101 protein-coding genes, 6 tRNA genes and 3 pseudogenes (2 of these 110 cut by a window edge) are annotated in these 114,259 nt (G+C 54.8%); 53 read left to right on the top strand and 57 right to left on the bottom strand.

All coding sequences use genetic code 11. The annotated features are described in order from the left end of the window. From alaS to mgtE, 9 genes are all read left to right on the top strand, one after another. On the top strand, positions 1–44 hold the final stretch of the coding sequence (gene alaS, locus AB3G35_RS20610; protein WP_016782138.1) for an alanine--tRNA ligase. 2,575 nt of this gene lie to the left of the window's left edge; the window shows 44 of its 2,619 coding nt (coding positions 2,576–2,619); its start codon lies beyond the left edge, outside the window; its stop codon occupies positions 42–44. Positions 45–127: 83 nt separating this feature from the next. Then, positions 128–1,363: an aspartate kinase gene (locus AB3G35_RS20605; RefSeq protein WP_016782139.1), complete on the top strand. Its 1,236-nt coding sequence runs from the start codon at positions 128–130 to the stop codon at positions 1,361–1,363. 176 nt (positions 1,364–1,539) lie between these two features. Further along, a complete protein-coding gene (gene csrA / locus AB3G35_RS20600) occupies positions 1,540–1,728 on the top strand; it encodes a carbon storage regulator CsrA (protein WP_016782140.1) in 189 nt (62 codons plus the stop codon). A gap of 61 nt (positions 1,729–1,789) precedes the next feature. Then, positions 1,790–1,880: transfer RNA gene (locus AB3G35_RS20595), tRNA-Ser, on the top strand. A gap of 106 nt (positions 1,881–1,986) precedes the next feature. Continuing rightward, positions 1,987–2,063: transfer RNA gene (locus tag AB3G35_RS20590), tRNA-Arg, on the top strand. Between the two features lie 70 nt (positions 2,064–2,133). Then, positions 2,134–2,210: transfer RNA gene (locus AB3G35_RS20585), tRNA-Arg, on the top strand. A 70-nt stretch (positions 2,211–2,280) separates the two neighbouring features. Beyond that, positions 2,281–2,357 (top strand) — tRNA-Arg (locus AB3G35_RS20580). 70 nt (positions 2,358–2,427) lie between these two features. Further along, positions 2,428–2,504, top strand: a tRNA-Arg gene (locus AB3G35_RS20575). Between the two features lie 526 nt (positions 2,505–3,030). After that, a complete protein-coding gene (mgtE, locus tag AB3G35_RS20570; protein WP_016782141.1) occupies positions 3,031–4,473 on the top strand; it encodes a magnesium transporter in 1,443 nt (480 codons plus the stop codon). Positions 4,474–4,548: 75 nt separating this feature from the next. Here mgtE and AB3G35_RS20565 read toward each other — a convergent pair whose 3' ends face one another. From AB3G35_RS20565 to AB3G35_RS20555, 3 genes are all read right to left on the bottom strand, one after another. Then, on the bottom strand, positions 4,549–4,875 hold the full coding sequence (locus AB3G35_RS20565) for an Arc family DNA-binding protein (RefSeq protein ID WP_016782142.1): 327 nt from the start codon (positions 4,873–4,875) through the stop codon (positions 4,549–4,551). 274 nt (positions 4,876–5,149) lie between these two features. After that, complete coding sequence (locus AB3G35_RS20560; protein ID WP_016782143.1) at positions 5,150–5,326, bottom strand: PA3371 family protein; 177 nt, start codon at positions 5,324–5,326, stop codon at positions 5,150–5,152. Between the two features lie 28 nt (positions 5,327–5,354). Then, on the bottom strand, positions 5,355–5,585 hold the full coding sequence (locus tag AB3G35_RS20555) for a hypothetical protein (protein WP_169909241.1): 231 nt from the start codon (positions 5,583–5,585) through the stop codon (positions 5,355–5,357). A 549-nt stretch (positions 5,586–6,134) separates the two neighbouring features. Here AB3G35_RS20555 and AB3G35_RS20550 point away from each other — a divergent pair. Further along, a tRNA-Arg gene (locus AB3G35_RS20550) sits at positions 6,135–6,206 on the top strand. Positions 6,207–6,557: 351 nt separating this feature from the next. Here AB3G35_RS20550 and AB3G35_RS20545 read toward each other — a convergent pair. Further along, a complete protein-coding gene (locus tag AB3G35_RS20545; RefSeq protein ID WP_369782034.1) occupies positions 6,558–7,055 on the bottom strand; it encodes a helix-turn-helix domain-containing protein in 498 nt (165 codons plus the stop codon). 186 nt (positions 7,056–7,241) lie between these two features. Here AB3G35_RS20545 and AB3G35_RS20540 point away from each other — a divergent pair, with 186 nt between their 5' ends. From AB3G35_RS20540 to AB3G35_RS20530, 3 genes are all read left to right on the top strand, one after another. After that, positions 7,242–7,637 carry a hypothetical protein gene (locus tag AB3G35_RS20540; protein ID WP_369782033.1) on the top strand — a complete coding sequence of 132 codons (396 nt, stop codon included), beginning with the start codon at positions 7,242–7,244 and terminating at the stop codon, positions 7,635–7,637. Positions 7,638–7,846: 209 nt separating this feature from the next. Beyond that, positions 7,847–8,137, top strand: a complete 291-nt coding sequence (locus AB3G35_RS20535; protein WP_369782032.1) for a hypothetical protein — start codon at positions 7,847–7,849, stop codon at positions 8,135–8,137. Positions 8,138–8,227: 90 nt separating this feature from the next. Beyond that, positions 8,228–8,611 carry a hypothetical protein gene (locus AB3G35_RS20530; protein WP_369782761.1) on the top strand — a complete coding sequence of 128 codons (384 nt, stop codon included), beginning with the start codon at positions 8,228–8,230 and terminating at the stop codon, positions 8,609–8,611. Between the two features lie 74 nt (positions 8,612–8,685). On the opposite strand, the gene AB3G35_RS20525 is transcribed toward AB3G35_RS20530, so the two are convergent. Both AB3G35_RS20525 and AB3G35_RS20520 read right to left on the bottom strand, forming a co-directional pair. After that, on the bottom strand, positions 8,686–9,717 hold the full coding sequence (locus AB3G35_RS20525) for an AAA family ATPase (protein ID WP_369782030.1): 1,032 nt from the start codon (positions 9,715–9,717) through the stop codon (positions 8,686–8,688). Then, on the bottom strand, positions 9,702–11,267 hold the full coding sequence (locus AB3G35_RS20520) for an ATP-dependent endonuclease (RefSeq protein ID WP_369782029.1): 1,566 nt from the start codon (positions 11,265–11,267) through the stop codon (positions 9,702–9,704). The genes AB3G35_RS20525 and AB3G35_RS20520 overlap by 16 nt, the downstream gene beginning before the upstream one ends. A 447-nt stretch (positions 11,268–11,714) precedes the next feature. Here AB3G35_RS20520 and AB3G35_RS20515 point away from each other — a divergent pair, with 447 nt between their 5' ends. Both AB3G35_RS20515 and AB3G35_RS20510 read left to right on the top strand, forming a co-directional pair. Continuing rightward, the gene (locus AB3G35_RS20515) at positions 11,715–13,910 is read left to right on the top strand and encodes a hypothetical protein (protein WP_369782028.1); all 2,196 of its coding nucleotides are present in this window, start codon (positions 11,715–11,717) and stop codon (positions 13,908–13,910) included. A 139-nt stretch (positions 13,911–14,049) separates the two neighbouring features. Beyond that, positions 14,050–14,268 carry a hypothetical protein gene (locus AB3G35_RS20510; RefSeq protein WP_369782026.1) on the top strand — a complete coding sequence of 73 codons (219 nt, stop codon included), beginning with the start codon at positions 14,050–14,052 and terminating at the stop codon, positions 14,266–14,268. A gap of 36 nt (positions 14,269–14,304) precedes the next feature. Here the strand turns inward: AB3G35_RS20510 and AB3G35_RS20505 are convergent, their stop codons facing one another. After that, positions 14,305–14,856, bottom strand: a complete 552-nt coding sequence (locus tag AB3G35_RS20505) for a restriction endonuclease (RefSeq protein ID WP_369782025.1) — start codon at positions 14,854–14,856, stop codon at positions 14,305–14,307. Between the two features lie 77 nt (positions 14,857–14,933). After that, positions 14,934–15,442: pseudogene (locus AB3G35_RS20500) on the bottom strand (hypothetical protein). A gap of 193 nt (positions 15,443–15,635) precedes the next feature. Between AB3G35_RS20500 and AB3G35_RS20495 the strand changes: the two are divergent. Continuing rightward, positions 15,636–19,430 (top strand): hypothetical protein, encoded by a 3,795-nt coding sequence (locus AB3G35_RS20495; RefSeq protein WP_369782024.1) that lies wholly within the window; start codon positions 15,636–15,638, stop codon positions 19,428–19,430. Between the two features lie 150 nt (positions 19,431–19,580). Here AB3G35_RS20495 and AB3G35_RS20490 read toward each other — a convergent pair whose 3' ends face one another. Next, on the bottom strand, positions 19,581–19,910 hold the full coding sequence (locus AB3G35_RS20490) for a hypothetical protein (protein ID WP_369782023.1): 330 nt from the start codon (positions 19,908–19,910) through the stop codon (positions 19,581–19,583). Between the two features lie 73 nt (positions 19,911–19,983). On the opposite strand from AB3G35_RS20490, the gene AB3G35_RS20485 reads away from it, so the two are divergent. The 3 genes from AB3G35_RS20485 to AB3G35_RS20475 all read left to right on the top strand — a co-directional run bounded on the left by AB3G35_RS20485 (position 19,984) and on the right by AB3G35_RS20475 (position 23,101). Then, positions 19,984–21,114, top strand: a complete 1,131-nt coding sequence (locus AB3G35_RS20485) for a hypothetical protein (RefSeq protein ID WP_369782022.1) — start codon at positions 19,984–19,986, stop codon at positions 21,112–21,114. 95 nt (positions 21,115–21,209) lie between these two features. After that, a complete protein-coding gene (locus AB3G35_RS20480) occupies positions 21,210–22,202 on the top strand; it encodes a hypothetical protein (protein ID WP_369782020.1) in 993 nt (330 codons plus the stop codon). 113 nt (positions 22,203–22,315) lie between these two features. After that, positions 22,316–23,101 carry a DUF5677 domain-containing protein gene (locus AB3G35_RS20475; RefSeq protein ID WP_369782019.1) on the top strand — a complete coding sequence of 262 codons (786 nt, stop codon included), beginning with the start codon at positions 22,316–22,318 and terminating at the stop codon, positions 23,099–23,101. A gap of 186 nt (positions 23,102–23,287) precedes the next feature. Here the strand turns inward: AB3G35_RS20475 and AB3G35_RS20470 are convergent, their stop codons facing one another. After that, the gene (locus AB3G35_RS20470; RefSeq protein ID WP_369782018.1) at positions 23,288–24,325 is read right to left on the bottom strand and encodes a hypothetical protein; all 1,038 of its coding nucleotides are present in this window, start codon (positions 24,323–24,325) and stop codon (positions 23,288–23,290) included. Positions 24,326–25,208: 883 nt separating this feature from the next. Here AB3G35_RS20470 and AB3G35_RS20465 point away from each other — a divergent pair. Beyond that, a complete protein-coding gene (locus AB3G35_RS20465; protein ID WP_369782016.1) occupies positions 25,209–25,958 on the top strand; it encodes a hypothetical protein in 750 nt (249 codons plus the stop codon). A gap of 24 nt (positions 25,959–25,982) precedes the next feature. Here AB3G35_RS20465 and AB3G35_RS20460 read toward each other — a convergent pair whose 3' ends face one another. The 5 genes from AB3G35_RS20460 to AB3G35_RS20440 all read right to left on the bottom strand — a co-directional run bounded on the left by AB3G35_RS20460 (position 25,983) and on the right by AB3G35_RS20440 (position 29,208). Then, positions 25,983–26,786 carry a DUF5677 domain-containing protein gene (locus AB3G35_RS20460; protein WP_369782015.1) on the bottom strand — a complete coding sequence of 268 codons (804 nt, stop codon included), beginning with the start codon at positions 26,784–26,786 and terminating at the stop codon, positions 25,983–25,985. Positions 26,787–27,197: 411 nt separating this feature from the next. Next, positions 27,198–27,791 carry a hypothetical protein gene (locus AB3G35_RS20455; RefSeq protein ID WP_369782014.1) on the bottom strand — a complete coding sequence of 198 codons (594 nt, stop codon included), beginning with the start codon at positions 27,789–27,791 and terminating at the stop codon, positions 27,198–27,200. A 293-nt stretch (positions 27,792–28,084) separates the two neighbouring features. Further along, positions 28,085–28,480: a hypothetical protein gene (locus AB3G35_RS20450; protein WP_369782013.1), complete on the bottom strand. Its 396-nt coding sequence runs from the start codon at positions 28,478–28,480 to the stop codon at positions 28,085–28,087. Between the two features lie 83 nt (positions 28,481–28,563). After that, positions 28,564–28,698: a hypothetical protein gene (locus tag AB3G35_RS20445; protein ID WP_369782012.1), complete on the bottom strand. Its 135-nt coding sequence runs from the start codon at positions 28,696–28,698 to the stop codon at positions 28,564–28,566. Positions 28,699–28,935: 237 nt separating this feature from the next. After that, positions 28,936–29,208 carry a hypothetical protein gene (locus AB3G35_RS20440; RefSeq protein WP_369782011.1) on the bottom strand — a complete coding sequence of 91 codons (273 nt, stop codon included), beginning with the start codon at positions 29,206–29,208 and terminating at the stop codon, positions 28,936–28,938. A 296-nt stretch (positions 29,209–29,504) separates the two neighbouring features. Here AB3G35_RS20440 and AB3G35_RS20435 point away from each other — a divergent pair, with 296 nt between their 5' ends. The 3 genes and pseudogenes from AB3G35_RS20435 to AB3G35_RS20425 all read left to right on the top strand — a co-directional run bounded on the left by AB3G35_RS20435 (position 29,505) and on the right by AB3G35_RS20425 (position 34,806). Continuing rightward, the gene (locus tag AB3G35_RS20435) at positions 29,505–29,876 is read left to right on the top strand and encodes a hypothetical protein (RefSeq protein WP_369782010.1); all 372 of its coding nucleotides are present in this window, start codon (positions 29,505–29,507) and stop codon (positions 29,874–29,876) included. A gap of 3,614 nt (positions 29,877–33,490) precedes the next feature. Then, a pseudogene (locus AB3G35_RS20430) lies at positions 33,491–34,078 on the top strand (AAA family ATPase); the annotation flags it as partial. Further along, entirely contained in the window at positions 34,075–34,806 is a 732-nt protein-coding gene (locus AB3G35_RS20425) for an HNH endonuclease (protein ID WP_122702852.1), read from the top strand. The pseudogene AB3G35_RS20430 and the gene AB3G35_RS20425, both read left to right, overlap by 4 nt. A gap of 111 nt (positions 34,807–34,917) precedes the next feature. Here AB3G35_RS20425 and AB3G35_RS20420 read toward each other — a convergent pair whose 3' ends face one another. The 4 genes from AB3G35_RS20420 to AB3G35_RS20405 all read right to left on the bottom strand — a co-directional run bounded on the left by AB3G35_RS20420 (position 34,918) and on the right by AB3G35_RS20405 (position 37,915). Next, a complete protein-coding gene (locus AB3G35_RS20420; protein WP_122702853.1) occupies positions 34,918–35,109 on the bottom strand; it encodes a hypothetical protein in 192 nt (63 codons plus the stop codon). Between the two features lie 225 nt (positions 35,110–35,334). Beyond that, positions 35,335–35,937 carry a hypothetical protein gene (locus AB3G35_RS20415; RefSeq protein ID WP_369782009.1) on the bottom strand — a complete coding sequence of 201 codons (603 nt, stop codon included), beginning with the start codon at positions 35,935–35,937 and terminating at the stop codon, positions 35,335–35,337. Between the two features lie 583 nt (positions 35,938–36,520). Continuing rightward, positions 36,521–37,159, bottom strand: a complete 639-nt coding sequence (locus AB3G35_RS20410) for a hypothetical protein (protein WP_369782008.1) — start codon at positions 37,157–37,159, stop codon at positions 36,521–36,523. 78 nt (positions 37,160–37,237) lie between these two features. Continuing rightward, positions 37,238–37,915, bottom strand: a complete 678-nt coding sequence (locus tag AB3G35_RS20405) for a hypothetical protein (protein ID WP_369782006.1) — start codon at positions 37,913–37,915, stop codon at positions 37,238–37,240. A gap of 905 nt (positions 37,916–38,820) precedes the next feature. Here AB3G35_RS20405 and AB3G35_RS20400 point away from each other — a divergent pair. From AB3G35_RS20400 to AB3G35_RS20390, 3 genes are read left to right on the top strand one after another with little or no spacing between them, the layout of a single operon-like run. After that, on the top strand, positions 38,821–40,161 hold the full coding sequence (locus AB3G35_RS20400) for a tyrosine-type recombinase/integrase (protein ID WP_369782005.1): 1,341 nt from the start codon (positions 38,821–38,823) through the stop codon (positions 40,159–40,161). Next, a complete protein-coding gene (locus tag AB3G35_RS20395) occupies positions 40,158–43,418 on the top strand; it encodes a hypothetical protein (protein ID WP_369782003.1) in 3,261 nt (1,086 codons plus the stop codon). The genes AB3G35_RS20400 and AB3G35_RS20395 overlap by 4 nt, the downstream gene beginning before the upstream one ends. 5 nt (positions 43,419–43,423) lie before the next feature. Next, a complete protein-coding gene (locus AB3G35_RS20390) occupies positions 43,424–44,071 on the top strand; it encodes a hypothetical protein (RefSeq protein ID WP_369782002.1) in 648 nt (215 codons plus the stop codon). Positions 44,072–44,203: 132 nt separating this feature from the next. On the opposite strand, the pseudogene AB3G35_RS20385 reads toward AB3G35_RS20390, so the two are convergent. From AB3G35_RS20385 to AB3G35_RS20350, 8 genes and pseudogenes are all read right to left on the bottom strand, one after another. Next, positions 44,204–44,996, bottom strand: a pseudogene (locus AB3G35_RS20385) (IS5/IS1182 family transposase). 253 nt (positions 44,997–45,249) lie between these two features. Then, positions 45,250–46,437 carry a fumarylacetoacetate hydrolase family protein gene (locus tag AB3G35_RS20380; protein WP_196884083.1) on the bottom strand — a complete coding sequence of 396 codons (1,188 nt, stop codon included), beginning with the start codon at positions 46,435–46,437 and terminating at the stop codon, positions 45,250–45,252. 133 nt (positions 46,438–46,570) lie between these two features. Then, the gene (locus AB3G35_RS20375; protein WP_134049805.1) at positions 46,571–48,355 is read right to left on the bottom strand and encodes an IlvD/Edd family dehydratase; all 1,785 of its coding nucleotides are present in this window, start codon (positions 48,353–48,355) and stop codon (positions 46,571–46,573) included. 16 nt (positions 48,356–48,371) lie between these two features. Then, positions 48,372–49,256: an NAD(P)-dependent oxidoreductase gene (locus tag AB3G35_RS20370; RefSeq protein ID WP_369782001.1), complete on the bottom strand. Its 885-nt coding sequence runs from the start codon at positions 49,254–49,256 to the stop codon at positions 48,372–48,374. After that, complete coding sequence (locus AB3G35_RS20365) at positions 49,253–50,620, bottom strand: MFS transporter (RefSeq protein ID WP_016782148.1); 1,368 nt, start codon at positions 50,618–50,620, stop codon at positions 49,253–49,255. Before AB3G35_RS20365 ends, AB3G35_RS20370 begins: the two co-directional genes overlap by 4 nt. A gap of 171 nt (positions 50,621–50,791) precedes the next feature. Next, positions 50,792–51,766, bottom strand: coding sequence for a D-erythronate dehydrogenase (gene denD, locus AB3G35_RS20360; protein ID WP_016782149.1), 975 nt, complete (start codon positions 51,764–51,766; stop codon positions 50,792–50,794). A gap of 37 nt (positions 51,767–51,803) precedes the next feature. After that, a complete protein-coding gene (locus AB3G35_RS20355; RefSeq protein WP_106117319.1) occupies positions 51,804–52,652 on the bottom strand; it encodes an ureidoglycolate lyase in 849 nt (282 codons plus the stop codon). A gap of 141 nt (positions 52,653–52,793) precedes the next feature. Then, a complete protein-coding gene (locus AB3G35_RS20350) occupies positions 52,794–53,534 on the bottom strand; it encodes an SDR family oxidoreductase (protein WP_086798367.1) in 741 nt (246 codons plus the stop codon). A 107-nt stretch (positions 53,535–53,641) separates the two neighbouring features. Between AB3G35_RS20350 and AB3G35_RS20345 the strand changes: the two genes are divergently transcribed. The 3 genes from AB3G35_RS20345 (at position 53,642) to AB3G35_RS20335 (ending at position 57,289) form a co-directional block, all read left to right on the top strand. Next, positions 53,642–54,598 carry a LysR family transcriptional regulator gene (locus AB3G35_RS20345; RefSeq protein ID WP_016782152.1) on the top strand — a complete coding sequence of 319 codons (957 nt, stop codon included), beginning with the start codon at positions 53,642–53,644 and terminating at the stop codon, positions 54,596–54,598. Between the two features lie 116 nt (positions 54,599–54,714). Then, on the top strand, positions 54,715–55,983 hold the full coding sequence (locus AB3G35_RS20340; RefSeq protein WP_095040012.1) for an MFS transporter: 1,269 nt from the start codon (positions 54,715–54,717) through the stop codon (positions 55,981–55,983). An 847-nt stretch (positions 55,984–56,830) separates the two neighbouring features. Further along, positions 56,831–57,289: a transposase gene (locus tag AB3G35_RS20335; RefSeq protein ID WP_106117317.1), complete on the top strand. Its 459-nt coding sequence runs from the start codon at positions 56,831–56,833 to the stop codon at positions 57,287–57,289. Positions 57,290–57,401: 112 nt separating this feature from the next. Here AB3G35_RS20335 and AB3G35_RS20330 read toward each other — a convergent pair whose 3' ends face one another. The 9 genes from AB3G35_RS20330 to AB3G35_RS20290 form a co-directional block, all read right to left on the bottom strand. Then, positions 57,402–57,653 (bottom strand): hypothetical protein, encoded by a 252-nt coding sequence (locus AB3G35_RS20330; RefSeq protein ID WP_095040010.1) that lies wholly within the window; start codon positions 57,651–57,653, stop codon positions 57,402–57,404. 82 nt (positions 57,654–57,735) lie between these two features. Beyond that, positions 57,736–59,046, bottom strand: a complete 1,311-nt coding sequence (locus tag AB3G35_RS20325; RefSeq protein WP_369782000.1) for an MFS transporter — start codon at positions 59,044–59,046, stop codon at positions 57,736–57,738. Positions 59,047–59,082: 36 nt separating this feature from the next. After that, on the bottom strand, positions 59,083–60,309 hold the full coding sequence (gene fucP / locus AB3G35_RS20320) for an L-fucose:H+ symporter permease (RefSeq protein ID WP_159259232.1): 1,227 nt from the start codon (positions 60,307–60,309) through the stop codon (positions 59,083–59,085). A gap of 142 nt (positions 60,310–60,451) precedes the next feature. Beyond that, positions 60,452–60,787 (bottom strand): L-rhamnose mutarotase, encoded by a 336-nt coding sequence (locus AB3G35_RS20315; RefSeq protein ID WP_086798359.1) that lies wholly within the window; start codon positions 60,785–60,787, stop codon positions 60,452–60,454. Then, positions 60,784–61,560 (bottom strand): SDR family oxidoreductase, encoded by a 777-nt coding sequence (locus tag AB3G35_RS20310; RefSeq protein WP_016782159.1) that lies wholly within the window; start codon positions 61,558–61,560, stop codon positions 60,784–60,786. The genes AB3G35_RS20315 and AB3G35_RS20310 overlap by 4 nt, the downstream gene beginning before the upstream one ends. Beyond that, positions 61,557–62,402, bottom strand: a complete 846-nt coding sequence (locus tag AB3G35_RS20305) for an amidohydrolase family protein (RefSeq protein ID WP_324708630.1) — start codon at positions 62,400–62,402, stop codon at positions 61,557–61,559. The genes AB3G35_RS20310 and AB3G35_RS20305 overlap by 4 nt, the downstream gene beginning before the upstream one ends. 5 nt (positions 62,403–62,407) lie before the next feature. Continuing rightward, positions 62,408–63,685: an L-fuconate dehydratase gene (locus tag AB3G35_RS20300; RefSeq protein WP_369781999.1), complete on the bottom strand. Its 1,278-nt coding sequence runs from the start codon at positions 63,683–63,685 to the stop codon at positions 62,408–62,410. Between the two features lie 14 nt (positions 63,686–63,699). Then, entirely contained in the window at positions 63,700–64,548 is an 849-nt protein-coding gene (locus tag AB3G35_RS20295; protein ID WP_369781998.1) for a fumarylacetoacetate hydrolase family protein, read from the bottom strand. Positions 64,549–64,684: 136 nt separating this feature from the next. Next, the gene (locus tag AB3G35_RS20290) at positions 64,685–65,425 is read right to left on the bottom strand and encodes an SDR family oxidoreductase (protein ID WP_134049819.1); all 741 of its coding nucleotides are present in this window, start codon (positions 65,423–65,425) and stop codon (positions 64,685–64,687) included. Positions 65,426–65,640: 215 nt separating this feature from the next. On the opposite strand from AB3G35_RS20290, the gene AB3G35_RS20285 reads away from it, so the two are divergent. Further along, complete coding sequence (locus tag AB3G35_RS20285) at positions 65,641–66,402, top strand: FadR/GntR family transcriptional regulator (protein WP_029611564.1); 762 nt, start codon at positions 65,641–65,643, stop codon at positions 66,400–66,402. A 114-nt stretch (positions 66,403–66,516) separates the two neighbouring features. Beyond that, positions 66,517–67,728 carry an EAL domain-containing protein gene (locus tag AB3G35_RS20280; RefSeq protein WP_086798347.1) on the top strand — a complete coding sequence of 404 codons (1,212 nt, stop codon included), beginning with the start codon at positions 66,517–66,519 and terminating at the stop codon, positions 67,726–67,728. Between the two features lie 8 nt (positions 67,729–67,736). On the opposite strand, the gene AB3G35_RS20275 is transcribed toward AB3G35_RS20280, so the two are convergent. After that, positions 67,737–69,035, bottom strand: coding sequence for a histidine-type phosphatase (locus AB3G35_RS20275; protein ID WP_169846467.1), 1,299 nt, complete (start codon positions 69,033–69,035; stop codon positions 67,737–67,739). A gap of 448 nt (positions 69,036–69,483) precedes the next feature. On the opposite strand from AB3G35_RS20275, the gene AB3G35_RS20270 reads away from it, so the two are divergent. Then, positions 69,484–70,725, top strand: coding sequence for a glutamine synthetase family protein (locus AB3G35_RS20270; RefSeq protein ID WP_369782760.1), 1,242 nt, complete (start codon positions 69,484–69,486; stop codon positions 70,723–70,725). A gap of 65 nt (positions 70,726–70,790) precedes the next feature. After that, positions 70,791–72,116 carry an MFS transporter gene (locus AB3G35_RS20265; RefSeq protein WP_095040003.1) on the top strand — a complete coding sequence of 442 codons (1,326 nt, stop codon included), beginning with the start codon at positions 70,791–70,793 and terminating at the stop codon, positions 72,114–72,116. Positions 72,117–72,216: 100 nt separating this feature from the next. On the opposite strand, the gene AB3G35_RS20260 is transcribed toward AB3G35_RS20265, so the two are convergent. From AB3G35_RS20260 to flgA, 4 genes are all read right to left on the bottom strand, one after another. Next, positions 72,217–72,957, bottom strand: a complete 741-nt coding sequence (locus AB3G35_RS20260; RefSeq protein ID WP_088377909.1) for a flagellar brake protein — start codon at positions 72,955–72,957, stop codon at positions 72,217–72,219. A gap of 96 nt (positions 72,958–73,053) precedes the next feature. After that, entirely contained in the window at positions 73,054–73,521 is a 468-nt protein-coding gene (locus tag AB3G35_RS20255) for a flagella synthesis protein FlgN (RefSeq protein WP_016782170.1), read from the bottom strand. A gap of 49 nt (positions 73,522–73,570) precedes the next feature. Then, positions 73,571–73,894 (bottom strand): flagellar biosynthesis anti-sigma factor FlgM, encoded by a 324-nt coding sequence (flgM, locus tag AB3G35_RS20250; RefSeq protein ID WP_016782171.1) that lies wholly within the window; start codon positions 73,892–73,894, stop codon positions 73,571–73,573. 151 nt (positions 73,895–74,045) lie between these two features. After that, entirely contained in the window at positions 74,046–74,801 is a 756-nt protein-coding gene (gene flgA / locus AB3G35_RS20245; RefSeq protein WP_016782172.1) for a flagellar basal body P-ring formation chaperone FlgA, read from the bottom strand. Between the two features lie 76 nt (positions 74,802–74,877). Between flgA and AB3G35_RS20240 the strand changes: the two genes are divergently transcribed. From AB3G35_RS20240 to flgE, 6 genes are all read left to right on the top strand, one after another. Next, a complete protein-coding gene (locus AB3G35_RS20240; protein ID WP_016782173.1) occupies positions 74,878–75,810 on the top strand; it encodes a chemotaxis protein CheV in 933 nt (310 codons plus the stop codon). 44 nt (positions 75,811–75,854) lie between these two features. Next, positions 75,855–76,682: a protein-glutamate O-methyltransferase CheR gene (cheR, locus tag AB3G35_RS20235; protein ID WP_029611565.1), complete on the top strand. Its 828-nt coding sequence runs from the start codon at positions 75,855–75,857 to the stop codon at positions 76,680–76,682. A gap of 304 nt (positions 76,683–76,986) precedes the next feature. After that, on the top strand, positions 76,987–77,394 hold the full coding sequence (gene flgB, locus AB3G35_RS20230; RefSeq protein WP_016782175.1) for a flagellar basal body rod protein FlgB: 408 nt from the start codon (positions 76,987–76,989) through the stop codon (positions 77,392–77,394). 3 nt (positions 77,395–77,397) lie between these two features. After that, complete coding sequence (gene flgC / locus AB3G35_RS20225) at positions 77,398–77,841, top strand: flagellar basal body rod protein FlgC (protein WP_016782176.1); 444 nt, start codon at positions 77,398–77,400, stop codon at positions 77,839–77,841. Positions 77,842–77,856: 15 nt separating this feature from the next. Further along, entirely contained in the window at positions 77,857–78,582 is a 726-nt protein-coding gene (gene flgD / locus AB3G35_RS20220) for a flagellar hook assembly protein FlgD (protein WP_016782177.1), read from the top strand. 20 nt (positions 78,583–78,602) lie between these two features. Beyond that, positions 78,603–79,922: a flagellar hook protein FlgE gene (flgE, locus tag AB3G35_RS20215; protein ID WP_088377908.1), complete on the top strand. Its 1,320-nt coding sequence runs from the start codon at positions 78,603–78,605 to the stop codon at positions 79,920–79,922. Positions 79,923–80,078: 156 nt separating this feature from the next. On the opposite strand, the gene codA is transcribed toward flgE, so the two are convergent. The 4 genes from codA to AB3G35_RS20195 form a co-directional block, all read right to left on the bottom strand. Next, positions 80,079–81,314, bottom strand: coding sequence for a cytosine deaminase (gene codA, locus AB3G35_RS20210; RefSeq protein ID WP_369781996.1), 1,236 nt, complete (start codon positions 81,312–81,314; stop codon positions 80,079–80,081). Then, entirely contained in the window at positions 81,311–82,534 is a 1,224-nt protein-coding gene (locus AB3G35_RS20205) for a PucR family transcriptional regulator (protein WP_369781994.1), read from the bottom strand. The genes codA and AB3G35_RS20205 overlap by 4 nt, the downstream gene beginning before the upstream one ends. After that, positions 82,531–83,796 carry a cytosine permease gene (gene codB, locus AB3G35_RS20200; protein ID WP_369781992.1) on the bottom strand — a complete coding sequence of 422 codons (1,266 nt, stop codon included), beginning with the start codon at positions 83,794–83,796 and terminating at the stop codon, positions 82,531–82,533. Before codB ends, AB3G35_RS20205 begins: the two co-directional genes overlap by 4 nt. Positions 83,797–84,150: 354 nt before the next feature. Then, positions 84,151–85,380 (bottom strand): hypothetical protein, encoded by a 1,230-nt coding sequence (locus tag AB3G35_RS20195; protein WP_369781991.1) that lies wholly within the window; start codon positions 85,378–85,380, stop codon positions 84,151–84,153. 477 nt (positions 85,381–85,857) lie between these two features. On the opposite strand from AB3G35_RS20195, the gene AB3G35_RS20190 reads away from it, so the two are divergent. Then, a complete protein-coding gene (locus AB3G35_RS20190; RefSeq protein WP_095019242.1) occupies positions 85,858–87,387 on the top strand; it encodes a hypothetical protein in 1,530 nt (509 codons plus the stop codon). Between the two features lie 167 nt (positions 87,388–87,554). Here AB3G35_RS20190 and AB3G35_RS20185 read toward each other — a convergent pair whose 3' ends face one another. Genes AB3G35_RS20185 through AB3G35_RS20170 form a run of 4 tightly spaced genes read right to left on the bottom strand, consistent with a single transcriptional unit; the run spans position 87,555 to position 91,030 of the window. Then, positions 87,555–88,766, bottom strand: a complete 1,212-nt coding sequence (locus AB3G35_RS20185) for an MFS transporter (RefSeq protein ID WP_369781990.1) — start codon at positions 88,764–88,766, stop codon at positions 87,555–87,557. A 21-nt stretch (positions 88,767–88,787) separates the two neighbouring features. Beyond that, entirely contained in the window at positions 88,788–89,582 is a 795-nt protein-coding gene (locus AB3G35_RS20180) for a hypothetical protein (protein ID WP_106117305.1), read from the bottom strand. Between the two features lie 3 nt (positions 89,583–89,585). Further along, positions 89,586–90,305, bottom strand: a complete 720-nt coding sequence (locus AB3G35_RS20175; RefSeq protein ID WP_106117304.1) for a bifunctional 2-polyprenyl-6-hydroxyphenol methylase/3-demethylubiquinol 3-O-methyltransferase UbiG — start codon at positions 90,303–90,305, stop codon at positions 89,586–89,588. 20 nt (positions 90,306–90,325) lie between these two features. Continuing rightward, positions 90,326–91,030: an alpha/beta hydrolase gene (locus tag AB3G35_RS20170; RefSeq protein WP_340078837.1), complete on the bottom strand. Its 705-nt coding sequence runs from the start codon at positions 91,028–91,030 to the stop codon at positions 90,326–90,328. A gap of 262 nt (positions 91,031–91,292) precedes the next feature. Between AB3G35_RS20170 and AB3G35_RS20165 the strand changes: the two genes are divergently transcribed. After that, positions 91,293–92,015, top strand: coding sequence for a polyphenol oxidase family protein (locus AB3G35_RS20165; protein ID WP_106117302.1), 723 nt, complete (start codon positions 91,293–91,295; stop codon positions 92,013–92,015). A 72-nt stretch (positions 92,016–92,087) separates the two neighbouring features. Here the strand turns inward: AB3G35_RS20165 and AB3G35_RS20160 are convergent, their stop codons facing one another. From AB3G35_RS20160 to bglX, 3 genes are all read right to left on the bottom strand, one after another. After that, a complete protein-coding gene (locus AB3G35_RS20160) occupies positions 92,088–92,792 on the bottom strand; it encodes a LuxR C-terminal-related transcriptional regulator (protein WP_369781989.1) in 705 nt (234 codons plus the stop codon). 329 nt (positions 92,793–93,121) lie between these two features. Continuing rightward, complete coding sequence (locus tag AB3G35_RS20155; RefSeq protein ID WP_016782185.1) at positions 93,122–95,995, bottom strand: ribonucleoside-diphosphate reductase subunit alpha; 2,874 nt, start codon at positions 95,993–95,995, stop codon at positions 93,122–93,124. Between the two features lie 693 nt (positions 95,996–96,688). Next, positions 96,689–98,980: a beta-glucosidase BglX gene (gene bglX, locus AB3G35_RS20150; protein WP_134049827.1), complete on the bottom strand. Its 2,292-nt coding sequence runs from the start codon at positions 98,978–98,980 to the stop codon at positions 96,689–96,691. A 243-nt stretch (positions 98,981–99,223) separates the two neighbouring features. Here bglX and AB3G35_RS20145 point away from each other — a divergent pair, with 243 nt between their 5' ends. From AB3G35_RS20145 to AB3G35_RS20100, 10 genes are all read left to right on the top strand, one after another. Further along, complete coding sequence (locus AB3G35_RS20145; protein ID WP_029611567.1) at positions 99,224–99,832, top strand: LemA family protein; 609 nt, start codon at positions 99,224–99,226, stop codon at positions 99,830–99,832. 133 nt (positions 99,833–99,965) lie between these two features. Further along, on the top strand, positions 99,966–100,703 hold the full coding sequence (locus AB3G35_RS20140; protein WP_106116027.1) for a YgcG family protein: 738 nt from the start codon (positions 99,966–99,968) through the stop codon (positions 100,701–100,703). Positions 100,704–100,730: 27 nt separating this feature from the next. Continuing rightward, entirely contained in the window at positions 100,731–101,345 is a 615-nt protein-coding gene (locus AB3G35_RS20135) for a TPM domain-containing protein (protein ID WP_169909557.1), read from the top strand. A gap of 260 nt (positions 101,346–101,605) precedes the next feature. Continuing rightward, positions 101,606–101,827, top strand: a complete 222-nt coding sequence (locus AB3G35_RS20130) for a LuxR C-terminal-related transcriptional regulator (RefSeq protein WP_081481076.1) — start codon at positions 101,606–101,608, stop codon at positions 101,825–101,827. Positions 101,828–101,883: 56 nt separating this feature from the next. Further along, positions 101,884–102,435: a hypothetical protein gene (locus tag AB3G35_RS20125; RefSeq protein ID WP_016782190.1), complete on the top strand. Its 552-nt coding sequence runs from the start codon at positions 101,884–101,886 to the stop codon at positions 102,433–102,435. A gap of 28 nt (positions 102,436–102,463) precedes the next feature. Then, positions 102,464–103,000, top strand: a complete 537-nt coding sequence (locus AB3G35_RS20120) for a 2OG-Fe(II) oxygenase (protein ID WP_228795889.1) — start codon at positions 102,464–102,466, stop codon at positions 102,998–103,000. Positions 103,001–103,003: 3 nt separating this feature from the next. Further along, entirely contained in the window at positions 103,004–103,849 is an 846-nt protein-coding gene (locus tag AB3G35_RS20115) for a hypothetical protein (protein WP_166672948.1), read from the top strand. 295 nt (positions 103,850–104,144) lie between these two features. Then, positions 104,145–105,362, top strand: a complete 1,218-nt coding sequence (locus tag AB3G35_RS20110; protein WP_088377899.1) for an SAM-dependent methyltransferase — start codon at positions 104,145–104,147, stop codon at positions 105,360–105,362. 116 nt (positions 105,363–105,478) lie between these two features. Beyond that, positions 105,479–106,060 (top strand): DJ-1/PfpI family protein, encoded by a 582-nt coding sequence (locus tag AB3G35_RS20105; RefSeq protein ID WP_106116030.1) that lies wholly within the window; start codon positions 105,479–105,481, stop codon positions 106,058–106,060. 15 nt (positions 106,061–106,075) lie between these two features. Further along, a complete protein-coding gene (locus AB3G35_RS20100; protein ID WP_095039994.1) occupies positions 106,076–106,381 on the top strand; it encodes a ribbon-helix-helix domain-containing protein in 306 nt (101 codons plus the stop codon). A 158-nt stretch (positions 106,382–106,539) separates the two neighbouring features. Here the strand turns inward: AB3G35_RS20100 and AB3G35_RS20095 are convergent, their stop codons facing one another. The 3 genes from AB3G35_RS20095 to AB3G35_RS20085 all read right to left on the bottom strand — a co-directional run bounded on the left by AB3G35_RS20095 (position 106,540) and on the right by AB3G35_RS20085 (position 110,684). After that, complete coding sequence (locus tag AB3G35_RS20095) at positions 106,540–109,086, bottom strand: TonB-dependent receptor (RefSeq protein ID WP_169909572.1); 2,547 nt, start codon at positions 109,084–109,086, stop codon at positions 106,540–106,542. 120 nt (positions 109,087–109,206) lie between these two features. Continuing rightward, a complete protein-coding gene (locus AB3G35_RS20090) occupies positions 109,207–110,148 on the bottom strand; it encodes a FecR domain-containing protein (protein WP_315245834.1) in 942 nt (313 codons plus the stop codon). Continuing rightward, positions 110,145–110,684: an RNA polymerase sigma factor gene (locus AB3G35_RS20085; RefSeq protein WP_088377897.1), complete on the bottom strand. Its 540-nt coding sequence runs from the start codon at positions 110,682–110,684 to the stop codon at positions 110,145–110,147. Before AB3G35_RS20085 ends, AB3G35_RS20090 begins: the two co-directional genes overlap by 4 nt. A 172-nt stretch (positions 110,685–110,856) precedes the next feature. On the opposite strand from AB3G35_RS20085, the gene AB3G35_RS20080 reads away from it, so the two are divergent. Next, a complete protein-coding gene (locus AB3G35_RS20080; RefSeq protein WP_029611568.1) occupies positions 110,857–111,189 on the top strand; it encodes a YegP family protein in 333 nt (110 codons plus the stop codon). Positions 111,190–111,368: 179 nt separating this feature from the next. On the opposite strand, the gene AB3G35_RS20075 is transcribed toward AB3G35_RS20080, so the two are convergent. Beyond that, on the bottom strand, positions 111,369–112,394 hold the full coding sequence (locus AB3G35_RS20075) for a DUF4917 family protein (protein ID WP_315245830.1): 1,026 nt from the start codon (positions 112,392–112,394) through the stop codon (positions 111,369–111,371). Between the two features lie 137 nt (positions 112,395–112,531). On the opposite strand from AB3G35_RS20075, the gene yiaY reads away from it, so the two are divergent. After that, positions 112,532–113,680, top strand: a complete 1,149-nt coding sequence (gene yiaY / locus AB3G35_RS20070; protein ID WP_016782199.1) for an L-threonine dehydrogenase — start codon at positions 112,532–112,534, stop codon at positions 113,678–113,680. Positions 113,681–113,857: 177 nt separating this feature from the next. On the opposite strand, the gene AB3G35_RS20065 is transcribed toward yiaY, so the two are convergent. Continuing rightward, a protein-coding gene (locus AB3G35_RS20065; protein WP_016782200.1) for a fumarate hydratase crosses the window boundary here: on the bottom strand, positions 113,858–114,259 show its end. It continues 1,122 nt past the right edge of the window; the window shows 402 of its 1,524 coding nt (coding positions 1,123–1,524); its start codon lies beyond the right edge, outside the window; it ends in the stop codon at positions 113,858–113,860.

The following is a 114,259-nucleotide window of genomic DNA, read 5'->3' as shown; positions in this document are numbered from 1 at the left end:
CCGCGCTGGCCCTGACCGTGCCATTTGTCGAGCAGGGTATCTGAGGTCCAGAACGCGCCGTTGTCTAGTAACGGCGCGTCGTTTGAATGATAAATGGGCGCCCTTTAGGGGCTGAGGCTGCTTTGAAATGGCTTTGATCGTACAGAAATTCGGAGGCACCTCGGTCGGCACTGTCGAGAGAATCGAGCAGGTCGCCGATAAAGTTAAGAAGTTCCGCGAAGCCGGCAATGATCTGGTGATCGTGCTTTCGGCAATGAGCGGTGAAACCAATCGCCTCATCGACCTGGCCAAGCAGATCAGCGATCAGCCGTTGCCGCGTGAGCTGGATATGATTGTATCCACGGGTGAGCAGGTGACCATTGGTCTGCTGTCCATGGCGCTGAACAAGCGCGGCGTGCCAGCGGTGTCCTACACCGGTAGCCAGGTGCGCATCCTTACGGACAGTTCGCACACCAAAGCCCGCATCCTGAAAATTGACGACCAGAAGATTCGCGCAGACCTGCAGGCCGGGCGTGTGGTTGTGGTTGCAGGTTTCCAGGGTGTTGACGAGCTCGGCAATATCACCACGCTGGGCCGTGGTGGCTCCGACACTACAGGTGTAGCGCTGGCAGCGGCCCTCAAGGCCGATGAATGCCAGATCTATACCGATGTCGATGGCGTTTACACCACCGATCCGCGGGTAGTGGCCAAGGCCCAGCGCCTGGAAAAGATCACCTTCGAAGAAATGCTGGAAATGGCCAGCCTGGGCTCCAAGGTGTTGCAGATCCGCGCAGTCGAGTTCGCCGGCAAGTACAACGTTCCGCTGCGCGTTTTGCACAGCTTCAAGGAGGGTCCAGGTACCCTCATTACTATTGATGAAGAGGAATCCATGGAACAGCCGATCATTTCTGGTATCGCGTTCAATCGCGACGAAGCCAAGCTGACCATCCGTGGCGTGCCGGATACCCCGGGCGTGGCGTTCAAGATTCTGGGCCCGATCAGCGCGGCCAACATCGAAGTCGACATGATCGTGCAGAACGTTGCGCACGATAACACCACCGATTTCACCTTTACCGTGCATCGCAATGACTACAACGCGGCGCAAAGCGTGCTGGAAAACACTGCTCGCGAGATCGGTGCTCGCGAAGTGGTGGGTGACACCAACATTGCCAAGGTCTCGATTGTCGGTGTGGGCATGCGCTCCCACGCAGGCGTTGCCAGCCGCATGTTTGAATCCCTGGCCAAAGAGAACATCAACATCCTGATGATCTCCACCTCCGAAATCAAAGTGTCGGTGGTGATTGAAGAGAAGTACCTGGAGCTGGCCGTGCGTTCCCTGCACACGGCTTTTGATCTGGATGCCCCTGACCGCCAGGGCGAGTAAAACGTTGTACCAGGGGCGCGGTTGATCCGCGCCCTTTGTTTTTTGGCTTGTGTGGGCGTACGTCGTCATGCGGGTCAATACTAAGGAGCGGCGGGCTATAGCTGTTTAGCTAGTAGTCCGAAGCCCTTTTTTTTTGCAGACTGTTGTCCCTGAAATGAAAGCGTGAGGAGAAACGTATGCTGATTCTGACTCGCCGTTGTGCGGAAAGCCTGATCATAGGCGATGGCGAAATTACCGTGACCGTTCTCGGTGTCAAAGGCAACCAGGTGCGCATTGGTGTGAATGCTCCCAAGGAAGTGGCTGTGCACCGTGAAGAGATCTACCTGCGGATCAAGAATGAAAAGGGCGAAGAACCAAGTCTCTAATTTTATTTAAGTTTTTAGTTGCATGCGGGGAAAAGGCTGGTTATTATACGCCCCGTGTTGCGGAGAGGTGGCCGAGTGGCCGAAGGCGCTCCCCTGCTAAGGGAGTACATCTCAAAAGGGTGTCGGGGGTTCGAATCCCCCCTTCTCCGCCATTATTCATGTAGCACGTTGGGTTTGGCAGGTTTCGATAAGTTGTTGAAATTATTGAAAAAAATATTGCCAGAGAGATTCAACGGTCTATAATGCGCCGCTTCAAATGCACTCGTAGCTCAGCTGGATAGAGTACTCGGCTACGAACCGAGCGGTCACAGGTTCGAATCCTGTCGAGTGCACCATTTAAGAGTCAATTGCTTCGGCGATTAACTTGGCTTCAACCAGGGTGGTCTGGTCTATCAAGCACAACTTGCACTCGTAGCTCAGCTGGATAGAGTACTCGGCTACGAACCGAGCGGTCACAGGTTCGAATCCTGTCGAGTGCACCATTTAAGAGTCAATTGCTGCGGCGATTAACTTGGCTTCAACCAGGGTGGTCTGGTCTATCAAACACAACTTGCACTCGTAGCTCAGCTGGATAGAGTACTCGGCTACGAACCGAGCGGTCACAGGTTCGAATCCTGTCGAGTGCACCATTTAAGAGTCAATTGCTTCGGCGATTAACTTGGCTTCAACCAGGGTGGTCTGGTCTATCAAACACAACTTGCACTCGTAGCTCAGCTGGATAGAGTACTCGGCTACGAACCGAGCGGTCACAGGTTCGAATCCTGTCGAGTGCACCAAACACCAAAAAGCCCGCACCTTGTGCGGGCTTTTTGCTGTCTACGATTTAGCTATTGCTGTCATCCTGGCGACTTGTCTTCTGTTTATTCTGGTTCTTGTAGCAGTTGACGAGCAGCGCGAGGCTACGTCCGGCTGCGCAGCAGTCGTAGACCATGCGACCCGCCATTCAGATGCACCGTGATTCAAGGGTTTGCGACGATTACATCGTCGCACGCAGCCTCGCGCAGCTCGGCAGCTGCTACAAGGTTGAGTTTCATCTTTGAGTTGTGTCCTGCGATCCTCATCCTGCGTCGCACAAGCAGTGCGCAGGCACCGTATGACGGTGCTTCGCAAGCTTTTGTTATTGCCAAGATTTTTGCGTCATTAATTTTCAAGCCGTGTATGATTGCGCCCGTCAGCCCCGCCGGGGCTTGTGGAATACCTCCATGGACTTACCCAGTAGTAACTCAGCATCCCGCTTTACCAATCATGAATTGACTGATTGATCCTTCCGGCGTGCCCTGCTGCTGGGAGTGGAGTTCGCCTATGACCGAAGTTGAAGTAAAGAAAACACAAGAAAGCCTGCAAAGCCGCCTTGCTCAAGTTATCGAGCTGCTTAATCGCCAGCGTGTGGTCGAAGACCTGACACATCGTCAGGAAGGCCATCACCACGACCGGGTCGAGAATCTGGTCCACCGGCAGAACCTTGTTGAACTCCAGCGCAAGCTGGAAGACCTGCACTCCGCAGACGTTGCCTATATCCTCGAAGCATTGCCGCTGGACGACCGCCTGACGGTCTGGCAGCTGGTCAAGGCTGATCGCGATGGCGACATCCTGCTTGAAGTATCCGATTCGGTACGTGAAACCCTGATCGCCGACATGGACGATCACGAGCTCCTGGCTGCCGCCAAGGAGATGGACGCCGACGAACTTGCTGACCTGGCCCCCGAGCTGCCGCGAGACGTCGTCCATGAGCTGATGGAGACCCTGGATGGCCAGCAGCGTGAGCGCGTCCGCTCCGCACTGTCCTACAACGAGGATCAAGTCGGCGCCCTGATGGACTTCGAGATGGTGACCATCCGTGAGGACGTCAGCCTCGAAGTCGTACTGCGTTACCTGCGCCGTCTCAAGGAGCTGCCGGGGCATACTGACAAACTGTTTGTGGTCGATTACGACGGTGCGCTCAAGGGCGTGCTGCCGATCAAGCGTTTGCTGGTCAATGACCCTGAAAAACAAGTGTCGGAAGTCATGGCCAACGACCCGGTGAGTTTTCACCCGGACGAAGATGCCTACGATGCGGCCCAGGCCTTTGAGCGTTATGACTTGATTTCGGCTCCTGTAGTCGACAAGAACGGCAAGCTGATTGGCCGTTTGACCATCGATGAAATGGTCGACCTGATTCGTGAAGAGAGCGAAAACGAAGTTCTCAACATGGCGGGTCTGCGTGAAGAAGAGGACATTTTCGCCTCGGTGTGGAAATCCCTGCGTAACCGTTGGGCCTGGCTGGCAGTCAACCTGGTTACGGCATTTATTGCGTCGCGGGTGATTGGCCTGTTCGAAGGCTCGATTGAGAAGCTGGTGGCTCTGGCCGCGCTGATGCCCATCGTGGCCGGTATTGGCGGTAACTCCGGTAACCAGACCATTACCATGATCGTACGCGCGATGGCCCTGGATCAGGTCAATACCGGCAGCACTTCGCGGCTGATGCGCAAGGAGCTGGCCGTAGGCCTGATCAATGGCCTGGTGTGGGGTGGGGTGATCGGTGTTGTGGCTTATCTGCTGTACGGCAGTTGGTCGCTGGGCGTGGTGATGACTGCGGCCATGACTCTTAACCTGCTGCTGGCCGCGTTGATGGGGGTATTGATACCCATGACACTGGCCCGCCTGGGGCGTGACCCGGCCATGGGTGCAAGCGTGATGATCACCGCCATGACCGACAGTGGCGGGTTCTTTATCTTCCTGGGGCTGGCGACCATCTTCCTGCTCTGATCATGGAGTACCCGGCGCGAATAGCGCCCATAAAAAAAGCCAGCATCCGCTGGCTTTTTTTATGCCTGAATCAAATCAGGATTCTTCAGAGGCTGCTTCAGCATCGTGAGCAATCAGTGATACCAGGGCATTTTGCTGGCGGTGGGACAGCTGGCGGAAGCGTTGCAGCAGCTCACGTTCATGCAGGGAAAGCTCGGGGCTGTCCAGGCGCATGCTCAGCTCGTCACCCAGTACGCCTTCCTGGATAAGGCTTTGCTCGAGGCGAGCAATGATTTCAGAGTTCATGCTGCGATGATGGTTGCGAGCCACTTCGGCGATGCGCTCGCGCATTCCGTCTGGCAGGCGAACGACGAACTTGTCAGCCGTGCGGCTGGAGTAAATAGCCTGTTTCAATGGGCGCATTTTAGTTAACCGGTTAGTTCAGGGGAGCGGTTCTCGGGAATTGGCCGCAGGATGTGGTTAAGACCGTCCTTATAGCCAAATGTTCAACCTGAATTGCTAAGAGGCGCGCATCATGCCTCAAATCTGCCACTTCCCTGGCGTCAATTCTGTGACAAATATTGAACCGGATAAAGGCGTTATGCCAGTAGCGATTGTTAAAAATATACACTTGAATGGCTGAAGTCGCGATCCATCCATCGTATTGAAGAGGCTGAGCCCTTGTTTGTCGGCAATCTCAGCGCAATTGCGGGTCGAATTTGAACCGGCGTCCAAGTACCAGAGCGACCAGCCAGCAGCCGAAAAACACCGCAGCAGCGATCAAGGGCAGATTGCCCAACTCGTTACGGGTGAAGACATCCAGGGCAAGGCTCGACAGCGCCAGCATTAACAGAGCCAAAGCGATTTTGGACATGGTTTCCTACCCCTCTCTGAATGTGTGTTCAAAAGACCCAGCGTTCACCCGCAGGGGCCTGGTCGGCAACGGGCTGATTGGTCGCCAGGCGAGGTGTTACACGACGGGACTCTTTCATTACCGCAACCTGTGGCAGCGGCGTGTTGAAGGTAGCTGTCATTTCAACAGGCTGCCTGGCCGAAACAGGTTCGGGCTGGAAGTGAAAGACCAGCAATACGGCCAGCGCGAAGGTGTTTAACAGTATTAACGTGCTGTTCATGGCGGTCATCTCTGAGAGCATGGACGGGATACTGTTGATAGAGCAGTCTTCGTGCCAACTTTAATTAGGCCTAAAAGCCTTATAAAACAACGTGTTGAGCTGCATATTCAAGAGTGTTTGATTGCATTTTGCAATGATGGCTTTTTGATGTAGTGCAAATTGCACGACGGCGACTGGGGCCGCCGCTGTACTGCGCAATCGATCGCAGCCTCGGTGCTGCTGCTCTGTGCCTGCAGAAATCTATTACAGGCAATGTCTTACACTTAAAAAGACCACTCACGACATGACAAACAAAGGCATGCCCGTTACCATGCACGCCGTTATTTGTCTCAGTAGCTCAATTGGATAGAGCATCCCCCTCCTAAGGGGAAGGTTGCAGGTTCTTATCAGGACAAAAATCTGCTGCACATTGGAGGGAGAGCATCAACCCCTGCTGCTGGGGGAGTTCAGCCTAGTTCCGTTAGGATCTATCTGAGTTTGCTGCGCATTGGTGAGCATTGCCGCTCATCTTGTTTTTGAAGCAAATGTGAAGGAAAATTCTGCTGTCGTGTCCTCTTAGTTCAACGGATAGAACGAGCCCCTCCTAAGGGCTAGGTGCAGGTTCGATTCCTGCAGGGGACATATCCTCGCTTCAGTAGCTAGCTGTTTTTTATGGGTTTTCTCAGATGAGAGCCATCCCTCCGACCGCTTGGTCAAGCCAGCCCGTGATTTATCTGTTTGGGTCATGACATGATTCGCCGTCTAGCCAAATTGCCTAAAGCCTTCTCTTAACTCGCCTCTCGTCAAATCCCCGGTTCCTGAAAATGAGCATTTGCTCGACTCCATGGGTGCAGGTGAAATTGACCTCCTCGCGTTAGAGGTTTCCGCAAGATTCGTTGTGATGGCAAGCCAGCCATTGTTGGGCGTGTATGACTGAGCGTATGACTGGTAAAGGCTAGTTGTAGATGATCGAAATGCGACACTCCTCCACGCCTATCTATCGACCTGCTGCTCTTGGCTCAAAATCCGCTTCCAGTGACGATTGACGACGCTAGGGGAGAAACCCAATTCCTGAGCGATCTGCGCTTGTGTCATACCTTCCGCCTTGAGCTTCCTGACGGCCTCAAGGTTTTCAATTTTCTGAGGTTTTCCACGCGTACGCTGAATCAGCGCTCCATCCGCGAATTGCTCTGCTAGCAGCCCTATGCCCCCTTCAGCTTCGAATGCTCGAAGCTGCTCTAGTGCCTCTTCTATGAGGCGAGGGTAGGGCGTGCCAAGGCGTGCAGACATGCACAAAGCCATCAGTGCAAGCGGGTCAATCTCGAGCGCTTCAGCCAAACTTTCGAATTTTTCGAGCGTAATACTCGTTTGTCCGCGCTCGAGCGCGCTAATTTTCGATCTCGCGCTGGCGTCAGAAAGCTTTTCATACCGAAAGCGGCGATTCAGCCTAAGGGCCCTTAGGGCGCCGGCTAGGGCAATTTTGAGGTGCATGGATTGGCCAAAAGTCAGGATATAGCCATACCACGGGGTTTCCGATAAACATCAATATGAGGTATTATTGTATATGTCATGGCAGCTCCTCTCCCGCTTTCTGAGATCAGAGCCTCCATTTGGGGTGAATAGGTGGCGCTAGGGGTCTGACAATTTATGAAAAATACAGCGAGAGGGGAGGTGGACGTGGATAGTCCCATTCAAGACAGTCTGCTAGGCGATCCTGGCGCTAGCCTGATGGGCGCTGAGCTGGGTCTCGACGATGCTCTGAAGGCGGCTAGAAGGAACTACAAACACCTCCCCCTCTGCGCCGTCGAGGAATGGATCATCCTAGACGCCATCGTCACCGACGAAGAGCGAGCGAAAGTTACCGCCGCAGGCTGCCAACCAATCTTCATGTTTGCCCACAAAGTTGTGCACGACGAGCAGCGGCGTTTCGAACCAGGTCATTGGGTGCGCTCAAGCATGGGCACCGCTTTCAAAGAAGGCTACCTATTCGAAACACGCAACACGGTCTACGTGTTGCTCGGGCCCGGCCATCGCAAGTCATCTTCAATCGAAGCGATATTTTCCCTTTTCTGATTACCACCGGTTCTGCAGGGCAACTGACGTTCTCCAGCAGCTTGAGGCGACACATGTTTAGAACCATAGACAACGACCTGATAGGCGTCCCAGGATTGTTCGGGGAGGGCGTATCCCATTGGCGCGGAGTGTCAAGGCTGCTCCGAACGCCTTGGTATCACCTCACCCTCTGTGTCGAAAACGACGGTCGGCTCAGCGAGTGTGCTGTGATGATTGACGACACGCGTCAGCTTCAAGAAATTCTGGTGAGCCAAGGCCCCGACTTAAGTATCACCGAAGTCATGGCTGTGACGCCGTCCTGGATGAATAAGACCACAGGCTGGCAAATGGGGCGATTGACCCGGTTGAGCGTAGGTGAGGACAGAGTTGGCTCTGAGGTTTGCGTCCTAGAGGTGGGTAAGGGCGAGGTTTACCACACCTCGCACCAACCAGATTTTCAGATCGAAGCGCTGGTAAACATCAGGCCCGTCTTTCTCTCAACCATGATTCGATCAGTCTGAAATTTACCAGTAATCCCCCACGATACCAGCGCTCCTGGTGGCGTGTGCAATTCCTGATAACACCATACAGACTGTAACCGGAGCTCAATGATGCTGGACACCATAGACGTCAATTTTCACGGAAAGCGCCATACAGATTTCGATCTCCGCCGAATCATAAAAGCGCAAGAGCAAGGTTTCGACATACCGGTCACTGCGTATCTTTGCGGAGTATCCATCAGGGCGCGCGCAGGCATCGGTGTGGTGTTTGGCCACAAGCGGAAAGACCAGTACGGTCGGTTCGGAGACGGCCATTTGATCCGTACTTCTGACGTATTAAAAATTGAGCGCGAAGGCAGATTCTGGGTGATGACCACAGTTAATTCGCGCTACGTGCTGACAACGTTCCAGAAGGGCAATGGGCGAGCCTCCCTGCGTGAATATCTTCGGCTCTCAACGGGCCTGAACCATCTAACTCCGCGAGTGCTGCAGTAGCATTCGTCATCAGGGGGGAGCATTGCATTGTATACTCGGAGGGCCAAGACGTAGAAACTCGGATGTCGAGTTCCTCAAGTTTTCATGTGGGCTGCGAAGAGGTGCTCGGGCGCGAAATAAATTTTGCCGCGCGCACGAGTGCAAGCCACATAGAGCTTGTTTTTGGTTCTAGGCTTCATTTTGTACAGCTGCCCATTTTCGTACTGCTGCCATTGAGTTTTGCTCAGGATAATGCATACGTCCTCGTAGTGGTCTAGACCCTTGCATGCCCCCCAGTTATTTGAATGGCATTCGTAGCGGTGATGCGTATCGTAGAATAGTTTTACAGTGTTATTGTCGCTGCGGACAAAGTCAGCAAAAGTCTGATCATGGATCTTGATTATTCCGGTGTGGCGTTCATTAGTAGGGTATATTTCGATCTTGAGGTTTTCCCTGATGAAGTCGCAAACTGTCGTCCCGCATCTCCAGCTAGACTTAAGTGTTTCCTTGTCGACCTTGTAGCCCGCTGTCGTAAATCGATTTTCATATTTTACTATGTCTTTATGCAGGCTGCAGTTAATGTTCCCATCTCGACTGGTATCGAAGGTGTGCTGATAAAAGTCACCGACTAAAAGCATTTCTGTTTTGGCGGGGGATAGAGCCATCAAAAAATTAAAGTCATTTGCGGCAAAGTCTTGAATCTCATCGACAAAAATTTGATCATAGAACCGTTCCAAACGATTTATGACGTCGCCGTATGAATTGGTTTGATCGAGAAATTTTGCAAGCCTGTTGTAGTAAAGCCGTCCACTGGAGTGGCGGTAGTGAGACATTTTGTCTCTAGCCCGTGTTACCGATTCGGCAGGCAGCTTAAGGTATAGACCTTTGGTTCTCATTTTCTGCTGGAGCAGGGGGCGGTAACAGAAGCCATGCAGAAATGAGAAATAGGTCATAACGCTGATGTGGCTCGGCATGTACCCAAATTTTTCCATCACCTTGTTCCGGAGATGCTTGTAGTTGTTTTCGGTGTAGGTAATGAGAATGGCACGTTTGCCGGCGTTCAGCCTGTTGATAATCTCGCTAGTTTTCCCAGATCCAGCCACTGCAAAAATCACTTTCTTATCCATGATACTGCCTCCTTGATATAGTCGGGAGCAGTTAGGCTTTGATGATTGTCTTCAAGCAACACGAAGGCCGCCTCTGCTTTATTCTTCAACATGTAGTCCTGAACGCTAAGCGTCTTTCGATCCTTGCCAAAAAGTTTGTCGCAGATTTCCTTGTTGTCTAGATACAGGCCGACTTCGAAGGTATAGCGCTGGCTGTCCTTGTCAGAGAAGATTTTAGCGTTTTCGGAGGTGTGGCCTTCGTAATTTTCAACGCAATTCTGTTCATAGTTTTTGTCATTGTCCCGGATCGCTGCTACTTTTATGTTCAGAAGATTCGCTAGTTCAAGATAGCGCTTGAAGCTAGTGCCGCCAATCGAAATTATGTGAACTTGATCGCCTTGGGGAGTACACCCGCCAGAGATGCGATTGTAAAATTCTTCCATCAGAATGAACTCAGCGTCACCTTCGACCAGGATTACCTTTTTAGACAGCGCAAACTCCAGCACATTGTTATCGGGAGCTTTCATAAAGAACCCTGCGGTCTTAGGAGAGAGCTTTTTCAGTCGACCCGTATTTTGAAGAGTTCCCAGCAGAAGTGCGTTACGCAGATCGAGTCTGGAGCAAATGTGGCTGCTGTGGGTGGCGATAAAAAGCTGTGTCGATCCGGTGTGAGCGAGCTGTTCCACCAACCTTTTCATATTGGTGTGGCTGAGGTGATTCTCTGGCTCCTCAAGCAGTAGTACATCAAGGCCTCCTTGCACGTCGCGTCGACCCAAAGCGAACTCGGTTTTGATAAAGCACTGTGCGCCCTTGCCTCGATTCTCAATCGATATCCCGTCCTGAGTAATGACCAAGTCTGTTTCTAAACTCGCCCGAGTGCTACTGCGGATGCCGAACTCGTAAGGAGGAAGCTTCTTGTTGACCTCGCTTAGCTGTTTGTCCCGGAAGCCTTCCTTGCCCCTTCTGTAAAGGTTCTCGAGCCGGTGTCTCTCGGCAATTTCTGTATGAAGGCCGAAGACCGCTCGTGTGTACTCTTTGGCGGCATATTCACTATCGATCCGGGAACTGTCCAGATGAAGATGCCTGAGCGGGCGCCGGTAGCTGTTGAACGGCTCTCCAGAAAAGGTATGGAATGTGACGGAGTAGTATTCAAAAGGAAAGTTTTGAGGATCGTGCTCTAACATCTGTTTGATCGCGAGATGATAATCATCTGATACGGCAATTTTCATCCGTATGCCATCGTAATCGTCACCTATCTGGTTTTGTCGTCCATTGAAGTAAGGTTGATCACCCTCTTGCAGGAAAACGTCAACCATCACGACCGGTAAGTCTGAGAATTTTTTCTCGCTATCTAGGTAGGCTAGGACTGCTTGACGGTTAATGATCGCTTCCAGCCCAAGAGTTTCGACGCGGCTGCGGCTAGCGCTGTTCACTAGATCAATCGCGAGCAGCACGGTGCTTTTACCCGTTTCGTTATCCCCGATGAGCACATTCGTGCCAGGGTCAAAATCCATCTCGAGAGCAGGGAACTGCTTGAAGTTTTGGAGCATCAGTTTGGTGATAGCCGGCATCTCTAATCCTTAGTCTTGACTTCCATGGCCTGGACACTTTAGCGCCCAGGTCGACGCGTGCTCCTTTGATCTGCTCGAATTGGCATCGCTCGACGAGGCGGGATCTGAAGCTGATAGCCTATTGATACCTAATTTCTCGGCTGTGATCGAGTGTGGAAAAGCAAAGGACATTGAAAATTGCTAGGGCCGCTAGGGTGGCGGTGGGGGAGCCGCTGGGCGAACTGGTTGTGTGCTTCGCCTCCAGACGTCCGGCGTTTGATCAGCGCCTGGTCTGCGTCAGTAGGTAGCCGCTGCCCCTTTGCACTATTGCGATGCGGCGCTAGACGTATGTGCAAGCCTAGAGGCACCTCGACCGTCGATTGGTTTCCCTAGACAGGGTCAGCTAACCTGATCCACCGTCCTTTACCGTCTTCAGGTCATTGGCCGCTATCAACCCAAGGAAGAATCATGTCAAAGGCAAAGCTCCCCCCAGAGTCCGAAGTCGTGTCTTGGCTAAAACAGATCATCGAGAATGAGGAGTTGCTCGAGTCGATCCAAGGGCAAGAAGCGATCACATCCTTGACGGACACTGTTGTTCAGGAGCATTTCCTTCCGTCCTTTGGTATCGATTACATCTCTCGACGAGCCTCAGCTGAGGCGGCGGACTTTGTGCTGAGTCGCTTGAGTTTGCTAGAAATCATATCGATCAACACCAGCATTTCATTGACCACTGGAGAAGTGCTACGCCCGGACATTCTTTGTTTCAATCCTGAAACCAAAACGCTAGTGGTATTTGAGGTCAAGCGAGCGAGCGAAACTGAGCGCCAAACTGTAACTGAGCTAGCAGGATACGAGCAGGAGCTTCGAAACATGCTTCCCTTCCTGGGCGGTTTCGACGTGTGCTTTGTAGTCGTAGCTGCTGACTGGTCAACACTTCTTGTCCATGCCGTCGGCAGCATGAACGCCTGGTCTGGTAAACAATGCTTGGCACTCAAGCTGATCAATGATGACTCTGGATTTGGCTTAGTGGCTCATCTTCCTGAGGCCTGGCACCTCACCGGTAGTACAAATCTCCCGGTAGAGGCACTTCCTTCAATTGATCTTTATCTGGCTTACAAAGGTATCGACGATGGTATTGACCGAGGTGAGCTCGATTCCGTCAGGGCAGATGACGCGGACGTAGTATGGCCTCCAAGGGTTGTTCTTACCGCCATGGATGTGATTTCACGGGCTGGGGATAGGGCTGGATCGCATGGTTTTATGATGCTTTGGCGTGACGTGAATGGCTTTGGACGTGGTCGGTGGTGCATCACCCTTGCGGCCATTGATCCTTACACAATGCACGCTTGGTGCCGAGACAATGGTCTGCCGCAGAGAGAATCGGAAGCCGCAGCTTTTCTTCACGAGCGCAGAGGTGACCTCTTAGGGCAGACGCCCACAACTGTCTATGACATTGCTAAAGCTGCATTTCCGATACTCCAGGAACATTTTGATCCCGAGTTTGGCGGGGATTTCCATTGGCACCTGAAGATACGCCAGTATCGCCATAGAGCCGTACCAACAAGGTTTGATTTCTGGGGTAGCCTCGGCCAGCACGCCCGCGAATTCGTGTGCAATCCTGCTGTTCGGAACAATTACATGCCCTTTGTAGGATTCAACCAGTTGGATTGGACGGATCCCGCAGTTGCGATGACGCTAGTGACGAACCTGTCACAGGGAAATCCGTTTCCAAGAGGGGTAATCAAGTGCAGCGACGCGTTTTTAGTCGGACGCGTGCTTGGGGATCTCTTAGGGGCAGCCTTCAACACTGCTCCTGATAAGGAGCTAGCGGCGAAGTTTGAGCCTCTGGTGGAGTGGGCTCAGCTGGAAGCGCTACGCTTCGCGATTGAGATGAAACAAATGTATGACATCACGGAAGAAATAAGCACGTCGATGCCCATGCTTTCTAGAGATCCAGCTAAGCGCATGCAGGCGACGGTGGAGCTAGCCCAATGGGTTAGCACGGATCTCATCAGTAAGCGGCATCCGTTCCATCAAGCATGCTTTGATCTAGGTTACCGACACGCTTGGCTATTTAACCTGCTGGCTGCGCAGCACGCTGATCAGGCTGACCCGAGCGAGCATGAGGCAGCAGTATCAATCACCCGCAATATTGTCAAGGGGCTGCTTTCTCGTGCGGAGGGTAGCCAAGGGCAAATGTTCCAATCCTCCGGTTTCGTAGATTTTATGGCTTTCCTTGAACCGTATTCTGCCAACGCTCTCGATCTGAGCGATGCGCAAAAAATGAATGAGGTGATTGACGCTATCCCAACCTATGCACTGCTGGCGGGGTTCCCAAAAGCTATCGTGGATGGCGCAGATTCCATAATCCCCGTAGTCCTCCACAGGACTCGTGCGCCTTTCCCCGTCCGAGTTGATTGGGAATGGCTGAAGAGCGGCATCTTGGCATTGTTTGAAAGTGGGGATCATTGCCCTGCTATCGTTTTTAGCCAGGATGGAACGGTAGGCAGTTGCCGCTTGGTAGAGCCTTTCAGGCTCCTTGCTCCCATCAGTGATCCCAACGAGGAGGTGTATGTCCTTGATGAATCGTCCGCATTAAATATCGCGATCAAAATGACTTGGAGCGAGGTGAAGGGTTTCTACGCCAAGCGAACTCAAGGGTAAGAGGCTCTAGTGTGATTGAGATTGCTCCAAGGTATTGGCCGGATCACTGGCAGCTATCACTTTGCTAGGCAATGAGATGTGGCTTCTCCCCCTCGCAGTAGCTGCAGTGGGTTGCTGTCACGCGACGACCGGGTTGTTGATGGGTATCGATGTCTTGAGAAGAGCGGGCAGCAGCGCTCAACTGGTCGGCGCAGTGAACGTTACCGCGATCAATCTGGGAATCATGCTGGGAGCTATGGCCGGAGGCTTTTTGATCGACCACATCGATCTTAGATATATCGGCCTGCTGGGGGGAAGCTTCGTGCTGCTGGGGTGGATCGTTCGTAACCGATTACAACCGCTACCTCGCATAAGCTAAACCTCGGGGGGATGCCGAGGCTGTCCTGACCGATTTCTAGCTGAACATCTCGTTGACCTCCGTAGGAGCACGGCCCAGCGACTTCATCGTGATGTTGCCTGCGTCATTTTCACCGACGTGCCAGAGCGAAAATTTCGGAAGGTTCAGCCAGGCCGGTGGCTTCGCATCAACTGGAAAAGCCGAGCGGGTATGATAGGTTGCTGCACCGTCGATTATCGACACCAGCGCAATACCATGCACCCTTGCGTATTTTATCGCTCCGGATTGAAACCCTGTTGTGGTGAACAGCATTCCTTTATGAGCGCCCACAGATCTTACCTTGTCGTGCAATACCTGAACTAGCTCTCGCTCGACTGCGTTACGGTACTTTTTGCACTCAATCAGGACGATAAATTCGGCGCCCGCAAAGGCTTGGAATTTCGCAAGCACGTCGATCTGGTAGGTTGAGTCGTGGGCCTCGACTTTCACATCGTGCGTCACTTCCAGCGAGGTGAGTTCACAACCCTGTTTGAGGATCCAGTCTCTGATCAACCGCTCAAATTCGGTAGCTGTGATTTTGAGATTAGGGTCTGCCATCGGTGGAAACATTTGTCGTCCTTAACTGAGAGAGTGCCTGTCCAGCTTTGGGCTAGCGGCGGGTTCATGCGCCAACTGCTGTAGTGAGGTTACTGCGAGCTGAGCCAAGCTTCCATTTTTTCCAGCCTGCCCATCGCACGAAGCTTTGGCTTAGCCACCTCTAAAAGCCTGAGGAGCTTTTGTCTGTCAGCTGGGGAGGGGAACCAGTCAGCTAAGTCGACGTTACAGTGCTTGGAGTCGCTCACTGCCCATCTAACGATCATGTCCGCAGTGGCTCTGTAGTGATCGGCCATAAACAGACGTTGGCCCTCCACAGACCAGCCAAGGTCAGCTAACCGATCAGTCACGTCTGTGATGCCAAGGTCGCCAAGATAGTCGGTGGTGTCGGGATAATGAATGCCTGCCAACGACACCTTAGCCACGCTGGATTCCCGATCAAAATAGGAAAGGAAATGCCACCCACCCGCGGTGCTACCAGGATGGGGGAAATTGATGGCGGCTTTACCTGTTTGTAGTGCTGGTGCGAGACGCGTTTGAGGTCAGAATCGAACAGAGGTTGCCCTGTGCCAGTCGTGGTTTGAAGCCGTCCTTGGGGCAAAGCGGGTTGATTAGCTGTCGCCGTTGGATTCGCTCCCGTGATGAAAATATAGGGTTTGGTATGCATTACTGGATCAGAGCCTAATAAGTGTGGCATATAGCCGCTATAGAGGGCGGCGCTGGCCTAGCTGGTGCTCAATTGCTTTGCGGATGCCCAAGCTTGAAGGCATGGATGTCTAGAACTAGGATTGCCAATGTTTCAGGGACTGTTAGCCAGTATCAAATCGAAACACGCCGCTTTTTCGGTCGCGGCTAAAGAGGGGATTCGGATCTTCCGCTCGTTATGCTCTGCGCCTTCCTCATCGGGTACGTTTGAACCGCTCACACCAGTCCTGATCGACAGTGATCATTTTGACCGCTATGAGCGAGAACTGCTTGGTGCCCTCGGCAAGGATGAGGTTTTAAATATCGCACTCACCGGTGGCTATGGGGCAGGCAAGAGCAGTGTCCTCAAAACCTTCTTTGAGAGACATCCAGAGTTTCAAACGGCTTATGTTTCACTCGCTACTTTCAGCAAAGATGCCCCACCGCCTTCGACCGGTTCGGGCACTGAGCCACCTGAGACCTCAGCGAGAAACACCCAGTCGGTACAGGATACTGGCGCGGATAGTACGTCAAACGATTTGATCGCAAGGATTGAGGAAACCATAGTCCAGCAGCTCCTTTACGCGGTGCCAGCTGCACGCGTACCCAAAACCAGGCTTAAGCGAATTGTCCAGACATCGGGTCGTAGCATCGCAAGGCGTACGATTGTTTTGGGGATGATCTTCATTGCAACCATGCGGCTCTATATTCCTACGTTGAAGGAAATGCCTACGCTAGATCCGGCTTGGTTGCTGACGAGCCTCTTAACGATTCCGGGTTGGCTGGCAGTCTTGGTAGCAGGGCTAGGTGGATTTTATCTCCTCTACGCGAGCCTCAAATTTCTGTCTATGTTCAGTATCGACGGCTTGACGCTGAAGGGAGGAAAGCTCGAGGCTGTGAATCACGGATCCGTACTCCACAAGAACGTGGATGAGATTATCTACTGCTTTGAACGAAGCGATGTTCGTGTCGTGGTGATTGAGGATCTAGATCGTTTCGGAACTCAGGAAATATTTTTCCGCTTGCGTGAGATTAACTTCACCATCCGTAATTCACCCCAAATAACTCGACCTGTTCACTTCATTTACGCTATTCGTGACGAGCTGTTTACCGTCACCGACAAGACTAAATTTTTTGATCTAATTATCCCAGTTATTCCTGTGGTCAACTCGGAGAACTCAAGGGAGAAACTTAACGAGCTAATGAAGATACGGTCAGTTGATAGCAAGACTCTAGGTGCTGATCTTGACCCAGTCTTAGTGGAGACCGTTTGCTATTACATAGACGAGATGCGGCTGATCAAGAACATCGTCAATGAGTACGATATTTTTGCGAGCCTGCTTTCCCATGGTGGCCTCAATCTGGATCAGAATAAGTTGTTTGCCATAGTGGTGCTCAGGAACCTCTACCCGGAAGAATTTGCAGAGCTGGTTAAGCGGAGAGGAAAGGTGTACAGCTTGCTCACGGGGTTGTCTTCTTGGGCCAACCAACCATCGCAGGCACTCGCTGAGCTCGAACGATTAATCAAAGAAAAGTCCCAGCGTGAGGAACACGGTGCAGAGCGCATAATCGATCTTAGGTTAAGTGTCTGGTTCGAGGTGCTGAGGGCAAGTGGAATAGACGGCGCGAATTACGTTCTAGTCGACGGTAACCAGCGAGTAACCCTCAACGAATTTCTACAGGACGAAGTCTTCACTCGAGTCTGTGAGGCCGAGCAACTCAAGGGTATGCTCTTTTCACAGTGGGCGAACCATAACCCAGTTGGACATATTGTTCGTCCAGATGATGCACTTGAAAGAGCGTCCTATCGTACGCGTCTCGCGTGGATTCATCACTCCCTGGGGTCGCTAGAGGGGGCAATTGGGGCGGCAGAGAGGAAACTCACCGAGATTAAGACGATTTCCTTCCGTGAAGCTGCCCGTGGTGATTATGGAGCAATCATTGACCAGCGGCTGCCAGGAATGGAGATTGTCGTTTACCTAATGCGCGCTGGCTACCTCGACACCGATTACACAGATTATCTTGGATTTTTTTACGAAGGCTCGCTGACTCGCGCCGATCAGAATCTGATTCTCGCACTCAGGCGCCGTGCCACCCTCGACGTCGCCTCGCCAGTCCGGAATCCTGAGCGAGTGGCCAGCAAATTGGAGCATGATGCTCTCGGGGATGGCAAAGGCATTATCGCTGACCTAATTGTTCAACTCTCACTATCGGCGCCACTGACTGAGCTGTCGGACACCAGAACGCAAAAGCTGGACGTCATCCTGCAAAGCGGCCATCAGAATGCGGGCCGATTGGCTGAGGCTGTATCTATAATCCTTGCAGGGGATGCTAGGTTACCGCTCGTTCGCGCAGTGTATGCACTTGCCCCCGAGTTGTTCGCCGTGATCTTGAGCGCTGAGCGATTCAAGGAGGCTGACGCTCGACAGGCTTTGGTGTGCGGGATCATGGACGCGTTGTCTCAACAACAACTTGAGGCTATGGCTCATCGGCAGCCGTTGCTTGAAGTTATTGCCAGTCTCACATGTGTTAACCACCTGATCACAGGTATGGCCTCGAACATCGATGGCTGGGCGTGGCTTCGCCGCGAGCCTGTTCGCTTCAATAATCTCTCCGCAGAGGTCGGTGCGAATACGCTGGGGCAATTGATTGGCTGGGGCTGCTTGCAACTGAGTTTCCCGATGATGGCATTGATCCTGAAAACGTTTGCGGACGAGGGGGGAGATGTCTCTTACAAGCGTCTTCGAGAGTTAAGTCTCGCAGGACTTGATTCATTGATTGAGATTGCTCCTGAAGACTTCATCTTCGAGCTGATGAAGCAACCAGGTAAGCTTCAGGAAGACACTGAGTCCCTTAGGTACATTCTCGGCCTAGTGGAGGATGATCAAGAAGTGCAGGAGGATTTGTTCCAGCACACCGAATGTTTGATTGATGACTTGGAAGGGTTCACCGACAACATTTGGGAGAGGGCTCTTGAACTAGACCGTGTGTCCTCCGTCCCAAATGCTGCGTGGAGCTACTATCTCGGCATGATTGTAAGGCCAACAGAGACTCCATCTGAATCGATTGACAAGGAAGAACAGGATCGTATCCAAGACATTTTCACAGCATTCCTTGCTAGGAATGCCCGTGAAGCTCAGCGGCTTTGGGATGATGCGAGAGACGAGGCGGATGACCTGAAGGCCTATTTGCTGGCTTCGGAGCTTGACGATGACTCGCTGGATGAAATTTTCGGGAGTACCACTGTCGGCCCCGAGTCTCTCGCAGGGCTGAACATATCGGCTGACCGATGGGCGTTTCTGGCCCAGGCTCATTTCGTGCCCTTCGATGGTCAGGTTCTGGAGGAAATTAGCAACAATGCGCCAGCCGCAGAGGCGGCGTATCTGATCAGGTGCTGGGCTGATGCCCGTGACTATGTCGACCTGCGGAAGCTTGATCCGAAGGCTGTCGGTTTAATCAGCGCCGCGCGCAGCGTCCCTATTGGTGATATTGCCGAGATGTGGGAGGGTTTGGTTGAGCGAGAAGAGGCTAGCCTCGCGGATGTGGTCGGGAAACTTGCATTGGTGTGCGCCAGGGCTAATGCCGAGGAATTCATCATGCCCCGCAATTGCAGGAGCATCATTGCGTCGTCAGCGTGCGATGCCAGTCTTTCGCAACGTGAAAAGCAGGAGCTACTGCATCAGGCTCTCAAACTGCATGTCGATTGGGCTACGACCTCGTCGATATTGGCTTCGCTCTCCGGTGGGTACGCTGAATTGTTGGGGGATAAACGAAATGTGCGGTTGCCGAATTCGGAGCTTGATATTCGTCTTTGTGAGGCGCTCAATGATCGTGGTTTTGTAGGCAAGATCAAGCCGGAAAAAGACTATATAACGGTCTATAACAAACGAGTTGGCAGGCTCTAGGCAGGGAGTTTCAACTTGCCCAGAATTGATAGCCCATCAAGCCTTCACAGCAGGAAATAAACTCAGCTCTGTTATTGTCCAGTTAGCAGGGAGACGAGGTCATAGGATTTCGATCTCCTCTGGCCGGAGCCATCCAGCCTCAATCACTCGCTATTTCGCCGGCGCGGGCTGGTTGGTGTAAATCACAATCGCGAGACTTTCTTCCGCCCGGCTACAAGTGACGTACAGCAGACGACTACGAGCCGAGGAATCATCTTTGCCCTCGCGCTGATTTTTTACTCTGTCAGAAGCAGGCTTGACCCCCAAGAGCTTGTCGTAACTGAAAAGGAAGCCACCTGCTTCTTCGCCATTGAGGATAACCATGGCTCTGGGGAACTTTAATCCTTTCTCACCTTGATGGTTGTCAAAAGGGGATATGAGGAACTCTCGCCATGCGCTGAACTGGTAGCCATGTGGAGAAAGCGCTAGCTTAGCAATCACCTGCCATCTAGCATCGTCCTGCCGCCATATGGTTAGAGACACTCGATGCTCAGCATTCAAATGGAGCTTTGATATGCCGTTGACCGCTTTCTCCGTTTCCCGCCAGCAGGAGCTGGATGTGGATCAGTTGCTCCAGCTTTTTGCTGACCAACACCAGCGCCCGAAGCTGAAGCGCTCTGAGCCCATTCCGGAGATCTGGAAGCAGGTCATTCACGCTGATGTTGAGTGCCCCGCGTGCTTTGCGAAGGGGGCCGAGCTGGTTCGTGCCACCAGCTCCAAGGCCACTGGGGAGGCCATCAAACAAGCCTACTTCCGGTTTCCAGGTGGTCATCATGTGTTCTGCGACTTTGCCGCTCTGCCACCTGGGGAGGCTCCGGAAGGCTTGGTGCAGTTCAGCTCAACTGCTCGCGATGGTTTGTCACGTGCAGTCCGGGATCTGGTATGCAAAGGTATTCACCTAGGACTTCTTGATCAGGCAAGGATCAGGAGCATGCGTGAATGGTTCCACAACAAGAAAGTAAATGCCGTTTTTCAGGTAACTCTCGATCCCAAGGTTTTCCAGTGGGTAGTGGCGGTGCAAGCGGCTGCTTGGCCAGTGCGGTATCAGCCGCAATGGCTGACCATAAACAAGGAGCTTCTGGGAGTACCTGGCTTCCAGATGAAGACGGCGATGGAGGTGATGCTAGCTCGTCGTCATGAGTCGCTGCTGACTTACTTGAATGAGCGGGCGGTCATGCTGAGGCCGCTGGTAAGTCGGATTGAAAAACTCCTGAATGCCAACAGCTGTAAGCTCGTGTTCGATCCGACCAACCTCAAGGCGCAGTACGACGCCACCCAGGAACTCGCACGCTTTATCTCTACCCACTATGATCCTGTTCAGAGAGCACTTGGCAGAAACTACTTCGATGTCAAAGCGAGTAAGCCGCTTATGGCATTCACCGCGCTTTTGCTTTACTTGAGCAACTGGGATCTGAACAAGGCCGCCTCGCTTTTTACTCAGATCGCCAGCTACCGAGGGACTGTTGATCAAAATCTTGGCAATGTTATGGGGTTGAATCCGTTCCACGACTACGATGCTTGGGCGGCGCTGAAGGCGCTTCAGGAGATTCCAATCCAGGAGTTCGATGGCCACGATCCAGGGCGCCGTGCCAAAGAGTGGATGGATGAAGCAGCAGCTGCATTGGCGAGTGGCCAGTCCTTCTAGAATAACTATTTTGTACTTAATGTGTACTTCATGCGGGTTTGGAAGTTTAAACTGTGGAAATACTGTTGGTAGTTTTTAAGATTTTCGGGATCCTAATGTCAGGGATTCTCGGGGTTTTGAGTAGTGTCTTAAAAATCAGGGATGCCTCCGGGCAGTTTACGACAAAGGGTAAGATTTTTATCGCGGGCAGTGTGGCAGGTTTGTGTATTGCGCTGATCTCTCAGATCTTGGAAACATACGTTCAGCGTCAGGCCCAGGCTACTTCGCAGGCGGAAAGCCTAGAGTCTGCCCGAAATCTTCAGAAAATCATGGCGGACTTGAATCGGTCACTTCAACCGATTGGTAAGTTCAGTGTGTTTGTTTATAAGGCGGATGTGTCGCTGGCTGATCCGGCTTTCGACGTCTACAAAAAAAGACTCGATAAAGCAATCGCTGTTTACTTGCAAAAAGGTCTGAGGGATCGAATGAGGGAGCGAGACATGTCCGCACCATTTGGATTTGGACAGGAAGATGACTTTCGACCATCGTATATTGAGATGAAACCAAGTGGGAAGTATTATCCCTCTGCTAAAGACGGTAATGGGATAAGCGCAACGGTCTTCCCTCTATGCTACCGATTTGTCTTTTTCAAAGAGCTCGTAGACGCCTCTGAATATCACCCGCTGCACCATTTCGGTACAGGGCTTGGCGATTTGCGTGCTGATAATTTTATGCCTAAACCTTTTTCTCTTATTAAAGACTTAAAGACAGGAGCTTATTCAGTTACTGGTAACTTAGAGTTTCTAACCTGGGAGGATGTTAGCGGGAAGATAGTTTCAATCCCGGATCTCCTTGGCTCACAGCTTCTGATTTCCACATGTGGCAAGCCCATGCGCAGCTGGACTTGGCAAGGTAATAAAAAAATTTACCATACGCCTGTTGATACTAAATTTGAAATGGGCTCTTTGAGTCTTCAATTTGATAAGCGAAAGATGCACATCTCAAAGGAAGAGCTTAGGCGATTTGAAAGGAAAGACGAAGTGTACTGGGAGTATCGATTTCCAACGACTCAAGAGGGTCTGACGAAGCTGTTTTCTGGCTCTAGGTGATAGACGTCTAGTCTGCGTATTTAATCTGAGGTTTTCCAATGTCATCGGCTCGACCCCCAATATCCCAACGTGATCCTGAACAAGACTTTGCAACCATCACGGAGCTGTTCTCCATGATGATCGAAGTGCAGGAGGGGCAGGCACTGTCTGCTGATGACGCTTGGATCAATCATGCTCAGATATTGGCAGTGAAGTTGTTCAAGCAGGCGTGCTCGGTCAGAGTGGTTGTCAACACAACTCAGCTAGATTTCCAAGACGGAAAACAAATCGTCTTTGTAGATCATTGCTCCGCTACGATCCTCGCCCGCGCCTGCCTGGAAACATTCATCGTGTTTCATTGGATCTTCCAGAGCAAAGATCCCGCGCTCAGGAGGTTCAGGCATGGGGTTTGGCGGTTGGGTGGCTTGATGGATCGGCTCAAGCTGCATCCGTCAACCGAGCAAGCCAGGGCAACCCTCCAGACGACTCGCCTGCAGGCTGCTGAGCAAATCGCAGAGATCGAGGCGTCACCGTATCTTGGCGACTACAAGCCGGAGCAAGCAAAGCGGCTGCTCAAGGGGGAGTGGAGGGTAGGATGGTCATGGACGGACGAGGCGGTGAGGGCGGGCTTCAATAAGAAGTATTTCCAGAACGTCTACTCCCATTTCTGCGGGTATGCCCATAGCTCCTACATCAGTTCCATGCAGATGGGGGAAGCGCAGTCGATGGAGGATCAGCGGATGCTGGCCCTAGTAGCCTTGCAGACCTCCGTGCACGTCATGGCGAGAACGGTGGCGTTCTATGCGGAACTGTTCCCAAGAGGCCGTGCTGTCTTGGAGTCGGCGCCAGCAGAGGCTCAGAATGCGGCCTACCTCTGGGGCTTCACGAGTGAAGATATGGAGCACCTTTTTGACGAGTGATAAGGGGAGGGCATGCCGCTTCGCGGCCAGGCTGTCGTAAACGAAGCCTCCGCGTTTCGCATCGTCTCGGCGACTTTCGAGTTGTTATCCTTCACGCCTTCGCCCTTCCTGGCCGGCGCGCTCTGCTTGCTACGAAAGCCCTTTAACCAAGGGCTTGTTATAATCTGCGAAAGAATAATCAGTGCCTTAAGGCTTTGAAGTGTCGCCCTCTTGCGCTCCCCACATCAATCTGTGGGCTTGAAAGTTTGGATGGAAAAACACCTTGTAGAATATATTTCTTTTTTCTGCAGCAAATACTCCGTCGCGGATCGTATCGAATTTTGGATGTGATGCTTTTTGTTTGTCAAAATCAAAGTCCGCTAAGGTTCCGGCGATGTAGTCAGGAACTCTAACGAAGCTATCGTAAGCGAGTTCTCCTACGGCTTCGGGCTTTGTTAAAATTAATTTTCCTTTAGGATCTACGTCGCTATTTACACAAAGAGTATGGTAAAGATTCCTGACTTGCTCAAGCATGTAGTCGCCTATAAATTTATGCTTGAACGTAAGCATGCTGTCACGGTCTGACAGCCAGGCTATAATTTCAACATTGGCCCTTTGGCTTACTTCTGTAAGGAAGTAAGCAGCTAGGCTTGCGATAATCTCAATGTCTCGGAGTAAGCGTAAATTTAGTTTCGAGGACTTGACCAGGTGCTTAAGCTGCTTTAGCTCTTTGATGGTTTTTTTATATCTCTCTTCTGCATTTGGTGTTGACGTGCACCAGTATTCAAGCATGCCGATCATGGCATCAATTCGGCTTATGTGATAGAGCTTTTCATCACTGTGCATTCGGCGCTCACGGTCTAGTATCAAGGTGATATTGAAGACCGGCCCTTCTTTAAGGAATGAAATGAACGTGTCATTAACTGACCTTACTTTTTTAAGGTCTGCTGGAGCCATTATGTTTATACACTCTGACATTGTCTCAAAGGATGCTAGGTGCGGGAAGAGAGAGAATGTTACTACATCGCTATTTTTTTCGGAGTCATAGAAGGCATAGTCTGACGATAGAATCCACTTTTTAGTGTCTTCATGTTCTTTTATGAAATCGTCAAGAAGTTTTGCGCCGCTTTGCAAGAAGCTATTGTTAAAGTGGGTAATGGACTCATGAATGCCGAATCCAAGCAAGGGCTGGTCAGGATTGACTTCTTCAAGAGAGTGCGGCTTCATAAATTTTGAAAAATCCATTGCTATCCCGGTCTGGCGTAAAAATTTTGGATGGTAAATCCCAATTTATGTTGGCAAAAAAACTTTATTTTGTGATGGTACGTAAAAACTGGGTAGTCAGTCCTCGCACCCTTGCGGCTGATCACATTGGGCCACCGACCATACCATCTCCATTGGATTTTGAGATCGTCTTACTGGTTATTGTCCACCTCGTAGCCCTGTCCGTCACACCTAGCGTCTTCAAGATCATCCTATGAATAGAGGTTGAAACACTCAATTGCTGTGCAGGTCGAAGTCTCGGTGAAAACGTTGCCCAATCCGCATGCTGAAAGCTTGGAGAACCCGCTGATTTTCAACCAACGCTACACATTCGAACTTGGAGGGCAGAATGCCTTGACGTTGAATCACCTCGTCATCCTCGATTGACGTGTAGACGGTTCCAATTGGGTCACCGTCCAGCAGCCTAGGGGAGTGACAAGGTGGGCATCCCTCTCTCTGACCGGATTGCCTATCATCGATGTACTCACGGGAGTCCGCTGATTACAAGCGGGGCGCGCAGGCGCGCGGATGGAAGCTCGGAGGGCCAAGACGCGGCGGTTCAGCGGCTTGGTTCACGACAGCCGGCCCCCGCTAGGGCGCGCCCTCAGCTCCCCAAGCTATTTAAAGGCGTTTCAGCATCCGTTCTAGAGTTTGATGCTCCCACGTGCTAAGCAGGGCAATTGGGTCAGTTCCGTATCGATCTCCCGCGTCGAACGACCAGCGCCGTCCATCCGGGCTCACACACGCTTTGCAGTAGTCGAGAACATCACAGTCGTTGCAGTATCATAATGCTCAACCTGATCGCCGCTTTGGTGTCCTGGGTGTCCTGGTGTAGTCTGAACCCTCCATAGGGAGTCCCAATTTGATGATCGAACAGCTCTTCAAAGCGCTACATCACTACAACGAAGCATACCGCGAACTGATCAACGAAAAAGCGATGCGGCACACGCTTGATCACGGCGACTTCGAGGTCTTTATTCAATCTGCGCTCAAGCTTACAAAGCCTGAAGACTGGGGCTTCATTTGCTCATCGATGGACGTTATCAACGACAGCCTTTTAGGCATTGAGCATTTTTGCAAGTATGGTCTTGATGGCCCCACGAAGTATGACGACTTCGGGGAAAAATACATCCGCTTGTATGGCGTCTTGAACGCCACGTACATCCAGCAACAAGCCCTGCTCAACCTACACCGGATTGCAAACGTCATGAACCTTCGTGATATTGAGAGCAAAGTGGCAAACCTTCAGGTACGTGAAGTCAGGAATAAACTTGGCTCGCATAGTGTCGATTATGCTAATCGCGAAGCTGGAAACACTGAAAGCTTTGTTCCAGTTCGATTTACCCTTTCAGGTATGCGCTGTGATTACTACAACAATACAACGCTACAACATACCGAAGTAGATTTAAAAATAATTCTCGGTGAGCATATCGAGCTGATGAATGATATGTATGACGCCATATATCGAAAGTCAGTTAGCACAATATATAAATCCAACAAAGATAAAGTTGAAGAGCTTCTAGAGAAAATCGACGATGCCAAGGTACTACGAAATGGCGGCATCGTCATGAGGACACCGGACGGGAAAAGAATCTTTATTACAGCATTCGAGTAAGATAAATAGGAGTAAAGTTCACAGTCACTTAGACGTAATAGAGGTAAACCTATCCAGGAGAAGGGTTAGCTCTCCATCATATGATGTATCTTCTGTCGCCTCCAAGAATCCAACCATGATTGCTAGAGTAGGCTGGGTACAAAAGTTGGCTGCACTAAACACCTCATCTTTAGTGCCAGGCCCAAACCTGTAGCCACTCCACGTGTTATTTTCCTTGTCGGAAACTATATAGCGCTTAAGAGAAGATGCTGAATAGTGCATGGCATCGTCGGAAAGATGCTTGTACATTAGGTAATGGTTAGAGAGCGACGACATTTCAGCAATGTCTTTCCAGTTAAGATGGCGGCCCTTTTTCCCAGATATTCGTTCATCCATAGCGGCTTCAACGTCAGCAGTTAGGGAATAACTGCCATTTTTTAAAGCTACCGCCTGACCCCGTTTAGCTGCTAGGTTGTCGTGCTTCAGTAATGGGATGAACTTATCCGGATTATCTATCAGGGCACCGATACAAAATGAATTCTCATATAGACACCTGGCCATGATTCTTGCTTCTACTACCATGCCGCGCTCAAGATTCATGACTGCCGACTGAAAATTGCTCAGTGACCTAATGGTAGAGAACATGGTTAGCACCTTTACATCCATGGTTTTACCGTAATGCTTTTCAAATCCTGAGATGACTATCTTTTGCAGGAGCTGGTTGATATCCCTGAGCAGAGAAAACCACCCAGGATTTTCACCAGTAACATGATCAATGGTTTCTTGTATGTCGCCAGTCAGAAATCCATGGATATTAAATCCGGTATGCCCTGTCGCTGCGGTGCTCAAATCGATCTCCTTTCCTGGTGATTGCATAATCAGCTTAGGGTAGCAAAAGCTAAGGAATGCGTGGCCTGCATTCAAGCATACCAGGCAGATGCTCCATTCTTCCTGCGGATCAAGCGCAATGTCGGAACCTAGCACTCCCCCGGTTGAGCCGGGGGGGTGGGGTCGGATTAACAGTGGGGATAGGTGATGAGGATGATCGGGATTGGTTGAGTTGTTGGCACGGTAGGTGGAACGATGGCTATAGTGATATTAACGGCCAGAAGAATGGCATTAAGAAGGCCGGTGATAGAGTTGATGAATTTGGACATTTTGTTTTCTCATAGTTGTCCATTATTTAGTGTTCCTATCACAGAACTGACCATTGAATTGAGACTTTTTTGAAAATAAATCTACCATCCATCTATAATCGGCTCAGAAGAATTTTGGTACAGCTTTCGACGTTTCGAATTTGCGATACACATCCTGTGCCACAGCATAATTTATAATATGCCAACCGTGTGCAGTGGGATAAATAAAGCTTTTAATCTCAACCGGGGTAAAGGTGAAGTTTTCAGGCAGGCGTAGCTTTTTCTTTGCAGAGGAATCTGCGGAGTTACACTGCTCGCAAATTATTACCGGGGCAAATCTTGCGGCTGCAGCTCCTTGCAAGGTATACATGCCACCATAGGCGTCGCTGGCATGATCGTGATGTGTATGTAGACCAACAACCCAGCCTTCAAACCGTGAGGGGCTTTTAGGAAATCGCATAGTCCAGCGGAGCACCTGGAATTTGGTACGGTTGCAGCATGGGCACCGCCAATCCTCGGTTAATGATTTATATTTCTGCTTGCAGTGACCACAATCAAATTCTAAATACTCAATTTGTGTTGGGAGCTTTCTGTCTCGATTACGGAGAATAGTAGCTTCGCGATCTTTATTCCGTATCTTGCTACCATCGCAAGCTATGCAAAAATGATTTATTAGGAAGTCTAGATGACAACTGCAAGTAGCGTCGATAGAACTCATATCGTCTCCATTGACCACATAGCCCGATTGCTATGTGGTCAAATTGTAGATCAGCTTGGCATATCGTTCTGGGGGCCTCCATCTCGCGTCTCCACACGTTTTCCGGCGACAATACTTTCTCACCTAGCGCGGCCATGGATCATGCCGGGATTTCTCTGACAATGTCCCCCTTGATCACGTATTGGTTTTTCACGTATTCACCATCATCACCAGGGGCTTTATCTACAACGATCATGCCGTGCGTAGCGAGGATCGATAAGCCGTCTCGAAGAGAAGTCCACTGCACAGCAGCCCTATTTCTCAAGTTCTCGACATTGATGCTCGAGATCCTTGCTTGATTCGGTCGGACGATCAGTAGCACCGGCGTAGATCTTAAGCGCCGCAAGCGCCTTCTCCCCTCGGCGAGAGATCTTCGGAAGGTTCTTAACAACCTCTTTGTTTGGGATTTTGTAGTAGTAGCCGTCCTTTTCTGCCTCGAAATGTGGGCATGCAAGCGTGTACTCGGACTTGAGCTTGCCTCCACCAGGCTTGTGTCGAATCCACCCCCGCGCTTCCACGTCAACCAAGGCCTGGCGAACCATTGGCCGACTTAATCCAGTGCGCTCCATCAGCTCGCTGATAGAGGAGACGACTGTGTATGTCTTCGCCGTAGGGGTCATTGTCGCCAGCGCGAAGACGACACGAAGCATCGCCTGAGACCGACCTGCATGAGCCCCTCCTCGAAGGAGCGCAATCTCATCAGACCACCATGCCGGCACTTTCGACCAGGGCCTCATTCCTTGTCCTTCTTTTTCGCTGATTCCAGCACTGATAGAGCTTTCCAAGCTACGCCGAATGCTGCGAATGCCAGCAAGGCGATAACTCCCGAAGGCCCGCTACTTACAATCTCTTTAGCTAATTCCAACATGGTTGCTAACCCTGCTTACTCTACGTTGGCTCCTTTGTACTTCAAGGCGCAGGGTCGCTTCTAGAGAGGCCTATAGTTTCGCGCTAAAGAAAATACTCTGTATATCATGTGGTTAAAAGATTATTTGGAGCTTTTCAGGGGGCAATGAGAGGTATACGAATTACCCCTAATTTACTCCTCATTACCCCCTTGAGCGACCCGTGAATGCTAAAACTGGTATTACTATGTCACTCCAAATCACTCTCGATCATCGCGCCGTCCTTGCTCAAAAATTTTAGCAACGGCGTTGAGTTCCTCCTGCAGAGTGATCGGCGTGGACGTCTCATACAGAGCCAAAAACGCTTCCTGAGCATCCATGACTCGTTTGATTTTGCGCTGCTGTTCGGTATCGCGTCTTTTTTTCAGAAAATCAAACATCTTCAGTACCTCGTCATGTGAGAGGTAATCATAGGCCGTAGAAAATGGGCCTTTTTGGGCGGGTTTCCCAAAATAAAAGAAGATCTTGGACATCTATACATCGATGCGATGATTCGGCCATCAAGCACGCCTTGGATCTGTGACATCTCTTTCGTCGGCATAGAGTTGATCGCGAATCCATGCGATCAATGCCTCTCGTCCACCAGGGTAACCATCATGCGCCTCCCAAGATGGCATTGCGCAGCACTTGGCAAACCTCCCTTGCTGTGAGTGCAGGCATAGGCTCGTCAGGACAATCGGTTAAAATCATAAAAGAAACCAGTCGGCTTTGATCGTTTTACCAAGGGTACACCGCAGGCATGAACCAGGTACTCACAGGGGAGGAGGGGATGAAGCTATTTTTGGACTGTGAGTTCACACAGCTGAACCGAGATACGAAGCTGATTTCCCTGGCACTCGTGTCCGAAGCCGGCCATGAATACTACGTCGAACTCACAGACACCTACCTAGTCGGAGACTGCAGCGACTTCGTGATCCAGAACGTCCTGCCTCAGCTCAACCTGGCTGCGCACGGGCAAACCTTGGTCGAAGCCCAAACCTCATTGCTCGCTTTCCTGAGCCACCTAGAAGTCCCGTTAGAGATTTGCTCGGACGCTCCTGAATGGGATTGGGATTTTTTCTGCCAACTGGCTTACGTAAATCACCGTTGGCCAGCTGACATTTCAATCAGCAACCGGGTTGACGATATCTGCTCAGCCTGAAGCAGTGATATCGACAACGTGACGCTACAAAATTGGCAGCGCGCGTGCCTGGATCATGCTGCATCCCCTCCACTCCTCTTGTCTCCTCCCAACACACACATTTTTTTTTTTTTTTTTGCCTGGTCTCAAAACTCCAGCCTGGCCTCCCAGCCTGGGCTGGCCTGGCCTGGGAGGCTGGCCTGGCCTGGCCTGGCCTGGCCTGGCCTGGCCTGGCCTCCCAGCCTGGCCAAAGCAAGACTCTGCCTGGCCTCCCAACACTTTACACTCCAGTCCCAGCCTCCCAGCCTGGCCTGGCCTCCCAGCCTGGCCTGGGAGGCCAGGAGAGGCCAGGAGAGGCCAGGCAGGGAGGCTGGGAGGCTGGGAGGCTGAGGCTGAGCCAGGAGACCAGCCTGGCCTGGAGACCAGCCGAGACCATGACAGAACTACAAAAATCCCACCTGGATGTTGAAACCCAGCTAATCCCATCTCCAGAAGACAATCATTCCAGCCCAGGAGTTCAAAACACTGCAAAAAAAAAAAAAATTCCAGCCTGGCCAGGAGTCTCTTCTCAAAAAAAATAAAACTACAAAACAAACCCAGCTGGGATTGCAGTGAAACCACCGCGCCACTGCAGCCCCATCAGTGCAAAAGGTCTCAGCTCAATGGCCAGTTGAAATCCACAGCTGGGCCACCCCCAGATTCACAGAGCAAACAGCATAACTAAGCCTCAACTTCGGATACTGCACTTTTGGTGGCATTGAGCTTCTGCTGAGCCACTGATCTTCCTCAAAGTATCTGTCATGCCATCTAATTCTTACAATGCATGGCCTTTGAACAGCAGCTCTGCACACAAAAATCAGCAAGCTCAAAACATGGAAAATAAATAAATAAAATGATCTAGAGAAACAGTAATCAAGTTGAAAAAGAACTACCATCATATTCTTCAGCACTATAAATACACACAGCAAGCTGCAGCAAACATATAAAAAAAAAAAAAAAAAAAAAAAAAAAAAATAAACCCAAATATTCACACACACACATACCAGCCTGCAACCACACACCTCTCAACACAAAGACCCCAAAGGCTGGCCCACAGTATAAAACTTACAAGACATTGAATCAGGCCATGGCTGAAGACAAGGATCAAGGAAATAATAACTAAAATCCTAAAAGAAATGGAAAACAAAATGGCTACAAAAGATATTGCAAATTAAAGAGCTGGCTGCCTGGCACACACAGTAAATATCATCTCTCTGCTTCAAAACTTAACACAATAATGAAAAACTTCATGCCCAGCTGAAAAACAATTTGGTTCAAGCCTTTCCTCTGTAAACAAAAAATAATGAAGAAAAATAATAAAAAAAAATAAAAATATATATTTAAAAAAAAAAAAAAAACAAAAAGTGAGATTCACTGCAGAGCAAGAAAAAAAAAACAAACAAACAAACAAAACCCAGGAGAAACCAAAACCAAAAGCAAACACATAAGAATCATCACACACAACAAAAAAACAAGACAGATTTATTCAAAGATAAATACAATTCCACTGAAACAAATCCCATCCTGTCTCACAGTGCTCATATCTTTTCTGGCTTCTTCATCCCTCCCACTGTGTGCCAGTACCAACCCTATGTGGTGTGAAATTTTAAACTTCAACCAGTCTGGGCTCAGGCAGAAACTCCCTGCCTGTCAGCACAGTGCCCAGCTCAGGGCAGGGAGGCTGCCCATCCCTGCTTCTCTCTACCCCTCCCCAGGGTTGCCTGGAGCAGCAGATCATCCCAGTTGGAGTGGCTTGTTTAATGACTCAAGGAGAAAACAGCCAAAGAACCTGCTAAATTCCTACCCTTAACTAGACAGGCAACGGGCAAAAAAAATGACAAAGCACTAATCACAGTACCTAAGGAATGCCTGGCCCTAAAGAGCTATTGAGGCAGATGTAAACTCTAAGCAATTCATCTTCCTTACCTGGTGAGGTCAGGCCTGAATGCACCAGGGTGATCAACGTGGTTGATGGCACCTGCACGCATACCCAGCACCAATCACCCCTCCGGTTTTAATCGGCATGACATCAGCCTACATCTACGGTGCCCAATCAGCAGGATCAATGGTGTTGAGGTGCTGCCTGAGCGATAAAGCACCAGGTAGCCTTCAATAAATTCCACAGGCCTGGTTATCGCGCGCAGACCTAAGCGGATTTTGCAGGAATGTTAAATGTTTATTTTAAAGAAATCAATATTTCCACTTTTGGGTAAGTTTCATGCAGATGATAGCCTACAGCAAAAGTTTTTATTACTAACCATCACAATGATCCAAACTTTACCAATTTCAACGTTGTGTCCAAAGAACTATATTCAGCATGAGTCAGAGTTTGACGCTTTCAGCACCAGCAGGGCGTCATATTGTTTAATGGTGGCAGGGTCGCTTCAATGAGCGCGAAAGCGCACAAGGTGCGGATGCAGCCTGCAAGGCTGGTTACCGACCACTCCGGCAGGCGCGCGACTGCGCTTGTGGACGCGAGAGCAAACAGGTCAGTCGGAGCAATCGACAATCCACAACAGCAATAAACACCGTGGCGCGGTATTTCAAATGCCGCTGGCACCAGGCCAGGAGTAGCAGGCTGGTCACCACTAAATGGATACCTGCGTACACAACTTCGCCTGTAATCAACTTAAAAACAGCGGTGAAGAGTGATTTCGGCAAATTATTATGCCTGTGTGACACCAGCAACCTGGGCACTGGCCTGAACGCAGTGGGTTATTACAGGCAAAGATTAAGCAATAAACATTAATCCTGGCAAAATAACTTTACAGAAATGAGCCGGTATTGAATTACACATAACTTAAATCCCTGGCTGAATCGTCAGCCAAATTTTAAAGGACAACTTTCAGCTGTAAAGGCAATATCTATACACACTCACCATCACCAATATGGAGACATTACATCGCCTTACACCTGCTCCAATTCCACTGAACGCCGTATGAACATGGATTTAAATGGAATGAGCCAGTGAAGTAGAACTTGAATTATTTCAGGTGAATACCTGAAATGAATACCTTGAAAGAACTAAAAACTCAACAGCTAATTTGATAAAAGGCAAAGAAAAGTGCAGCGGTTGTATTATTATTGGGAATAATCATTAGGAAAAAGTAGTTTGGTCAGCTGAAAAAGTGAGTCACAAAGTATGCCTGTACAACTATACATAATGAATTTGAATACAGCAATAACGGAAATGTAAAATGTATCTGCAATTAAGGGGATTGTATTTTAACAGCTATGAAGCGGGATCTGCATCACTACATCCCTAAAAAAGCACATGCTGAATTGATAAAGTCATATTGGAAAACGTCTATGCAATCGATATTTTGAAGAATCCATTACCTTATCGAGTCAAAAAGTAAAATCGCATCACTTTGACAAACTTGATGGACTGCAAATACGACCCAGTTAGCAACAAAGCAATCACTTCGTTTGTTCCACCACCAAGACCATTCAGATGCTTAGCAGAATGGCTAAAGATCAACTTGATGAGTATTGGCACAGACATGATTGATGAGTTAATTGTGACCGATGCTTTAAATGAATCGACTCAAAATACAAACACGAATGCGTAGGAGTTTGAGGGTCTAAGCACTGGTGAGCAAAATCGCTTGCTTATGTTTGCCAAAATACTTAGTGTGATGGAGGAGCGCACGGTTTTTTTAATAGACGAGCCGGAGCTAAGTTTGCACTTGCATTGGCAAATGGAATTTCACAAAACCATACTGAAGATATTATCGAGGCTCGACAGGTTTCATGTTGTTATTGCAACTCACTCTCCTATTATGATCAGCGAAGGAGTGCGCGCAGACGGTAATCCCGATAATGTCGTTGCCGTATTGGATGCTCGGGTTGATGGTGGGGTAAAGGCAAACTCAAAAGAAAATTATAATAAAGGTGTGTCGTATGAATTCTATAGTTTTGTGAAAGTTGCAAGTCATGAGCAGTTGGTGTTGCGGCAGTTCCATACTTCACCGTATCAGACTCGGGAAGTGAGCGTGGAGATTGCTGATACCGTGCTTGATTACGCCGAAGGCGCAACTGAACGAGCCGAAGCGATAAAACTGTTGCGCAGCTTGAGCTCTGCAATGGGGTTATCCGAGCAAGCTGAAAAGCAGATCCAGGCCGCTATTAAGTTTGTACAGAAAGGTTTAACTAAATCAATCAAGGATAAGATTTCAATATGAAATCTCTTTGTGTAGACGGCGACGAAGAAAATCATCTGCAAAAGCTTATTGATCTGATAAAAAGCAAGGATATGGACGGTGGTGAGGCTTGGTCGGCTTTTTCCGCACCTGCAGCTTCAAAGACCTTTAAAAGAGGGGAGGCTGATTCTAGGACATTTGATTTTAGTCCGGTTGAGCGAGCAACATATAAAAACGTTAGGCAGCGCGTACAAAATCATCTATTCAATAAATGTGCTGGATCTTGCGCATATTGCCGTCGCCCTGTTGGGCATTATGGCTGGGCGTGGCATATAGAGCACGTTCTTCCGAAGTCAAAGCACTCGTCACTTACCTTCTCACTTGACAATCTGACTGTTGGATGCGTGCATTGTAATCAATGGAAAGGCGCTCGGATTGATAGATATCTGGTAGGCAAGATACTGCCGATAATTAATCCATCACTTCCAGGTTTTATTTACTCTGCTCATCTCACGTACGTACAGATTAGCACCGACTCACTTAGCTTTGCAAAATATTCACATTGTTCGCCTGAGGGGGCTAAGACTTACAAAGAACTTTCATTCGAGATGCTTGAAAGGTCTTACGCTATTAATGGGATGCATCCACCTTTAGCATCTTTGCATGAAAAAATTGAAAGAGCTATCGGAGTTGGACTTTCAGCGGTTGAGGGACAAGGTCTAGCAGAACTGCTATTTGAGCTAAAACAAAGTATATACAAACTCAATTAGCTGTTGGTTGGTCGCATATTGCCAGCGTTCTACAAAAGAAAGTGTGTGGCCTTCCACTATGGAACCGAGCTATGTGCTTAAAGTCTCATGGCGGAGGGGCATATTGTAAGGTTATTTCTCCACTAGATCTTTGTACATTTCTCTTGCGTTTAGGATCTGATCCCTCAGCTCTTCAGGATCAATCCTCACACCGCCACGAGGAGTTACCTGCAATGTTTTCAGGGAGTTGGCTGCTTTTATGAATGCTCGCTCTTCCGCCTGAATCCATTGAGGACGCTTGTCTTTCCAAAAGAGCCATGCCATTTCGCCTTACCTCACTTCTCGATGGATGGGAGCTAGTATCTGGTAGCTGCAGGAGATGTCCAATCTACGTGGTGACTTCGACATCCTGCAAGTGGAGCGCGCAGACCAGGAGGGTCGAAGGGCATGAGGATGGAAGCCCGCAGGGCCAAGACCTGTCGTAGACAGGGCTTGGTTCACGACAGCCGTCCCTCCTAGGGCATGCCACAACAACCGTAGCGTCGATGGCTAACGAAAGGTGCGCTGATCGAATGACCTGGGCATAACGCCCTGCGCACAAAGGTCATACGTTTTTCGCAATGCTACCTCATCGCCAGAGGACACCCTCGCATGGGCAAAGATCGTCGACAAAAAACGCTTCCGCTCGCCATTGCCGAGTTCAGACCAGACCCTCGGCTGACCTTGTGCATCCGGAACCGCAAGGCGATCAAGGAAATACTCCTCCAGGCTGTGAAGACGTTGCTGACCATCAATCAAAATCTCGCTGTTCTCCAACAATGCCCTGTCAGTGTTAGCTGACTCGCACCAGTCGTTTGTCAGGTAGCTTCCCAGGTCGGCCCCTGACCAAACAGCGGCAATGAAACGACCCTTCTGGCCTACGTTCCATTCGAGGGCACGCGCCCAGATTGGCACAGGCATGCCCATAACAAATCGCCCGGCCCATGGATGCCGCTCATGAGCGGCAGACGGATCAACCAGGTACTTCTCTAACTGGCTGACCAATACCTCAATCGGGTAATGACTGACGCTCGTGGGCAGCACTCGCTGTGGCATACGGATGCTCAAGTCGGATATTTCGTCGTCGGCATAACGTTGAAATGCAGGGCTCATAGTTTTCCTTGGTGGGGGCAGGTAGATCGAAATAGCCAGGACAATATCAGGGCAATACGCGAGAGGATCGCCACGCATCCACGGTCACAATGATCAGCAGATCTCGATCCGTGGAGATATCGATTTGCCCACTATCGACAAGCGCGTGCGCATAGCCTTCAGCATAGGCAGCAGCTTTATCGAACTCGGATGTGCTGGTAGAGGATCGAATGTTATTGATGAGTCGTACCCATGCACGGTGCTGGCGGTTGCCTTGTAGAGTGCAAGGGAACGATATGGCACCGCTGAGACGATGTACGAAGGGATCACTAGGAATGGTCAAAGCCGTTGCTCAAAGGGATACATACTTATGAAAAACGGTTGGGTCTGGAAAACCTTGAGCAGGTGCGGAAGATTTTTGCTCGTGGGGCGATCATGTAGGCCAAAGGCTTATCAATACGAGCAAGCGGAGCGCGCAGGCGTGAGGATGGAAGCCCGGCAGGGTCAGGACAACGGCGAGCATCGCCGGGCCTGATTTACGACAGCCGTCCCGACCGGGCGCGCACAAATCGGTGTTGTCCACCTCGCGGGTCAACATCAGCTTCTATGGGATAGGTTTAGAACCGGTCGCCGACTCTCGCCATGAATCTAAGTCCTCGTCAAAGAGACCCAGAGCATGTTGTATCCGCTCCGGATCCGCTTCGGGTTCCTCACCTGGTGGTGGCCCAAAAATGTTTTCAGGTGCCCAGTCATCCTTGAACAAGAACATATCAGGCGTAAATTCCACGATGCCGAGCTCATTGTTGTCCAAGATCTCACGAGCGAATTGCCTGAAGATCCTGCCCCCCTTAAGCCCAAGCCCTGCACCAGTGTCTTTGACAAACAGGACAGTCCATTCGTCGTACATTACACCAGCCGCAATCTTCTCCCAGACAAGACAGAACAGCTTGTAATTCTCTCCGACCAATTTGCTGTCATGCACAACGACAAGCGTGCCTTTGGAAGCATTCAATAGCCTGACTGGAGAGAGGATGGTCAACATGATCGATTGCTCGATCAAGTCGATCACCCTTGTATCGGTTTGCCCTTCCCAGAGCACAGCAAATTTCTGAACACTCATGTCACCAAGTGGAACGCAGTCAGCGCCGAACAATTGCTGTGTAGAAAAAATCGTATATGCGCCCTCACCATCATTGTTGTGAGGCTGCTCGTGCTCGGTATATAGCAAGCGGGAATAGATCATGGTGGGCACCGTGTGGCGAAGGAATGTGTGAGCCGTACCTGTGTCGGGTACTCAACGATAGACTGAGTACCTATCCCATTACTTCATTAGGCATCTGGACTTCTGCTCGCCGCACCGACGTAACAATCCGTCATCGAACAGCGATGGTGGCCCATAGTCGACGCTACAAAGTCCGCTACGCTCGGGTGACTCCGAGGGGGTAACGGTCTGGAGGAGGTCAACATGCAACCGGTGAGATATGCGGTCGTCGCAGTTTGATATCTCCTCAGCGCAGTCATCGAGAACCGGTATGTTGTAGCGCTCAATCCCCAGGCTATTTGACTCAAGGACTTCCTTGACTTCACGCCAAAACAAGTAATCAGAACGGCCTGAATAGGCCTCGTGCTCACACGAAAAATCCACCTCCAACCTTCGGTTGAGCTCCAATTCTTTGATCGGCTTCCATAGGGCTTCGATGGCAGAAAAAGTGGAGCCCGCCACTTCGTCACTCAAAAAGACACGAAGCACGTCTTTGTGAACGGCAACCAGCTTCACCCCGGACATTGCGCCTTGGATGTGTGCCTGTTCTAGAGTCTCGATTGCGAATCTGTCCTCTAGCGGCTGGTTGTAGAGGACGGCGAAGCGCTGTTTGCGAGCGGTTGCCATCAGATCAAGATTCGGGGTCTTCCACTGCAGGGCGCTCAACACCACGTAATGGAAAACACCTTTGAGAGCTACGGGAGCGCATTCCGGGTGGAACAGAGCTGAAAATCTCATGGTGATTTCTCTCTTGGACGGTAGTGAGAACTGAAGACCATGGGGCTGAAGTGGTCAAGGGAAAAAACGAAATTAAAAAAAGAATTTTTCTTTTGAATCAGTATCTTACGAGCATACTCTTAAATTGAAATTGACACATGGGGAGCTCGGATGCTGCTGCGCATCGAGACCCCGCCTCTTTGGGCGCTCCGCTGAAGTGTGCCGAACGACCCCTCTTTGAGTCGCTCGCCTTATGCCTTGAGTCCAAGCTGTTCGACGAGCGTAGAGTTCCTACCTGAGTAGTCGAAGAGCATCAGAAGCTACGCTCGTATACTCAAACGTGACTGTCGTAGGTTGGTTGACGATCAGTATTTCCGAGGATGGGCAGCTAGCTGTTGGAAACGGAAGGTGACCTATCCAATCGTGTACAGGTAAGCGAGATGCAGCGCCTACAGTGGAAAGGCCAATATGTGGCGCAATGCCGGGTCGTCGCCGGAAACGCGGGCTGGGTAAAGGTCGCCCGCAAGAACCAACGCAGTTCAAGGTTTCGATTCATAACTGCATTTCTTAATTACTCGAAAACTATTTTTTTAACTAAGATTAAAAAAGATATTTCTATCAATAAATGAGTTTTTGATATTAATAATATTAGGGATATTGACATGGAAAGGATGCGATTGATGTTTGGCCGTAGACCTTGGTCTGCTTGGTCTGCTTGGTCTGCTTGGTCTGCTTGGTCTGCTTGGTCTGCGTCGGATGCCAAGGTGCCGTGATCTGAGTTTTTATATATGTTATTGCAAAAAATAATTCTCAAAAATTGACATAACAAGAAGCGATGGACTGTAATTTGTTCATGTTTTTTAAGAGGAAAAGTTCTTGTGGTGCTGGTTTTTTTCGTAGTAGCTTTAGCCCATTGTGGAGGCGCTATGAAAAATTTCAAAATGGTTCCTGCAGTAGTTAAGAGTGTGAAAACTTATGTCGTCGAGTCTATTCCAGATAAATTATTAGTGTCAGGGGTGGAGCAATATTGTAGTGCTCTTATCGCTATTGGTCGGGCAAGGCTAACAGTGAATTCATATGTTGGAGCATTAGCTCGATACCTGGATTTCGTCGTGGAGTACGTAATTTGCTCTTTGCTGCTAGGTAAAGTAGCGGGCGAGATGAAGTACGAAGATATTGTGCATGTTTTCTTCGAGTCGTTGACTGTAGGGTGCAATTCAGATGATGAAGTAATCAGGATGGTGTGCGTAAGGCTCAATCGCCGCTTGGTAAAAAGACGTACTGTCAATGTGTATCGATCTGCTTTGAAGTTCGCATTTGAGGTTTCAGACAAGTTTGTAAATAGCACAATTTCGAAAATGACTCTTTTGGGGCAGGGCAGTGACAAGCCAGGAATTGGAGTTCCATACAAGTCTTACATGGAATTCAGTCGATCAAATTCCCAGCGGATATATCAGACATCATTTCTTGCTGGTTGCATATCTGGTGGAATAAAGGGTAGTTACGTAAATTTGCTACCTAAATATTATCGTGGGTCGGCGCGACATTACATCGGAGAGCTACGGCTTGATTTCCACAAGCTATTGGAGATCTTGCCCGGAATAAAAAATGTTCGAGATCGCTGTCTTTTGGCATTGCTTGCGGCAGGGGGGGAGAGAATCTCAGAAGCACTTCAGACTCTGACAATAGACATTGACCCAGATACGAATAGCGTACTGGCTATAGATCCGAGTAATAGGCCAAGCCTTTACTATGAGATGGGCTTATCGGTGTCTCAAGTATCCAGCCTGCGCTGGAAGGGAAGAAAAAATAACTCGGTTTTTCTTATGCCGCCATTCGACAAGGTTTTTTGGGACTCATATGCGGAGTTACTTGTTTCAGATAAGTACCCTGTTTTTGATGCTAATAGGCGCTGGGTAACTCATAAGTTTGTTTTTCGTGTGCTGAAAGGTAAGACGCGTGGGCAGCCATTGGCTTTGGCATCTGAGGGGGTTATTCGCAAGATGTTCAAGCGCTTACTTAAGAAGTACAACATTGTTAATGTGTCACCCCACGATATTAGGCACTGCTATGTCACCTTTCTTATCCATGAGGTGCCTGTAGGTGATAGGCGAGGATTCGGAGTTGAAGTCGCAAGCGACTTAGTATCGCATGTCAAACTCGAGAGCACTCTGGTTTATGACCATCTAGATAGAAGCACAGCCCACGCGGATATTGAGGATGGTTACAAAAAAATAGGCTATCACCCGGAGATGTTAAAGCCATGATTAATCATACTGATATGCCCGTCTGGATCGGCGGCGATGCAGATGTTGACTCTGCTATCAAAGCTAGTATTGCAGAAGCAGCGCAGTTTATACAGGGTGAATATGGGAAAGGGAAGCATTGGTCGTACGATACTATCACAGCAGGGCCGGAATCATGCCAGGTTAGCTTTATTAAATATTTCGTTTATGCACCAAGGCTTGAAGAAGCTTGTTATACATTTGATTGGGTGCTCGAGGTGTTTAAATATGTTGCGGCAGGCAGCAATCAAGAAAATTTAGACATGGATATGATCTTGGGGCCATCCAAAAAAGACTATAAGAAGTCCGTGTATACCTGGGTCAGGCGCGGACTGTGGCTGACGATTGTAATGCTTTATAAAAATGGTCTTATTTCGATTCCAGCGAATTTTAGCGCATTATCCTCCAATTCAGGAAATGGTGCTCCTGGAACTCGAACGGATTTTGCTTTTGAAACATATCCAGAGCTTATGAGATTCTTGATTTCCTCTCGATATAAGCTTGCTGCAAGTGATTTTTGGTCAGGAGTACCCAAAAAGGTTTGTGAAAGAATTGCACAGTATGGGACTCGTTTATTTTGGATGTGCGGAGTTACCAAGCCTGAGCAAATAGATATAGACGAAGTCATTGAGATTCACTTGACCTACACAATGGGAGAGCGATTGCTCACTGCCGAAATCCCCACAAGAGCTATTATGCAGTATGTATGCCACTACTACGGTGATCGCGTTCCCTTTACTCTGGATGAGTTTTTACCTCGTCTAGAGCAGGCAATACGCTTTCGACGCATTGGCTCCACCCCTTCAGAAATAAGGGAAAGAAAAATTTCAGGGTCTCAGGACTCGGTAGACTCGGTAGATGAGTTGTACAATTTCGTAAAAGTCTGGGTTAAGCGAGATTATCTCCCGAGACGCATGTCGACGGTTGATCTCTTCGCCCCATGGCGTGAACTCTTGACGGGGACTCTGGATCTTTGGTTGAAAAGCCAGATTAGATATCTTAGAGAGAAAACATATGAACGTGAAGAGGTTAGTGCCCTTGGGATAGCCCAATTTAATCTATATCTCTTTGAGTTTTTGCCTAGATGGTACTCTATCAGTGGAGTCACGTGGATATACAACTATCCATCTTGTCCGAAAGACATTTCTAACATTTTTATCTCACCGGCTGACCCGATAACCGGAGCTCCGCCATCTTTCAAAACCTTTCTTACCCAAATGTTTGATGACGATGTGGAGACTGCACCCTATGCAACGATGCTGCAGCTCAAAAATTTCTTTTCTTGGGTAGAGGCTAAGTATCAGCACGTTCATGGATATGAAGGTTTTGTAAATCCCATTCATGAAATGGATATGCCCCCATCGAACAGCAGAGGTGAGAGCAAAGCAAGACCCTTCGCAAAATGGCAGTATTCAATAGCTTTGAATTACTTGGCGACCATAATCAATGCAATCAAATTAATTAACGATTGCGTAATATCTGGCGATATTTCCATAACTAATGAACGAGATTTTACAGCCCTTGCACAAAGGTTAGGGTGGGATAACTCATTTTATTGGAGTGGGCGTCGGTTCATCATTTCGAAAATTCCAAGCGTTTTTCTAGAGCGCTGGAACATACCGCTTTCTAGTAATAATTATCTTACGCTGCTCTATCCTCACTATGCTATACATGTTTTGACTGCAGTAGACAGTGGTCTTAGACATCAGAGTGTACGCTGGCTTTGCATAGATTTTGATAAAAATGTTATTGAAGGCGCCGGGTTGGTGGCTTTCAAGTTACACGTTGCCGTAGATAAAGTCTCAAAAATCCCAGTGGAATCCTACGTTGCGCTGCAGACACTTGAAGCCTTAAGGTATCAACGGGAAATTAGATCTTTAGTCGATCTTGAAAGCTTTAAGGTAAAAGTTTTTTATCGTGGAAATGTGGATACACAGAAAGCAAAATTCAAACCTTTATTTTCAAGCAGTTTTGCCTCTGGGCTACCTAGAACAGATAATGCTTATAGTGAGATGTATGTAAAGTTTCTTGTCGATTTTAACTTCTTTCTCAATGATCATGGTCTTAATTGTAAGCTTTTTGAACTTAAGGCTAAGGGTTTTGCTTATGGTGATACCGTCAATGCGGGTAAAGAAAATCGCACAAAGGCGGGTGATCTATTTTGTCCGCTAAGCTTGGTTACCGATATGACCCCTCATCATACTCGTTCTAGTACCGTTAATAGCTGGTCAAAATATTTGTCTGCTAAAGATGTCGGCAGATTTAAGACTGCACATAAATCTGAGGCGGTCGTAAGATATTACAGAAAGCTGGATGATGAGGATAAGGCAGAAATATCACACCATCTTGAACTGGGAGTTCAGCAGATATGGGGAGGTACTTCGATAGATCCGGCACTTGAAGGGTCAACTTTTCGTAAGTCACTTGCTGCAGATGCCCGAAAAGCTGTTCACGATTTTGGATGTATTTCGATTTCTGCGGCGGGAAGCGATAAGGAACTTGATGGGGTGCAACGAATCGCGCAGGGATATCACTCAGGACTTGCGCACTATCCCACCCATATTTGCACTAGGAACGGAGATTGTACAGACGAGATGAAAGCAGCTGGGACTGAAAACAAGTGCGGCTTTTGTATTTACGCTGTCAAGGGTATCGATAATCTTGAGGCAATAGAAGTCAAAGTGATTAATTTGACAGACGAAGTTCGATCATTGCATGAATATGCCGACCGGATCCCAGAGCAAAATCAACATGAATTGATTAAGGTGGATAACCGTCTAGAGATCGTAGTTGGAGATCTCCTGGCTTGGATTTGGTGTAGAGACCATTTGGTCGCGGCTGCAGAAAAATTTAAATCTGATCCAGGCAAGTTGTACTCATATCGCCCAGAAATTCTAGAGCGGGATTTTCGCCAATTCAACGCTGATGAAGATTCAGCTTTCTATGTTTTATCTCGCCTTCATCAAGATAGTCAGTTTCCTGACTTAGTCTCGGAGGTCGCCCGAGCTAAATATAAGGCACTCAAACTTTCTTTGCTTTCAGGAAAGGTAAGCGTACTTGAAATTTTTAAGGGCACTATCTCTGATTCTCCAATTGAGCTGGTTTCAGTGATTCGATCAATGCTCAAGAAAAGTGGCATTGGGATAGAAGATTTGGCGTCAATTTGGCAGGCTCAAGACGGCCGTATCAATAAATTGATTGATGATTATGTTCCGGTTATTGCGGTGGCTAAGGAGTAGGGTTAATGCTCAGATCTAATTTCTCAACATGGCAAGAGAATTGCGTTGATGAAAAGACTAGAAAAGTTATTTCAATACTCAAAGATATGAGTGAGTTTAAAACTCCTGCGATGAAAGTCACAGATCTGGCTAAATTCATATCTGACAAAATGATCAAGGATCTAGAAGGTGCTAATTCTGATGCGTCGGATCCATGCGTGCTGGACTTTACCACCTTGTTAAGGAAGGCTGGGAAGTATCGCCCAATAATAGATTCCTATATGCTTGAAAGAGAAGGCTTTGAAAACTACGCCTTGCGAAATATTGATCCTATCATCGGGAATTTACTTGAGTCTCATAAGGTGCGGCTGAAACAGTCAAATGTATTAGTTAAACGTCTACAAGAAAAGGTGAGTCAGCTAGAGGCTGATAAAGCGGCACTGAATTCTGTCGCTAACATCATTCCTAATAGCAATAGCGGGTGGGATCAATTAAATGCAATGGGTAAGGTCGCATCTATATTTTTTGATCTGCTTCTAAGTACAGATTATTGCAAATTTGATGAGGCCACAGGCGATCTACTGGCTGTTGGAAGAGCGCGTCGGGTGCTTTTGCCGGCCTCAGATATCGCGGTGTATCTGAATTGGCGCTATCGGGCTCCATCAGAAAGCTAGTTATATAGCTATTCATTTGATGTGAGGTTGCTTTGGCGAACCCCTTCACCAGCCAGCCTGAAGGGCGCACAACGCTAGGAAAGCATGAGGGCTCACTGTGCCCATGGATCCTGGCTTTGTATGACTTGTGTTTTACAAACACCGCACCGTACATGCCAAAGAGATCACGGCACCAGAGCTTTTAACAAGCTTATCGAAACACCTTACTGTGCGGTTATCCTCTTTTAGCTACTCATACATGCGTTCGATGATATTGCCGGCTGTCAAACAACCTAGGCAAGCCCGGTTTGGGTTAGTGCTTCAGGTTTTGTAGACAGATGGCTGCCTGCATTCAGTAGCGATCCCATTATGGGCGCAACACGTCGGCTTCGTGTCCCTTGCGAGGTAGCATGCACCGGCAGCGTGTGCGAGGACGCCCGCGTAGACTCGGAAGGTGAGCCGCACCGAGTATGGGGTGGGCATAAGCAACATCGCTTGCTTGCCCAACTGAAAATAGAAAAGGCAGAGGCAATCCGCCTGCATCACATTGCATGTAAATATTGTTTGTCAAACCGACCCCGGCTCCGGGCGAGCGCAGAGTCCTACGGTGCTTTGGGCGCCTTTTTTCACGGGCGCCTGATGAGGCTCGGCTTGCACGTAGGGCCGTGGAGTCGATCAGCCAGCTATCTAGATCATTCGAGTGCTGTTCGCTTATTCGGATGTGTAGCCGGTTGAAGAATCCTCCATTGCGTCAGTCGCGGAATCGCTGACACACCTTTGAACAAGGGCCAGAACTTTTTTGCGTGTTCCTCCAAGCCGTGCCTGAGCATCATCCAATCATCAGCCCGCTGACGTTTGTAACGGCGTGCTCCAATGAAGAATCTGCAACCACGTCCCAGCCAGCACCTGGATTTAATACTGTTTTGACATCGTGACCTTTTGGCAGTGATGTGGCGATTTTACTGGAGTCGATGGTTGAAGAAATTTTGTGCGAATTCTTGTGAGATCAAGCATAGCTATGGAATGGCTTTAATGTGCAGCAACTGCGTATTGCAAATCATTGAAAAATACAGGTAATTTATTTTTTCATGGTGGGGTATGACCCGATTACAGTTCGAACCCCGCCTGGGACACCAGATACGCAAAGGCCCCGCACTGTTGATCAGGCGGGGCCTTTTTTGTGGCGTTCAATCAGCCGTTCAGGCCTGCCCCAGCAACCCGCGTACCGCCAGGTTCTTCATCAGCGCGCTGACCCCGAACGCCCATTGTGGCGCCTGGTCGCTGCCAGTCACGCGGTTGTGCAACGCCCCCAGTGTCGGCGACGAAATACTGACCACGTCATCGGCCTTGTGGGTAAAACCCTGGCCCGGCTGATCACGGTCTTCGGTGGGGGCGAACAGGGTGCCCAGGAACAGCACAAAACCGTCCGGGTACTGGTGGTTCGCATTGAGCGTCTGTGCGGCCAGGTCCGCCGGGTCGCGGCTGATCTGGTTCATCGAGCTTTTGCCGTCCAGCACATAGCCGTCGGTGCCTTCCACGCGCAGGGTCACTTCGCAGTGGCGTACGTCGTCGAGGCTGAAATGTTCGTCGAACAGGCGAATAAACGGCCCCAGTGCGCAGGACGCGTTGTTGTCCTTGGCCTTGCTCAGCAGCAGCGCGCTGCGCCCCTCGAAGTCGCGCAGGTTGACGTCGTTGCCCAGGGTGGCGCCGTGGATCCGGCCCTGGCTGTCGACGGCCAGCACCACTTCCGGCTCCGGGTTGTTCCAGCTTGAGCCGGGGTGAATGCCGATGGCGCAGCCACTGCCCACGGCGGCGAGGATGGGGGCCTTGGTAAAGATTTCCGCGTCCGGGCCGATGCCGACTTCCAGGTACTGCGACCACATATTTTGTTCGATCAGCACTTGCTTGAGGCGCATGGCTTCGGGCGAGCCGGGGCGCAGGTCACGCAGGTTGTCGCCAATCACGTCCTGTACCAGGGCGCGGATTTCCTGGGCGCGCAAGGCATCGCCGCCGGCTTTTTCCTCGATTACCCGTTCGATCATGCTGGCGGCAAAGGTCACGCCCGCCGCCTTGATCACTTGCAGGTCGGCCGGAGCGAGCAGGTAAGGTTTGGCGATGTCGCGCTGTTCGCCGCTGTTGGTGAGCAATGCGTCAATCGTGCCCAGCGAAGTGCCCCTGATTTCGCGCACGGCTTGCAACGGGTTGTCGCTATCGAGCAGCAGGCTCAGGGTGGGGAAAAGGGCGGTGCAGTCGATCACTTCGCCGTCACGAATCACCACCACAGCCGGGCCACCACGTTCGCCGGGCAGCCACACGCGGCCGACCAGGGTGGCGCGTTGCCAGTCGTCGGGCAGGGTGTTTTCTACGGTCAGATTGAGCGTTTGCATAAGCGGGATCCTTGAAAGAGCGGGCCGTGTGGGAGCGGGCTTGCTCGCGATGCTGACGCTGCGGTTTGTTTGATAAACCGAGGTGATGCCATCGCGAGCAAGCCCGCTCCCACAGGTCATGTGTGTGGAGGGTTTAGTGGGAGTGGCGGGGCGGGCCGTTTTCCGGGATCACGCGCCAGTACAGGGTGGCCGGTTCCAGGCAGCCGCCGGTGGACAGCTGGCCGACCAGTTGGCGGTACAGTTCCTGCCACGGGGTTTGTGACGGGGCCAGCGGTGGCAACGGTTCCTGGCGGCGTTCGTTGAGCACGCTTTCGTCCACCAGTAGGTTGACGCTGCGGGCGTTGAGGTCGACGCGCAGGCGATCGCCGGTACGCAGCAACGACAGGCCGCCGCCCACCGCAGATTCCGGGGACATATTGAGGATCGACGGGCTGGCCGAGGTGCCGCTCTGGCGGCCGTCGCCCATGCATGGCAGGGAGTCGATGCCGGCCTTGATCAGGGTGGAGGGCGGGGCCATGTTCACCACTTCGCCACTGCCGGGGAAGCCCACGGTGCCGCAGCCGCGAATTACCAGGATGCAGCGCTCGTCGATGTCCAGCGAGGGGTCGTTGATCCGCGCCGTGTAGTCTTCCGGCCCTTCGAACACAATGGCCCGCGCTTCAAAGCTGTTGGGTTGCAACGGGTCGCTGAGGTAGGTCTTGCGGAAGGCTTCGCCCACCACCGACATTTTCATGATCGCGCTGTCGAAGAAGTTGCCGCTGAGCACGATAAAACCGGCGCGGTGCATCAGCGGGTCTTCGTAGGAGCGGATCACGTCGCGGTCGCCGGTGACGCAGTCGGCGACCACTTCACCCATGTTGCGGCCACTGACCGTGAGGCAATCGCGGTGCAGGCGGCCCACTTTGTCCAGCTCATGCATCACCGCCGGTACGCCACCGGCGCGGTGGAAGCTTTCGCCCAGGTATTCACCGGCAGGCATGCAGTTGACCAGCAAGGGCACGTCTTCGCCCACGCGCTGCCAGTCTTCCAGTGACAGCTCGATACCGCTGTGACGGGCGATGGCAATCAGGTGGGGCGGGCAGTTGGTGGACGCGCCCAGTGCCGAGGCGACGGCGATGGCGTTTTCAAACGCCGCGTGGGTCATGATCTGCGACGGGCGCACGTCTTCGCGCACCAGATCGACGATGCGCATGCCGGTGGCATAGGCCATTTGCCCGCGTTCGCGGTACGGCGCCGGGATGCTCGCACAACCGGGCAGGGACATGCCCAGGGCCTCGGCCAGGGCGTTCATCGACAGCGCGGTGCCCATGGTGTTGCAGTGGCCCACCGATGGCGATGACGCGGTGGTGAGGGTCATGAAGCCTTCGTAATCAATCTCGCCGGCGCTGAGCAAATTGCGCGCATGCCACAGCACGGTGCCCGAGCCGATGCGCTGGCCCTTGTGCCAACCGTCGAGCATCGGCCCGCCAGACAATACAATGGCAGGCAGGTCGGTGGTGGCCGCCGCCATCAGGCAGGCCGGGGTGGTTTTGTCGCAACCGGTGGTCAGCACCACGCCGTCCAGCGGGTAGCCGTGCAGCACCTCGACCAGGCCCAGGTAGGCGAGGTTGCGGTCCAGCGCAGCGGTGGGGCGGCGCGATTGTTCGGCGATCGGGTGGACCGGGAATTCCATCGGGATGCCGCCCGCGTCACGGATGCCGTCCTTGACCCGCTTGGCCAGTTCGATGTGATGGCGGTTGCAGGGCGTCAGGTCGCTGCCGGTCTGGGCGATGCCGATAATCGGCCGCCCCGATTGCAGCTCGGCCCGGGTCAGGCCCTGGTTCATGTAGCGTTCCACGTACAGCGCGGTGAGGTCGGCGTGGCTTGGGTCGTCGAACCACAGCTGGCTGCGCAGGCGGCGTGGGGTTGAATCGGTCATGGCAGGCTCCAGCAAATTATTCGGGCAATGGGTTGTTGCGGCGCAGCTGGCGAATCAGTCCGGCGTGGTCGAGTTCGCCGTCACCGGCCTCGACCATCGCGGCAAACAGGCTGTCCACCAGGCGACCCACGGGCAGGTCGAGGCCCAGTTTTTGTGCCTGGGCGAGGGCGGTGCGGGTGTCCTTGAGTTGCCATTTGGCCGGGCCACCGGGGGTGAAGTCGTTGCTGAGCATGCGTTGGCCGTGCTGGCGCCAGATCGGTGAGTCGACAAAACCGCCCATCAGCGCCTCGTGGACTTTTGCTGGGTCGGCGCCGCCGCGCTCGGCCAGCAGCAGGCCTTCGGCGACGGTGGCGATGGTGCTGGCAACGATCAACTGGTTGACCAGCTTGGACAGTTCGCCGGTGCCCGCCGGGCCGACATGTACCGGGCGGCCCATGGCGGCCAGGACGTCGCGGCCCTGTTCGAAGGCCGCCGCTTCACCGCCCACCATGATTGCCAGGCTGGCTTCCCGCGCCCCGCGTTCGCCCCCCGACACCGGGGCATCGAGGTAACGCAGGCCGCGCTCGGCACATAACTGCGCCTGGGCGGCGGCGGTTTCCACCGGGATCGAACTCATCACGATCACCAGCGCACCGGGCGCCAGGGCCTGGGCGGCGCCGTTTTCGCCAAACAGCACCTCGTCACACGTGGGGCCGTCGCTAAGCATGCAGATCAACACCCGGGCGCCGTCTGCCGCGGCAGCTGGGGTCGACGCCACGGTCGCCCCTTGCGCCGCCAGGGCCTGCAATTTGCCCGGCGAGCGGTTCCAGGCCCGCACCGCAAAGCCCGCGTGCAGCAGGTTGCGGGCCATGGGCTGGCCCATGATCCCGGTGCCGATAAAGGCTACGGTTGGCAGGCTCATGCTTTACCTCCAGTGGCAGGGGCCAGTGCGGCGCCAATCTGCGATTCTTTATTGCGCGGCATCAGCACCATGCCCAGGCCACCCAGGCCGACCAGTGCAGCAATCACCATAAAGCCCGGGGTGTAGCTGCCGGTCACGGTGAACAGGTAGCCGGTCAGGTAAGGGCCGATAAAACCGCTGAGGTTGCCGATGGAGTTGATCAGGCCAATGCCCACGGCCGCGCCGACGCCGGTCAGCACTTGCCCGGGGACGGCCCAGAACACGTTGATCGCGCTGTACACGCCCATTGCCAGCAGAATGAAGCCGATCACGATGATCCACGGCTGGTTGAGCCACAGTGCCACGGCAATCGACACCGCCGCGAGCATGGCGGCACCACCGGCATGCCAGTGACGTTCCTGCAGGCGATCCGAACGACGGCTCCACCAGATCATCGCCACAGCGGCCACCGCGTAAGGAATGGCGGTGATCAGGCCGTTTTGCATCAGGCCGATTTCCAGGCCGAAGGTGCCGCGGAACGAGGCCAGTACCGTGGGCATAAAGAAGTTCATCGCGTTGGAGCCCGAGGTGATGCCGAAATACACCAGCGCCAGCAGCCATACCTGGCGGTTGCACAGAGCTTTTCGGATCATCTGGCCCTTGGTTGGCTGCACGCCTACCACCAGCGGTTTATTGCGCTCTTCCTGGGCCAGGGTGTTGATCAGCCAGCTACGCTGTTTGTCGGTCAGCCAGTGGGCATCGGCCGGGTGGTCGGTGAGGTAGAAGTAGCAGACCACGCCGAGGATCACCGCCGGTACGGCTTCGACGATATACATCAGGCGCCAGCCGACAAAGCCCCAGGCATCGCCCATTTCCATCAGGCCCACCGACAGCGGTGCGCCGATGATTTGTGCGATGGGTACGCCCAGGTAAAACGAGGCGATCATGCGTGCACGGTAGCGGCTCGGGAACCACAGCGACAGCAGATAGATCACCCCCGGGAAGAACCCGGCTTCGGCAATACCCAGCAGCACGCGCAGGGACACGAAATGCACCGGTGTCTGCAAAAAGCCCATGGCGCCGGCGATGATGCCCCAGGTCACCATGATCCGTGCGATCCATACACGGGCGCCGTAGCGGTGCAGCAAGATGTTGCTCGGCACTTCGAACATGAAATAGCCGAGGAAGAAAATACCCGCGCCCAGGCCATAGATGGTCTGGCTGATGCCGATATCCTCGTTCATGCGCAGAGCTGCGAAACCGACGTTGTTGCGGTCCAGAAAGGCGACTACAAACAGCAGGACCAGAAAGGGAATCATGCGCCTGGTCACACGCTTGATCGTCTGTTGTTCGATGTCCGAGACATCGGGGAGCGGAGTAGTCATGTGGCACGACCTCAGTTTTTATTGTTGTGAGTAGCGTGAACGTTGCAGCATTTTTGTGAGACAGGGCTTTTTGTGGGAGCGGGCTTGCTCGCGATGGAAGCGCTACTGGGCTTCAGTTGCACCGCGTCGCCTCGATCGCGAGCAAGCCCGCTCCCACAAGGGGGTGATGGGTTATTTGCCGGCCGTATCCTCGATATGCGCGCGCACGATGGCGTCGAAGTCCGGGTCGGCGGTAAAGCCCAATGCACGGGCGCGCGGCGCTTCTACCTTGCTCGGCCAGCTTTCGACGATGCGCTGGATAGTCGCGTCGGGTTCCCAGCGAATCAGTTTGGCCACGTCGTCACCGGCCACCCGTTGCAGCGCCGCGACCATGTCGGCCACGGTGGTGGTCACGCCCGGCAGCGGGATGATGCGTTCGCCGCCCAGGGTCTGCGGCGACAGGGTCATGCCCAGCAGCATCGACTCAACAATGCGCCGTGGCGAGGTGAGGTAAACCCGGGTGTCGGGGCGCACCGGGCACACGGCAGGCAGGCCTACCAGTGGCTCGCGGATGATCGAACTGAAGAAGGTCGAGGCCGCCTTGTTCGGCTTGCCGGGGCGCACTGCCACCGTTGGCAGGCGCAGCACGCGGCCGTCGACAAAACCTTTGCGCGCATAGTCGGCGACCAGCAACTCACCCACGGCTTTTTGCATGCCGTAGGACGATTGCGGTGTCAGCACGGTGTTGTCATCCACCACTGGCGGCAGGGCGCCGCCGAATACGGCAAAACCGCTGGCATAGACGAAGCGCGGTGCGTTGCCTTGCTTGCGCAGGGTTTCGAGCAACAGCATCAGGCCGTGCAGGTTGACCTGCATGCCCAGGTCAAAGTCGGCTTCGGCCGCCGAGCTGACCACCGCTGCCAGATGCCAGACCAGATCCACGCCATCGGTGACGCGGGCGATAACATCGGGGTCGGCCACATCACCGGTTACCAGCTCGATACGCGGGTCGCTCGGCACGTCTTCGCCGGCAAAGGCGTCGAACAGCACGATACGCTCGATGGTGCGCGGTGCCTGGCCTTCGAAGGTCAGGGTGTTCATGTCGAGCAGGCGTTGGGCCAGTTGTTTGCCGATAAAGCCGGTGCCGCCGGTGATCAGGATTCGCATGTGTAGCTCCGTTTCTTATAGTTGTTTGAGCGTGTTATCAGTCGGCCTGCACGGTGAGCTGGCGCTGTTCGCCGAGGCCGCTGATGCCCAGGTGCATGACCTGGCCAGGGCGCAGATAGATCGGTGTCGGCTTGATGCCTAGGCCCACCCCCGGCGGTGTGCCGGTGGAAATCACGTCGCCCGGTTGCAGCGACATGCAGCGGCTCAGATAGGCAATCAGGGCCGGGATCTGGAACACCATGGTGCGCGTGTTGCCGTTCTGGTAGCGCTGTCCGTCGACCTCAAGCCACAGGTCGAGCTGGTGCGGGTCGCTGATCTCATCGCGGGTCACCAGCCACGGGCCGAGGGGGCCGAAAGTGTCAAAGCCCTTGCCCTTGTCCCAGGTGCCGCCGCGTTCGATCTGCCATTCGCGCTCGGACACGTCGTTGATCACGCAGTAACCGGCCACATGCTCCAGTGCGTTGTGTTCATCGATATTGCGTCCACCTTTGCCGATGACCACGCCCAGTTCCACTTCCCAGTCGGTCTTGATCGAGTCGCGGGGGATTTCGACGTTATCGTTGGGGCCACAGATGGCGCTGGTCCATTTGCTGAACACCACCGGCTCCGACGGCACCGCCAGGCCGGACTCTGCGGCATGGTCGGCGTAGTTCAGACCGATACAGATAAACTTGCCGACCTGGCCGACACACGCGCCGATGCGCGGCGAACCGCTGACCAGCGGCAGGCTGGCGGGGTCGATCTTGCCCAGTGCGGCAAGGCTTGCGGCACTCAGTGCAGTACCGGCGACATCGGCGATATGCGCCGACAAATCGCGGATATTGCCTTGGGCGTCCAGCAGACCGGGTTTTTCCTGACCTTTATCGCCGTAGCGCAGCAGTTTCATAAAAGCTCCTTTATCGAAAAAGCAGAAATCAATGCTCTTGGGTGGGAGCGGGCTTGCTCGCGATGCAGACACTGCGGTCTGTCATGTAAACCGAGGTGATGCCATCGCGAGCAAGCCCGCTCCCACAGGGAAAATCTGGTTTCAGTTGCTCATCCCGCCATCAATCACCTGGACGGTGCCGGTGGTGTAGCTGCTGGCATCGCTGGCCAGGTACAGCGCCAGCTGTGCGATTTCTTCAGCGCTACCGATGCGGCCCATGGGCTGACGGTCAACAAAGGCCTGGTACACATCGGCTTCGCTGCGCCCTTGCTCAAGGGCTTGTTCGGCGATGCGCTGGCGCAGCGAAGGGGAGTCCACGGTGCCCGGGCAAATGGCGTTGCAGCGGATGCCCTGGCGCACATAATCGGCGGCCACGGATTTGGTCAGGCCGATCACCGCGGCCTTGCTGGCGGTATAGGCAAAGCGGTTGGGCACGCCTTTGACGCTGGAGGCCACCGACGCCATGTTGATGATCGAGCCGCCACCGTTGTCCAGCATGCCCGGCAAAAAAGCGCGGATCATGCGGTACATGGCGGTCACGTTAAGGTCGAAAGAGAATTGCCAGGCCTGCTCGTCGCATTCGAGCAGGGCACCGCTGTGGACGAAGCCAGCGCAGTTGAACAGCACGTCGACGTTGCCGACCTGTTGGTGGATGGCATCGATGGCGGATGCCTGCGTTACGTCCAGAGGCAGCACTTGAATACCGGGGATGTCGCGCAGGGTTTCGACATGCAGATCGGTGGCGATGACCTGCGCACCCGCATCGCGAAAGGCCAGTACCGAAGCGCGGCCGATGCCTTGAGCTGCAGCGGTGATCAGCACACGTTTGTTGGCTAGGTTCATGGCAGGTGTCCGTTGTTATTATGTGGTGCGACCCCCTGCACACTAATATTGCGCTGCGATAATCGCCAATGAGATATTCTCAGGACTTAATAACCGGGGGTTATCGGATGGCGGATGTTGGATTCAATCAGCTGTGCAACTGGCTGCGCTTTCGCCATTTGGTGCTTGTCGACACCTTGGCGCGCACCCAAAACATGCATGCCACCGCGCAGGAAATGAGCATCAGCCAGCCGGCCGTGAGCAAGATGCTGCGCGAGATCGAGCATCAGCTGGGCTTTGAAGTCTTTGCCCGCTTGCCGCGCAGCATGACCCTCACCGACCTGGGCAGCCATGTGGCCCGTTTCGCCCAGATTGCCTTGAACGACACCGGCCAGTTTGTCAGCCAGATCAACCATCTGCGCCAGGGCGGGCATGGCCTGATCAAGGTCGGCACTATTTATGCGGCCACGGCCCTGGCGGTGCCTGCTGCCATTGTGCGGGTCAAGCAGGACTGGCCGCTGCTCACCGTGCAGGTGCTCGAAGGCACCAGTGCCAATATGCTGACCTTGCTCGAACACAAGGAGCTGGACCTGGTGGTGGCCCGGTTTACCCTCGACCGTCATCGTGAGTTGTTCGATTTCCAGGCGCTGGCGCCGGAGCCGTTGTGCCTGGTCACGGGCAGCCAGCACCCGCTGGCCGGGGCCAGTGAAGTGCCGCTGGCGGACCTGGGCAGCTGGCCGTGGGTGATTTACCCCACGGGCACGCCGATGCGCGCCCGGGTGGAAAAAGCCTTTGTCGAAGCAGGCATGCAAACCCCGGAAAACACCGTGGAAACCGTGTCGTTGCAGACCACCATGCAACTGCTGCAAACCACACCGTCGGTGGCGATGCTGGCCGAGTCGATGGTCGAGCCGGAAATCCAGGCCGGTCGCCTGACCCGCCTGACCTTGCCGTTTCCGCTGGTGCTGGCTGACTACGGGGTGATTACCCGGCGCAATGAGGTCCCGCAGTGGTCGGCAAAAGCCTTTATCGATGCCTTGTTGAGTGGCCCCGATGCCCTGCGCGGTGCACGCCAGACGCCTTGATAACGCAGGGTTATTAACTGATGGAATGATGTAATTGGGCACAGGCCCAACCGCCCTCTAAAGTGAGCGTCGCCCCACCTGTCGGGTAGGGGCGCAACCGCTCATGAGAGGCGCGTATGAGAACAATAAAAAGCTACAAGACGCTGACGATCTTCTTCCTGTTCCTGATTGGCGTGGTCAACTACCTTGACCGCAGCGCCTTATCCATCGCCAATACCACCATCCAGAAAGACCTGGCCATCAGCCCGATGCAAATGGGCGTGATGCTGTCAGCGTTTTCCATTGCCTATGCTTTTTCGCAACTGCCCCTCGGCGCCCTGATCGACAAATTGGGCAGCAAGCTGGCCCTGGGCGGGTCGCTGGTGGTGTGGTCGGTGGCGCAAGCGGCCTTTGGCCTGTTCAGCAGTTACGGTCATCTGGTCGGGCTGAGGGTGTTGTTGGGCATTGGCGAGGCGCCGGTGTTTCCTTCGGCAGCCAAGGCGTTGTCGGAGTGGTTTGATACCCAGGAGCGCGGTACGGCGACCGGCTGGGTGTGGTCTTCGACCTGTATCGGTCCGTGCCTGGCGCCGCCGTTGCTGACAGTGTTCATGGTGCATCTGGGCTGGCGCGGGATGTTTATCCTGACGGGCGTGATGGGCCTGCTACTGGCGGTGTGCTGGTTCAAGTTCTACAAAAGCAAGGCGCAATACATGGCCGAGACAGGCCGTGCGGAGCCGGTGCCGGTGCAACAGGTCAAGGCGCCGAAAGTGCGCTGGACCTCGTTGTTCAAGGACCGCAACACCTGGGGCGCGTTTCTCGGGTTTATGGGCGTGATCTACATGATCTGGCTCAACCTTACCTGGTTGCCCGGTTATTTTGAGCGCGAGCACGGGCTGGATTTGTATCGCACGGCCTGGGTGGTATCGCTGGCTTATTTGTTTGGCGCGTTGGGTACCATCGTGGCTGGCAAATGCTGCGATCGCCTGGTGGCGCGGGGCATGCGGGTACTGGCCAGCCGTAAGCTGATGGTGATCCTGGGCCTGCTGGGCGGGGCACTGTTTACCCTGATCGTGGCCTTTACCACCAACGTGGTGGCCTGTGTGATCCTGCTGTGCCTGACCATGTTCTTTATCAATATTTCCAGCGCCACGGCGTGGATGATCGTCAACACCATCGTGCCGTCGGAGCGGGTGGCATCGTTTGGCTCGATCCAGAACTTTGGCGGTTATCTGGCGGGCTCGATTGCGCCGATCCTGACTGGCTTCAGCGTGCAGCAGAGTGGTTCGTTTTCCTCGGCCTTCGTGATCAGTGCGGTGGTGGCGGCGTGTTCGGCGTTTGCCTATTTTGCGTTGCTCAAGGAGCCGCAGGCACCGGAAGCGCCCTTGGCCACGCTTGCTCCCGCCTGAGTGAGCCCTTGTTGGGGCGGGCTTGCTCCCTGCGGTGCGCCAGCCAGACCGCGTTGCTTGCATCGCAGGCAAGCCAGCTCCCACAGTTTTTGCGGTGCACACAAAATCCGGGGGCTGCCGCATCCCTCTGTGGGAGTGGGCTTGCTCGCGATGGCATCCCTGCGGTGCGCCAGCCAGACCGGGTTGCTTGCATCGCAGGCAAGCCAGCTCCCACAGTTTTTGCGGTGCACACAAAATCCGGGGTCACCCGCGTCCCTCTGTGGGAGCGGGCTTGCTCGCGATGGCATCCCTGCGGTGCGCCAGCCAGACCGGGTTGCTTGCATCGCAGGCAAGCCAGCTCCCACAGTTTTTGCGGTGCACACAAAATCCGGGGGCTGCCGCATCCCTCTGTGGGAGTGGGCTTGCTCGCGATGGCATCCCTGCGGTGCGCCAGCCAGACCGGGTTGCTTGCATCGCAGGCAAGCCAGCTCCCACAGTTTTTGCGGTGCACACAAAATCCGGGGTCACCCGCGTCCCTCTGTGGGAGCGGGCTTGCTCGCGATGGCATCCCTGCGGTGCGCCAGCCAGACCGGGTTGCTTGCATCGCAGGCAAGCCAACTCCCACAGTTTTTGCGGTGCTCACAAAATCCGGGGTCTGCCGCGCACCTCTGTGGGAGCGGGCTTGCTCGCGATGGCATCCCTGCGGTGCGCCAGCCAGACCGGGTTGCTTGCATCGCAGGCAAGCCAACTCCCACAAGTTTTGCGGTGCTCACAAATAATCCCACGACATATCCCGTCAAACGATGCCCGCTGTGGCTGGCCCGCTACTGACTAGCCTTTGAAATTCATCAACTAATAGAGTCAGGCCATGTCTTCTTTTCCCGCCTCCCACCGTCTGCGCCGTGGTCGTTACAGCGAGCAAAATCGCATTTATCTTCTGACCGCCAATACGCTGCATCGCCAACCCATTTTCCTGAACTGGCGTGTAGGCCGACGGGTGGTCGAACAGTTCAAGCAGGTACAAGCGCAGGGGCTGGCCACTTCGCTGGCATGGGTGGTCATGCCCGATCACTTTCATTGGCTGATCAGCCTTGAACAGGGCTCGCTGGATGACTTGATGTGCCGCACAAAATCGTTGAGCACCCGCGCAATCAACCAGGCTACAGGACAAACAGGCCGCCGCTGGCAGCAGGGCTACCACGACCATGCCTTGCGGCGTGATGAAGATATCAAGCAGGTGGCCCGTTATGTGATTGCCAACCCGCTGCGTGCCGGGCTGGTCAAGCGGGTGGGAGACTACCCCTTGTGGGACGCGATCTGGGTTTGACCCCTATAACACGAGATTACCTGTGGAAGCGGGCTTGCTCGCGATGGCATCCCCGGGGTGCGCCAGCCAGACCGGGTTGTTTGTATCGCAGGCAAGCCGGCTCCCACAGGTTTTACAACCAGGATTCGCTAACCCGCCGGTCCAGTTCTTCCCAGTCGGCCATGCCCAGCACCCGGGTGGTGTTGAGGCCGCGCAGGTAGCCGCGCAGTTGCTGGGCGCTGGCCTGGATGTCGGCAGCCGGGGCGTTTTCGCTGTGCAGTGCCTCTTCGTAGAGGCTCAGGTAGTCGTTCACCCGATCGCGGTACTCGGGCAGTACCGCTTCACGGATCAGGTCGAAGGTGCGCAGTTTTTGATTGGTATTCACGGGTCACCCTTTGTGAGTTTACGGGCTGTTGTTTGTCACCCAATGTAGCTCACATGTGACCCGGGTTAATACCTCTGCAGCGTCAGTGTGGCGCAGGCGCAGGTGCCGGGAGTTTGCCCGGCTCGTGCCCGGTCCTGGCCGAGCGGATCAGCATCAGCGCCCCCAGTACCGCCATCCCCGCCAGAAAGTACATGCCCGCATGCGGGTTGTTGAAGTAGCCCTCGGCCCAGGTCTTGACTGTTGGCGCGAGAAAACCACCGAGGTTGCCCAGGGCACCGATCACGGCAATCCCGCTGGCCGCCGCCGCGCCACCCAAAAAGCGCGTAGGCAGGGTCCAGAACAACGGTTGCACGGTGATAAAACCGGCGGCGGCCACGCAAAATGCCAGAATCACCAGTGGCAGGCTGCTACTTAAGGTCGAGCCAACCATACCCACGGCCGCCAGTGCCAACATCAACGCGGCATAGCGGGTTTGCTGGCCCTTGCGGTCGGCATGGCGGGTCACCAGGTACAGCATGATCACGGTGGCAATCCACGGAATGGAGGTCAGTGCGCCGACCTTCAGGCCAATACCGGTACCCAGCAGTTCGGCGATTCGCGTCGGCAGGTAGAACAGCACGCCATACACGCTGACCTGAATGGTGAAGTAGATCAGAGTGAAGTACAGCACTACCGGGTTGAACATCGCTGCACGCCACGACGACGGGCCTTTGTTGGCTTTTTGCAGTTGCTCTTTTTCCAGCTCGTGCTCGATCGCGGCCTTTTCTTCAGTGTTCAGCCACTTGGCATCCCGGGGTTTGTCGGTCAGGTAGAAGAACGCGAACACGCCGATGATCGACGCCGCGAGGCCTTCAGTGACAAACATCCACTGCCAGCCTGTCAGGCCGAACTGCGCGCTTTCCAGCAACCAGCCCGATACAGGCCCGCCTACCATCAGCGACACCGGCACGCCAAAATAATAAATGCCATAGGCCGAGCCACGCTGGTTCTGCGGAAACCAGTAGGTCAGGTACAGCACCACGCCCGGCGACAGCCCGGCTTCTGCGACGCCCAGCAGAAACCGCAGGATATAGAAGCTGGTTTCGTCGTGGGCAAACATCATTGCCGCCGACACCAGGCCCCAGGTGACCATGATCCGGCTCAGCCAGATACGCGCGCCGATCTTGTGCAGCATCAGGTTGCTGGGGACTTCGAACACCGCATAGCCGATAAAGAAAATCCCCGCACCCAAGGCAAACGCCGCGTTGCTCAGGCCGGTGTCCGCCTGCAGGGCGTGCTTGGCAAAACCGATATTGGAACGGTCGATGATCGCCATCGCGAACATCAGGGCGACAAAGGGCAGGATGCGCCAGCGGATTTTGCTCAGCGCCTGTTGCAAAGCGGGATTGGACATGGGGTGCTCCGTTATTGTTTTTGTGGAGTACAGCAATCAGATTTTTTTCAGGGCAGCACGCGCATAGGCTGCAACGATCAGGAAGCAGCCCATCGGTAACAGATAGGCCACGCCGGTGCTGGAATGGTCGGCCACCAGGCCCATCACATAAGGCAGCAGCGCGCCGCCGACAATGGCCATGATCATGAACGAGCTGCCACGTTTGGTATGCGGGCCGAGGTTTTTCACGCCCATGGCAAACAGCGTCGGGAACATGATCGACATAAAGAAGAACGTCGCCACCAGTGCGACCACCGACACGCCCTCAAACCCCAGCACCACCACCGCACACAGCGCCACGTTGATCAGCGCGTAGATCAGCAGCAGGCGCTGGGCGTTGACGCGGCCCATCAGCCAGGTACTGAAGAAACGGCCAAACATAAAGCTGAGCATGGCTACCGAGAGCAGATATGCCGCTTGCTGGCTGCTCATTTGCGCCCAGTGCTCGGTGACGTAGTTGATAAAAAACGCACCCACGCCAACCTGCGCACCCACATAAAAAAACTGGGTGATGACCCCGGTGACGAACTCACGGTGTTGCCACAGGCTTTTGTGGTCGTGTTGCGCGGCTTGCACTTCCTGCTCGCGCAGGTCGGGCAGCGGGGTGCGGGCGATAAGGATGGCCACCAGCAACACCAGTGCGGCAATCACCAGATAGGTCATTTGCAGCGATTGTGTGGTGTCGGTGCTGTTGGCGCCGCTGAAAAACAATGCGCCACCAATCAACGGGCCGAAGAACTGCCCCAGGCCGTTGAACGATTGCGCCAGGTTCAGGCGTCGTTCTGCTCCGGCGGGCTCACCCAGCACAGTGGCATAGGGGTTGGCGGCGGTTTCCAGGCAGCCCAGGCCGCAGGCGATCACAAACAGCGCGAAGAGGAAAAACTGGAAGCTCTGCGCTGCAGCGGCGGGCATAAACAAAAGGGCGCCGGTGGCATAGAGGCACAGGCCCAGCAAGATACCGGCCTTGTAGCCGTACTTGTCCATCAGCAAACCGGCGGGCAGGGCGATCAGGAAATAAGCGCCGAAGTAGGCGCTTTGCAGCAGGCCCGACTGCGCCTTGCTGACGTGCAGGGTTTCCTGGAAGTGCTTGTTGAGTACATCGAGCAAGCCATAGGACAGGCCCCAGAGGAAGAACAGGCAGGTGACCAGGATCAGTGCCCAGCGATAGGACGTAACCGCCCGGGTAAAGGACGGCGCTGCGACGTTCGGGTGCTTGAGTGACATGACGCATCTCCTTTTTATTGTTGTTGGCGACTTGCGTGAATCAGGATCTATAGGTGGGAGCGGGCTTGCTCGCGATTGGATCGCTGCGGTGTCTCAGGCAAATCGCGCTGATGCCATCGCGAGCAAGCCCGCTCCCACAGGGTTACGGGGGCAAGCTGAAGATCCGTTTCATCGGGGCCCATTTTTCCGTGGGCAAAGTCCAGGGCGTGGGCTGCTGGAAGCGCCACATCAGTGCCTCCCATTCCTGCACCCTGGGGTCGCTGGCGCCGGCCCGGGTAAAGGCCTCGGCACTAAACCCGGGAGCGGTGTCCATGACCATGAACAGCCGCGTGCCCAGCCGCCATATCTGCATGTCGAGCACGCCATGCCCGCGCAAATGGGCGCTGATCTGTGGCCAGATGTTCTGGTGCAAACGCTCGTACTCGGCAATCAGCGCCGGGTCGTCCTTCAAGTCCAAAGCCAGGCACTGGCGGTTCATGTCAGCGCCCGGTCCAGGTGGGTGTAGCCACCGTCCACCACCAGCCATTGCCCGGTGGTGTGGGAGGCGCGCGGCGAGAGCAAAAACAGCACGCTGTCGGCAATTTCTGCGGCCGTGGTCATGCGCTGGCCCAGGGGGACTTTTTCGACAATGCTCGCCAGCTTGGCCTGCGGGTCGGCGAAGGTATCGATCCAGCGCTCGTACAGCGGTGTCATCACCTCTGCGGGGATCACCGCGTTGACCCGTATGCCGTCAGCCAATAACGACGTGGCCCATTCCCGTGTCAGCGCCAGTTGCGCGCCCTTGGCGGCGGTATAGCCGCTGGTGCCGCCTTGCCCGGTGAGGGCGGTCTTGGAGCTGATATTGACGATGGCGCCGCGGCTGGCCTTGAGGGCGTCCACGCACAGGTGGGTCATGAGGTAGTAATGGATCAGGTTTTTTTCCAGCGATTCGACAAAGGCCGCGCGCCCGGCCTCAAGACCCACGCCATCGTTTACCCCGGCGTTGTTGACCAGCCCGTCGATACGTCCGAAGCGTTGCAGCACGCTGGCGACGGCTGCGCGGCAGGCGCCTTCGTCGCGCAGTTCGACCTGCATGAACAGGCTGCGTGAACCGCGCTGGTCCAGTTGCCGCGCCAAATCATCGGACAGCGGGCTGTGGCCGAAAATCACCGGGATCGCGCCTTCGTCGGCCAGCCCCAGGGTGATGGCCGCGCCAATCCCCGAGCCGCCGCCGGTGACAATAAACACCTTGTCTTGCAGATGCAGATTCATTGCGTTGCTCCCTCAATGTTGTAGACGCGGCATGCCGTGCCCCCCCAGATGGCTGCGTGTTGTGACACGCTGGCGACCAGGGCGCGGGTGGCCTCGTAGTCACTGGCCAGCAGGCACACCGGCCAGTCCGAGCCGAACATCAGGCGTTCGGGGCCGAACAGCTCCAGTGCGGTGTGCAGGTACGGTGTCAGTTGGGCGCTGTTCCAATGTTGCCAATGGGCTTCGGTGATCAGACCCGACAGCTTGCAGCTGACATGGGGCAGGGCGGCCAGCGCTGCGAGTTGCTTGGCCCAGGCTGTTAAATCTGCGGCTTGCACATCGGGTTTGCCCAGGTGGTCGAGCACCAGATGGTGGCGGTCATGCTGTTGGCACAGCTCGGTGACTGCACCCAGATCCCTGCCCTTGACCAGCACTTCATAGACCAGCCCCCGGCGCTGCAAAGTGGCAAGGCCGCGTTGGAATTCGCTTGATTGCATAAAATCGGCCGGCGAGCTTTCGTCCTGCAACTGATGACGAAAGCCGCGCAAAACCGGCGCCTGCGCCCAACGCTCCAGCGACGCTTCAAGGTCGCTGGCGCACAGGTCGACCCAGCCCACCACCGCGCGAATCCACGGATAACGCTTGGCCAGATTGAGCAACTGATCAGTTTCGCTGGCACAGGCGCGGGCCTGCACGGCAATGCAGCCGTCAAGCCCGGCCGCATCCAGCAAGGGCCGCAGATCATCAGGTTGAAAGTCCTGGCGCAAACAACCCATGTCGCGGCCTATCCAGGGGTAGGCCGCGGCGTCATAGCGCCAGAAGTGCTGGTGGGCGTCCAGCCGCAGCGGGTGGGTGGCGGGCATGGTCTTCAGCCCCGGTACCGGTACTGTTCGCGGGAGGCGGCTTTCATCTGGATCGTAAACCCCGGCGCCTGCGGCGGCATATAGGCCGCGTTGCGAATCACGCAGGGGTCTTCGAAGTGCTCATGCAGATGGTCGACAAATTCCACCACGCGGCCTTCGTGAGTGCCGGCGATGCACAGGTAGTCGATCATCGACAGGTGCTGCACGTATTCGCACAGGCCAACGCCGCCGGCGTGCGGGCATACCGGCAGGTTGTATTTGGCGGCCATCAGCATCACCGCCAGCACTTCGTTGACCCCACCGAGACGGCAGGCGTCGATCTGCACCACGTCGATGGCTTCACGCATGATCAACTGCTTGAACACGATGCGGTTCTGGCACATTTCGCCGGTGGCCACCTTGACCGGGCTGACGCCCAAGCGGATTTTGCGATGGCCTTCGACGTCGTCCGGGCTGGTGGGCTCTTCGATAAACCACGGGTTGGCGAACGACAGCTCGCGCACCCAGTCGATAGCCGCGTCCACTTCCCAGACCTGATTGGCGTCGATCATCAATTTGCGGTCCGGGCCCAGCACTTCGCGGGCGATGCGCACGCGGCGGATGTCGTCCTGCAGGTCATGGCCGACTTTCAATTTGACGTGGGAGAAGCCCGCGTCGACCGCTTCCTGACACAGGCGGCGCAACTTCTCGTCGGCATAGCCCAGCCAGCCGGCGGAGGTTGTGTAGCAGGGGTAGCCGTCAGCTTCGAGCAGGGCCAGGCGTTCGGCCTTGCCGCGGGCGCGTTCGCGCAGCAGGGTCAGTGCCTCGGCCGGGGTGATGCAGTCAGTGATGTAGCGAAAATCAATGCAGCGCACCAGCTCTTCAGGGCTCATGTCCGCCACCAGGCGCCACACCGGTTTGCCTTCGGCCTTGGCCCACAGGTCCCAGGCAGCGTTGACCACCGCACCGGTGGCCAGGTGAATGGCGCCCTTGTCCGGGCCGATCCAGCGCAGCTGACTGTCGCTGGTCACGTGGCGCCAGAAACGGCCCATGTCTTCGGCGATCCATTCCAGCTTCAGACCCACCAGCAGGCTGGCCAGGGCCTTGATCGAGGCGCAGCAGATTTCATTGCCACGGCCGATGGTGAAGGTCAGGCCGTGGCCTTCGAGGTTCGGGGTGTCGGTTTCGAGAATCACATAGGCCGCTGAGTAGTCAGGGTCCGGGTTCATCGCGTCCGAGCCATCGAGCGATTGCGAGGTGGGGAAGCGGATGTCTTCGACGCGTACGGCAGTAATCGTGGTCATGGTGCAGCTCCCTGTCAGTCGGCATTCACGGTGCGTTGCTGTTGTTCGCCCAGCCCTGTGATGCCCAGGCGCATGGTCTGGCCGGCACGCAGGTACACAGGCTCGGGCTTGATGCCCAGGCCGACGCCCGGCGGGGTGCCGGTGGAAATTACGTCGCCGGGTTGCAGGCTCATGAACTGGCTGAGGTAGCTGACGATTTTCGGGATCTGGAAAATCATCGTGCGGGTATTGCCGTTCTGATAGCGATGGCCATCCACTTCCAGCCACAGGTCGAGCTGGTGCGGGTCGGCGATTTCGTCGCGGGTTACCAGCCACGGCCCCAGCGGGCCGAAGGTGTCGCAGCCTTTGCCCTTGTCCCAGGTGCCGCCCAGTTCCAGCTGGAACTCGCGCTCGGAGACGTCGTTGATCACGCAGTAGCCGGCCACGTGCTCAAGCGCTTCGCTTTCGCTGATATAGCGACCGCCTTTGCCGATGACCACACCCAGCTCGACTTCCCAGTCGGTTTTGCGCGAATTGCGCGGGATTTCGACGTTGTCGTTGGGGCCGACGATGGCGCTGGTCCATTTGCTGAACACCACCGGTTCGGCGGGGATGGCGGCGCCGGTTTCGGCAGCATGGTCGGCGTAGTTCAGGCCGATGCAGATAAATTTGCCGACCTGGCCGACGCAGGCGCCGATGCGGGGTGAGCCTTGCACCAGGGGCAGGGTGGACGGGTCGATATCTTGCAGGCGGGCAATGCTTTCGGGGCTAAGGGCCTGGCCTGCGATATCCGCGACCACTGCCGACAAATCGCGCAGTTGGCCGTCGTTGTCGAGCAGGGCAGGACGTTCCTGGCCTTTGTCACCGTAACGCAGCAGTTTCATAAACAATCCTTTTTTGGGGAGGGGCAGGCTTGTTGTGGGAGCGGGCTTGCTCGCGATTGGATCGCTGCGGTGCATCAGACAAACCGCGTCGTCCGCATCGCGAGCAAGCCCGCTCCCACAAGGTCAAAAGCTGAGGCTAGTTGCTCCAGCCGCCATCAATGATTTGCGCCGTACCGGTGGTGAAACCGCTGGCACTCGAACCCAGGTACAGCGCCAACTGGGCGATTTCTTCGGCGGTGCCGATGCGGCCCATGGGCTGGCGTGCGGCAAAGGCGGCGTACACCTCGTCGACGCTGCGGCCTTCGCGCTGAGCCTGTTCGCTGATGCGCTGGCGCAGCGAAGGGGAGTCGACGGTGCCGGGGCAGATGGCGTTGCAGCGGATGTTCTGGCTGACGAAATCAGCCGCCACCGAACGGGTCAGGCCGATCACCGCACCCTTGCTGGCGCAGTAGGCAAAGCGGTTGGGCACGCCTTTGACGCTGGAGGCCACAGAAGCCATGTTGATGATCGAACCGCCGCCGTTGCCCAGCATGCCCGGCAAGAAAGCGCGGATCATGCGGTACATGGCGGTCACGTTGAGGTCCAGGGCAAAGCTCCAGTCCTGTTCGTCGCATTCCAGAATGTTGCCGCTGTGTACGACGCCTGCGCAGTTGAACAGCACGTCCAGCGGACCCAGTTCCTGGGCCAGGCGCGCAATGGCAGCAGCATCGGTGACGTTGAGCAGGTGTTTGTGCGCGCCTTCAAGGGCGTCGAGGGCGCCAGCATTGATGTCGGCGGCGAAGACTTCGGCACCGGCGGCCAGGTATGCCTGGACGGTGGCTTGGCCAATCCCCTGCGCAGCGGCAGTGATCAGCACACGTTTGCCGGAAAGATCCATGGGTGCTCCGTTACGATGTCATTGTTTTTATTGTTGGCCTAATGGTCAGGCCATTAAAGGCGTAGCAAATGGCAAAACGACACAAGTGCAGGGATAAGGTTTGCTATGATCGCTTTACGATATCCGTCCAATGGTCAGGCCATTGGGCCTTTTGTAGCATGCACCTCAAGCTTCAACAAGCGTCTTTTTTTGCCAAAACCAGAGCTTATTTCCTGATGCCATTTCAAGTAATTGATAACCAACGGCTTTATCGGCAGATCGCCGATCAGCTGCGCGCCTTGATCGACAGTGGTGAGTTTCCGCCGGGCAGCCGCTTGCCAGCCGAGCGGGAACTGGCCAAGTTGCTGGGTGTGAGCCGGGCCTCGGTGCGCGAGGCGATGATTGCGCTGGAAGTCATCGGGCTGGTGGATGTGCGCGTAGGTAATGGCGTCCTGGTGTGTGAGCCGCCGGTGCAAACGGTGTCGGATGAGCCCGTTATGGCCCAGGCCACCCGGGATCAGTGGAAGGAACTGGACCCGGAACTGAACCTTGAAATTGACTTCAGCGCCGAAATCCCGCCCTTCGCCCTGCTCCAGGCCCGCCGTCTGATCGAGCCAGAGGCGGCGGCACTGGCGGCGGTCAATGCCAGTGACGAGGAATTGGCAGGTATTCGCGAGGCTTTTGAGCGCAACGTCCAGGACAACCGCGAAGGCTCCCACACCCACCCTGGTGACCGCCTGTTCCATATTCGTATTGCCCAGGCCTCGGACAATCCGGCCTATGCCCTGATGATCCAGCATCTGCTGGGCCATCGTTATGGCAGCATGTTCCAGCGCCTGCAAAACCACTACACCCCTCAAGACATGACCCACCGCTCGGAGGACGAGCACCGGCGCGTGCTGCAAGCGCTGGAGCAGCACGACGCTGGCGCGGCACGCCAGGCCATGAGCGAACACCTGGATGAGGTAATCCGCATTTTCAGCCGCAGTGCGCGCTGACGGGGAGCCGGGCAGGTTTGGGATTTTCCCTACATTTTCGGAGATATTTCCTAGGTAAAAAATCTGCCGATACTCGGACAATTGCCTCACACCGTTTTTCGATGGGTCGTTGCAATGCCTGGCAGTTCCTTGCGTATTTTGATTTTGGAAGATGACAGCTTCCAGCGTGCCGTCGCGGTGCGCATGTTTCGTTCCCTTGGCTGCCATGAAGTGTTTGAGGCCGCTGATGGCAGCCAGGCGCTGGCGCTGCTGCAGCAGGTGGGGGCGGTGGATATCGCCGTCTGCGACCTGCAGATGGAGGGCGTGGATGGCCTGGCGTTCCTGCGTCGGGCGGGCCAGTCGGGGCAGATCGGGGCGGTGTTGCTCAGCAGTGCCCTGTCGGCGGACCTGCGGCGTGCGGCGCAACAGGTCATTGCCCTGTTGGGGCTGCAGTTGCTGGGGGACGTTGGCAAGCCGCTGCCGGCCAAAGAGCTGCAAGCCTTGCTGGATAAGTACCGGGGCAGTTGCATCCGGGCGACTTCGCCAGACGCAGTGGTGCAGCCCGCGTGCGAGGACGAAGTGCGTCAGGCCCTGGCCCTGCAGCAATTGCAGGCCTGGTATCAGCCCAAGTTCAACCTGCGCAGCGGTGAGGTGTGCGGTGTTGAAGTGCTTTGCCGCTGGATGCACCCCAGCAAGGGCGTGTTGCCGCCTGCGCTGTTTATCCCGGTCCTCGAGCGTTGCGGGTTGATGGACGAGCTGTTGTTCGCCCAGCTGGATCAGGCCTTGAGCCTGCAAGAGCAGGCCCGGATTCAGGGTTACCCGTTGAACATGGCGTTCAACCTGCAAACGTCACAGCTGGCCAACAGCCAGTTGACCTATACCCTCAAGGGCATCCTGGCACGGCATGGGACGCCGGGTTCCCGGTTGACCTTCGAGCTGACGGAAAATGGCCTGCTACAAGCGCCGGCCGCCAGTCTGGAGAACCTGGTACGCCTGCGCATGATGGGTTGCCGCTTGTCGCTGGACGATTTCGGCGCCGGGTTTTCCTCGCTTCAACGCCTGTGTCAGTTGCCCTTCAACGAAATCAAGCTCGACGGTGAGTTTGTCCGCAACCTGGAGCATGAACCTCGTTGTGCAGCCGTGATCGCCAGCACCCTGGCCCTGGGCAACAGCCTGGGCATGGCGGTGGTGGTCGAAGGGATTGAAACCTTGGACCAGTTGCAGCGGTTGCTGGCGATGGGCTGTGTTGAAGGGCAGGGCTACTGGTTTGCCCGGCCCATGAGCGGGCAGGGCTTGCTGCACTGGTTGCAGCAACGTGAAACAAACCCTGTCGCTGTGAGTGTGTGAGCGGCTGATCAGTTGAAGGAGTAGGGCGTCAGGGCCGTAGGGTCGATGTTCTGCTCAACCTTGACCAGTGCATCCTTGAACGGGCAGAGCAGGCCGACACTGGTTTTGCGGCAGTCACTGACGCTTTTGAAATCACTGGTGAGCGGTTTTTGCGGGCCGCTCAAGCGCGTCAGGTTGCGAATCTGATCCATTGACTGGGCCTCAAAGGCGATACGTAAAAACAGCTCGCCGGTTTTGACTTCCTTGTAACGCTCGAACTGCAACGTGCCCACGGGCGGGATATTGTTTTCAATGTAGTCGCCCTGCTTCCAGCCGAAGCCGAGCATGGTGCGCAGGTAAGCGATATTGGTGTCGTGGGCCACCAGCAGCATCAGCGGTACATCGGGCGGGGTGCTGGAGGCATCTGTTTGCGCCAGCGGGGTGCCCAGTTTGAGCTCCAGGGCAATCTGGTTCATCAGCTCGGAGGCGCCGCGGCTGGCGATATAGGGGATGTCGTTGAGGTAGTCGTACTTGGCCTTGGTCAGCACCATCAGGCTGGACACCTCGGCGGCGGTACGCGCGTTGCCGAATGCAACCTTGTCCAGGGGCAGGCCCTGGCTGTATTCCAGGCGGAAGACTTCGCCCATATTGGCACCGGCGCTAAGGCCCTTGATCGCAAAGCGGCCCTTGGCGTTTTGCTCCAGTGTCCAGGCTTGCTTGCCGTAGGGGCAATCGGCGCCGGGCAGGCAGGCAACTTCCCGCAGCTTTTCTTCAAAGGGCTTGTAGCGGGCCTGGGCGGCTTCAACGCTGCCGCCCAGGGCCTTGAGAATGTCGGCTTTGGCTGTTGCCGGGTCGAGGGCGGCAAAGGGCATTTCATTGGCCTGGAACAGGGCGTCCTGTTCGCCCGTGACATAAGTGGGTTGCAGGCCGCAGCCGGGGAACATGCCATCGAGCAGGGCCTGGGCGGTGGCTTTGGTGCGTTGCAGGGGGCTGGCGTGCACCAGCAGCTGGTTGGCACCCGGGCAACCCTGGGGGATCAACCCGGCGGCCCGCAGCACTTCGCCGCGGTAGCGGCCCATTTCCACCGCGCCGGTATAGCCGTGGCCGGTCAGGTTGCCGAAGGGCACCAGCCAGGTTGGCCATTGGCGCTGGGTGACCGAGGTCAGCAGTTTTTCATTGGAAGCGGTAGGCGGGCGTACGCCGTGGCGGCTGACCTGCACGACTTTATCCAGCACATAGCCATCGCTGGTGGGCGTCTGGGCAAAAGCTGATGGGCTGAACAGGCTGGCCAGCAACAGGCCGGTATAGAGCGGGGGCAGCGTCTTCATCGATCTTCCTTTGGGTCTTCCTGACTCGGTGGGCGAAGAGTCTAGTCGGCAAATAAGTCAAGCGCCGTTCAAGGGCTATGAACTCCGTAGCAGCTGCCGAAGGAACGAGGCTGCGTCCGGCGGCGAAACCGTCGTGAAATCAGGCACTGCGGTGTACCAGTCGAACCTAGCTCTTAGTATTTACGACGACTACGTCGCCGGACGCAGCCTCGTTCCTTCGGCGGCTGCTACGGGAGGTTCACTGTTTTCGCGGGATTTGTGCGGTGCCCGCTTGAAATTCCGAACAGGCGGTGCGTATTTTGTAGTCATTGCCCTCAGCGGCCTGCTCGACAACAAGGAAAGTGGCATGACAAGCGATGGCCAGGGCTCTCTCGCGCAGCAATTGGCGGGTATCGATGAAATTGAATGCGTCACCCCCGATCTCAATGGCGTGCCCCGCGGCAAAGTGATGAGCGCTGCCGGGTTCCTTGAAGGCCGGCGCTTGCAGATGGCGCGTGGGGTGTTGCTGCAATGCATCATGGGCGGTTACCCCGAGTCGCGTTTTTATGGCAGCGAGGACGGCGACCTGGCCTTGGTACCTGCCGCGGGCCAGCTCCATCGCCTGCCCTGGAGCCAGCCACCCCGTGCCCTGGCCATTTGCGACGCCGATGAGTTGAGCGGTGAAAGCTCGCCGCTGTCGACCCGTGGCCAGTTGAAGGCGGTGATCGCCCGTTATGCGGCGCGGGGCCTGGCGCCGGTGGTGGCCACCGAGCTCGAGTTCTTTGTGTTTGCGCCCAACCCCGACCCGACCCAGCCATTCCGCCCGCCCGTGGGCCTGGACGGTCGCCGCGAAACCGGTTTTTCGGCATTCAGCATCAGCTCCAACAATGGCCTGCGGCCTTTTTTCAATGAGGTGTATCAAAGCATGGCGGCCCTGGGGTTGCCCCGCGACACCGTGATGCACGAGATGGGCGTCAGCCAGTTTGAGATCAACCTGCTGCACGGCGATCCGTTGCTGCTGGCCGACCAGACTTTTCTGTTTAAGCACCTGCTCAAGGAGGTCGCCCTCAAATATGGCCTGACCGTGGTGTGCATGGCCAAGCCGCTGGCGCACACGGCCGGCAGCTCGATGCATATTCACCAGAGCGTGGTGCAGGCCAGCAGCGGGCAAAACGTGTTCAGCGACGAAGCAGGGCAGCCGACAGCCACCTTCCGCCATTTTATCGGCGGACAGCAGGCGTGCATGGCTGACTTCACCGCGCTGTTTGCGCCGAACGTCAATTCCTACCAGCGCCTGTTCCACCCTTATGCGTCACCCAACAATGCCTGCTGGTCGCACGACAACCGTTCGGCGGGCTTGCGTATTCCGGCCAGCTCGCCTGCGGCGCGGCGGGTTGAAAACCGCTTGCCGGGGGCGGATGCCAACCCGTACCTGGCGATTGCCGCCAGCCTCGCGGCAGGGTTGTATGGCATCGAGCGGGGGCTTGAGCCAACCGCTGCGATCCAGGGTGAGTTCCAGGTGCCCGAGGCGCTGGCATTGCCCTGCACCTTGCATGCGGCACTGGCACGCCTTGCCCGCAGCGAAATGGCGATTGAACTGTTCGGCACTGAGTTCATCGAAGGTTACGTTGCGTCCAAGACGCTGGAACTGACCAGCTTCCATGACGAAATCACGCCCTGGGAACGTCGCGTTCTGGCGGCTCAGGCTTGACCGTTTAAATCTGTGGCGCCGGGCCTGTTCCCGGTGGCAGACACAAGGAGCCATACGGAAAGCCAATGCACCAGATCTGGAAGTCCTTTAGAGCGTTGTATTTTGCCTCGCTGATGATGTTGATCGGCTCCGGCCTGTTGAGTACTTATCTGGCCCTGCGCCTGGCCGCCGACAATGTCGACGGCCTGTGGATCGGTGCGCTGATGGCGGCCAACTACTTTGGCCTGGTGCTGGGTGGCAAGATTGGCCACCGGCTGATTGCCAGGGTCGGGCATATTCGTGCCTACGCCACGTGTGCCGGTATCGTCGGGGCGGCGGTGTTGTGTCACGGGCTGACGGACTGGTTGCCGATCTGGCTGCTGCTGCGGGTGATCGTTGGTCTGGGCATGATGTGCCAGTACATGGTCATCGAAAGCTGGCTTAACGAACAGGCCGAAGCCAGGCAGCGCGGCGTGGTGTTCAGCCTTTACATGATCGCCTCCTATTTGGGCCTGGTGCTTGGGCAATTGATCCTGGCGGTTCACCCACAGCTCGGTCTTGAGTTGCTAATGGTTGTGGCCTTGTGTTTTGCCCTGTGCCTGGTACCGGTAGCCATGACCCGGCGCATTCACCCGGCGCCTTTGCATCCCGCGCCGATGGACCCGAAATTTTTTATCAAGCGTGTGCCGCAGTCGTTGATCGCGGTGATGGGCGCGGGTTTGCTGGTGGGCTCGTTTTACGGTCTGGCGCCGCTCTACGCATCGCAGCAAGGGCTGTCTACCGAGCTGGTCGGCTTGTACATGGGTAGCTGCATTTTTGCAGGCTTGCTGGTGCAGTGGCCGTTGGGCTGGTTGTCCGACCGTTATGACCGGCCGTTGCTGATCCGTATCTTCGCCGGCTTGCTGGCGGTGGCGGCGTTGCCGTTGGCGATCTTGCCGGCGGTGCCCATGCAGGTACTGTTTATTGCCGGTTGCCTGGCGGCTTTGCTGCAATTTTGCATCTATCCGCTGGCCGTGGCCTTTGCCAACGACCATATCGAGCCGGAGCGGCGTGTGTCGCTGACGGCCATGCTGCTGGTGACCTACGGCGTGGGTGCTAGCGTGGGGCCGTTGGTGGCGGGGGTGCTGATGAAGCTGTTCGGCAGCCAGATGCTCTATGGGTTTTTCAGCGTGGCGGGGTTGATCCTGGTCTGGCGGATTCGCCCGAATGCAGTGACCAATTTGCACCAGGTCGACGATGCGCCGCTGCATCACGTGGCCATGCCCGACAGCATGTCCAGCTCGCCGCTGGTGGCTGCGCTTGACCCACGGGTGGACGAGCAGGTGGTGCAGGATCAGATGGTGCAGGAGCCGGTGGTGGAGGAGGTTGAGCCAGAACCGGAGCCAGCACCGGAGCCGGAGCCCAGGACATAGACCATACCCCTGTGGGAGCGGGCTTGCTCGCGATGGTATCAGCGCGATTTGTCAGCCAGACCGCGTCGTCTGCATCGCTGGCAAGCCAGCTCCCACTGGTTCAATAATCATCGTCTTTATCGAACTGGCGCGCCTCGCGCTGCAGTTGATAGACAAAGCGCTCGACCTGACGCTGCACCGCGCCGCTGATATTGTGAAAGCGCATCCCGGCAAAGGTGATGTTCAGCCGCTCTTCAAAGTGCAAATAACGCAACTCCACCGGCGTGGACATCAACCCGAACGGCAGGTCGGCGCTGAAGCGCTCATACACCTGGCCCAGTTGCATGCCCTGGCTGATATCGCCCTCAAAGCGCAATTTGCAGCCGGTTGCCGAAACATCCAGCAACTTGCCCTTGATCGGCGCCTTGAGCTTGTCACCCGCCACCTGCACATTGACCAGGTTGGCCAGCCGCAGGGCCGCACGGAACGCATTGCGGCGCTGGTGGTACACCACTTCGCGGGGCAGTGCGCCGCGGTAGCAGCGGTGGTCGCGGCTGTCATCAATGGTCAGTGCCGTGGTGCATTCCCAGGCAATGCGCACACCATCATGAAAGCCTTCAACCTTGAACGGCACACCCGCTTCAAGAAAACGCTCACCGTCACGGGGGATCATTTCATCCAGAGCCATGCTGCTGCTCTCGCGATTGACATCCACCACATAGCTCTGGAAGCGCTGGGTGCGGTCCTGGAAAGTAATGATCAGCGGGTCATGGCTCTCTTGCAGCATCCGCAAGTTGGAGGCAATTTCCAACGGCGTGGTGAGCACCTTTGGCGGTTGCGGAGCATCTTGGGCGTCGAACACGTTTGATCAATCTCCAGACAAAATACAGCGACACGCAAAAGATGGGCATTCTGCCATCATGTTGTGTGTCTCGCTACATACGGTGGTGACGCGGGTTCAAGCCTGGCTGTAGGCGCGGTGCTTGTTAAGCATCGAGGTGGTGCCGCGTGCGTCATACAGCGACGGAGCTTCGCCGCCGTGGAGAATGCGCAACTGGTTGGCGGTGATCGCCTGCTGGGTCTGGATCGACTGACCATTGAGCAGGTTGGCAGCCTGGCATTGAGCCAGCAGCTGGTTCAGCACATCGCCCTGGCTGAGCAGTTGGGTGCCCACGCTGGAATGGCTGGCCAGGCTTTCAAGGCCGCTGCGGTTGGTGGCCAGGCCAAGGCTGGCGAGAATTTCACTGCGGCGGCGGCCATGCTGTTCAAGCAAAATGATCAGCGACTGTTTGCGCGCCAGAATATTTTCCAGCACCTGCATGTCGCGGCCTTTAAGGGCGATGGATTCGTCCTGCAGCAGGCCGAGCAATTGCTCGGCAGGGGCGAGGTCATCGTTGATCAGTTGCAGTAAATTTTCGTCGTGCATGGCGAGCTCTGGGAGTTAAGCGTCCAAAAGCGCGGCACAGGCCGTGGGCCTAGCGCTGGGCTTCCATGTTAAGCAGTTTGCTGGCGACCTGGTTGCTGTCGACTTTGTAGCTGCCATCGGCGATGGCTTGTTTAAGCTCTGCCACCCGATTTTTATCGACTACAGGTTGGTCACGCAACGAGTCGCTGATCTTCTGCAACTGTTGAGCCTCTTGGCTGAGGTGAACAGATTCCCCGCTTGGGGCGCTGGCGCTGGTTTGCTCAGGGCTGTTTGCCGGGGCCGCAGGCGTGCTGCCGGTTTCCTGGCTGGCGTTGCTGCGCGTACTGCCGGTCAGGGGCGGGGCGCTGTTGAGACGACTGAAGTCGATGACCATAACGTTAAACCTCGGGGTATTTGGACGCTTGCCATGTTTTCGGCCATACCCGGAAAAACTTTAGGCTCGATTAATCATAGCTTCACACAGAACTGTACTGATCTGCGTCAAACCACAGTGTAGGAAAGTCGCGAGACTGATGCCAACTTTCCTACAATGCCACTTCTACTTGCCCGGGTGCCGTCACCCTGGCGCGGATAACACGCTTGGAATTCAGGTTTTTTACCCGTATTTGCTCGCTAAGGCCACCGTCTGACAGGGCTTCGCCGGGCATCTTGACACTTAATGTGCCGCTGCGGGCGCTGATCACCACATGATCGCCCTTGCGCACGGCGGCAGCCTGCTCCAGATGGGTGAGGGTCAGCACCTGGTCGGTGACCATCGGGCGCAGCAGTTTTTGCCCCACGGCCAGCTCGGTGGCCGTCAGGTAGCCCTGGTTGATCAGGCTGACATCGCGCTCGCGCAGGGTGACGTCGGGGTAGTCGATAACCATGCCGCGCTTGAGCGGGTGGTTGACGGTGACCACATCGCGGAACAACTTGACCTGGGCCGGCACGAAGATGGTCCACGGCGACAGCCCTTCGCAGCGTACGCGCACGATCACGCGGCCCATGGGTTGTGCCGGGCTTTCGAGAGAGGCTGTCAATTCCTTGTCGCACCGGGCCAGGCGCAGGCGCGGGTCGAGGTTGTTGACCTGGATCTGATAACGCCCCTCGGTCTGGCTGGTGGCCAGGTAGTCTTCAACCGTGAATTCAAGAAAGCCCTGGGTCACGCCGATAAGCTGTTCAGGCGATGTAAACGCGTCAGCCCTGCTATAAGTGCTGAGTGCAAGCAAAGTGCCCGCCGCCAGCAGGCGCAGGGTCAGCGGGAACAGTCGGTGGCAGGAATTTGTCGTTTTGGCGTTCATGGTCGTTAAAAAGCAAGCCCCGTGCCGTTTATGCAACCTGCGGGCTGAAACTTGAAGTTTTTAAGAGGAGCTGAGTATGGCCGGAGTGATGGATGCGGTTAACCAGCGCACTCAACTGGTGGGGCAAAACCGCCTGGAGCTGTTGCTGTTTCGTCTGGATGGGCCACAGCTTTACGGGATCAATGTGTTCAAGGTCCGCGAGGTGCTGCAATGCCCCAAGCTGACCTTGATCCCCAAGTCCCACCCTGTGGTGTGCGGTGTGGCGAGCATTCGCGGCGCGACCATTCCGATTCTCGACCTGGCGATGGCCACCGGCGCGGGTGCCTTGAAAGATCAAAGCAACCCGTTTGTGATCATCACCGAGTACAACACCAAGACCCAGGGCTTCCTGGTGCGTTCGGTCGAACGTATCGTCAACATGAACTGGGAAGATATTCATCCGCCACCCAAGGGCACCGGCCACGATCATTACCTGACGGCCGTGACCCGCATGGACGACCAATTGGTCGAAATCATCGATGTGGAAAAGGTGCTGGCGGAGGTTTCGCCCTCCCCGGAAACCATCACCCAGGGCGTGGTGGATGTCGAAACCCAAAGCAAGGCGCTGTCATTGCGGGTGCTGACCGTCGACGATTCGTCGGTGGCGCGCAAGCAGGTTGCCCGCTGCCTGCAAACGGTGGGCGTGGAAGTGGTGTCGTTGAACGACGGGCGTCAGGCGCTGGACTACCTGCGCAAGCTGGTGGCAGAGGGCAAGGACCCGGCCGAAGAGTTTCTGATGATGATCTCGGATATCGAGATGCCGGAAATGGACGGATACACCCTGACGGCAGAAATTCGCAACGACCCGCGGATGCAAAAGCTGCATATCATTCTGCATACTTCGTTGTCCGGGGTTTTTAACCAGGCGATGGTCAAAAAGGTCGGTGCCGATGACTTTTTGGCCAAATTCAGGCCTGACGACCTGGCATCCCGGGTGGTTGACCGGATCAAAGCAGCAGACTTCAGCTAAGGGCGCAGCCCTTGGCGGTCAACACGATTTAAGAGGCAGGACATTTGTCGACGGCTAATTTGGATTTTGAACAATTCCGGGTATTTCTGGAAAAAGCCTGTGGCATTTTGCTGGGTGAAAACAAGCAGTACCTGGTCTCCAGCCGGCTGAACAAGCTGATGGAGCAACAAGGCATCAAGTCGTTGGGCGAGCTGATCCAGCGGATCCAGAGCCAGCCGCGCAGCGGGCTGCGCGAGCAGGTGGTCGATGCCATGACCACCAACGAAACCCTGTGGTTTCGCGACACCTACCCCTTCGAAGTGTTGAAGAACAAGGTGCTGCCCGAGCAGATCAAGGCGAACCCGGGGCAGCGTTTGCGCATCTGGTCGGCGGCCTGCTCCTCGGGGCAGGAACCGTACTCGCTGTCGATGGCGATCGACGAGTTCGAGCGCAGCAACCTGGGGCAGTTGAAGGCCGGGGTGCAGATTTTTGCCACCGACCTGTCCGCGCAGATGCTCAACACCTGCCGTACCGGCGAGTACGACAACCTGGCGATTGGCCGGGGCCTGTCGCCGGAACGTCTGCAGCGTTATTTCGACCCCAAGGGGCCGGGGCGCTGGGTGATCAAGGCACCGATCAAGAACCGCGTGGAGTTTCGCCCGTTCAACTTGCTGGACAGCTACGCCAGCTTCGGCAAGTTCGACATCGTGTTCTGCCGCAACGTGTTGATCTACTTCTCGGCCGACGTGAAAAAAGACATCCTGCTGCGCATTCACAGCACCTTGAAGCCGGGCGGGTATTTGTTCCTGGGCGCCTCTGAAGCGCTGAACGGGTTGCCGGACCACTACCAGATGGTGCAATGCAGCCCGGGGATTATTTACCAGGCCAAATAGCCTCCCTCCCTGTGGGAGCTGGCTTGCCTGCGATGTAAACGCTGCGGTTTGTCAGAAAACCGCATTGATGCCATCGCGAGCAAGCCCGCTCCCACATGTGCCATGTCGTATGTGTCGTCACTGCAAAGCGGCAGAAAAACGGCACCCGGCGGTCAAGCGTTGCCGCTTTTCTGCCGTTGCCGCCTCCCACCTCCCGCAAAACCCTTGTGTTACGGGGCTGTAAAAACTGGCACGGGGTTTGCTCTATCCCTGTCATGTAAAACCTGAATCACATTCTCAGGTCAGCCCACAAAGGTTTTTCGACATGAGCATCAGCTTCGATAAAGCGCTTGGTATCCATGAGCAGGCCCTGGGCTTTCGCGCCCAGCGCGCCGAAGTCCTGGCCAACAACATCGCCAACGCCGACACCCCGAACTACAAGGCTCGGGATCTGGACTTTGCCTCTGTGCTCGCCGCCCAGAACGACAAAAACCAGAACGGCACGTTTGCCTTGAACAAGACCAACACCCGCCATATCGAAGCCCAGGGCCTGAGCAGTGGCGACGAGTCACTGCTGTACCGCACGCCGATGCAGCCATCGATCGACCAGAACACCGTGGACGCTCAGCTTGAGCAGTCGAACTATGCAGAGAATGCGGTCAACTTCCAGGCCAGCTTTACCCTGCTTAACAGCAAATTCAAAGGGCTGATGTCGGCCTTGCGCGGGGAGTAACCCATGTCTCTATCCAGTGTGTTCAACATTGCCGGCAGCGGCATGAGTGCTCAGACCACGCGCCTTAACACCGTGGCCAGCAACATCGCCAACGCCGACACCGTATCGTCGAGCATCGACCAGACCTACCGCGCCCGCCACCCGGTGTTTGCCACCATGTTTCAAGGCGCGCAAGGCAGCAGCGGCGACTCGTTGTTCCAGAACCAGGACGCCGCCGGGCAAGGCGTGCAGGTGTTGGGCGTGGTTGAAGACCAGAGCGAGTTGCAGGCCCGCTATGAACCTAATCATCCTTCTGCCGACGCCAAGGGCTACGTGTATTACCCCAACGTCAACGTGGTTGAAGAAATGGCCGACATGATTTCCGCCAGTCGTTCGTTCCAGACCAACGCCGAGCTGATGAATACCGCCAAAACCATGATGCAGAAGGTCCTGACCCTCGGTCAGTGATAAGGGGCGACGCAAATGAGTGTGACCGATTCCACCAGCGGCTTGACCCTTAATCAGGTGCTCGCCAACTCTGCCCAGGCCAAGACCACCGACACCAGTGTGGCTGCAGCCACCAAGGGCGTTACCGGCAACACAGCGCTGGGCAAGGATGCGTTCCTGCAACTGCTGGTTACCCAACTGAAAAACCAGAACCCGCTGGACCCCCAGGACAACACCGCGTTCGTCGCGCAACTGGCGCAGTTCAGCAGCCTGGAAGGCATTACCACGCTCAACGATACGGTCAACTCCCTGTCGGGCGGTTTGCAATCTTCCCAGGCCTTGCAGGCCTCGTCGCTGGTGGGGCGTTCGGTCATCGTGCAAACCGGTGAAGCCTATGTCGACCCCGCCAGTGAAAAGCCCTTCAACGGCACCGTCGTGGTCAAGGACGCAGACTCCAAGCCCACCATCACCATTACCGATGCGGATGGCGAAGTGGTCCGCACCATCGAAATGGGCAGCCAGAAAGCCGGCAACGCGGACTTTACCTGGGACGGCAAGGACGACGACGGCGTACTGCTGGACAAGGGTTCCTACACCTTCACCGCATCGAGCAAAACCGACACCGGCACCACGGCGCTCACCACCTACCTGCCTGCCACGGTCAACAGCGTGACGCTGAGCAAGACCGGCGGTGAAATCATGCTCAACCTCGCAGGCCTGGGCAGCATTGGCATGTCCAAAGTCCAGACCATAGGCCTCTAAGCCGCCTCAAGGAGAAAAACATGTCTTTCAATATCGGCCTTAGCGGTCTCTATGCGGCGAACAAGCAGCTGGACGTGACCGGCAACAACATCGCCAACGCAGCAACCACCGGCTTCAAGGCCTCGCGTGCAGAATTCGCCGACATCTACTCGGCGAGCAAGCTGGGTACCGGCAGCAAGACCATCGGCAGTGGCGTAAACCTGGCAGCGGTTTCGCAAAACTTTGGTCAAGGTGCGGTCAACAACACCGGCAACCTGCTGGACATGGGCATTCAGGGCAGCGGCTTTTTCGTGCTCAGCGACAACGGCGCCCTGAGCTACACCCGCGCCGGTACGTTCAAGGCCGACAAGGACGGCTTCGTGACCAGCTCCGACGGCACTGCGCGCTTGCAGGGCTATGGCGTGGATGCCAACGGCAACATCGTCAACGGTGTGCTGACCGACCTGCGCATCGACACCTCGAACCTGGCGCCCAAGGCAACCGGCTCGGTAACCTCAGAGATCAACCTGAACTCCAGCTCCGATGCGATCGATCAGAGCAAGATCCCGTTCGATCCGAACGAATCCACCAGCTACACCAAAAAATTCAGCACCATGGTGTATGACACCCAGGGCAATGCCCACCCGATGGACCAGTACATGGTCAAGACCGGTGGCAACACCTGGAGCACCTACACCCTGATCGACGGCCGCAACCCCGATGGCACGCCAGTGTCGGGTGATGGCGCAGTAGCGCCAGTGCCTTCAACCATGACGTTTGACTCGGCCGGCGGGCTGACCGGTGTCACGCAGCCCGATCCGGTTAAAGATCAACTGGAAAACACCCTGGTCGTCAGCGGCTGGAAGCCGGGTGCCATGATCAACGGCAAGTGGGACACCAACGGCGCCGAGGCCAAGCCAGGTGGCATCGTCATCAATATGGCCAAAACCACCCAGTACAACACCGACTCTTCGCGCAACCCGCCGACCCAGGACGGCTACGCTACTGGCCAGATCAACAACCTGACCATTGACGGCTCGGGCGTGATGTTTGCCAACTTCAGCAACAATCAGAGCCGGGCGATTGGCCAGATTTCCCTGGCCAGCTTTACCAACGAGCAAGGTCTGCAACCAGTGGGCGGTACGGCCTGGAAAGAGACCTACGCCTCGGGCGTAGCGGGTTACGACGCACCGAAGATCGGCAGCCTGGGGGCGATTCAGTCCAACTCGCTGGAAGACTCCAACGTCAACCTGACCAACGAGCTGGTGGACCTGATCAAGGCCCAGAGCAACTACCAGGCCAACGCCAAGACCATCTCGACCCAAAGCACCATCATGCAGACCATCATTCAGATGACGTGATAGCGCTGCGACCATGATCCGGCGGGCATCGGGTGGGTGAGCAATACATAACCTGTGGGAGCTGGCTTGCCTGCGATGCAGACGCTGCGGTGTTTCAGTTCAACCGCGTCGATGCCATCGCGAGCAAGCCCGCTCCCACCATGTTCGTCACGGGTCTCAGCTGAACTCCACCTGTTCCGGCACCCGCGTCAGCAAAACCTTGCCGGCGCGGATCGATACCCGCGCCTTGGCCTGGCGACGTACCGCTTCGTAATCGCTCTCGGCATCCAGCACCACCAGGTTCGCCGGGCGACCCACTTCAATGCCATAACCCTCGCCCAGATTCAGCGTCCGCGCACTGTTGTCCGTCACCAGATCGAGGCTGCGCGCCAGGTCCTCAAAACCCATCATGTGGCAGATATGCAGGCCGGCATCCAGTACCCGCAGGATATTGCCGTTACCCAGTGGGTACCACGGGTCCTTGATTGAATCCTGACCGAAGCACACGTTCATCCCGGCACGGTCGATTTCGGCCACCCGGGTCACGCCACGGCGTTTCGGGAAGGTATCAAAACGACCCTGCAAGTGGATGCTTTCAGTGGGGCACGAGACAAAGTTGATCTTTGATGCTTTGAGCAACCGGAACAGCTTCGAGCAATAGGCATTGTCATAGGAGCCCATCGCCGTGGTGTGGCTGGCGGTCACCCGGCTGCCCATGCCGCGTACCCGGGCTTCTTCGGCCAGCACTTCAAGAAAACGCGAATGGGGGTCGTCGGTTTCATCGCAATGCACATCCACCAGGCAGCCGGTACGTTCGGCCAGGTCCATCAAAAACTTGATCGAACTGACGCCTTGTTCGCGGGTGTTTTCAAAGTGCGGGATGCCGCCCACCACATCGGCGCCCAGCTCCACGGCGCGGGTCATCAGTTCGCGACCACCAGCATAGGACTCGATGCCTTCCTGGGGGAAGGCGACGATTTGCAGATTGATCAGATGGCGGGCTTCCTCACGCACTTCGAGCATGGCCTTGAGTGCGGCCAGAGTCGGGTCGGTGACATCGACATGGGTGCGCACATGCTGGATGCCGTGTTCGGCGAGCATGCGGATAGTGGCGTGGGCACGCTGCTTGGTGTCCTCATGGGTGATGGTGGCCTTGCGCTGGGCCCAGCGCTCGATGCCCTCGAACAGGGTGCCGCTCAGGTTCCATTCGGGCTGGCCCGCGGTGAGGGCCGCGTCCAGATGGATATGCGGCTCCACAAAAGGCGCGATCAGCAACTGGCCCCGGGCGTCGATCTCGCCTGCCTGCGCCGGCACGCTGCCTGCTTGCAGGGTGATGGCAGCGATCTGCTCGCCCTCACAGGTGATCGTGTGCAGGCCGGGGGTTTTTCGCAGCGTGGCATTGATGATCTTCATGGTCGTTCCTGTCGTTGGGTTTCGGACATGCGCCATACCAGCAGCGCCACCGAAGCATTCATTCTGAAGAGGGGGTCATCGAGCGACTGGCCGCTGTGTTGCTCGATGCGTTGCAGGCGTTGATTGACGGTATTGCGATGGATGTTAAGGCGTTGTGCGGCCTTGAGTGCGTTGCCGTTTTCCTGGAGCAGGGCATCCAGGGTATCAATCAGGTGGTGTGGCTGTTTGCGGTTGGGTTCAATCAGGGGGCCGAGGGTCTGCTGCACAAAGCTGTCGATCACCGAGCGTTCGCCCACGGCCTGGAGCAGGCGCAACACACCCAGCTCACTGAAGTCGCACAGACCGGTGGCCGGGCGCAGGTTTTCTGCCACCTCCAGCGCCTGCCGTGCTTCGTTCAGGGCGCGGTGATAGTGCCCACAATCCTCGACCTTGCTTGCCAACCCCATAAACAACGCGAGGTCACCGATGATGGCATGCAGATCCTGGTACAGGCACGCCAGTTCTGCACGCAGGCTGTCCTGTTCGGCCAGCAGCAGGATAAACAGATCGCCCTGGACGACCACCGGCAGTGCGGCGGGCCGGGCATGGCTCCAGGCCGCGAGGTGTTCCTGTAGCGCCTGGCGGGTGTGCTGCAACAGGCGTTCGGCTTCCTGCGGGGCATGGTTGTCGAACAACCCGCTGACTGCCGACAGGCGCAGCGCAACCAGGCGCCGCGGGCTGTCCAGCGGCAACTGCAGATGTGCCGCGCGCTGCCGGGCGGTGGTCAGGCTGGGGTAATCGCCGCTGAGCAATTGGGTCAGGATGTCCTGGCGCGAGCGTTTGGTTTGCGCCATTTGCACCAGCGCCGTGCCGATCAGGTGCGTGACCACGACCATCTTCAGCAGGTAAGGCTGTTCGATCAAGGGCAGGCCACGGGCTTCGGCCAGGGCCGTTACCGATGCGGGAATACGCTGGATAAACGCCTCGCCGGTGAGGATCACCAGCCCGGCAATCGCGCATTCGCTGCCTTCCTCGACCAGTTGCAACAAGTTGGCTTCATCGCGGGGATGGTTGATACCGGTGACAAACACCAGCTCACCGCCCATCACCCATCCGGCGATGCCTTGGTTCTCGGCCACATATGACCAGCGCACAGTGCGATGGCGGTTGCGCGCGCCAGCGCGCAGGGCCATGTCTGCAAGCCCTGGCAGGGCGAGGATTTCTTCCACCGTGAGGCTCAAAGGGGCTCCTGGACGGCAGGCAGCACCGCCGGTTGACGGCTGAATTTAAGCAATACGAGGTAGCACAGGGCCGATGCGCCAATCCCCACCAGCGGCGCGATCCACGGCGACAGAAATGCCAGCAGCGCGCCCACAGCATAGGCCGTCAGCCCCGCCAGGTTGTAGCGTGGCAGCCGGGCACTGGCCAGCGCCGGGTACTTGCCGCGATGGCGGAACCAGAAGTCGGCCATGATCACACCGCCAATGGGCGGGATGATCGAACCCAGCAACACCAGAAACGGGATCAGCATCTCATACATGCCGCCGATGGCCAGCACCACACCCACGGCAGCGGCGAGCAGGGTCATGGTCCGTCGGCGCTCGCTGCGCACCAGATGGCAGGTGGCGGCGGCCACGTTGTAGATGGTCGGGCCCTGGATCGTCCACAAGTTCAGGCACAGCATGATCACGGCGGCGAACGACAGGCCCTGGAGCATCATCACTTCAACGATATCGGCCTGCTGATAGACCATGGCGCACCAGGCCCCGGCGACGATCATCAGGCCATTGCCCAGCAGGAAACTGACCACGCTGGCGGTGACGGCAATACGCCCGCTGCGCGAAAGGCGCGTCCAGTTGGTGGCCTGGGTGGCACCGCTGGCAAAAGTGCCGAAGACCATGGTGATGGCCGCCGAGACGCTCATGGTGTCGTGGGGGATCACGGCTGCCAGCCCGGAAAACCCGCCGACATGCTGCGTGGCGATATACATGGACACAATCAGCAGGACAAACATCAGCGGCACCGACACCCGCGACAGCACATCCAGGCCCTTGTAACCGATGATCGCCGTGATGCTGAAGCCCATGCCGAAAAACACCATCAAGGGCAGGGTAAAACCCTCGGCCAGGCCGAGCATTTTCACCAGCACGATGGCCACGGTTGCCGTGCCCCAGGCGTACCAGCCAAGCTCGGCAAAACCGAGCAGTAAGTCCGAGAGACGGCTGCCGGCCTCACCAAAGCAAAAGCGTCCCATCAGCACCGTGTTCAGGCCGCTGCGCGAGGCGATCAGGGCCAGTGCGGCGGCATACAGTGCCAGCAGGGTATTGCCGATGGCTGCAATCCACAGCATGTCGACAAAGTTGAAGGCCATGCCCAACTTGCCGCCGGCAAACATGGTGCCGGTGAAAAAAGTGAAACTGAACAGCACCATTGAAATCGACAACAGCCCCTTGCGCGCTGAACGCGGGGCTTCGCTCAAAGGAAAATCGCCGGGTGAACTCATGGTGCAGGTCTCCGCCTCGAATGGGTGCGCCGATATCGGTAGCACACAGGAGCCAGAGCAATAAGCGGGCCTGTTTTGTCAGGGCGGGTAAACCGGAGAAAAGCGGGCACACGGCATATGGGCGGGTGTGCAGAGTGCCTATTGGCGAGCGAATATCAGGCGGAAGAATGTGCAGAGTGATTCATTTTGTGGCGCGGGCGCACTGTTTCGGGGTGATGGTTACAGGTTCTGTGGGAGCGGGCTTGCTCGCGACGGGATCGCTGCGGTGTAACAGGACAATCGCGGGCAAGCCCGCTCCCACAGTGCCCAACAGTTAGAACGCAATGCTATCGCTGCGGATCCGCGAATCGAGGTTTATTGCCCCTGTCTTTCAGCCATGGCCTGGGCGAAAGCGCCGGGCTCCAGTACCAGGGAAAGGCGCTGGTCCATCAGGTCCGTCTGGTTACCTTCGATCAGGGTGTTAAGTACACGTTGATTGATCTGTGAAAGTTGGCTATCGAGAAATTTCGCCGTGTCGGCCGAGAACTCCCGGTGCTCGATGCCATTGATTTTTTCCATGTTGTAAATGGCCAGGGCCGGCAGCAACGATGTTTCTACATAGTTGTACTCGTGGGTATCCCTCAGGTGCCGGGTTTCGTCGGGGGTTAACGGCTGGATGTTCTGTTGCCTGGCGTTGAGGAACGTACTCAGGTTGTCCTGCAAGTCCAGCACCTGAAGTTGCGCGATGCGCAGGTCAATGGACGCCTTGAAGGCCTCGACACTTTCAAAGTGCAGTGAAGGCAAGCTGGTGAACGCTTCTTTGTAATAAGCAATGGACGTATCTGTCGTCGGCACGCCCGTGTGGGCCAGGGTCAATGTAGTCCCCATATAGGCAGGGGCTGTATCAACACTGTGCGGCAGGGCAATCGGGAAATGCTTGATGTCACCCTTGGCATAAATTTCATTTTTGAAGGGAACCATCACGGCTTCGTTTACAAGCGTTGCCCCCCTGGCGCCCTGGGTTGTTTGCGCACTCGATGCGCCAAGCACGTATTTGTTGAATTTGTCTTTGGGGTCATGGGGCTGCGAGACACTGCGTTCTTCGTAATTGACGTTGTTGTAACCACCAGTAAGCACATTGCTGGCCAGCGTCCAGCGATGACGGTGGGGGATGTCTTCGCCTCCAAGCCCTGTGCCGCGCACACTGTAATTGTGGAGTCTTAAATTCCAGTTTCTGCCTGTCTCCTTGTCCCCGGACATCAAATAAATCTTGTCGAAAAGTTGAGTCCGAGCAGAGTCTTTTTTGCTCTCCTGCAGTGCGCTTTCATCCTCTTTCAAGTGTCGCAGTATGCCAATCAAATCTTTTTTGGTAATGAAGTCGATATCACCGGTTACTCCGGCCTTGCCGGCAAATCCCATTTCCTTACCTTGATCGAATGACAGATAGCGCCGGGATATTTCCTGGTGGACACGATCGTATATTTCTTTGGGTGTACAGCAAGGTGGGGCGGCGGGAATGGCGCCGGCGCTGATGTGTGAAGTCCCCCGGGCAACGCTGTCCGTGGGGGTAAACCTGAAGGGGGAAATCGAGCTGAGATCTTTCATGTGTTTTCGTTCGTTCGATCGAATGGTGGTCATCCTTCGTGGGAAACAACATGTGAACGGTCAAGCAACACACTCCGGGAGCAGGGAGGGTATCGGCGACCGTGCAGTCCATTACATGTCTCGCAGTCTGTGGCCCGGGCTGCAGGGCGGGTTCCACAACGTGCAAGCGAACTGTTACCGGGGGTTAACAGGTACAAAGATCGCAAGTGTTATTGATAAGGCATCATGTCTTTATTGCCGTGAAAGTGTTTATTGGATGTGAGTATGTATTCGGTTCAGTACGCTAATAATTAAGAGGGCTGTTCGTCTTTCCTTGTTATTTTCTTACACTTTGATATTTGTTTTGTTTTTAGTTCAAGGGCAAAGTTTGCGGCCCAATGGCCTGTTGCGTCGCCAGGTTTGCTACTGGTTTGCGAGCCTGTGCGTGCCTTCTCCATGCCCCATCTATCCAAGTGCACTATTAATGAGGTGAGCATCATGTTTATTTCCAGGTCAGGTACATCGCTCGATGCGGTATATGGCATCGACAGTCAAGGTAAGCCAGATGCCGTTGCTCAAAGCAGTCCCCATGGTGTTGCCCTGACGGATGTACAAAGACAGATGATCACCAACAGCAAGTTTTTTGAAGCGGGCGCCAGCATGGCCTTGTTGAACCAGCCAGGCAGGATAGGTGAAGTGTTCGACCAGCACGCCGCACAACTGGCAACGGTGTTGCGTCAGGGGTTGAGCGAGCAAAGCGTGGCGGGTGGGCTTGCCGTCCATTACAAGGGACGGGAGCAGCCGTTGCGCGATGTTCTGCAGGCCACCATCGAGCCTTTGGCAGCACAGTCCGACCAGATTGGTCGGCAGATGAAACCCGGGCAGGCGCTGCAACCGTGGTTGATCAACACGCTGCAGACTCCTCTGGCCGGATGTACAGAAGGGTTCGACAAGCAAAACCATGTTGACCTGCTGACTAAAATCCGTGCGTCGAGCGCTTTTGGCAGCACGATGTGCCAGTTGATGGCCCCCGTAGAAGACGAGAGTCAACCCGGGCTCTATGCGCAGCACAAACAAGCCAATACCGCGGCTTGCGTGGCCTTGCTGCGTGAGGCTGGTCTTGATGCGCAGGCAGATCAGTTCGCTGATCGTTTCAAGGAGTTTTCAAGCAAGACGCGTACGCCGGCCTTTGACAATCCGCTCAGTCGTGCCCGCAGTGAACGGATGCCTATGGTGGAAGTCGGCGGGGAGTTGCGGCCGGTGAAGGGAGTTTATGAAGATGCGGCCAAGCTCAAGATGGGGTTTGGGCTGGTGGTACAGAACACGGTCGACCCGCACAGCACTGAGCAGGCCGCCTTGCGCAAAGCGCTGGGTGATCGCAATCAGAATCTCAATGCAATTCCCCGTCAAGGTGCGCCGATTGCAGACCTGACCCGGCCTTTCACCATGTCAGAGGCTGAAATGGAGAACGTGCCGCCAGCCTATTCCCAGCAAGGCCTGACCGGCATGCTGGAGCATTTTTCAATGCTGCATGGCGTGGGTATCAATCGCTGGCAGCCCTTTGGCACATTCGCAATGGAGTCCAACCTCAAGGGTCTGCCATCTGCGGGGGCGCAATCCGGCAGTACCTGTGACGTGCTGCTGGCGCTCAACACGTTGAACCCGGATAGAATCTATGGCAATGAACACATGGTGCTGGCGGCCGGGCTGGGTATTGCCGCCTTCATGAACTTTGGCGGCTACCATACCTTTGCCGAAACATTCCCGATTGCAGAGGCCGTTGCGGCTAATCGCCCCTATGTCCCCACCAACCTGGCGGCTACCAATCAGATGGACTTGTATCAACGCATCGAGACAGCAGCGCAAACGGCCAGCCCGCAAGGTGCAAAACAGCTTGGGCAATTCCGTCGCAGTCATGCTCAAGTGCTTGAGGGGTTACGTCACAATCAGCCGGATGGGCAGCAAGCCTTGGGTGCTGGCGTTGATTTCTACGCCACTGCGCAGCAGATAGCCGATTGGCGCAAATGACCGCGTAACTCCCCACCCCTCCAAAAAACAAAACCCCCGTCAAACCCACCTGTTGCCAGGGTTTAACGGGGGTTTTGGGTCAGGCGGTTTGACCCGCCTGCCAGCTCAGCTTATTGGCAAGCTTCGCAATCCGGCGCGTGCTTTTGGACTCATGTGTGGTATCCGGTTTATAGAGAGTCTTTAATTTTTTTGCTAGCACCGATAATTAATAGAACAGTCGTCACTGCAATAGCTTGGTATTCGAACATGTTTCGTAGCTCTTCATGTGAAGTGAACTGTGTGCTTAATATAAAAACAAGTACGCCGAAAAATCCGGTTAAAGTGTTTAAGGTTGCGTAGGCTCTCCCGTGTAGTGTCGGATCAGTAATTCTTCGTGCATGGCTGAGACTTACAATGGATGTTTGGCATCCCAGGCCAATTCCAATATATGAAAAAAAGGCCAGAAGGAAAGCTTCAGATTGAGCGAAGATGAATAGTGATAACGCTAGGGTGGTCAGGCCCAATAGGGTGATTTTCAAAGTGCCGAGTCGTTGGGTGAGTTTTACTATAATCAGTCCGCCAATGATTGCTCCAATAGAATAGGCGGCGTCAATCTGTCCATATGCATTTGCATTCAGATTGAGAGGTCCTTTTACGAAGGGGGCAAGTAATGCATTTGACATATATAGTATGTTCGTGTTTAGCAATATCAGCAGGTAGTATCCGATGAGGCGGGGTTGCTGGGTGATATATTGAAAACCTTCAAGTATGGATCTCAGGTGAGCGACCAAATGGTTTGGCGTGCTTATCTTGGTGATCGCACTCGCACACGGCGAGTGAAGCGCCTTTGCCATATAAGCAATGCAGCAGCTGGATACCCAGAAAATAGTACTGGCGATAGCGATAGTAAAGGTCGGCCCAAGAGCTACGAATAACATGCCGGAGCCTGTTGCTCCAATTATGACACCTGCCTGCCCACTGGTAACAGAAAGTGCATTGAGTTTGAAGTTTTTTTCATGAGTTGCGAACGTTGCCAAAATGACACGCCAAGACAATAGTTGTATTTCTGCGCAAATGGACATTAAGAAGCTGATGGAGTAAGCGAATGCAGGGGATGCTCGATCCATGACGAATAACGATGCATATACCAGTAGTGTCAGGCAGCGCGTGCATTCAGAGAATAACACAAGCTTTATAGCTGGATATTTGTCAGCCATACTTCCGATTATCATCGAAAGAAATAGGCTGGGCAGTGTTGCAATCAACAAGCTTATTGCCGCACTTGTGGCGTACCCTGTTAAGTCAATCACAACCCAAGTATTTATAAAAAAAAATATACCGGTGCCAGCTCTCGAGAAAAAAATAACAGTGGCATATGCGGGGGCTGATATTTGGCTCATTACTCAGTGCGCCTTTAACCGTCAGGCGCTCTGCGCCTGAGTAATGTAACGGAAGCCTGTCTCGTGTACATCAATATCCAGCGTTATTGGATGGAATGTATTCAGATAATCAGATGACTCAAATAAGTGATTCGGTTGGTGAGGGCGCTCCATCAAAAAGCTCAGTTCGTTCATGTCAGATGACCATTGAGCGCCGTTAAAAAACTCGAACCCTTCGAAGTGTGCTTTATACAAGAATTTTTTCCCGTAACATGTGCCCATGTAAAGGTAGTTGCAGTCACGGTTGTGAAAGTAATTAATTGTTGCTGTCAACATGAAAGTGCCTAGCGATTTTTTTGGTTCGGTAATGTCATAGAAGGCAAAGTTATAGTGTGCTATTTTAGGGGCTGTGTTAATTGTTACTAGGCCGACAGTTTTCTCTTTCCTGGTGAAGTGCATGATGTGCGTCGCATTTTCCGGATTGATGATTCGGTTAAGTCGCTGTTCATTCATCACTCCTTCCCCAAATCGCTGTTCCGCACACTGTAGGCATAATTCACGGATGCTCTTGTCGATAACGAAATCGCTGATATTAATAAGCGTCATTTCTATATCTTGACAGGCTTTGAGCGTTCGTCGAACTCTATAGGTAAGTTCAAATCTTTTCAGGGTAATTCTTGTGCTTCGGGTTAAATAGAATCTCGGTTTGCGTGAAGGTAAAAAGCCGCGATCATAGAGTTCAACGATTTCTTCCTGTGATTCAGGTATGGCCCAAACAGCGTAAGGAAATGTATAGTTTTTGTAGTCAGGGTTTGACTCCGAAAATATAATTCTCATAAGTTATTTCACGCCTGTTAGGATCATTCTTTCGCTGTCAACGCTAAAAGGTTGTCCCTTATTATTATGGCCCTCTATATTTTTAAATCCTGCGCGTAGCATCCACTCCTTGATTTCTGTGAATGTCAATAGTCGGATATTGTAAGGTGTTTCACTCAGTTCTCCATCTTTAATAAATTGGCGTCTAACATGAAGTGTTCCTTGAACAGGGTTGTAGTCGAAGTGGTCGATCATAAAGTTCCCTTCTCTTTCTAGAACACTTGAGGCGGGAAGGTATTTAAGGCAGCGATCACGATTAATATGATCAATCAAAAAACGGCCTCCTTTCTTCAATGAATCGTAAATTTTGCTTAATTGCAATTTGCAAATTTCGTCATTAGAGTATCCAAAAGATGTGTACCAACTAAGCGCACAGTCGAATTTTTCCCTCCAGAGCGTGTCAAGGAAGTTTTTGTTTTTGTAGCAAATATCAAGGTTGCTTTTACGAGCGTTAAGGATAGCCAAGTCAAGTGCGTTCTGGCTCCAGTCAATGCCCGTTACACGATAGCCCCTGTGAGCAAGCTCATTGGAAATTCGACCATGGCCGCAGCCGATATCCAGTACATGGTCGCCTTTTTCAAGGCTGCAAAGTTGTTCAATAAGAGTGCATTCTTTCTTCGTCCTCTCATGGGTAAGATAATTTTCTGAAAAATAAATATAAAGATAATCAAACGTATTTTTCATTATGAATTCCAGTCAACGTCTTATGTAATCCATCTTAAAATGCTGTTCAAAGCCAGATGTCTACTGTGTGGGTATTTACTGAAGTGTGTTTCTAGATCGTGGCCAGCTTGACGAATACAATGGTGCTCAGCAGCGAGGCAATTTTGTGCGTATTCAATCAGTTTGCAAGGGATTTCAGCGGGAATGATCATGTCTTTTTCTGCAGAAATAATAAGCAGTTTCCCCTTGAAGTGTTGGATGATGGAAAAGCATTTGCTGTGTTCCCAGCTTCGGTATTGGCGTATGCAGGATGAAAATGAGGGGCCAAATTTTAAGGTTTCAGCCTTTTCTGAATAAATCGCGGGTATCGCCAGCCCTAGGCGAGCAACCGAGATCTGTGAGGCTATATGGAGTGCATTATGCGCCCCCATGCTGAAGCCCATTATATTAAGACCTTCCTGTAGGTCGAGTTTGTGGATCACAGCTAATGCTTGCTCGGTTCTTCTTTCCAAGCTGGAATGTTGCAAGTTTCCGCCGGTGTGCCCATGCCCAAGAAAATCAAATGCAATCGTTTCGACGCTATGAGAGTTTAAGTATGTTTGAAGACTGTGAAAACCTTTGCTGCTGGATGTGCCAGCACCGTGTATAAGCAAGACTGTTCTCTTGGGGGAGTTGCAGTGCCAGCGTTGTCCTCGTAAGTGTGCCGTTCCGCAGCGCACCATAAAGTCTTCGATTAGCCGTGTCATATCCTATCCTAATCATCGTCGAGTATTGGCCCGGTAGAGATTTGTAGGGGCGATATTTGTTTTTATAGACGTTGGCTGATAGATTTACATCTACAAGATTTGGTAGTTGAGAGTGGCTCGGGGTGTGCTTTAGGTTGAAATCTCAACTAAATCAAAATGTTAACTTTGCTTTGTCTAGGTAGCGAGCCATGTACCTACTATTGAATACATAGAACCTGTGTTGCCATAAAGGTGTGTGCTATTACTTTTAAGTGAGGTTCAAATGTCTTTTTTTGCTGATAATTTGAATGCTCTACCCGGGCTGGAACACGCATTCGGCTCGGCCAGCAATTTCCATAAACCCACAAATCTATTTTGTTGTGCTCAGAAGCATGGTGCCAACGTCATTCAAGTGGGCGATGCAGATGAGTCTGGTGCCATCGCTGGGGACGCGATTTTCACACGTACAACCCGTCCCATAGGAATCGTGACAGCAGACTGTCTACCTATTCTTGTAGGTTCAAAAAAAGATAAGTTCGTTGCTGCCATTCATGGCGGCTGGCAAGGATTAGCGGCAGGTATAATCGAAAATTCCTTTCTTGCGTTCATACGAGAAAATATCTCGTTAGAACATTTGCAAGTTGCAATAGGTCCTGCCATACATTCATGTTGCTATGAGGTTGGAAAGGAGCTTGTTGATACAATAGAACAGGCGCATGGACATCTTTGGCGGGGGCGCCAGGCGCCATGGTCTACAGCTCGTACAGAATCAGAGTTTGGCGTTACTCTCCGTCGTGCACCTGTCAGTCATAACGAAGCGTGGGTTGATCTCACTCTTTATGGCCTTTATTTGCTAGAGGATTTGGGGGTGGGCCGTATGCAAGTTGAGGTGGCGGGGATATGCACTTATTGTAGTGGGGATGAATGGGGTAGTTACAGGAGGCGAAAGCATCAAAGTGAGTCGAAGGCTTTTCAGTACTCATGGATACACCTGCGAGAATGCTGAAGTCAATAGAGGGTCCAAATATTGTAGTTGCTTTGCCTTGTGGGCGTATTCCAATTGGCATTATTTAATATGTTATATATAGTCTTTGATAATTGCATAGGCAATGGCTTGTGCTCTATTGGTAGTGCCTATTTTATTTTGTATTGTTTTGTAGTGAAAGTTTATGGTGTCTTGCGAGAGCCCAAGTATTATTGCGATTTCTTCAGACGTTTTCCCGTCTGCGCCCCAACGTAAAATCTCTTTCTCTCGTGTCGACAGTGTTACAGCCAAAGAAGCAGGGCTATTTATTTTACTCATCCAGTTATGAATTTCCGCTGTCATTTTTTCGATCACAAAGTGCAGTGTTTTCATCTCTCTATATTCGATTTTTTGATGGGCTCGTGCCAGTAGTAAGTGCTCGAACACGCCATCCTGCTTTGGTATTGATTGCGTTATGTAATAAATGTTGTCATCCAAGTTGAATAAGGGGGCGGTTTTGTGTGTCTCGAGATGACTTAATGTGTCTAAGTGTTCTGTGCAAACTCTAAAGAAACCTGATGTGATGTTTGCACGCTTTGTGCTAAGTAGCGGGTCTGGGTTGAATGGGTAATTTCCATAGGTGTGGTTTTTTGGGTTTGTAAAAGGTGTTGGGTATTGAATGCGGAAGGAAAAGTGTTCGAAGTTAACTTGTTTTGTTGTGCTGATGCAGGCAGTCCATAAATCATCGAGCGTTTTGCACGCAGAAAATGTTTTGCTCAGGTAGCTTGTTAGTGACTTGAGTTGCACTTTATTGTTCATGGCGATCCCCTTAGCGCTTTAACTATTTCGCGATAAGGTGAGTATTTGCCATCTGCTTTGAGGAGTTAATAGGTGTTTTCCCACGAGGTCTATCAACGTTCTGCTTGTCGCGAAGGATAAATCCTACAAATTACTTATCTGATTCAACGCAAAGGCTTCGGAATAAAATTTATTTATGAATCTGCTTGTTTTCACATGCTGAATGACTGGTAAGGCACAGTCGGGTTGGTTCGCTCCCCCCAAAAAACAAAACCCCCGCCAAACCCAACTGTTGCCAGGGTTTAACGGGGGTTTTGGGTCAGGCGGTTTGACCCGCCTGCCAGCTCAGCTTATTGGCAAGCTTCGCAATCCGGCTCGTCAATGGCGCAAGCCTTTGGCACCGGCGCCGGGCCGGCTGGGGCCGCGGCTACGTCTTCACTGTTTTTGCCGCTCGATACTGCGTTGAGCTTGCCCGTGTTGACGGTGGACTTCTCGGTGCTGGTCGCAGCCAGGGCACGGAGGTAGTAAGTGGTTTTCAGACCACGGTACCAGGCCATGCGGTAGGTCACGTCCAGTTTCTTGCCCGATGCACCGGCAATGTACAGGTTCAGCGACTGCGCCTGGTCGATCCACTTCTGACGACGGCTGGCGGCGTCAACGATCCACTTGGTGTCCACTTCGAACGCAGTGGCATACAGCTCTTTGAGCTCTTGCGGGATGCGTTCGATCTGCTGCACGGAACCGTCGTAGTACTTCAGGTCGTTGATCATGACCGAGTCCCACAGATCGCGCGCCTTGAGGTCGCGAACCAGGTACGGGTTGATCACGGTGAATTCGCCCGACAGGTTCGATTTCACATACAGGTTCTGGTAAGTCGGTTCGATCGACTGCGATACGCCAGTGATGTTGGCGATGGTCGCGGTCGGTGCGATGGCCATGATGTTGGAGTTGCGAATGCCTTTTTGTACACGGGCGCGAACCGGTGCCCAGTCCAGGGATTCGTTCAGGTCAACGTCGATGTACTTCTGGCCACGCTGTTCGATCAGGATCTGTTGCGAATCCAGTGGCAGGATGCCTTTGGACCACAGCGAGCCCTGGAACGTCTCGTAGGCGCCACGCTCGTCAGCCAGGTCGCAGGACGCCTGGATGGCGTAGTAGCTGACCGCTTCCATCGACTTGTCGGCAAATTCCACGGCTGCTTGCGAAGCGTAAGGAATGTGCTGCAGGTACAGGGCGTCCTGGAAGCCCATGATCCCCAGGCCAACCGGACGGTGCTTGAAGTTCGAGTTGCGCGCTTGCGGTACCGAGTAGTAGTTGATGTCGATAACGTTATCGAGCATGCGAACGGCGACGTCGATGGTGCGTTTGAGCTTGTCGGTGTCCAGCTTGCCGTTGACGATGTGGTTCGGCAGGTTGATCGAGCCCAGGTTGCAAACGGCGATTTCGTCCTTGTTGGTGTTCAAGGTGATTTCGGTGCACAGGTTCGAGCTGTGAACCACGCCAACGTGCTGCTGCGGGCTGCGCAGGTTGCACGGGTCTTTGAAAGTCAGCCAAGGGTGGCCGGTTTCAAACAGCATGGACAGCATTTTGCGCCACAGGTCTTTGGCCTGGATGGTCTTGAACAGCTTGATCTTGCCCGGGTACTGGGACAGTGCTTCGTAGTACTCGTAGCGCTCTTCGAAGGCCTTGCCGGTCAGGTCATGCAGATCCGGTACTTCGGACGGCGAGAACAGGGTCCACGGGCCGTCATCGAAGACGCGCTTCATGAACAGGTCAGGGATCCAGTTGGCGGTGTTCATGTCGTGGGTACGACGACGGTCATCACCGGTGTTCTTGCGCAGCTCGATGAACTCTTCGATGTCCATGTGCCAGGTTTCCAGGTAGGCACATACAGCGCCTTTGCGCTTGCCACCCTGGTTAACGGCGACGGCGGTGTCGTTCACAACCTTGAGGAACGGAACCACGCCTTGCGACTTGCCGTTGGTGCCCTTGATCCACGAACCCAGTGCACGCACCGGAGTCCAGTCGTTGCCCAGGCCGCCAGCGAATTTGGACAACATGGCGTTGTCGTGGATCGCGTGGTAGATGCCCGACAGGTCGTCCGGCACGGTGGTCAGGTAGCAGCTGGACAGCTGCGGACGCTGGGTACCGGCGTTGAACAGGGTTGGCGTCGAGGCCATGTAGTCGAAGGACGACAACAGGTTGTAGAACTCGATGGCACGGTCTTCTTTTTGCTTCTCTTCAATCGCCAGGCCCATGGCCACGCGCATGAAGAAGATCTGCGGCAGTTCGAAACGCACGCCATCCTTGTGGATGAAGTAACGGTCGTACAGAGTCTGCAGGCCCAGGTAGGTGAACTGCTGGTCGCGCTCGTGGTTGATCGCCTTGCCCAGTTTTTCCAGGTCGAAGGTGGCCAGCACGGGGTTCAGCAGGTCGAACTCGATACCCTTGGCGATGTACGCAGGCAGGGCCTTGGCGTACAGGTCGGCCATTTCGTGGTGCGTGGCGCTTTCTGCCACTTCCAGGAAGCTCAGGCCTTCGGCACGCAGGGTGTCCATCAGCAGGCGGGCGGTCACGAACGAGTAGTTCGGCTCGCGCTCTACCAGGGTGCGCGCAGTCATCACCAGAGCGGTGTTAACGTCGTTCAGCGCTACGCCGTCGTAGAGGTTTTTCAGGGTTTCGCGCTGGATCAGCTCGCCGTCCACTTCTTCCAGACCTTCGCAGGCCTCGGAAACGATGGTGTTCAGGCGGCCCATGTCCAGAGGGGCGAAGGTGCCGTCGGCACGGGTGATGCGGATCGACGGGTGCGCCTGCACGGCGTCTTCGGCCGGCGCGCGGTTGGCGCGTTCCTTGGAGCGTGCGTCACGGTAGATCACATAGTCGCGGGCCACTTTTTGCTCGCCGGCGCGCATCAGGGCCAGTTCAACCTGGTCCTGGATTTCTTCGATGTGGATGGTGCCACCCGATGGCATGCGACGCTTGAAGGTTGCAGTGACCTGTTCGGTCAGGCGTGCAACGGTGTCGTGAATGCGCGACGAAGCGGCAGCATTGCCGCCTTCAACTGCGAGAAACGCCTTGGTGATGGCAACGGTGATCTTGTCATCGGTGTAAGGAACCACAGCCCCGTTACGTTTGATCACGCGCAGCTGGCCTGGCGCGGTCGCAGACAGATCCAGATTTGAATCGGTACCCTGCGAGTTCTCGCGAGTTGTATCGGTTTGCATGGGGGTGTCTCCACATTCTCTATGTTTGTTTGGGCGCCTTTTGGGTGCCCACCGTTCCGTCCTGAAGCACTACAACCGGTAATGAGCCGGGCATAACAACTTCGGGACGTACAGAAGGGGGGTTAAGCCGCTTCCGTGCCGAAGTCTTGATTCACGCAGACCGCGTGAAACCGTATTCCTGTTGGATGACAGTATTTTTACTGCAACACCCGGGCCGCTTTCCGACTTTTACGCTGGAAACCGGTTGCCATCCGCATGAGCGGTTTGGACTTTGAAAGCTGCGTTTGGTTTAACCCGACAGGCGCGAGAAAAGGGCTTGAAATTCTCGTCTGAGTTGTGTTGGGTTTTTGGCCTGAAACCCTACATATGGGGTTTTTTGGCGGAGCTGATACAAGATATGCGTTTTATAGGGGTTGTGCAACGTACTGCCTGTGGATAACCCTGTGTGTAAATTGTGTGTGAAAGCTCGAATATCCACGTAGGCCGCACTGCACCGGCATTTAGCCGTTTGTCACCGGATTTTGCCGGAACAAATCCTGTGTGCCGGATTTTAAGGGCGCGAACCCTACCACAAAAAACAGCGCTGTCCGAACGCATTTTGGGGCGGCTGCAAAGATAGGAAAGGTCAAGCACGGATTGCTGCGGGGAAGGGCCGGGAAGGCGGTGTGAAGCCTTCCCGGCAATTGCGCGAAATTACTGCAACTGGAAGCTGTTTTGCTGGACGTTTTGCGAATCCAGGCCGATTTGTACATTGAACTCGCCAGGTTCGGCGACATGCTGCAATTGCGCGTTGTAGAACTTCAGGTCGTTCTCGCCGAGGGTGAATTGCACGACTTTCTGCTCGCCGGGTTTGAGCATGACCTTCTCGAAGTTCTTCAGCTCCTTGACCGCGCGGCTCATGGTCGCGGTAACGTCCTGGACATACAACTGAACCACTGTTTCACCGGCACGCTTGCCAGTGTTTTTCACCGTGACGCTGGCCGTCAGGGTCGCGCCCGGCTTCAGGGTTTTGGCCGACAGGCTGACATCCGACAGGCTGAAGTCGGTGTAGCTCAAGCCATAGCCAAATGGATACAGCGGGCTGTTGCCCTCATCGAAGTACTGCGAGGTGTAGTTACCCGGTTTGCCCGGAGTGAAGGGGCGACCAATGCTCAGATGGCTGTAGTAGGTCGGAATCTGGCCTACGGAGCGCGGGAAGGTGATCGGCAACTTGCCGGACGGGTTGTAGTCGCCAAACAGCACGTCAGCAATGGCGTTGCCGCCTTCGGTGCCGCTGAACCAGGTTTCCAGCACGGCATCGGCCTGCTGCTGTTGCACATCGATCGACAGCGGTCGGCCGTTCATCAATACCAGCACCAACGGCTTGCCGGTGGCCTTGAGCGCCGTGATCAGGGCCCGCTGGCTGGCAGGAATGTCCAGATTGGTGCGGCTCGACGATTCGTGGGACATGCCCCGCGATTCACCCACCACCGCAACCACCACATCGGCCTGCTGCGCAGCCTTGACCGCTTCGTCGATCATCACCTGCGCCGGGCGCGGGTCATTGACCACTTCGGGGGCATCGAAGTTGAGGAAGTTGAGGTAGTCGACGATTTTCTGGTCGTCAGTGATATTGGCACCGCGGGCATAGATCAGGTTGTCCTGCTGGCCGATGGCATTGCGCATGCCGTCAAACACGGTTACCGATTGAGCCGGCTGACCGGCTGCGGCCCAGCTGCCCATGATATCGATCGGGGCTTTGGCCAGCGGGCCGACCAGAGCAATACGCGCCTGCTTTTTCAGGGGCAGGGTTTCGCCCTGGTTTTTCAGCAGGACCAGGCTCTTGCGCGCCACTTCACGCGCTTCGGCGCGATGCAGGCGGCTGTCGGCCTTGACGTCCGCCGGGTCATCTTCAGCCTTGCCGATACGCAGGTAGGGGTCGGCGAACAGGCCCATGTCGTACTTGGCGCCGAGCACTTCGCGTACGGCGTTGTCCAGATCGCTCTGCGGTACTTCGCCGGACTTGAGCAGTCCCGGCAGTTCTTCACCGTAGGCCTTGTCATTCATGCTCATGTCGATACCGGCCTTGATCGCCAGCTTGGCGGCTTCGCGGCTGTCCTTGGCCACGCCGTGCTTGATCAACTCGTTGATCGCGCCGTGGTCGCTGACCGCCACACCTTTGAAGCCCCACTCCTTGCGCAGCAAATCCTGCATCAGCCACATGTTGGAGGTGGCGGGCACGCCATTGATCGAGTTCAGGGCCACCATCACGCTGCCCGCACCCGCTTCAATCGCAGCGTGGTAGGGCGGCAGATAGTCCTGGAACATGCGTGTAGGGCTCATATCGACGGTGTTGTAGTCCCGTCCACCCTCGACGGCACCATACAAGGCGAAGTGCTTGACGCTGGCCATGATATTGCCAGGCAGGGCCGGGGATGCGCCCTGATAGGCCTGCACCATCACCCTGGCGATGCGCGAGACCAGGTAAGTGTCTTCGCCAAACCCTTCGGAGGTACGGCCCCAGCGCGGGTCACGGGCGATGTCGACCATCGGTGCGAAGGTCAGGTCGATACTGTCGGCGCTGGCCTCTTTGGCGGCGATGCGGCCGCTCAGGCCAATAGCATCCATGTCCCAGCTGGAAGCCAGGGCCAGGCTGATCGGGAAAATGGTGCGATGGCCGTGGATAACGTCGTATGCGAAAAACATCGGGATCTGCAGGCGGCTGCGCATGGCAGCGTCTTGCATCGGGCGGTTTTCGTCGCGGCTGATGGAATTGAATGTGCCGCCGATACGGCCCGCAGCGATTTCCTTGCGGATCATCTCGCGGGGCATTTCCGGGCCGATGCTGATCAGGCGCAGTTGGCCGATCTTTTCATCGACGCTCATCTTTTTCAGCAGCTCGGCGACGAACACGTCTTTGGGAGGGAGCGGGGCCGCCGGGGCCTGAGCCCACGCGGTATGACTGGCCAGGCTGATGACAATGCCCAGCAAACACATTTTTCTCATTGGATTCTTCTGCGCAGCCGCTCACTTGAAGCGAGGGAGGCCCACGCTCGTGCAGCGATATTGTTCTGGGGAGGTATCAGGAGTACTTGAACTAAAGAATTGACCTACCTTTAGAGCGGAGTATTCCTGTATGACTGGCAGTCTTTTAGCTGATTCGCGGCAAGCAATCCAGTGTTGCCGGGAGTTTTTAGGCGTGGTGTGTGGTCAAAAAACTTAATGTCGATATTTCGGAGCAACACAAGCATGGGTATACAACATATAAGCGCCCCGGGCTGGAAAGTTATCGCGTTGCTGGCCTTGAGCAGTGTGCTGGCCGGGTGCGGGATCAACACCATTCCCACCCTCGATGAGCAGGTCAAGGCGGCATGGTCGCAGGTGCAGAACCAGTATCAGCGCCGCTCCGACCTGATCCCCAATCTGGTCGAGACGGTCAAGGGGGCGGCCAAACAGGAACAGGCCACCCTCACTGCGGTAATTGAGGCGCGGGCCAAGGCCACTTCGATCCAGGTCGATGCGAGCACGCTGAACAACCCGGAAAAACTCAAACAGTTCCAGGAAGCGCAGAACCAGCTGACTGGCGCCTTGAGCCGGTTGATGGTGGTGTCCGAGCGTTACCCGGACCTCAAATCCAACCAGAACTTCCTGTCGTTGCAATCGCAGCTTGAAGGCACGGAAAACCGCATCAGCGTGGCGCGGCGCGACTTTATCCTCGCCGTTGAGCGCTACAACACCGAGATTCGCACCTTCCCGGGTCGTTTGTGGCATGCCGTGATGTACAGCGATCTGCCAGTGCGCTCCACATTCGAAGCCACCACCCCGGACGCCGACAAAGCGCCGGAAGTGAAGTTTTAACGGCCTTATGCCTTTCCCCCTGTGGGAGCGGGCTTGCTCGCGATGGCATCAACGCGATTTGCCTGACAGATCGCGCCGCCTGCCTCGCGAGCAAGCCCGCTCCCACAACGGATAACAAACGTTCGAGGTAGCGATGCGCCTATCAAGACTGGGGCTGGGCCTGTTGCTCTGGCTATTTATAGCCACGGCCCAGGCGCTGACCTTTCCCGCGCTCAGCGGGCGGGTGGTGGACGAAGGGCAAATGCTCGACCCCGCCACCCGTGAACAACTGACCCAAACCCTGCAAGCCCACGAAAAAACCACCGGCGAGCAAGTGGTGGTGGTCACCGTGCCTGACCTGCAAGGTACGCCCATCGAAGATTTCGGCTACCAGCTGGGTCGCGCCTGGGGCATCGGGCAAAAGGACAAGAACAACGGCGCCTTGCTGATCGTGGCCCGCGACGACCGCAAGTTGCGCATTGAGGTCGGCTATGGCCTGGAGGATCGCCTGACGGATGCCCAGGCCTCGGTCATCATCAACCAGGTCATCACCCCGGCCTTCAAAGCCGGGAACTACAACCAAGGTATCAGCGACGGGGTGGGTGCCATCCTGCAAGTATTGGGCGGCACTGCTCTGGCTGAACCGGCCTATGCCAGCGGGCAGGGCAGTGGTGATGACTTCATGGCCGAGCATCCGGGCGTGGTGGTGCTGCTATTCATACTGTTTGTACTGGTGGTTGCGGCCTGCCAGTTTTATGGCATCTGCAACTCGGGCGGTGGTGGCTCGCGTTCGGGCGGTTTTGGCGGTGGCGGCTTTGGTGGCGGGGGAGGCGGTGGTTTTCGCGGCGGTGGCGGCAGTTTTGGCGGCGGCGGTGCTTCCGGTGGCTGGTAATTCATCTTTCAACGAGTATCGATATTTATGGCTTTGTTAACCCAAGAGCAACAACGGCAAGTTGAAGAAGCGGTCACCCGTGCCGAACTGCGCACCGACGCCGAAATCGTCACCGTGCTGGCCCCCCGTGCCGATGACTACAGCTATATCCCCTTGCTATGGGCCAGCCTGATCGCCCTGGTGGTGCCTGCCGTGGTGCACTTTTTTAATAGTGGCCTGGCGACTTACACCCTGCTGATGCTGCAATGGGCCAGCTTTGTTTTCCTCAGCCTGATCTTTCGCATACCGGCCATCACCACGCGCCTGATCCCGCCCCGTGTGCGGCATTGGCGTGCCAGCAACCTGGCCCGGCGCCAGTTTTTGGAGCAAAAGCTGCACCACACTGCAGGGCGCACCGGCGTGCTGATCTTTGTCAGCGAAGCCGAGCGTTATGTCGAAATCCTGGTGGATGAAGGGATATCCCGCCATCTGGACGACAGCGACTGGGGCACTATCGTCAGCGATTTCGTACGCCGCGTGGCGTTGGGGCATACGGCCGAAGGTTTTACTGCCTGCATCGATGCGTGTGCTGAAGTGCTCGCACAACACATACCAAAAACCCAAACGCGCAACCAACTGCCGAATCGGTTGGTGATGTTGTAATCATTTTCTTAGTGGTTTTGATATTTCCGACACTTAGATGAGAAGTGTCGGACTTTTATGATGTTGTCTTTATGGTTTGTTCTTGTCTGTTCGTAAGTAAGTTCTTGCTGGGTCGCAATATAAATTTCTTCTGATTATAATTTTCCGTGTTGTGAAAAACTGTGTTGTCATTTTTTTGAATGATGGCTAGGTTGTGTTGTGTTTGAATGTTTTTGTTGAATGTTTTTCCGTAAGGAATTAAATGGTTTGGGAGAAAAGGATTGAAGCTTACGCACAGGGAGAAAGAGGTGCTTGATTTGCTTTTGCAAGGGGGCACGAACAAGAAAATAGCGCAACAGTTGCGTATTAGTGGTTTTACGGTGCGGGACCATGTGTCTTCGTTGTTGCGCAAGTACTGTGTCAGAAGTCGTATGGAATTAGTAGTAGAGATTGGCCGTATGGGTGAAGGTTCATATGGGCTTTCGGGACCCCTACATCGGTAGGGTTGCTATGTCAGGTATTGAAGTTTATTTTTAAATCAAGTGCGCAAGAGGTGAGGATGAAAAAGCTGTCTTTGTATATACCGCTTGATTATGTGGCGACCCGTGTGGATTTGGTGTTGATGGTGTTGAGTTGTCTGCTTATGTTGGGGCTTGGTTTGATGATGTGGAATGCGAGGGTGGAAGTGCCGCCGGAGCCGAAAAAGTTGGTGCTGCGCAGCGCATATGTTACCCATCCTTTAGATTGGTCTAAGTCGTCAGCTTTTTTGTATTTTGCGGTGGGGCAAGATGAAGGGAGTTATAAGTACAAGGTTGAGTTCTCCAGTGAGGATGCAAAGTTGTTGGATGTTCATAAGCATAAAAGGTTGTGGGTGGCTGTAGATGCTGATGGTGAGAGTGAATTTGTATGGGCGGTGTATGATGAAGAACTTCGATTGATGGTGAGTCGTAAGCAGATTGAGTGGTGGGTGCGATATAACAATGGTGGTAATTATTTTGCGGTTGTGTTGTCGTGCCTGGCTTTAAGTTATTGCGGTTTTTTCATATTCAGGTGTGGTGTTTGGAATCGGCATTATTGTAGGAGGATGGTTGATGATAATAGGGGAGGTTGAGGGAGGTATTTATGTAGTTGATGATTTCTTGACTGAAGCTGAAGAGAGGGCGATTGCTATTCAGCTCAAGGGTGAAGTGTGGCGCTATAACTGGCCAAGCTATGAAAATTCGCCCGCTGTCAGGCCCTGCTGGCACGTGTTTATTGCAGGTAAGAATCGCCCGTTAGGCCAGTCAAGCCTTGAAGAGTTGAGGGAGAATAAGCCTTGGAGCTTTTTGATCCGTGTGTGGGAGCGATTTCTGGCATTGCATGATTTTAAAATCACTTTGTTAGGCGTTTATGCGAACGGACAGACGTTTGGTCAGGATGCGATCATTCATCGAGACAATAAAGTACATCCCGGTTTAACAATTGTTGTGTTTTGTAATGAGTACTGGCCGACCTCTTGGGGCGGTGAGCTGGTTTTTTACAATGACACTAAAGAACATATTATCAAGGCAGTATTGCCGAAACCAAGGCGCGTGGTGGTGTTCGACGGGCGAATCCCCCATGCCGCACGATCACCTTCAAATACATGTGACCAAGTCAGGATGACCCTGGCATTTAAAACAATAATTGAGGAATAGCAGGTGGCAGGTAAAATTGAAGTAATTATAGGTGTTATTGATGACGGTGTTACCGTTGGCTCGGGAGCGGTTGCCGTTTCAGATCAGCTTGTAACAAGTAATGAGGGGGGAGCACTACTGAGTCAATCAGCCCAGACGGGTGCGGTTGTGGCGAGTGTTACTTCGGTGACTAAACTGGCGGGTCCCTACGTGCCAATAATTAGTCTGCCAGGGAATATTGTCGCAGGTACGATTACATTCCTGAAAGTAGGGATGGATGTGAAGGCTGGTCGTGAAGTTAAAAAGGGTGAGCTGTACAGTCTGCTGGGTAATGTAGTAGGGGTTGTTGGGACGTTTGTGGTTTTGTCCGGTGCGGGGCCTTTTTTTGTTGGATCTTTAGCTGTAGCCGCTGTTGCGACCGGTTTGTTGTCAATTTATCACTCAGATACTTTCGGAAGATTAATGGCTGCTGCTGACGATTTCTTTAGAAATAATAGAGCTGATAGTTATCTTGATTATATGTGTGCACCAGATATGCGTATCGTAGATCGGAACACGCTAAGAATGGCTTATGCCAATAAGATATTTTCTTGTAATTGGGTGTCGGCGACGGGCGAACTGTTGCCTTCTTCAGTGGTTGTGCACAACGAAAGTAATAGTGTCGCGATAGGAGGAGGAGGAGGAGGAGGAGGAGGAGGAGGAGGAGGAGGAGGAGGAGAAATGGTGCTCGGTGGTACATATACACCCTTCGGCTCTTCTGCTTCCGAGTCGTCTGGTTATGGTGTTGGGCGCGTGGATATTAGTCTTGAGTTTGGTGGTGATATCTATGGGGGAGGGGATAAGTATTTGGGGGATAGTTATCATAAGTGATTTATAGGTTGGTGGCTTTAGTAGGTTTTATGAAAGGTTGAATTATTAAATGTTCATGTTGTGCAGTGTATAATATTGATCTTCACATGCCGGCCGGCATTCTCACTGTTCTACTTATATGAGCTAAAGTTATTTTTCACATCACAAGCCATTCTTAATTGTTGGCAAGGTGCACATGCCCGCCACTGTCCGTGCCCGCATGAAATTACCCCGTGCCCTGCGCGCCCAACACGCCTAAAATACCCGCCATACGTTTTCTGATTTTCCCTCCTGCACCCCCGAGGCACCTTTTTCAATGTCAGTGACAGCTACCACCGCCGCGTCTGTGCCGGATCATCGTGCGCAATTTTTGAACCTGCTGGAAACCGGCCTGGCCCAGAATTCCTTTATCAAGCTGGTGCTGGCCAAATACGTCGGCTCCGAGGCTGAATTGCAGCGGGTGATTATCAAGCAGGTCACGGTCAAGGAGCAGCCTTGCCTGTCGTTTGTGTATCGCTACAAAACCCGCGATATCACCAAGAATTTCCCGCTGGACGAAGGCGTGGCGATCATTGCCGGCCTGCTGCCCGAAGCGTTCAAGAATGCCCATTTGCTGACCCTGACCGACGAAGTGCAACTGGAGTACAGCAAAAAGGGCAAAAGCTCGCTGTTCAAAGGCAAAAGCCAGCAAGAGCGCGAAGTACCGTCGGCTGAGCACAATCGTGAGAAAAATCGCTTTCTGGATCTGACCCGGCCGTTTCTGGCGGACCTGGGTGTGACCAACAAGCAGCAAGAACTGATCCCGGCGATGTCGCGCAAGTGGAAGCAGATCAACAAGTTTATCGAGGTGTTTTCCCACGCCCTGAGCAACTCGCCGCTCAAGCTCGACCAGCCGGTCAAGGTGGTGGATTTCGGTTCGGGCAAGGGTTACCTGACGTTTGCCATTCACGATTACCTGCGTCACAGCCTGCAAGCCGAAGGCCTGGTCACCGGGGTTGAGTTGCGCGAAGACATGGTCACGCTGTGCAACAACGCCGCTCAGCGCCTGGAACACCCGGGCCTGACGTTCCAGCACGGCGATGTGCGCAGTTTTGCGCCCACCCCGATCGACGTGATGATCGCCCTGCATGCCTGTGATATTGCCACTGACTATGCGATCCATATGGGTATTCGCTCCGGGGCGGCGATCATCATGTGCTCGCCGTGCTGCCACAAGCAGATCCGCCTGCAAATCCAGAGCCCGGCGCTGCTCAAGCCGATGCTGCAATACGGCCTGCACCTGGGCCAGCAGGCTGAAATGGTCACCGACAGCCTGCGCGCGCTGTACCTCGAAGCCTGCGGCTATGAAACCAAGGTGTTCGAGTTTATCTCGCTGGAACACACCAACAAGAACAAGATGATCCTCGCGGTCAAACGTGCAGAGCCGGCTGATCCGGCGCAGTTGCTGGTGAAAATCCAGGAGCTCAAGGCGTTCTACAACATCCAGGAGCACTGCCTGGAGACCCTGCTGCAGGCCGATGGCTTGTTGAAGTAAACCTGTAAGTGGTGTCTGGCGGGTACGTAGTACGTGGCTATTACCCGCCCGGGCATTCAGGGGTTACCTTGGCTACTCTTACTGGCCCAAGGTCTTACCCCACAGGAGCACGCACCATGGCAGCGAAAAAAATTCTGATGCTGGTTGGCGACTACGTCGAAGACTACGAAGTGATGGTGCCGTTCCAGGCGCTGTTGATGGTTGGCCATCAGGTGCATGCAGTATGCCCGGGCAAAACCTCAGGCCAGACCGTTCGCACTGCCATTCACGACTTCGAGGGCGACCAGACCTACAGCGAGAAGCCCGGTCATCTGTTTGCCCTGAATTTCGATTTCGACAAGGTCAAAGCCAGCGATTACGACGCCCTGCTGGTGCCGGGTGGCCGTGCGCCGGAATACCTGCGCCTGAATGAAAAGGTGCTGGAGCTTGTGCGTGACTTCGACAAGGCGGGCAAGCCGATTGCCGCGGTGTGCCACGGCGCGCAACTGCTGGCTGCTGCTGGCACGCTGGAAGGCCGTGAGTGCAGCGCTTACCCGGCGTGTGCCCCGGAAGTGCGTCTGGCAGGCGGTACCTATATCGATATCGACGTGACCAAGGCCCACGTGCAGGGCAACCTGGCCACTGCGCCTGCATGGCCGGCGCACCCTGCGTGGCTGGCAGGGTTCCTGGGTTTGCTCGGTACCAAAATCACCTTGTAGGACGAGGGCGTGACCATGTGTGAGCTGTATGTAAAAGCCGATCCGATTCTTTACGAGTCACGTTCGCGCTCATTGCGGATTTGCGGCGTGGTCACCACCTTGCGCCTGGAAAATCAGTTCTGGGACATTCTCAGCGAAATTGCCGAAGCAGACGGCATGACCACCAACCAATTGGTGGCCAAGCTGTATGAAGAGGTGATGGATTATCGCGGCGAAGTCGTTAACTTTGCCTCGTTTTTACGTGTGAGCTGTACCCGGTATTTGAGCCAGCGCCGGGTGCAGGCGCCGGGGTTGAGTGTGGTTTCGCGCTTGCAAGGTTGACACGCTCGTAGCAGCTGCCGAAGGCTGCGTCCGATTGCGCAGCGATCGTAAAACCTGTGTCCGAGGCGTGTCAGGTAAGTTGTGCAGCTGATTTCACGACGGCTGCGCCGCCGTACGCAGCCTTCGGCAGCTGCTACACAACTGTACCCCTCTTGCGTCTAGAAGAACCGTGTCACGCTGATCTTGGCATTGCGGCCCTGGCTGTAGGCATTTTCGCCACTGAGCATCGGCTGATAGTTTTTATTGAACATATTGTCCAGGGTGAAGTTGACTTCGGTGCCCTTGAGGTACGGCTGCTGCGGCTTCCAGTTGGCGAACAGGCCCTGCACGTTGTAGCTGTCGTTGGGGAACTGGTCCCAATAGCGGTCGCCCAGCGCACTGATCGGGCTGCTGTAGTAGTTGTCGCTTGGCAAACGGTCGGTTTTGCGCACGAATTCTCCCTTCCAGCCAATCCGGGCATCCAGGCTCGGGATTTTGGTGCCCAGTACGGCAATCCATTTGGGAGCGGGTACGTCACGGGCCCAGACGTTAGGCCCCCAAGGGTTGGTGTAGGCGCCTTGGTGCTTGCCGGTCATCCATGCGTAGGACAGTGAGCCGAACACGTAGGTGGATTCGTAGAAACTCTCAATTTCGAAGCCCTTGATGGTCACGCTGCCAATATTGCGGTAGTTGGGCATGTTGGGCCCGCACGCATCGGTCATGCTGACCGTGGGAGTTTGCGCGGCGCAGCCTACGCCCGTGGCCTTGAAGATTTCGTCGTCGACGGTGTTGCGGAACAGGGTGGTGCGCACCAGGGCGTGGTCGTTGTCGCCAAAAATCTTGTCGAAGGTGGTGATGTTGCCGCCACGCCAGCCGGTGATCCGTTCCGGATCAAGGCCCAGGCTGCTGGAGGTGCGGCTGCCGACGCCTTGGACTTCGTATTGCTCGTCAATTACCGGGGCGCGCCAGGTTTTGCTGTAGTCCAGGAACAGCGCGGTTTTCGGGGTGATTTTCCAGAAGGCTGACAGGCGCGGCGACCAGCCGGTGTAGGTTTTGTCGCTGTAATCGTGACCCAACTCCGGGTGGTTGTAGTACGGCGCGTCGTTTTCCTGGCCGCGATTGCGCACATGGTCGTAGCGCATGGACGGCGTCAGGGTGAAGTCACCCCAGGTGATGGCGTCCTGAAGATAGAAGCTGTTGGTGTCGACCTTGCCCCGGGGCATGAAGTTGGGCTGGTAGTGGCCGTAGTTGTACTTTTCGACGTCGTAGATGCCGCCCGGCATCCACATGTTCACATCACGCTGGTGCTTGCGAAACTGCACGCCGGTGGTCACTGCATGGTCCAGCGGGCCGCTGGCAAACAGGCTGATGTTCTCGACCTGGAGCATGTCGTCGGTGTAGCCGGTTTCCATCTTGCGCCCGCCGCTGGTGGGCTGGGTGAAGGCCTGGGCGTCACGCTTGTCGGTTTGTTCGGTGTTGGAGTGCGAGTACTTGACCTCCAGATCCACCAGCGGGTTGTCCAGGGGTTCGTATTTGTATTTGGCCGACCAGGTGGTGTCGATCGTCGAGCGGTTGGACAGGTAGCGCCGCGCGGCAATGTCGTAGCCATATTTGTCGATGTTGGCCTGGCTGGGTGGCGCCGGGTAACTCACGGCCGAGAAGGGCACCCACAAATAGTTGTTCGAGCGCGAGTAAGACATGCCCACGCTGTGCTCGTCATTGAGGTGCAAATTGAGCTTGAGCAGTTGTCCGTCCAGGTCCTGGGCCGTATTGGGCAGGCGCTGGGGGTTAACCGGGTAGACATTGCCGGGGTTGGGCATTTTGCCGGCCAGCTTCATATCGTCGCCATCGCGCTTGGTGTAGTAAAACAGAGCGTCGGCGCGGCCATCTTCGGTGCGACCGTAGACAGCGCCGCTGTAGACCTGTTGATGGTCATTGCTGCTATAGCCGTACTTGAGCATGGCGCCGGTGTCCTTGCCCTCTTCGAGCAAGTCGGTCGCATCCTTGGTTTCCATGTGCACTACACCGGCGAAGCCGCCATTGCCGGTGTGGATATCGTGGGGGCCTTTTTCGACTTCCAGACGTTTGATCAGCTCGGGTTCGATAAAAATCGTGCCTTGCTTGTAGCGTTCAAAGCCGCTTTTGGTCGCGCCATCGACGGTCATTTGTACGTCTTCAGCTTCACCCATGCCCCAGATATTGATGGTCTGGCCACCGGGCTTGAGCGAGCCGCCGAGGTTGATGCCCGGCAAGGTGGCGAGCAGGCTGGGGATGTTATTGGCCTGATAGCGGTTGATTTGCTCCTGGGTCATGGTCGACTTGCCGACGTTGCTGGAGTCGACTTCGCTACCGTTGCCCACCACGCTGACCGCGCCCAGTTCCAGGCTGTTGCTGGTGGTGGTGCCGGACTCCCGGGGCCGCACGACGTAGGTGCGATCGATCTGCACTAGGCTGAAGTCGGTGTCTTTGAGCAGGCGCTGGATGGCTTCCTGTGGCTCGAAGGTGCCACTGAGTGCCGGGGCATTCACGTTGCGTAACAGGGCTTCGTCGAACAGCAGCTGGATGTTTGCCTGCTGTGCCACCTCGCTCAGCGAACTGGCCAGCGATTGCGCCGGCAGTTGCAACTGGATCGACTCGGCGTGGGCTTGCAGGCTGATCGCCAGGCAAGCCGCCAGCAGTGTCGGGCGGGTGCACAAATGCGAGAAGTAATGTGGTACGCGAAACATGAAATCCCCCGGTGTGGCAACAAAGGCCAAAAAGACATGCGTTAGCAACGCAGACCGGAGGAAGACGCAACACAATGAAAAAACCACATATGCGAATGCAAAATATTCGCATATATTTTTTTAGCGCGGTTCGATACGGATTTTACCGCTGTCCAGCAGCACGTTTTTAACCGGGATCAGGGCGGGCAGGGCCTTGACCAGCGCCAGCGGATCGCTGACGTCCAGATTGCCTGAAACCTTGTAGTTTGCCAGCGGGCCTTCAGCCAGCTGGATCATGCCGGGGCGGTACAAGTCCAGTTCGTCCACCAGGCTGGCCAACTCACGATTGCGAAAGGACAGGTGGCCAGAGCGCCAGCCCGCCACTTCACCGGTGCCCAGGGTTTGCGCTTGCAGCGAGCCGTTGGCGTAGTTCCAGGTGGCGCGTTGTTGGGCACCCAGCAGCATGGCGGACCTGGCGTCAGGGATGAATGCAACCTCGCCGTGGGCCACGCTGACCACTAGCTGGCGCGGGCTGCGGCGTACATCAAACCCCGTGCCCACCACCCGGATGCGCGCATCCCCGGCATGCACCACCAGCGGCTGCTCCTTGTTGGCGGCGACTTCGATATAGAGCTGGCCCTGGTCCAGATAAATGTCACGCTGGTGTGCGCTGAAGTCCAGACTCAGGCGCGTGTTGGCATTCACGTTCAGGGTGCTGCCGTCGGGTAGCAATACTGTGCGCGCCCCCTGGGCCAGTGTGTTGATCTGCTGTTGATGCAGCGCCACCGGCGCGCCCAGGTTCAGAGCAAAGACGGCACAGAGCACGGCGGCGGCAGTGGCCAGGGCAAAGTGTGCGCGTCGGGGCTTGACCGGGAGCGATACGGGGGCGTTGATCTGTTCTAGCTCGCCCAGGTCGGCCCACAACGATTCAAATTCGGCATAGGCCCGGGCATGGCTCGGGTTGGCATGCCAGGCGTTGAATTGTTCGCGGTTGTCGTGATCGCGGCTATTGCGGTTGCGCGCAAACCAAGTGGCGGCCTGTTCATCGACGCTGTCGTCATCGGCGGTGTGAAAAGGGCTCATCGTGGCTGCTCCTTGCCGCTGTCCCGTTGTAGATGTTGCTTGCAGTGCAGCAAGGCCAGTGCAATGTGCTTTTCAACCATACTCACGGAAATCCCCATGCGTTCGGCAATCTGTGCCTGACTCAAGCCCTCAAAGCGGTGCAGCATAAGGGCTTCGCGACGTCTGGGCGAGAGTTCTGCAAGGACCCGTTTAAGTTGTTCAAGGCGTTGCAGGCGCAGGGCTGCGACCATTGGATCATCCCTCTCATCGCTCAAGGGCTCGGCTTCACTTTCGTTGCGCTCACCGTGTACGGCGTGTCGCACTTGCTGTCGACGCCAGTGATCGCGCAACAGATTGCGCGCCATCTGGAACAAAAACGCCCGTGGCTGTTCGATTTTGCCCCGGTCCTGATAGCCCAGCCATTGGGTGAAAACATCCTGGGTCATGTCGGCTGCATCGCTGGTGTTGTCGGTACGCTTGCGCAGAAAGTGCAAAATTTGCGTATAGAACTCACGAAAGTGATCGGCCACGGGCGGGTCGGGTTCAAGGCCAGACATGAAGATCCTTATAGACACAGCGATGCAAATAAGCTGCGAATGGTATCGATAACCATTGCTATTTGTCTCGTTGAAATTGCCGGTTTCGCTCATTCCTGTGGATAAATGGATAAATAGCCCGTGGCGTCTTTACTGAAGAAGTGCAGGAACCCTTAATTTCAGGAGAAAGGCTATGTCGGGTTGGTACGAGTTGAGCAAGACCAGCAGCGGGCAGTTCCGTTTTGTACTGAAGGCGGCGAATGCCGAAACCATTCTGGTCAGCGAGCAATACACCACACTGGCGGCGGCCAAGGGCGGGATCGCCTCGGTGCAGGTCAACAGCCCGCTGGATGAGCGCTACGAGAAAAAAGTCGCCAAGGACGGCAAGCCGTACTTCAACCTGAAGGCGGCCAATCACCAGATCATCGGTACCAGTGAGCTGTATTCCTCGGACGCCGCACGGGACAAGGGCATAGCCAGCGTCAAGCACAATGGCCCGACTACGGTGATCAAAGAGAAATTTTGATACCTGAATGTGTGCTCTTGTAACCCTGTAGCCGCTGACGAGCAGCGCGAGGCTGCGTCCGGCGGCGCAGCCGTCGTAAATCCCCTCAGCCTTGGTGCATCAGATAGATCGCGCTTATCGGGTTTGCGACGATTTCATCGTCGGGCGCAGCCTCGCGCTGCTCGTCAGCGGCTACAGGTTTACCGTTCCACAGGTACTGAGTGCCTGGTATCGCCCAGCGGATGGGTTTTTGAATCAAAGAAGCGCAGCTCAAGCTTCTTGTCGGCAAACAGCGCTGTGTAATGGTTTTTCTGAAAGCGAATAAACGCCTCACTGCGCGGGTAGATCGAGATGCACAGGGTTTTCAGCGGTGCCTGGCGCAATGCGTCAATCAGGTGTTGATCCTGCTCGCCCAGGCTATGGCCGAAGATGCACAGCGCGTCTTTATGGGTCATCAACTGCTCATGGCAAAAAGACAGGTAATCGGACTGGCGAATGGATTTGCGCTTGTCCTCGCTGCCGGTTTCGCTGACAAACAGCGGTACGTCGTCCAGGGCGCTGATGGAGTGGTTGATCGCAAAGTTGCTTAGCAATGTGGGTTCGCTGGCCGCCAGCTTGCGTGCCTTGCCCTCCTGGTTTTTCACCAGATGCAGGGCGCCATGCAGGTACAGCACCCGTGTGGCCCTGCTTTTGGCCAGTGCCGCGGCGGGTTCAAAGGTTGCATGCGGGGTGCCAAACAGGTCGTTGAAGCCTTTGGGCGACTGCATCACGGCCCAGGGCGCGAGCAGGTCGTAGTTGGAGCAATACACCGTGGCGTAGCGTGCCAGTTCTTCGTTCCAGCAGGCCAGGGTTTCAGGCTGCATCAGGCGCCAGGGAATGTGCACATCCTGGGTGCAGTTGATCAGGGCTTCCTTGATCGCGTAATAGCGTTTGCGCGGCGAGGCCGAGTTGATGGCCAGTGCCTTGTTGACCTTGCTCGCGGTTTTCAGGGCGCTGAGCACGTGCTCGAAGTTACGGGTGGCCAGGGCCTCGAACACACTGAGTTCGGTCTGGCTCAGGGGCTTTTCGGCGACGCTCCTGGCTTTATCGAACAGTGAGTCGTAATAAAAGTCGTGCCACACGGCCATGCTGGCACCGTTGCCAATCAGCAGCCCGCTGCACGGTGTGCTGGTACTTAACAGGTTCCAGTCTTCTAGCTGGGCATCAAATGCCTGGAAGGGGGTCATCGCAAATATCGTCTCAGGGCGTAGGCGGTAGCGGACTTTATCACGCTCAAGTATTGAGCCAGATCAACATTGCGGCTTTGTCATTGGAGGAAGCTGTGGAGACCGAATTAGCCAATGACCCGCGAAGAGGACTCGACATGACCAGCACTTTCTTTATTCCTGCTGTAAACATTATGGGTAACGGTTGCCTGGATGAAGCCATGACTGCGATTCGCAACTATGGTTTTCGCAAGGCGTTGATTGTGACCGACGCGGGGCTGGCCAAGGCGGGGGTTGCGACGTTGATCGCCGAGAAACTCGCGTTGCAGGATATTGATTCGGTGATTTTCGATGGTGCCAAGCCTAACCCGAGCATTGCCAACGTCGAGGCGGGCTTGAAGGTGCTCAAGCAGCATCAGTGCGACTTTATAGTGTCGCTGGGTGGTGGTTCGCCCCATGACTGTGCCAAGGGCATTGCGCTGTGTGCCACCAATGGCGGGCATATCCGTGATTACGAAGGTGTCGATCGTTCGGCCAAGCCGCAATTGCCGCTGGTGTCGATCAATACCACGGCGGGTACGGCCAGTGAAATGACGCGCTTTTGCATCATCACAGATGAAGAGCGCCACGTGAAAATGGCCATTGTCGACCGCAACGTGACGCCTTTGCTGTCGGTCAATGACCCTGAGTTGATGGTGGCGATGCCCAAAGGCCTGACGGCCGCCACGGGCATGGACGCGTTGACCCACGCCATCGAGGCGTATGTGTCGACGGCAGCTAACCCGATTACTGACGCCTGTGCGATCAAGGCGATGGAGCTGATCAGTCAAAACCTGCGTCAGGCGGTAAGTGATGGTAAAAATCTGACCGCACGGGAGAACATGGCTTACGCGCAGTTCCTCGCGGGCATGGCTTTCAACAATGCCTCGCTGGGTTTTGTGCATGCGATGGCGCACCAGTTGGGTGGTTTCTATGACTTGCCCCACGGTGTGTGCAACGCGGTGTTGCTGCCCCATGTGCAGACCTTCAACGCCAGTGTGTGCGCAACGCGCCTGACCGATGTGGCCCATGCGCTGGGTGCCGATGTGCGCGGCCTTAGCCCGGAAGAGGGCGCGCAGGCGGCCATCGCGGCGATTCGTACCCTGGCCAAGGACGTCGAGATTCCTGCCGGGCTGCGGGACTTGGGCGCCAAGCTGGATGACATCCCGATCCTGGCCACCAACGCGCTCAAAGATGCCTGTGGTTTCACCAACCCGCGCAAGGCTGATCAGGGGCAGATTGAAGAGATTTTCCGTAACGCGTTTTAACGGCTGGCAGGCCTGGCTTTTGTGGGAGCGGGCTTGCCCGCGATAGCCTTGGCACGGTATCGCCTGATACACCCCATTGCCCGCATCGCGAGCAAGCCCGCTCCCACAAGGTTGCGGGCATAAAAAAACGGCCAGGTGATCAACCTGGCCGTTTTTTTGTGTCTGGCTTTGAAGCGCTTATTGCACTTCTACGGCCAGGCTGTCGCTGATTTTCTTCTGCCAGATCGCCGGGCCGGTGATGTGTACCGACTCGCCGTTGCTGTCGACTGCCACGGTAACCGGCATGTCTTTAACGTCAAACTCGTAGATCGCTTCCATGCCCAGTTCGGCAAAGGCCACCACGCGCGACTTCTTGATCGCCTGGGCAACCAGGTAAGCAGCGCCGCCCACGGCCATCAGGTACACGGCTTTGTGTTCCTTGATCGCTTCGATGGCGGTAGGGCCGCGCTCGGATTTGCCGATCATGCCCAGCAAGCCGGTCTGATCAAGGATCTGGCGGGTGAACTTGTCCATCCGCGTCGCGGTGGTCGGGCCGGCAGGGCCAACCACTTCGTCACGCACCGGATCAACCGGGCCAAC

It is taken from the genome of Pseudomonas sp. WC2401, from assembly GCF_041200115.1.
GTDB classification, from domain to species: Bacteria; Pseudomonadota; Gammaproteobacteria; order Pseudomonadales; family Pseudomonadaceae; genus Aquipseudomonas; species Aquipseudomonas fragi.
The sequence above is the reverse complement of the archived record's forward strand: the minus strand, read 5'-3'. Positions and strand labels throughout refer to the sequence as shown.

Excerpts from the sequence above, each read along its gene's own strand:
- AB3G35_RS20135 (WP_169909557.1), top strand. The coding sequence starts at position 100,731 with ATGGCTTTGTTAACCCAAGAGCAACAACGGCAAGTTGAAGAAGCGGTC.
- AB3G35_RS20145 (WP_029611567.1), top strand. The coding sequence starts at position 99,224 with ATGGGTATACAACATATAAGCGCCCCGGGCTGGAAAGTTATCGCGTTG.
- flgE (WP_088377908.1), top strand. The coding sequence starts at position 78,603 with ATGTCTTTCAATATCGGCCTTAGCGGTCTCTATGCGGCGAACAAGCAG.
- AB3G35_RS20140 (WP_106116027.1), top strand. The coding sequence starts at position 99,966 with ATGCGCCTATCAAGACTGGGGCTGGGCCTGTTGCTCTGGCTATTTATA.
- AB3G35_RS20090 (WP_315245834.1), bottom strand. The coding sequence starts at position 110,148 with ATGAGCCCTTTTCACACCGCCGATGACGACAGCGTCGATGAACAGGCC.
- flgM (WP_016782171.1), bottom strand. The coding sequence starts at position 73,894 with ATGGTCATCGACTTCAGTCGTCTCAACAGCGCCCCGCCCCTGACCGGC.
- flgC (WP_016782176.1), top strand. The coding sequence starts at position 77,398 with ATGTCTCTATCCAGTGTGTTCAACATTGCCGGCAGCGGCATGAGTGCT.
- AB3G35_RS20265 (WP_095040003.1), top strand. The coding sequence starts at position 70,791 with ATGCACCAGATCTGGAAGTCCTTTAGAGCGTTGTATTTTGCCTCGCTG.
- AB3G35_RS20305 (WP_324708630.1), bottom strand. The coding sequence starts at position 62,402 with ATGCCCGCCACCCACCCGCTGCGGCTGGACGCCCACCAGCACTTCTGG.
- AB3G35_RS20365 (WP_016782148.1), bottom strand. The coding sequence starts at position 50,620 with ATGACTACTCCGCTCCCCGATGTCTCGGACATCGAACAACAGACGATC.
- AB3G35_RS20295 (WP_369781998.1), bottom strand. The coding sequence starts at position 64,548 with ATGAAACTGCTGCGTTACGGTGACAAAGGCCAGGAACGTCCTGCCCTG.
- AB3G35_RS20340 (WP_095040012.1), top strand. The coding sequence starts at position 54,715 with ATGAGAACAATAAAAAGCTACAAGACGCTGACGATCTTCTTCCTGTTC.
- AB3G35_RS20370 (WP_369782001.1), bottom strand. The coding sequence starts at position 49,256 with ATGAGCCTGCCAACCGTAGCCTTTATCGGCACCGGGATCATGGGCCAG.
- AB3G35_RS20095 (WP_169909572.1), bottom strand. The coding sequence starts at position 109,086 with ATGTTTCGCGTACCACATTACTTCTCGCATTTGTGCACCCGCCCGACA.
- AB3G35_RS20395 (WP_369782003.1), top strand. The coding sequence starts at position 40,158 with ATGATTAATCATACTGATATGCCCGTCTGGATCGGCGGCGATGCAGAT.
- AB3G35_RS20565 (WP_016782142.1), bottom strand. The coding sequence starts at position 4,875 with ATGCGCCCATTGAAACAGGCTATTTACTCCAGCCGCACGGCTGACAAG.
- AB3G35_RS20275 (WP_169846467.1), bottom strand. The coding sequence starts at position 69,035 with ATGAAGACGCTGCCCCCGCTCTATACCGGCCTGTTGCTGGCCAGCCTG.
- csrA (WP_016782140.1), top strand. The coding sequence starts at position 1,540 with ATGCTGATTCTGACTCGCCGTTGTGCGGAAAGCCTGATCATAGGCGAT.
- AB3G35_RS20100 (WP_095039994.1), top strand. The coding sequence starts at position 106,076 with ATGTGTGAGCTGTATGTAAAAGCCGATCCGATTCTTTACGAGTCACGT.
- AB3G35_RS20505 (WP_369782025.1), bottom strand. The coding sequence starts at position 14,856 with ATGTTTCCACCGATGGCAGACCCTAATCTCAAAATCACAGCTACCGAA.
- AB3G35_RS20075 (WP_315245830.1), bottom strand. The coding sequence starts at position 112,394 with ATGACCCCCTTCCAGGCATTTGATGCCCAGCTAGAAGACTGGAACCTG.
- AB3G35_RS20425 (WP_122702852.1), top strand. The coding sequence starts at position 34,075 with ATGAAATCTCTTTGTGTAGACGGCGACGAAGAAAATCATCTGCAAAAG.
- codB (WP_369781992.1), bottom strand. The coding sequence starts at position 83,796 with ATGAGTTCACCCGGCGATTTTCCTTTGAGCGAAGCCCCGCGTTCAGCG.
- AB3G35_RS20180 (WP_106117305.1), bottom strand. The coding sequence starts at position 89,582 with ATGAGAATTATATTTTCGGAGTCAAACCCTGACTACAAAAACTATACA.
- AB3G35_RS20375 (WP_134049805.1), bottom strand. The coding sequence starts at position 48,355 with ATGACCGATTCAACCCCACGCCGCCTGCGCAGCCAGCTGTGGTTCGAC.
- AB3G35_RS20535 (WP_369782032.1), top strand. The coding sequence starts at position 7,847 with ATGATTGACGACACGCGTCAGCTTCAAGAAATTCTGGTGAGCCAAGGC.
- AB3G35_RS20185 (WP_369781990.1), bottom strand. The coding sequence starts at position 88,766 with ATGAGCCAAATATCAGCCCCCGCATATGCCACTGTTATTTTTTTCTCG.
- AB3G35_RS20315 (WP_086798359.1), bottom strand. The coding sequence starts at position 60,787 with ATGAACCGCCAGTGCCTGGCTTTGGACTTGAAGGACGACCCGGCGCTG.
- AB3G35_RS20470 (WP_369782018.1), bottom strand. The coding sequence starts at position 24,325 with ATGGATTTTTCAAAATTTATGAAGCCGCACTCTCTTGAAGAAGTCAAT.
- AB3G35_RS20240 (WP_016782173.1), top strand. The coding sequence starts at position 74,878 with ATGGCCGGAGTGATGGATGCGGTTAACCAGCGCACTCAACTGGTGGGG.
- AB3G35_RS20420 (WP_122702853.1), bottom strand. The coding sequence starts at position 35,109 with ATGGCATGGCTCTTTTGGAAAGACAAGCGTCCTCAATGGATTCAGGCG.
- AB3G35_RS20270 (WP_369782760.1), top strand. The coding sequence starts at position 69,484 with ATGAGCGCTGCCGGGTTCCTTGAAGGCCGGCGCTTGCAGATGGCGCGT.
- AB3G35_RS20410 (WP_369782008.1), bottom strand. The coding sequence starts at position 37,159 with ATGATCTATTCCCGCTTGCTATATACCGAGCACGAGCAGCCTCACAAC.
- AB3G35_RS20380 (WP_196884083.1), bottom strand. The coding sequence starts at position 46,437 with ATGCAAACGCTCAATCTGACCGTAGAAAACACCCTGCCCGACGACTGG.
- AB3G35_RS20175 (WP_106117304.1), bottom strand. The coding sequence starts at position 90,305 with ATGAAAAATACGTTTGATTATCTTTATATTTATTTTTCAGAAAATTAT.
- AB3G35_RS20125 (WP_016782190.1), top strand. The coding sequence starts at position 101,884 with ATGAAAAAGCTGTCTTTGTATATACCGCTTGATTATGTGGCGACCCGT.
- AB3G35_RS20255 (WP_016782170.1), bottom strand. The coding sequence starts at position 73,521 with ATGCACGACGAAAATTTACTGCAACTGATCAACGATGACCTCGCCCCT.
- flgD (WP_016782177.1), top strand. The coding sequence starts at position 77,857 with ATGAGTGTGACCGATTCCACCAGCGGCTTGACCCTTAATCAGGTGCTC.
- flgB (WP_016782175.1), top strand. The coding sequence starts at position 76,987 with ATGAGCATCAGCTTCGATAAAGCGCTTGGTATCCATGAGCAGGCCCTG.
- AB3G35_RS20465 (WP_369782016.1), top strand. The coding sequence starts at position 25,209 with ATGATCGAACAGCTCTTCAAAGCGCTACATCACTACAACGAAGCATAC.
- AB3G35_RS20450 (WP_369782013.1), bottom strand. The coding sequence starts at position 28,480 with ATGCTTCGTGTCGTCTTCGCGCTGGCGACAATGACCCCTACGGCGAAG.
- AB3G35_RS20345 (WP_016782152.1), top strand. The coding sequence starts at position 53,642 with ATGGCGGATGTTGGATTCAATCAGCTGTGCAACTGGCTGCGCTTTCGC.
- AB3G35_RS20545 (WP_369782034.1), bottom strand. The coding sequence starts at position 7,055 with ATGCACCTCAAAATTGCCCTAGCCGGCGCCCTAAGGGCCCTTAGGCTG.
- AB3G35_RS20195 (WP_369781991.1), bottom strand. The coding sequence starts at position 85,380 with ATGAAAGATCTCAGCTCGATTTCCCCCTTCAGGTTTACCCCCACGGAC.
- AB3G35_RS20455 (WP_369782014.1), bottom strand. The coding sequence starts at position 27,791 with ATGAGTTCTATCGACGCTACTTGCAGTTGTCATCTAGACTTCCTAATA.
- flgA (WP_016782172.1), bottom strand. The coding sequence starts at position 74,801 with ATGAACGCCAAAACGACAAATTCCTGCCACCGACTGTTCCCGCTGACC.
- AB3G35_RS20485 (WP_369782022.1), top strand. The coding sequence starts at position 19,984 with ATGCCGTTGACCGCTTTCTCCGTTTCCCGCCAGCAGGAGCTGGATGTG.
- denD (WP_016782149.1), bottom strand. The coding sequence starts at position 51,766 with ATGCGAATCCTGATCACCGGCGGCACCGGCTTTATCGGCAAACAACTG.
- AB3G35_RS20475 (WP_369782019.1), top strand. The coding sequence starts at position 22,316 with ATGATGATCGAAGTGCAGGAGGGGCAGGCACTGTCTGCTGATGACGCT.
- AB3G35_RS20290 (WP_134049819.1), bottom strand. The coding sequence starts at position 65,425 with ATGGATCTTTCCGGCAAACGTGTGCTGATCACTGCCGCTGCGCAGGGG.
- yiaY (WP_016782199.1), top strand. The coding sequence starts at position 112,532 with ATGACCAGCACTTTCTTTATTCCTGCTGTAAACATTATGGGTAACGGT.
- AB3G35_RS20525 (WP_369782030.1), bottom strand. The coding sequence starts at position 9,717 with ATGGATAAGAAAGTGATTTTTGCAGTGGCTGGATCTGGGAAAACTAGC.
- AB3G35_RS20530 (WP_369782761.1), top strand. The coding sequence starts at position 8,228 with ATGCTGGACACCATAGACGTCAATTTTCACGGAAAGCGCCATACAGAT.
- AB3G35_RS20310 (WP_016782159.1), bottom strand. The coding sequence starts at position 61,560 with ATGAATCTGCATCTGCAAGACAAGGTGTTTATTGTCACCGGCGGCGGC.
- AB3G35_RS20400 (WP_369782005.1), top strand. The coding sequence starts at position 38,821 with ATGAAAAATTTCAAAATGGTTCCTGCAGTAGTTAAGAGTGTGAAAACT.
- AB3G35_RS20085 (WP_088377897.1), bottom strand. The coding sequence starts at position 110,684 with ATGTCTGGCCTTGAACCCGACCCGCCCGTGGCCGATCACTTTCGTGAG.
- AB3G35_RS20510 (WP_369782026.1), top strand. The coding sequence starts at position 14,050 with ATGGGTATCGATGTCTTGAGAAGAGCGGGCAGCAGCGCTCAACTGGTC.
- mgtE (WP_016782141.1), top strand. The coding sequence starts at position 3,031 with ATGACCGAAGTTGAAGTAAAGAAAACACAAGAAAGCCTGCAAAGCCGC.
- AB3G35_RS20300 (WP_369781999.1), bottom strand. The coding sequence starts at position 63,685 with ATGACCACGATTACTGCCGTACGCGTCGAAGACATCCGCTTCCCCACC.
- fucP (WP_159259232.1), bottom strand. The coding sequence starts at position 60,309 with ATGTCACTCAAGCACCCGAACGTCGCAGCGCCGTCCTTTACCCGGGCG.
- codA (WP_369781996.1), bottom strand. The coding sequence starts at position 81,314 with ATGAAGATCATCAATGCCACGCTGCGAAAAACCCCCGGCCTGCACACG.
- AB3G35_RS20605 (WP_016782139.1), top strand. The coding sequence starts at position 128 with ATGGCTTTGATCGTACAGAAATTCGGAGGCACCTCGGTCGGCACTGTC.
- AB3G35_RS20520 (WP_369782029.1), bottom strand. The coding sequence starts at position 11,267 with ATGCCGGCTATCACCAAACTGATGCTCCAAAACTTCAAGCAGTTCCCT.
- bglX (WP_134049827.1), bottom strand. The coding sequence starts at position 98,980 with ATGAGAAAAATGTGTTTGCTGGGCATTGTCATCAGCCTGGCCAGTCAT.
- AB3G35_RS20415 (WP_369782009.1), bottom strand. The coding sequence starts at position 35,937 with ATGAGCCCTGCATTTCAACGTTATGCCGACGACGAAATATCCGACTTG.
- AB3G35_RS20080 (WP_029611568.1), top strand. The coding sequence starts at position 110,857 with ATGTCGGGTTGGTACGAGTTGAGCAAGACCAGCAGCGGGCAGTTCCGT.
- AB3G35_RS20325 (WP_369782000.1), bottom strand. The coding sequence starts at position 59,046 with ATGTCCAATCCCGCTTTGCAACAGGCGCTGAGCAAAATCCGCTGGCGC.
- AB3G35_RS20440 (WP_369782011.1), bottom strand. The coding sequence starts at position 29,208 with ATGTCCAAGATCTTCTTTTATTTTGGGAAACCCGCCCAAAAAGGCCCA.
- AB3G35_RS20435 (WP_369782010.1), top strand. The coding sequence starts at position 29,505 with ATGAAGCTATTTTTGGACTGTGAGTTCACACAGCTGAACCGAGATACG.
- AB3G35_RS20350 (WP_086798367.1), bottom strand. The coding sequence starts at position 53,534 with ATGAACCTAGCCAACAAACGTGTGCTGATCACCGCTGCAGCTCAAGGC.
- AB3G35_RS20515 (WP_369782028.1), top strand. The coding sequence starts at position 11,715 with ATGTCAAAGGCAAAGCTCCCCCCAGAGTCCGAAGTCGTGTCTTGGCTA.
- AB3G35_RS20165 (WP_106117302.1), top strand. The coding sequence starts at position 91,293 with ATGTCTTTTTTTGCTGATAATTTGAATGCTCTACCCGGGCTGGAACAC.
- AB3G35_RS20390 (WP_369782002.1), top strand. The coding sequence starts at position 43,424 with ATGCTCAGATCTAATTTCTCAACATGGCAAGAGAATTGCGTTGATGAA.
- AB3G35_RS20280 (WP_086798347.1), top strand. The coding sequence starts at position 66,517 with ATGCCTGGCAGTTCCTTGCGTATTTTGATTTTGGAAGATGACAGCTTC.
- AB3G35_RS20190 (WP_095019242.1), top strand. The coding sequence starts at position 85,858 with ATGTTTATTTCCAGGTCAGGTACATCGCTCGATGCGGTATATGGCATC.
- AB3G35_RS20160 (WP_369781989.1), bottom strand. The coding sequence starts at position 92,792 with ATGAACAATAAAGTGCAACTCAAGTCACTAACAAGCTACCTGAGCAAA.
- AB3G35_RS20285 (WP_029611564.1), top strand. The coding sequence starts at position 65,641 with ATGCCATTTCAAGTAATTGATAACCAACGGCTTTATCGGCAGATCGCC.
- AB3G35_RS20355 (WP_106117319.1), bottom strand. The coding sequence starts at position 52,652 with ATGAAACTGCTGCGCTACGGCGATAAAGGTCAGGAAAAACCCGGTCTG.
- AB3G35_RS20170 (WP_340078837.1), bottom strand. The coding sequence starts at position 91,030 with ATGACACGGCTAATCGAAGACTTTATGGTGCGCTGCGGAACGGCACAC.
- AB3G35_RS20560 (WP_016782143.1), bottom strand. The coding sequence starts at position 5,326 with ATGTCCAAAATCGCTTTGGCTCTGTTAATGCTGGCGCTGTCGAGCCTT.
- AB3G35_RS20555 (WP_169909241.1), bottom strand. The coding sequence starts at position 5,585 with ATGAACAGCACGTTAATACTGTTAAACACCTTCGCGCTGGCCGTATTG.
- AB3G35_RS20445 (WP_369782012.1), bottom strand. The coding sequence starts at position 28,698 with ATGTTGGAATTAGCTAAAGAGATTGTAAGTAGCGGGCCTTCGGGAGTT.
- AB3G35_RS20155 (WP_016782185.1), bottom strand. The coding sequence starts at position 95,995 with ATGCAAACCGATACAACTCGCGAGAACTCGCAGGGTACCGATTCAAAT.
- AB3G35_RS20495 (WP_369782024.1), top strand. The coding sequence starts at position 15,636 with ATGTTTCAGGGACTGTTAGCCAGTATCAAATCGAAACACGCCGCTTTT.
- AB3G35_RS20110 (WP_088377899.1), top strand. The coding sequence starts at position 104,145 with ATGTCAGTGACAGCTACCACCGCCGCGTCTGTGCCGGATCATCGTGCG.
- AB3G35_RS20405 (WP_369782006.1), bottom strand. The coding sequence starts at position 37,915 with ATGAGATTTTCAGCTCTGTTCCACCCGGAATGCGCTCCCGTAGCTCTC.
- AB3G35_RS20335 (WP_106117317.1), top strand. The coding sequence starts at position 56,831 with ATGTCTTCTTTTCCCGCCTCCCACCGTCTGCGCCGTGGTCGTTACAGC.
- AB3G35_RS20105 (WP_106116030.1), top strand. The coding sequence starts at position 105,479 with ATGGCAGCGAAAAAAATTCTGATGCTGGTTGGCGACTACGTCGAAGAC.
- AB3G35_RS20480 (WP_369782020.1), top strand. The coding sequence starts at position 21,210 with ATGTCAGGGATTCTCGGGGTTTTGAGTAGTGTCTTAAAAATCAGGGAT.